The following is a 94,062-nucleotide window of genomic DNA, read 5'->3' as shown; positions in this document are numbered from 1 at the left end:
TTTCCCCGCCCCCGCCCCACCACCTCCCCCAAAACCCCCCCCCCCCCCGCACACCCCCCCGCCCGCCCCCAGCCCGCCCCCCCCCCCCGCCGCCCCCCGCGGGCGGCGGGGGTCGTCTTCCGGTTATCCATGACGGAACGGACCCTCCGGATTCGCCGGAATCGGGAGGGCCCGCGCGGCCTTTACTTCCTGTATTCGGCCAGTTGCTTCTGGACCCGGTCCATGAAGCCCTTGTCCCAACTGGTCCCGTCAAGACTCTTCCAGACCTTCCTGGCGACGTCGATGAAAGGCTTCTTGTCGACCTCGAGAACCGTCATGCCCTTTTCCCTGACGCCCTTGAAGGCCGCGGCCATGGATTTCGCCAGTTCGGCGTCGCTGTAGGCGGCGGCGGTCTTCATGCCCTCGCCGACCGCCTTCTTGAGGCTGTCCGGCCAGGATTGCCATTTCTTCTCGCCGACGTAGGCCATCCACGCGCCCAGCGCGTGGTCCGTCTTCGAGAAGTATTTCTGGACCGAGTACAGCCCGCGCGGATAGACGACCTCGATGCCGTTGTCCTGGCCTTCGACCAGCCCGGTCCTGGCGGCGGTGAAGAACTCCGAGAAAGGCATCGGGGTCGGGATCGCGCCGAGCGCCTTAAAGAAGGCGATGAACGGCGGCGAGCCGGGAACCCGCATCTTCAGGCCATTCATGTCGGCCGGGCCGCGCACTGGCGTCTTGGCCGTGGTGATCGCCCGCGGCGAGCGTGCGCCCATGTAGCCGACCCAACGAACCCCGCCGGCACCGAGTTGCGCGACCATTTCCGCAAACAGCGGGCTGTCGAAAAACTTCAGGAATTCCTGCTGGCTCCGGAACGCATAAGGCGCGGCGGTCACGCCGAAATTGCGGCCTTCCTTGAGTAAGGTCGGCTGGGCGTTCGTCCCCTGGTACAGGTCGAGCGTGCCCAGCTTGAGCATCTGCATCATCTCCTTGCCGCTGCCGAGTTGCTGGCTGGGAAAGAGCTTGATGGTGTATGCACCGCCGGTTTTTTCCTTGACGTGTTCGGCAAGCTTTTCGGCGGCCTTGTAAGCCAGAGACTTGTTGGACACCAACAGGCCCATTCTCAACGTTTTCGCGTCCGCCTTCATCGGCAGAAAGGTTGCAGCGGCAAAGGCAGCAGCCAGCGCGGCCAGCGGTAATCTCTTCATTTCGATCATCCCTCATTTTCGATTGGAAGGCGGGCGGCGGCGCGCCCTCAAGGCATACGGCCGATCCCGGGCGGACTCGCCGGGCGCCTGCACATAAGGCGAGTTGTCGTAGCCGTCCCGACAAAGCGTGTCAAACCGGCTCGCGCGGCTCTGGGGCCTACCGCGAAGGAATGGCATCCACGGCGCCCCATTCAGCAAGAATGTGAAAGGCTGAGGACCGAGACGCGCGTTTACCCCCCGCAATCGCCCTGTACAAGGGCCGGGCGTCCGCCATAAGGTCGGTTTCTCCGAAGGGGGCATCGATAGAGGAGGAATCCATGGCCAAAATCTCGGTGAACGGCCGTCTGCGGACGGTCGATGTCGACCATGCGGACACCCCGCTGCTCTGGGTGATCCGCGAAAATCTCGGGATGACCGGGACCAAGTTCGGCTGCGGAGAGGCCCTGTGCGGCGCCTGCACCGTGCATATCAACGGCGAGGCCGTGCGCTCGTGCCAGACGCCGATTTCCGACGTGAAGGAATCGGACCGGATCACCACGATCGAGGGGCTGGACCCGAACGGGCAGCATCCCGTGCAGAAGGCCTGGATCGCCGAGCAGGTGCCCCAGTGCGGCTACTGCCAGTCCGGACAGATCATGCAGGCCGCCGCGCTGCTGGCGGAGAACAAGAGCCCGTCGGACGACGACATCGTCGAGCACATGAACGGCAATCTCTGCCGCTGCATGACCTATGCGCGCATCGGCAAGGCGATCAAGCGCGCCGCCGCCGAGATGTAGGGAGGAAGCAATGACCGTAATGGATACAAGCATTGGCCGGCGGACCTTCCTGGTCGGCGCCGGCGCTTCCGGCCTGATCTTCGGCTTCGCCGCGCATGACGGCATCCGGCTCGCCGACGCGTCGACGATGAAGGCCTTCGCGCCCAACCTCTGGTTCTCGATGGACGCGACGGGCAAGACCGTCATCCGGATCGACAAGGCCGAGATGGGCCAGCATGTCGGCACGGCGCTCGCCCAGATCCTGGCCGACGGGTTGGAGGTCAGGTGGAGCGACGTCAGCATCAGCCATATCGGCTTCGATCCGAAGGTCGGGCTGCACGTCACCGGCGGTTCCTGGTCGGTGAACTGGACCTTCGACCGCATGTCGCGCGCCGGCGCGGCCGGGCGGATTACGCTGATCGAGGCCGCCGCGAAGAAGTGGGGCGTTCCGGCGAGCCAGCTGAGCGCGAAGGACAGCGTGATCTCCGGTCCGGGCGGCAAGACGATCACCTACGGCGAGCTGGTCAAGGCCGGCGTGCCGCCGAAGGCCTTCTCGAAGGACGAGATGAAGGCGATCAAGCTGAAGGCGGCCGGCCAGCGGCGCTATATCGGCAAGAGCCTGCCCTCCCTCGACGTTCCGGCCAAGACCAACGGCACCGCCGGCTTCGCCATCGACGTGAAGCTCGACGGCATGGTCTACGCCACGCCGGCCACGCCGCCGGTGCGCTACGGCGCCAAGGTGAAGTCGGTCGACGACAGCGCGGCGAAGAAGATCAAGGGCTACATGACCCATGTCGTCATCGAGGACCCGACCGGGTCGCAGACCGGCTGGGTGATGGCGGTCGCCAATTCCTACTGGACGGCGCGCAAGGCGGCGCTGGCGCTCAAGGTCGACTGGGACCTGGGTCCCAACGCGAAGGTGTCCTCGAAGACGATCAACGACGAGTCGCGGCGCCTGATCGACAACACCGCCAACGCCTCCACCTTCCTCAAGGAAGGCGATGCGGAGAAGGCGATCGCGTCGGCCAAGGTCAAACACGAGGCGATCTACACGACGACGATCAACATCCATGCCCCGCTGGAGCCGCTGAACGCGACCGTGGAGATCAGGGACGGCGTCTATCACATCTACACCGGCAACCAGTTCCAGACCCTGGCGATGGGGCTGGTCCCGGCGGCGCTCGGCATCAAGCCCGACAAGGTCGTGCTGCATCAGCAGTTCCTGGGCGGCGGCTTCGGCCGGCGGCTGGAGGCCGACTACCTGATCATGGCGGCGCTGACCGCCAAGGCGGTCCAGAAGCCGGTGAAGATGATCTACAGCCGCGAGGCCGACACCGAGTTCGACTTCACCCGGCCGATGACGACAATGCGCGTCACCGCCGGCTCGGACGGCAAGAAGATCACCGGCTGGAAGCATACGGCAGCCTCGTCCTTCGCGACCGCCCGGATGGCGCCGGGTTTCCTGGGCAAGGACGCCAGCGGCAAGAAATTCGATCCGTTCCAGATCAACGGCTCGGACCACTGGTACACCGTCCCGAACCAGCTTGTGCTGACCGAGATGAACAAGATCGCCCAGGCGGCGACGCCTTCGGGCCAGCTTCGCTCGGTGGCGCCGGCATGGACCTTCTGGGCGGTCGAGAGCATGATCGACGAGATGGCCCACAAGATGGGCGTCGATCCGCTCGCGCTCAGGCTTCAGATGCTCGACGGCAAGGGCAAGAATGCCGGCAAGGGAGCGACCGCCAACGGCGCCAAGCGGCTGGCCAGCGTGCTCCAGAAGGTCGCCGCCAAGGCGGGCTACGGCAAGGCGATGGCGAAGAACACCGGCATCGGCCTAGCCTGCGTGACCAGCCAGGAGCGCCCCTCGGCGGCCTGGACGGGGACCGCGGCCAACGTCACGGTCAACCCGGCGGACGGCTCGTTCACCGTCAACCGGCTGACCGTGGGCACGGATCTCGGCACGCTGATCAACCCGAACGCCGTCGAGGCCCAGGTCCAGGGGGCGACCCTGTGGGGCCTGTCGCTGGCGACGCTCGAGGAGGTCGAGATGAAGGACGGCCGGCTCCAGGCGTCGAACTTCGACACCTACACGCCGTGCCGGATGGAGAACGCGCCGGACCTGGACGTGATCCTGGTCGAGACCGGGCAGTATCCGGTCGGCTGCGGCGAACCGGCGGTCACCTCGGTCGCGCCGGCGATCGCCAACGCCATCTTCGCCGCCACGGGCGCCCGCGTCCGCTCGCTGCCGATCACGGCGGAGAAGGTGAAGGCGGCGCTGTAGGCGCTACCGCACCTGCGCGAAACGGAAGGGGCCGCCGGGTAACGCCGGCGGCCTCTGTTTTTTCGAAAGAGATCGTGCCGATCCCGCTTCTTTCGGACTTGCTGGCCGCGTTCCCCGACGACCGCATCGTGGTCGATCCGGATGCGCTTTCAATAATCGGCGGCGGCGACCTCAAAGCATGGTTCGGGGTGACGGACCTGGCCGCGGCCACGATCGGCGCGGCCGGGCTGGCGCTCGCGCAATATGCGGCCGCGGCCGGCCGCACCGCCGCCCGCGTTACGGTCGACCGGCGTCTTGCCTCGCTCTGGTTCGGATGGTCGCTGCACCCGGTGGGCTGGACGCTCCCGTCAGTGTGGGATTCCCTGGCCGGCGACTACCGGACCAGCGACGGCTGGATCCGGCTGCACACGAACGCGCCGCACCATCGCGCCGCCGCGCTGTCGGTCCTCGGCGACGCGGCGGACCGGACCGGCCTGGAACCGGCGGTCGCGCGGTGGGCGGGCGATACCCTCGAAGCCGAGATCGTGGAGGCCGGCGGGTGCGCCGCGGTCATGCACAGCCTCGAAGCCTGGAACAGCCATCCGCAGGGCGCGGCCGTGGCGGCGGAGCCGCTGGCCGGCTGGATCGAGCATCCGGCGGTCGAACCGCAAGCACGGCCGCAGGATCGGGCGCAGCCACTCGGCGGAATCCGCGTCCTCGATCTCACCCGTGTCCTGGCCGGGCCTGTCGCGGGGCGCTTCCTCGCCGCCTGGGGCGCGGACGTCCTGCGCATCGACCCGCCGGACTGGGACGAGCCGGCGGCCGTGCCGGAGGTCACGCTCGGCAAGCGCTGCGCCGGGTTGAACCTCAAGAATGCGGAGGACAGGAGAATATTCGACACGCTCCTGCGGGATGCCGATGTCCTCCTGCACGGATACCGGCCGGGCGCGCTCGCCGCGCTCGGCTACGACAGCGCGGCGCTTCGGAAATTGAACCCGCGGCTGACGGACATATGCCTCAATGCCTATGGCTGGACCGGTCCGTGGTCCGGCCGGCGGGGCTTCGACAGCCTGGTCCAGATGAGTTCCGGCATCGCCGACCACGCAATGAAGCGATCGGGAGCGGATCGGCCGGTTCCCCTGCCGGTCCAGGCGCTCGACCATGCAACCGGCTATCTGATGGCGGCCGCGGTACTTCACGCTCTGGATCGCAGGCGAAAGTCCGGCAAAGTCCTCTCGGCCAGGTTGTCGCTGGCCCGTACGGCCTGCCTCCTCGCCAAGACCAAGCGCGAGGAGCCGTATCCCGGCCTTGCGCCGAAAACTCCGGACGATCTCGATCCCGCCATCGAGGAAACGGCCTGGGGCCCGGCGCACCGGGTCCGCTTCCCGGTCCGGATCGACGGCATGGAGCCGCGCTGGCGCTATCCGGCTGCCAAGCTGCGCAGCGCCGCTGCACAATGGCTACCGGCCGGCAAAACCTCCTGTTGAACGGCGGCTCGCCCGCCTCCCGTTCGCGCGTCCGATTGACATTGCTGCTTCCCGCGTCCGCCCGTCGATACGCCGCTTCGCGGCTACTCAGGACGAAGGAGAGAGGTTTCCGGGACGGCGATGCGACCACACAATCCCCTCATCCCGAGTAGCCCCGGATTTAATCCGGGGCGTATCGAGGGACCGTTCCCCCCGCTCCGCCGCCGTCCTACATTGGCGGCATGGATGCGGAGCGGCGGATCATCGGGATTGCGGGCTGGAAGGGCAGCGGGAAGACAACGCTGGTCACCCGGCTGCTGCCCGTGCTGACCGGCCGCGGCTTCACCGTCTCGACCGTCAAGCACGCCCATGACGGCTTCGAGGTCGACCGGCCGGGCAAGGACAGCCACCGCCACCGGGCGGCCGGCGCGGTCGAATCCGTGGTCTCCTCCGCGACCCGCTGGGCCCTGGTCCACGAGCTGCGCGGCCGGCGCGAGCCGGCGCTCGACGAACTGGTCGCCCGCATGAGCCCGGTCGACCTGCTGATCGTCGAGGGCTTCAAGCGCCTGCCCCATGCCAAGATCGAGGTCCACCGCCCGGCGCTCGGCCACCCGCTGATCGCCGCCGGCGACCCGGCGGTCGTCGCCATCGCCAGCGACGGGCCGCTCGCGGACGCCGGCCGGCCGGTCCTGGACCTGCCCCTTCTGGACGTGAACGCGCCGGAGGCGGTCGCCGACTTCGTCTGCGCACATTGCGGACTGGACGCCGCCCCTTCGGCTGCACGGGGCGCCGCCTGACATGGCGCAACTGAGCGACGACTGTTTCGCCTTCGGCGGCGGCCTGACCCCGCTGGACGATGCGCTCGCCCTGCTGGAGGCGCGGATCTCCGTCGTCGCCGAGGCCGAGACCGTGGCGTTGCGCGCCGCGCTCGGCCGCATCCTCGCCGAGGATATCCGGGCCGGCCGCTCGGTGCCGCCGCACGACAATTCGGCGGTCGACGGCTACGCCGTCCGCTTCGCCGAGCTCGACCCGGAGGCCGAGACCCGCCTGCCCGTCATCGGCCGGATCGCCGCCGGCGACGCGCCCGTTCTCGCCGATCCCGGCGCCCTCGGCGCGGTGCGCATCTTCACCGGCGCGGTCATGCCCGCCGGATTCGACACGGTGATGATGCAGGAAGACTGCCGGGAGGACGGCGGCGGCGTCCGCATCGCGCCGGGCATCAAACAGGGCGCGAACCGGCGCTTTGCGGGCGAGGATGTCAGGGAAGGCGCGGTCATCCTCAAGGCCGGCCAGCGCCTGCGCCCGCAAGACCTCGGCCTCGCCGCCTCGGTCGGGCTGGCGGAGCTTCCGGTGCGCGCCCGGCTGCGCGCCGCCCTGTTCTCGACCGGCAACGAGCTGCGCGAACCGGGCGCGGCGGCGGGCGCGGGCGCGGTCTACGACGCCAACCGCTTCGCCCTCGCCGGCCTGCTCGAACAGCTCGGCTGCACCGTCTCCGATCTCGGCATCCTGCCCGACGACCGGGCGTCGATCACAGCAGCGCTGGCCGGAGCGGGCGCCGGCCACGACCTGGTGCTGACCTCCGGCGGCGTGAGCGTCGGCGAGGAGGACCATGTCCGCGCCGCGGTCGAGAGCCTCGGGCAGATCCACTTCTGGCGCCTCGCCATCAAGCCGGGCCGCCCGGTCGCGCTCGGCCAGATCGGCCGCACGCCCTTCGTCGGCCTGCCGGGCAACCCGGTCGCCGTGATGGTGACCTTCCTGCGCTTCGCCCGGCCGCTGATCGACCGGCTCGCCGGCGCCAACGTCCATGTGCCCAGGCTCTTCCCGGTGCGCGCCGGCTTCGACCACCGCAAGAAAGCCAACCGGCGCGAATGGGTGCGCGCCACCCTGGAGCCTTGCGCCGGCGGCTGGACCGCGCGCAAATTCGCCCGGCAGGGCGCCGGTATCCTCTCCTCCATGACGGCGGCGAGCGGCCTGGTGGAACTGCCGGAGGACGCGACCGATATCCGGGCCGGAACGATGGTGGATTTCCTGCCCTTCAGCGAACTCGGGGCCTGACGCGATGCCCGATGAGACGCCCGACCGGCCCGACCGGCCCGACCGGATAAACGTGCTCTATTTCGCCTGGCTGCGCCAGAAGATCGGCGCCGGCCGGGAGACGGTGACGCCGCCGGCGGAGGTCGCGACGGTCGGCGCCCTGATCGACTGGCTGCGGGAGCGCAGCCCCGGCCATGCCGACGCCTTCGCCAACGCCCGCTTCGTGCGCGCAGCGGTGAACTACGAGTTCGCCAGCCTGGAAACCGCGGTCAAGCCGGGCGACGAGATCGCCTTCTTCCCGCCCGTCACCGGCGGATAGCGCGGGCCGGCAGCCGGAGGCGCCCGTGGCAGACCAGGCCCACCGCCCGCCCGACAGCACGGGGCCCGACCGCACGGGGCCGGGGCGCAAACGGCCGGACCGGCCCAGATTGAACCCTAGACTGAACAGGGACGACTGGATCGGCGGCGCCATCGCGCTGCTGGCCGAGCGCGGCGTCAACGCGGTCAGGATCGAACCGCTGGCGCGCCGCCTCGGCGTCACCAAGGGCAGCTTCTACTGGCATTTCAGGGACCGCCCGGCGCTGCTGGCGGCGATCCTCGCGCGCTGGGAGGAACGGCAGACCGACCTGCTGGTCCGCATCGCCGGCCACGCCGGCGCGACGCCCGCCGAACGGTTGCGGCTGCTGCTCGAAATGACCGTGGGCGCCCATGCGGACCGGGAGTTCCGCAACGCCGAGATCGCGATCCGCAACTGGTCGCGCAACGATCCGGCCGCGACGGTGGCGGTGCGGTCGGTCGACGCCCGGCGCTCGGTCTATATCGAGAATTTCTTCATCGCGCTGGGCTTCAGCGAAGCGGCGGCCCGGACGCGCGCCGGCCTGTTTCAGGGCCTGCTGCTCGGCGAGGCGCTGCTGGTGCGCGACGAGAGCGACGAGGACCGGACCGCCCGGGTCGGTCGCAGCCTCAACCTGCTGGCCGGCCGCCACCGCAGCGAGGATTAGGGCGGTATCCGCGTAACGTCCCCTTCGACTTTGATCAGGGCAGGCTCTCGATACGGCGCTGGCGCGCCTACTCGGCCGCCTCCCCGTAGGCTTCGAGCGGCGGGCAGGCGCACACGATGTTGCGGTCGCCGTAGACATTGTCGATGCGCGCGACCGGCGGCCAGTATTTTCCGTCCTTGAGCGCCGGGACCGGGAAAACGGCAAGTTCGCGCGGATAGGGGTGCTGCCAGTCCGCCGCCGCCAGGTCGTCCGCGGTGTGGGGCGCGTTGGCGAGCGGATTGTCGTCCGCCGGCCAGTCGCCGGCCTCGACGCGCGCGATCTCCTGCCGGATCGCGATCATGGCGTCGCAGAAGCGGTCGATCTCGGCCAGGGATTCGCTTTCGGTCGGCTCGATCATCAGGGTGCCGGCGACCGGGAAGGACATGGTCGGCGCGTGGAAGCCGTAGTCGATCAGCCGCTTGGCGACATCGTCGACCGAGGCGAACTCCTTGAGCGGCCGGAGATCGACGATGCACTCGTGCGCCACCCGGCCGTTCGTCCCGGTGTAGAGCACCGGGAAATGGTCTCCGAGGCGCGCCGCGATATAGTTGGCGTTGAGGATCGCCACCGCGGTCGCGCGTTTCAGGCCGGCGGCGCCCATCATGGTGATATAGGCCCAGCTGATCGGCAGAATGCCGGTGCTCCCCCAGGGGGCGGCCGAGACCGGCCCGATCGCCTGCTCCCCGCCGCATTCCGGATGGACCGGGTGGCCGGGCAGGAAGGGCGCCAGATGGGCCTTGACGGCGATCGGCCCGATGCCCGGCCCGCCGCCGCCGTGGGGGATGCAGAAGGTCTTGTGCAGGTTCAGGTGCGCGACGTCGGGCCCGAATTCGCCGGGCCGGGCGATGCCAAGCAGGGCGTTCAGGTTGGCGCCGTCCATATAGACCTGGCCGCCGCAGGCATGGACGATGTCGCAGATCTCCACGATGCCGGTCTCGAACACGCCGTGGGTCGAGGGATAGGTCACCATCAGCGCGGCCAGCCGGTCCCGGTGCTGCCCGGCCTTGGCGCGCAGGTCGGCGATGTCGATGTTGCCGTCGGCGTCGCATCCGACGACGACGACGGAGAGGCCGGCCAGCACTGCGCTCGCCGGGTTGGTGCCGTGGGCCGAACTCGGGATCAGGCAGATGTCGCGCCCGCCGTCGTCCCGGCTTTCGTGCCAGGCGCGGATGACGAGCAGCCCGGCAAGTTCGCCCTGGGAGCCGGCGTTGGGCTGCAGCGAGACGGCGTCGAAGCCGGTCGCGGCGCACAGCATGTCCTCCAGTTCCCAGATCAGTTCGAGCGTTCCGGCGGCCTGCTCCAGCGGCGCGAAGGGATGCAATGCAGCGAATTCCGGCCACGAAACCGGCTCCATCTCGGCCGCCGCGTTCAGCTTCATGGTGCAGGAGCCGAGCGGAATCATGGCCCGGTCGAGCGCCAGGTCCTTATCGGCGAGACGGCGGAGATAGCGCATCATCCCGGTTTCCGACCGGTGGCGGTGGAATACCGGATGGGTCATGAAGGCGTCGCGGCGGCGCAGCGTTTCCGGCAGACGGTCGGGCACGCCGTCCAGCAGGGCGGCGATCCGGTCGCCGTCCGCCGCGCCGGTCAGCGCGTCGGACAGGACGCTCAGGTCCTGGGGACCGCAGGTCTCGTCGAAGGCGACGGCGAACCGGTCGTCGTCGATGAAGCGCAGGTTGAGGCCGGCATCCATCGCCGCGCCGGCGATCTCGCCCGCCCGCCCGGGCGCGCGCGCCGTTACGGTATCGAAGAAGGCGCCGGCCTCGACCTTGAGACCGGCCGCCGTCGCGATCTCGGCGAAGGCGCAGGCCAGCCGGTGGACGCGCCGGGCGATCCGTTCCAGCCCGTCCGGCCCGTGCCAGACGCCGTAGAAGCCGGCCATGTTGGCGAGCAGCACCTGGGCGGTGCAGATGTTGCTGGTCGCCTTTTCGCGCCGGATATGCTGTTCGCGAGTTTGCAGGGCGAGGCGCAGGGCCGGCCGGCCCCTGGCGTCGACGGACACGCCGACCAGCCGCCCCGGCATTTTCCGCGCGAACCGTTCCCGGGTCGCGAAGAATGCGGCGTGCGGCCCGCCGAAGCCCATCGGCACGCCGAAGCGCTGGGCGCTGCCGATCACGATATCGGCGCCCCAGGCGCCCGGCGGTTCGAGCAGGGCAAGGGCGAGCAGATCCGTCGCGACAGCGGCCAGCCCTCCGCCGCCGCGCACCGCCCTTACGGAATCGCGCCAGGTGTCGACGCGGCCGAAGGTGTCCGGATACTGGACCAGGATGCCGAAGGCGCCTATGGCGCGCTCGGGCGTGACCTCGCCGACCGCCAGTTCGATGCCCAGCGGGGCCGCGCGGGTCTGCAGCAGCGCGAGGGTCTGGGGATGGCACCGGTCCGAAACCAGGAAGCGGTCGCTCGTCGACTTGCCGGCCCTGCGCGCGAGCAGCATCGCCTCCGCCGCCGCCGTCGCCTCGTCGAGCAGCGAGGCGTTGGCGATCTCCATGCCGGTCAGGTCGGTCACCATGGTCTGGAAATTGAGCAGCGCCTCCAGCCGGCCCTGGGAGATTTCCGGCTGGTAGGGCGTGTAGGCGGTGTACCAGGCCGGGTTCTCCAGCACGTTGCGGCGGATGACCGGGGGCGTGATGGTGCCGTAGTAGCCCATGCCGATCAGCGAGCCGGCGACCGTGTTGCCCGCGGCCAGTTCGGCGATCCGCTGCAGGGCGTCGTCCTCCGTCGCCGGTTCGCCGAGCGGCAGCGGGGCGGTGTCCCGGATCACGTCCGGCACCGCCTCTTCGATCAGCGCGTCGAGCGAGTCTGCGCCGACGGCCTGCAGCATGGCCGCAATATTGTCCGGTCCCGGGCCGATATGGCGGCCGATGAAGGACTCGCGGTCCTGGAGCGCGGCGAAGCTGGCGGAGGTCATGGTCCCGGTTCCCTGTGTTGTGCTGCGCGAACGCAGTCTGGCGGCCGGGCCGCCTCTAGCCCTGGCTCTCCGCGAAGGCGGCGTAGGCGGCCGCGTCCATCAGGTCTTCCAGCTCGGCGGCGTCGGCCAGTTTCAGCCGGACAAACCAGCCCTCGCCCTCGGCGTCCTCGTTGACGGCGGCGGGGTTGTCCTCCAGCGCCTCGTTCACCGCGACGACCTCGCCGCCGACCGGGGCGTAGACCTCGCTCGCCGCCTTGACCGATTCGACGACGGCCATGTCGTCGCCCTTGATGACGGTCCGGCCGATTTCCGGCAGTTCGACGAACACCACATCGCCGAGTTGTTCCTGGGCATAGTCGGTGATGCCGACGGTGCCGGTATCGCCGTCGACCGCGAGCCATTCGTGGTCTTCCGAAAAATAGGTGGTGGGCATGGATTGCGTCCTCTGCTGATCAGGGCCCTGACCGGTCATTTCCGGTCGCGAACATTCCGGTCGGGGAAAATCGTGCCGGGCAAGATCGGGGCGGGCGAAGGGCGTCCGGTTCGAGTCGTACTCCGGCCGCGGCGCCGGTCGGGCCGGTCATGTCTGCCGTGTCCGTCATCGCCGGTACCCCGGCGCGATGAACGGCAGGCACGCCACCCGCGCCGGCAGCGCCCGGCCGCGCACCGTGAGGGCGAGCGGCGTGCCGGGCGCCGCGTGCCCGGCCGCGACGTAGCCCATGGCGACCGGGCCTCCGACCGTCGGCCCGAAGCCGCCGCTGGTCACCCGGCCGACCGGCGCACCGTCGGCGGTGCAGATTTCCGCGCCTTCCCGTGCCGGCGCCCGGCCCTCGAGCCGGAGGCCGATCCGGCGGCGCGCGGGCCCGTTTCGCAGCTGGTCCAGGATCGTGCCGTCGCCGGGGAAGCCGCCTTCCGCGCGGCGGCGCTTGCCGATCGACCAGGCGAGGCCGGCCTCGACCGGCGTGGTCGTCAGGTCGATATCGTGGCCGTAGAGGCACAGGCCGGCCTCGAGGCGCAGCGAATCGCGCGCGCCGAGGCCGGCAGGCGCAACGCCGTCACAGGCGAGCAGCGCTTCCGCCAGGGCGGCGGCATGGTGCGCCGGCAGCGAGATTTCGAACCCGTCCTCGCCGGTATAGCCGCTGCGCGAGATCCAGAGCGGCACGCCGCGCCAGTCGAAAGAGTCGCCCTGCAGGAAGGCGAGGCCGTCGGCGCCCGGAATCGCGGCTTCCAGCACCGCCGCGGCCTCCGGTCCCTGGAAGGCGAGCAAGGCCGCACTTTCGTCGACCTCGAGGGCGCAGTCCCAGCCGGCCAGCGCCGCGCCGAGATAGGCGAAATCGTCATCCTTGCAGGCGGCGTTGACGACGATCGCCAGCGCGTCCCCCGATGCGTCTCCCGATGCGTCCCCGGCCAGCCGGGTGACCATCAGGTCGTCGCGGATGCCGCCGTTGTCGTCGGTGAGCTGGGTATAGCGCATCCGGCCGGCGCCGAGCCCGGCGATATCGCCCGGCACCAGGCTTTCGAGCGCCTCGGCGGCCTGCGCCCCGACGATCCGCGCCTGGCCCATGTGCGAGACGTCGAACAGGGCGGCCCCGGAGCGCGCCTGCTCATGTTCGGCGATGATGCCGCCATACTGCACGGGCAGGGCATAGCCGGCGAAATCGACCATCCGCCCGCCCTGCGCGACGTGCAGGTCGTAGAGCGGCGTGCGGAGGGCCGCCGGCCCCGTCTTGTTTCCGGTCTTGTTTTCGGTTGCCATGGGAAAGCCCCGGCCGGGTTGCGCGAGCGGCTGAGGCTGCGTCCGGCCGACCGTAGATCGGCGGGACACGCCCCCTCTGTCGCACAACCTGAGAGCTTGAACCGGCACACCAGCCCGGATCGGGCGATGGCCGGTCTTTCCCCTTCGGTGAGGCGGCGCAAGGCTCGCGCACAGCCGCCTGCTCTCCAGAGTCGCCTCCGCCTGCGGTCCCTGGTGCCTGAGAGTTTCCGGGGCGGTTGCTCCTTCGGCGGCGGACCTGCGCTTGCGCGCGTGCCCGCTCTCTCCCACAGGCGTCTGAGGCTATGGCCGAAAGGTTAGCGGAAGCGGGCGGCGAGTCAAGCTAAAGGCCGGCGCCTGCCCACAGGTACGGCTTATCGGCAGACCGGCATCCGTCATTCGGCGAATCGCGATTGTACGCCGGGACGGACGCGCCACAGAATGTTGAGGTCTGTGGATAAACCAGCACGAGACGCCGGTCGATTTTCAAGCGTCAGAGCGATTCCGCGCGCGTCAGCCGCCGCCGGACTTCCTCGAGCAACGCCGCGGCGAGGCCAACCGCAGAGTCGCGGTCGAGCGGCGCGGCTCCGGTGTCGGCCGGGCCGTAGCGGAACTGGACGGCATAGGGCGTATAATCGATCAGCCCGTCGAAACGCGCCGCCTCCGGCTGGCGGGGCGTCAGAATTTCCATCAGTTCGACCAGATCGTGCGTTGGCGGATAGGACTCGCCCATCAAGGAAAGCCACGCCTTGAACAGCTTCTCGGCCGCCTGCTGGGCATGAAAGCCGAATATCTCGTCGGCGAAGACGGCGGCGTCGTCCATGCCGCGCAGCGCGAAGAAGTCCCTTTCTGCGGCCTCCAGCAGAATGCGGGCCTGCTTAGGGTCGCTCATAGAGCACCGTGCCTTCGCGCAGGGCGCGCGCGAGCACATGGTTGAGCGAATCGCGCCAGTAATCGACCTCGTCGCGGCTGTAAACCAGAATGTCCTTGGGAACCCGAAAGCCCGAGAGCGCCCGCCACAGCCGCACCGCCTCCGCGCGCCGGTCGCGGCCCGGCCCGAAGGGCTCGGCCTCGATCACGATCAGATCGACGTCCGAGTCCGGCCCGGCGTCGCCGCGCGCGCGGGAGCCGAACAGGATCACCCGTTCGGGGTCCGCCTCGTCCACGATAGCGGCCGTCATCCGCTGTAAAAGCGCCTCATCGACGTGCGCCATGACGCCGCCGCTCCGCCTTCCGCCTACAGCCCGTTATGGGTGCCGTCGCAGAAGGGGCCGTTGCCGGTCTGCTTGCACTGGCAGAGCCAGGCCTCCTCGGTCTCCTCCTGCTTGAAGACCAGGGGTTTCATGTCGGTCGCCTTGTGCGCGCCGTCGCAGAACGGCTGGTTCGCGCTCAGCCCGCAGGCGCACCAGGCATAGCTCTTGCCGGCCTCCAGGGTCACGCCCTTCGGTTCCTTCGCCGCGATCTGTCCCGCCATACCCAGTGCCCCCCTTTTTCCGGCAAAATTGCTGTCGGCGGCACCGTAGCCAAAGCGGCCACGCCGGGCAAGCCGCGAAATGTCTTTCCCATATATAGCTATATGGGTAGTATGGGACGATGAAGACGACGCTGGACATCCATGACGAATTGCTGGCGCGGGCCAAGCGCCACGCCAGGGAAACGGGACGCCCGCTGCGCGCCGTGGTCGAGGAGGGGCTTCGCCGTGTGCTCGCGCGCCCGGTCCCGCGCAGCCGTTACAAGCTGCCCGATCTGAGAGCGGGAGACCCGGCCGCGCCCGATCCGCTGGAGCGCTTTTCCTGGCCCGAACTGCGCGAAACGATCTATGACGATCCGGGGGGCGATCCGGACGCCCGGTGATCGCCGTCGACACCAATCTTCTGGTCTATGCGCACCGCCGCGAAGCGCGCCTGGGCGACGCCGCCCATGCCGTTATGACCGAACTTGCCGAAGGCGACCGGGCCTGGGCCATTCCGTGGCCGTGCTGCTACGAGTTCCTGAGCGTGGTGACGAACCGCCGGATCTGGAAGGACGAAGCGACCGCGCCGGATCGTGCGTGGCGCCAGTTCGAGGCCTGGGCGGCGTCGCCGTCGAACCGCATGATCGGCGAGACCGACGATTTCCCGGACATCCTGGAGCGATTCGTAAACCGGCCGCACGTCGTCGGCGGGGTCGTCCACGATGCCCGCATCGCCGCCATATGCGTTGCGCACGCCGTCGAGGCGTTGTTTACGCGGGACCGCGATTTTTCGCTCTTCCCGGAACTCCTGACGCATGACCCCTTCGGAGCCGGGCGGCAGTTCCGCAACCATTGAACCGGCGGCCCCTTGAGAGAAAGACGGGTTGGGCGTAAGCAGCGGGCATGGCGGTCTATACCCAGGTGGCGGACGATGAATTGGCGGCGTTCCTCGACGCCTACGACATCGGCGCGCTCGTATCCTACAAGGGCATCGCCGAAGGGGTGGAGAATTCCAACTATTTTCTCCAGACCGAGCGCGGCAGCTTCATCCTGACGCTGTACGAAAAGCGGGTCGACCCCGCCGACCTGCCGTTTTTCCTCGGCCTGATGGACCATCTGGCGGCGCAGGACATCGTCTGCCCGACGCCGATCCACGCCCGCGACGGCGCGGCCCTGCGCACGCTCGCCGGCCGGCCGGCCGCGATCATCTCCTTCCTGCAGGGAGTCTCGCCGCGCCGGGTCGATATCCGGCATTGCGCGCCGCTCGGCCGGGTGCTGGCGGAGATGCACCTGGCGGCAGCCGGCTTCGGCATGGCGCGGCCGAACGCGCTGAACCTGGCCGGCTGGCGCCCGCTGTTCGACCGCTGCGGCCCGCGCGCCCACGAGGTGCAGAACGGCCTGGCCGGCGAGATCGAGCAGGAGCTGGAATTCCTCGAAGAGAACTGGCCCTCCGGCCTGCCGACCGGCGTGATCCATGCCGACCTGTTCCCGGACAATGTCTTTTTCCTCGGCGACCGGGTCTCGGGCGTGATCGACTTCTATTTCGCCTGCAACGATCTCCTCGCCTACGACCTGGCGATCTGCATCAATGCCTGGTGCTTCGAGAAGGACGGCAGCTTCAATGTCACCAAGGCGCGCCACATCCTGAACGCCTACCGCGCGGTGCGGCCCTTCTCGGCGGCGGAACTGGCGGCGATCCCGGTGCTGCTGCGCGGCGGCGCGCTGCGCTTCCTGCTGACCCGGTTGCACGACTGGCTGTTCCACCCGGAAGGCGCGCTGGTGACGCCGCACAACCCGCTGGAATACCACCGCAAGCTGCGCTTCCATCAGGGCGTGAGGCGGCCCGGCGAGCTGGGACTGGACTGACGCGGCACAGCGGGAAAGGGCCTCCAGGATGACGGAAACGACGGCCGGAACAGTAACCGGCGGGCGGGCCGATACGCGGCTCGACCTCTATACCGACGGAGCGTGCAGCGGCAATCCGGGACCGGGCGGCTGGGGCGTGCTGATCCGGCGCGGCGGCGCCGAAGACGAGACCCTGTGCGGCGGCGCGGCGGAGACGACCAACAACCGCATGGAACTGCAGGCCGCCATCGAGGCGCTGAAGGCGGTGCCGGAAGGCGGCTCGGCAACCCTCCATACCGACAGCGTCTATGTCAGGGACGGCATCACGCGCTGGATCGCGAAGTGGAAGGCCGGCGGCTGGCTGACGGCGGCGCGCAAGCCGGTCAAGAACCGCGACCTGTGGCAGGCGCTGGACGCGCTGCACGGCGCCCGGCGTATCGACTGGCGCTGGGTCAAGGGCCATGCCGGCGACCCGGGCAACGAGCGCGCCGACGAACTGGCGCGGCAGGGCATGGCGCCCTTCCTGCCGGAAGACCTGCGGCCAGGCGCGGCGCGGAACCCGATCCAAAATCCCCCGGCGGGGATGCAGCGCATCGTCCCCATGCTGAACTATGCCGATGCTCCGGCGGCCATCGACTTCCTTGTCCGCGCCTTCGGTTTCCGCGAGCGCGCGGTGTACGCCATGAAGGACGGGCGGATCGGCCATGCCGAACTGGCGCTCGGCGGCAATGTCGTCATGCTGGCCAGCGTGTTCCCGGAGATCGATCAAACCACGCCGAACAAGGCCGGCGGCTGGTACAGCCAGGTCTTCTGCTATGTCGACGATGTCGACGCGCACCACGCGCAGGCCAGGGCCGCCGGCGCCCGCATCACCGCCGCGCCGGAGGACCGGTTCTACGGCGAACGCCACTACCGCGCCGAAGACCCGGAAGGCCATCGCTGGATCTTCGGCCAGCGCATCCGCGAGGTGCCGGAAGCGGAGATCCGGGCGATGATGGACGAGATGTAGCGGCCGGTGGAACGGGTGGCGCGGTCCTGAATTTCGGGAGACATCGACAATGCCGGAACTGCAGAGCGCCTTCGGGCTGGTCGTTCTGTTCGCGCTGGCCTGGGCGGTCGGGGAGAAGCGGCGGCGCAGCGCCTGGCGGGTCGCGCTGGCCGGGATCGGCCTCCAGATTGCGCTCGCGCTCATCCTGCTCAAGGTGCCGCTGATCGCCGATCTCGTGGCCTCGCTCGGCCATGTCGTGACCGCGATGGAAAAAGCGACGCGCGAGGGCACCAGCATGGTGTTCGGCTATATCGGCGGCGGGGCGCTGCCCTTCACCGAATCCCGCCCCGGCGCGGCGTTCGTCTTCGCTTTCCAGGCGCTGCCCATCATCATCGTGACCAGCACGCTGACCGCGCTGCTCACCCATTGGCGCATCCTGCCCTGGATCGTGAAGGGGATCGGCTTCGTGCTGGAGCGCGGCTTCCGCATCGGCGGCGCGGTCGGCCTGGGCAGCGCGGCCAACATCTTCATCGGCATGGTCGAGGCGCCGCTCTTCGTCCGGCCCTATCTCAAGGATTTCAGCCGCAGCGAACTGTTCGTCCTGATGACCGTCGGCATGGCGACCATCGCCGGCACCGTTTTCGTGCTCTACGCCAGCATTCTGGCGCCGGTCCTGCCGAACGCCGCCGGCCAGATCCTGGTCGCTTCGGTGATCAGCGCGCCCGCAGCGATCGCCGTGGCCCTGCTGATGGTGCCGCCGGACGGGCCGCCGCAGGACAGCGGGAGCCTGCCGCCGCGCGAGACGTCGAGCGCCATGGAGGCGCTGGTCGTCGGCGCGCGCCAGGGCCTCAACATGCTGTTCCTGATCGTCGCCATGCTGATCGCCCTGGTCGCCTTGGTTCATCTGGCGAACGGCGTACTCGCCCTGCTGCCGGATGTCGCCGGCGAGGCCGTCACCCTGCAGAAGATCCTCGCCCTCGTCATGACGCCGCTCTGCTGGCTGATGGGGATTCCCTGGGCGGAATGCTGGGACGCCGCCCAGCTCATGGCGACCAAGGTCGTGCTCAACGAGCTGGTCTCCTATCTCGACCTCGCCCGGCTGCCCGAAGGCACGCTGGGCGAGCGCAGCCGGCTGATCCTGGTTTACGCCATGTGCGGCTTCGCCAACTTCGGCGGGCTGGGGATCATGGTCGGCGGGCTGACCGTGCTGATGCCGGAGCGGCGCAACGAGATTCTGGCGCTGTCCTGGAAGAGCCTCGCCGCCGGCGTGCTGGCGACCAGCGCCACCGGCTGCGTGATCGGCATTCTCGGTTAGCGCCGTTTGCGCCCGGCCGGGACCTTGCGCAAGTCTTCCGACGATCTGTCTCTCCGCGGCCACGGCGCCGCCCTGATTCTGGTCTGCGCGGGCGTCTGGCTCCACGCCGCCGACAGCCTGCTCGTCGCCACCATGCTGCCGGCGCTGGTCGCGGAGATCGGCGGCGAGGCGCTGATCGGCTGGACCGTCTCGCTGTACGAGATCGGCACCATTCTGACCGGCGCCGCGAGCGGCCTGCTGGCGGCCCGGTACGGCGTGCGCCTGCCGATGGCCGTGGCCGCCGCCGCGTTTGCCGCCGGATGCGCGATCAGCGCCCTGGCGCCGTCCATGTGGGTGGTTCTGGCGGGGCGTCTGCTGCAAGGCCTCGGCGGCGGCGGCCTGATGGCGCTTGCCTTCGTCGCGACGAGCGTCCTGTTCCCCAGGCCGCTGGTTCCCCGGGCCATCGCGGCGGTTTCGGCGCTCTGGGGCGTGTCGGCCTTTCTCGGCCCGCTGATCGGCGGCCTGTTCGTCGAATATGCCGACTGGCGCGGCGGGTTCTGGTTCTTTGCAACGCAGGCGGTTGCGCTGTCGCTCTGGATCGGCTTCGGCGCCGGCTTCGGTTCAGGGCTCGGCCGGCGGCCGGCGCCGGACCCGGCGCGAAACGCCGTATTCTCGCCGCGCCTGCTGCTGCTGGCCGCCGGTGTGGTGTTGATCGCCTATGGCGGGGTCGAAGTCGGCCCGCTGCGCACCGCGTCGTGCGTGCTGGCCGGCATTGCCGCCCTTGCCGCCTTTCTGGTCCTGGACGCCCGCGGCGGCGAAAGCCGGCTGCTCCCGCGCCGCGCCTTCGATCCGGCCGCGCCGGTCGGATCGGGCCTGGTCATGATCTTCTGCCTGGCCATCGCGACGATCGGCGTGACGGCCTACGGGCCGCTCTTCATCGTCCTGCTGCACGGCGCTTCGGCGCTGGTCGCGGGCTATATCGTGGCCTGCGCGTCCATCGGATGGACGATCGCCGCGCTCCTCGTCGCGGTCTCGGCGGAGCGGCACGACCGGACGCTGATCGGCGCGGGCATGCTGGTCGTGGCGGCAAGCATACCCGGCTTCCTCTACAGCGTGCCCAACGGCCCGGTCTGGCTGATTGCGGCGTTCTCCGCCCTGCAGGGGGGCGGGTTCGGCATGGCCTGGGCCTTCGTGCTGCGCCGGATGACGGCGCTGGCGCCGGCCGACGATACCGAGCGGGTGGCCGGCGCCCTGCCGACCGTCCAACGTCTGGGCTATGCGGTCGGCGCCGCCTATGTCGGGATCGTCGCCAACGCCGCGGGGTTCGCCGACGGGGCGGACAGGGCCGGAATCGCCGAAGCGGCAAGGGCGGTCTTCGCCGCCGCCATTCCGTTTGCCGTAATCGGCCTGGCCGCGACCGCCCGGTTCGTCTTTCCCGGAGCCGCAGGGCGCCGTTCCGGCAGGAATATCCGTACCGACGAGTGATGTCCTTCGGGCCGCCCCGGTTGCCTGCCCCTCGTGGCAATCGGTCGGCCGCGGGCAGCGCATGCCGGTTGCTCGCACAACGATGGCAAATCGGGTAAAATACTCCGGGTTCCGGTGGCTGTCGCAAACACGGCCGGTTCCGCGGCGGGGGCAGGCAGATCGGCCGGCCGCATCGATTGGAGGCGAAGCAGTGGAATGGCGCGACTATATCGGCAGCGATCCGTCGATCCTGGTTGGCAAACCGGTGGTCCGCGGCACGCGGTTATCGGTCGAGTTCCTTCTCGGCCTGTTTGCGGAGGGGTGGACCGAAGAAGCGGTTCTGGAGAGCTATCCCCAGGTTTCGCAGGAAGCCTTGCGCGCCGTGTTCGCCTTTGCCCAGGAGTGCACGCGGGACGAACAGGTTTTTGCCGTTAGCGACCGGGCGGCGGGTTGAGGTTTCCCGCCAACGAGAACATACCGCTTCCGAGCGTCCGGGCTCTTCGGCGGGCCGGACACGATGTCGTTTCGATTTCGGAGCGATCTCCCGGAATTCCGGACGATGAGGTCGTTCGGATTGCGCGGGCCGAAAACCGGCTCATCGTCACCTTCGATCGCGACTACGGAGAATTGGTGTTTCGCCGCGGGCTACCGGTCCCCGCAGGCATCTTGTATCTGCGTTTCTTTCCGAGCATGCCGGAAGACGTAGCGGCATATGTATTGCGGCTGATCGAAACGGGAATCGCTCTCGAGGGACGCTTCACGACAGCAGATCGTGGCGGGGTCCGGCAGGTCATTCTTCGCCGCGTTGGGTAAATCGATTCGGATCGAGCGCCGGCGCGCCGCCGAGAGCAGCGCCGCCCTCGAATGGGCGGCTGGCACCGGTTGCCAGCTACGCGCCAATAATGCGAAGCTGCCCCGGCAACGCATTTTCGGGAGGAACACAATGATCCGCTTGCACACCTTCTGCGCCGCCGCGCTCGCCGCCGGCCTGACCGCCGGACTCGGGGCCGGCCCGGCGAGTGCCGAAAAGATGACCTACCTGTTCCCGGCGCCGCCGATCCTGCCCTCTTTCGGGCCGCTCCAGCTTGCCAAGCAGCGCGGCTATTTCAAGGCGGCCGGGCTGGAAGTCGCCTTCGCCACGGCCAAGGGCGGCGTCGACGTCGCCAAGCAGGTCGGCGTCGGCAACGCCGAGATGGGCGGCGGCCTGGCGGACAGCCCGATCATCGTGCGCGCCCAGGGCATCCCGGTGCGCTCGGTCGTCGCCTTCGGCGGCCGCGGCTTCATGCAGCTCGTCGTGCGCGAGGACTCCGGCATCACGACGCCCGCGGGCCTGAAGGGCAAAAATGTCTCCGTCATGTCGTATCAGGACACGACCTATTACGCCCTGCGCGGCATGCTGGCGGCGGCCGGCCTCAAGGTACAGGACATCAACGCCATGGCGGTCGGCCCCCGCGCGGTGCCGGGCATGGTGATCCAGGGCAAGGCGGTCGGCTGCGCCTGCGTGCCGGACTGGATCCCGCCGATTCAGGGCGCCAAGATCAAGATCCGGATCATCAAGTCCGAAGATTATTTCCCGCACATGGCCCAGGCCTCGCTGGCGTCGGACAAGCTGATCGCGGCGAATCCGGCGCTGATCAGGAAGTTCGTCGGCGCCGTGCTCAAGGGCATGAAGGACGTCATGGACAATCCGGCCGGCGCGGCGAAGGATTTCGCCAAGGCGGCGCCCATGTGGAAGGGCAAGGAAGGCTATGTCACGGCGGTCTTCAAATACTTCGCCGACCTCGTCTATCCCGGCCAGAAGGTACTCGGCGAAATCAACGAGCAGCGGCTGGCCAAGCTGCAGGACTTCTACGTCGCGCAGGGCATCGTGCGGAAGAGGGTGCCGCTGAAGGACCTCTTCACCAACCACTTCATCGGCAAATAGCGCCGGCCCGCCGGGCCGGGCCGGTCTCCGGCCCGCGCCCGGTTCCGGGCGGGACCGTACCCGTCCCCCCGCCGGGCCTGCCGCTCACAGGTCGATGCGCATGCCGTCGTGGGCGAGGCGGAGTTCGCCGCTGTAGTTCCTGCGGATGTCGGCGACGACATCCTCCATGAAGGCCGGGCCGATCAGTTCGCGCGGCATGTGGACCGACATCATGTCGCGCAGCACCGGGTAGGTGGTATCGAAGCTGCCGAAGTGGGTCGCGACCAGGCTCTTGCAGCGCGACGCGGTGGCGATCTTGCCGAGCTCGACCGGGCTGGTATGGGCCCAGGTGCCGACATTGGCCTTGCGGCGGAACTCCAGCGCCTTCTCCGGGAAGGTGCATTCGTGGATCAGCAGGTCGCAGCCCTGCGCCAGCTCGACCAGCCGCTCGCACGGCGCGGTGTCGCCCGAGAAGACCACCGACTTGCCGTCGACCGAATCCAGCCGCAGGCCGAAGCAGGGCGAGATTTCCCGCGGGATGTGCTCGACATAGCAGGCCGAGACCCGGACCAGATCGTCCTCGAACACCACGCCGGGCTCGCATTCCCGCACGTCGGGCTTGAGCACATGCATGTTGCCCTGCCGGTTCTTGTAGGCGGCCCGCGCCTCGATGTCCTTGGCGAAGGCGCCGTCGGCGAACTGGTGCTCGACGAAACCGCGCGTGCCGGGCGGGCCGACCACGACGGGCGCGTTCTCCCGGTTGGTGATCCAGCTGGTCAGCACGAAGAAGGCGAAGTCGGCGACATGGTCGTAGTGCAGGTGGGACAGGAACACCGTATCGACATGGCCGGGATTGACGTTGCTGCGGATCAACTGGTGCGTCGCGCCGTGGCCGCAGTCGAACATGTAGTGCCGGCCGCGGACGGTGATCAGGATGGCCGAGTGGTTGCGGTCCGGGTCGGGCGCGGCGGCGGCCGTGCCGAGCATGACGATGCGCATGGTCTCTCCTGGAAGACGGTTGATTAAGTGAAATTACAACCATATTTCACATAACGATGTATCAAGCCGCCCGGCCGGATGTCACCCGCAATTTTGCGCCGGCGGGGCAGCATGCAGGGAGTGGCCCGAGCTTTGCCCGACGACCCGACGCCCGTGCGGTTCTCGGTTACGGACTTTCCGACCTACTACATCTACACCATCCAGTCCGGAAACCTTGCGGCGCTCAACCATGCCCTGCGCCCGTTCGGCATCCCGGTCATGTTCTGGCGGGTCCTGGCCGTGCTCCAGGAGAGCGACGGCCACAATATCAGCTACCTTTCGGGCAAGCTGGCGATCGACCGCTCCAACCTCAGCCGGATCGTCGACCAGATGGCGCGGGACGGCCTGGTCGAGCGCAGGACGCCGGCGCACGACCGGCGCAACGTGCTGGTCTGCATCACCGCGGCCGGCCGCCGCAAGGTCGCGGAGGCCTTTCCCGCCGTGCTGCGCATCGTCGAATCGACGTTGGACGGCTTTTCCGCCCAGGAACGGCGGACCCTGCTCGCCCTGCTCAAGCGCATGCGCAACAACGTGCTCCAGCAGGGCGGGCGCTAGGCCGGCTGCTGCTGAACGCGGCCGTCGTCGTAGAGGCGCCGCGCCGCCGTCTCGATCCGGTCTTCCAGCGTTGCCATGAAGGTTTCCCGGTCGTGGCCGGGCGCGATCGGTTCGAGGAACTCGATCGTGATGGTCCCCGGCCGCTTGAGAAATCCGTTCCGCGGCCAGAACAGCCCGGCGTTGTGGGCAACCGGGACGACCGGCAGGTCGAGATACTTGTACAGCGCGTAAACGCCCGGATGATAGCGCCCGGTGCGGCCCGGCGGTATCCGGGTGCCTTCCGGCATGATCAGCAGGTGCCGTCCGCTGTCGACCAGCCCCCGGGCCCTGCGCAGCATCCGCTTCAGGGCCGCGCCGCGCGCCGAACGCCGGATCGGCACCATGCCGGCCCGGCCCAGGAACCAGCCGTAGACCGGGATCCGCCGCAACTCTTCCTTAAGCACGGCGGCAAATGGCGGCGCTATCGCGAGGAAGGCGATGGTTTCCCACGCCGATTGGTGTTTCAGGGCAAAAATATAGCGGGCGTGCCGGTCGGGCAGCACGTTTCCGACGACCCTGTGCCGGATGCCCGCCGCGACGCGCAGCAGCCACAGGACGGCACGGGCCCAGACGATCGCAAGGCAGTACACGGCCCGCCGGGGCGCGGCCAGAAGAAGCAGGCCGGCCAGGCCCGCCGCCAGGGTGACGAGCCACAAGCCGATCGCAAAGGCCGCCGAGCGGGCCAGGATCATGAGCCCGGCCCGGCCGGCCCGGCCGGCGCCAGGGTCACGCGGATCAGGGCGGCGGCGAACTTGTAGAATTCGGCGTTGACGATGGCGACGCCGCGGACGCTGCGCCACCATTGCCCGCGCGACACTGCCGGCGGGAAAACGGGATGCGCGACGATGCGGGAGCCCGGCAGGGCGCTGCGCAGTTCGAGCAGGCTGCGCCGCATATGGTAGTTGGCCGTCACCAGGCGCAGCGACTTCAGCTTTTGCGCACGCGCCCACAGGGCGGTCTCGTCCGCGTTGCCTTGGGTATGCTCGGCCCGGAAGCCGAGCACGATCCGGTCGTGCACCTCTTCCGGCGCGCCGCCGGCGCCGCGCAGTACCGACTGTTTGTCGACTCTCGGATCGACGCCGGATACGAACAGAACCGGCGCCGCACCGGCTGCGAGCAGCCGGATGCCTTCGGCAAGCCGCCCCGAGCCCCCGGTCAGGACGACGATGGCATCCGTCTTCGTCCGGCCGTCGGCCGGCGTTTGCGGCATGGTGAAGCCGAACCAGCCCAGCCCGGCGAGCCAGAGCAGCGCCGCCAGCGCGCAAATTGCGGCGAACCAGCGGAGCGCGCGCCACGGCTTGCGCCGTTTGTGCGGAAACGCCCGGCTCCGGTCCACGGGCGTCATGGCGTGCCGGTTCATCGCGTCACGTCATGCGCCGGAGTGTTCGCAACACGGTAATCCGGGCGGTCAGCAGCGCAACCAGCGCCGCCACGACCGGCACGCAGGCGAAAATGGCCCATTGGCCCGGCGTGAAGATGGCGCCGGCCGCCGGCTCCAGTTCGATCTTGCCGGCCAGATCGGCGATCCCGAAGACCGTTCCGATGGCAAAGACGATGCCGATGATCGCGCCCTGCAGGCTGAGCCACAGCGCCTGGCGTTCGAACTGGCGCGCGATATAGCGGTCATGGGCTCCGATCAGGTGCAGCAGGCCGATGACCCGCCGGTGGATGCGCAGCCCGGTGCGCGTCGCGAAGACGACGGTGATGACCGTCGCCAGCCCGATAAGGGCGACGACGAGCAGCGCGACCAGCCAGATCGACCGGGCGAGGCCGATCAGCGGTCCGGCCCAGCGGGCGTGGTTCTCCGTAACCGCGCCGGGCGCCGCCGCGGCGACCTTCGCCGACAGGGCCGCGGTATCGATGGCGGCGCCCGGCGCCGCATGCACCTCGATCAGGATCGGCAGCGGCAGGTCGCCGGCGCCCGCGTCCTCGCCCAGCCAGGGACGCAGGAGGCGGAGCATGTCCTGCCGCGGCAGGCGCCGGGCCTGTTCGACTCCGGGCGCTTTCCGCACCAGGGCGAGCACGGCGCCGGCCTGCTGCTGCGCATGCGGCGAGTCCGGCCCCGCCGGTATCTGGATGGTCAGCGCGCCGCTCAGGCCCGACGACCAGGTCGATACCAGCCCGTTCAGGGCGATCGCGCCCGCGATGGCGACGCCGGACAGGTAGATCATGATCGCCACGATCCAGGGCAAGAGCCTGCCGGCGGGATCCTGATCGAAGGGGATATCGGTCTGGCGGCGGATCAGCACGGCGGCCTCTGGCCCCGGATTATCCTCAGGGCGCCATCCTCCAGATCCAGCCTGGGATACCGGAACCGGTCGACCAGCCCGAAATTATGGGTCGCGATGATGACCGTCGTGCCCATCCTGTTCAATTCCTCGAACAGCTGGATCAGGCGGACGCCGATATTGTCGTCCACATTCCCGGTCGGTTCGTCGGCGAGCAGCAGGTCGGGCTGGTTGATCACCGCACGCGCGATGGCGACGCGCTGCTGCTCGCCGCCGGACAGCGTCGGCGGTTTCGCGCCCAGCCGTTCGCCGAGGCCGACCCACCGCAGCAGTTCGGAGACATGCTTTTTGACATCCGGGCCGCGCGCACCGGCGACGCGCAGGGGCAGGGCGACATTGTCGATCGCCGTCATGTGGTCGAGCAGCTGGAAATCCTGGTAGACGACCCCGATGCGCCGGCGCATGGCGGGGACCTTGTCGCGCGGCAGGGTCGCGACGTCGCGGCCGAACAGATGCACCAGGCCGCGGGTCGGCCGGAGGGACAGGTAGATCAGGCGCATCAGGGTGGATTTGCCGGCCCCGCTTTCGCCGGTCAGGAAATGGAAGCTGCCGGGTTCCAGGCTGAAGGCGATATCGCGGAGCACTTCGTCCCCGGCGCCGTAGCGCATACCCACCTGATCGAACCGCACGACCGGTTTCTCGCCATCGAAGAGATCGGTTCTCAACGAAATGCCCTTCAGTCTCCGGGCCCGTTTGCCCGCCGGCCCGGCTGCGGAACCGCCCCTGCGGACGGCTTGGCGCTTGACCCGCCGGTCCTGCTACGGCAAAGCCCGCCTTCCATACCGTCACCCGAAACCCATGTTACCGGCGCTGCCACGACGCCTATCAGCGGCGGCGCGATCCAGTCAACCGGGCTGGTCAACCAAGCCGGTCAAACGGGCCGGTCAAACGGGATGAACAGGAGCGGCGAACCGAAACCCCGGCGATGATACTCAGCTGCCCGAATTGTTCGACGCGGTTCCTCGTCGATCCGGCCGCCCTGGGATCGGCCGGCCGCACGGTGCGGTGCGGCGCCTGCGGCCACGAATGGCGGCAGGAACCTGGCAAGCCGGCGGTGCGCACCTTTGCGGCGCCGGGCCCCGACGCCGGAGACACCGAAGACACGGGAGACGCGGGAGACGCCGGAGACGCCGGGAAGGAAAGACAGGATGCCGCCGGCGGCCCGGAGGACCGGGGACAGCCTCCGCCCGCGCGGCGCGTTCCCGCGGCGCGGCCGCGCACACGGCGGCCGGGCCGGTTGTTCTCGCTCGTGTTGCTCGCGGTCATCGCCGTGGTCCTGCTCGGCAGCTACCAGTTTCGCAGTATCATCGTTTCCCGGTGGCCGGAATCGGCGCGCCACTACGAATCGCTCGGCATCCCGGTAACGCCATACAGAAATTTCCGGCAGGCGCTCCCGAAAGACTAGCCCGGCTTGCCGGCCCGGCGGCTCAGAACCGCTTCAGCAATCGCTCGATATAGTCGCGTTCCAGCTTCGGCCGCCCGCTTTCGCCGGACCGCTTGCGCAGTTCGCGCAGGATTTCGCTGGCCCGCTTGCGCTCGGCCTCGGTGGGCACCTTGACATCGTTCTGGTCGTACGACCCCATCCCGTCCATGCGGCGGCCCAGCGGGTCGCGGTCAGGGCCGTACCGCCGGTTCCGGTCCCCCCTGTAGCGCTGGCCCCGGCCCGGTCCGAAGCCGAATTGCCGGCCGAGGCGGCGCATCGCCTGGCTCATGCCGCGCGAAAGTTCGCGCAACGCCCGGCCCTGCGGGCCGACCGCCCGGCCCGGCCGGCCGCGCCCCAGATCGCGCTCCGCCCGGCGCATCTCGCCTTCCGCCTTGCCGAAATTCTCGGGAACCTTGCCGGTCATCTCGCCCAGCCGGCGCATCAGGTCGCCCAGTTGCCGGCGCAGTTCGCCCTGGCGGCGGGCCGCGTCGCGGTCGGCCTCGCGCTCGCGCTCGCCGCCGTTCCGGCCCTCCTGTCCGCGGCGGAAGCTCTCGTCCATCAACTGCTGCTGCCGGCGAATCAGGTTGTTGAGGTCGCGCAGCATCAGCCGCGCCGGATTGTTGGGATCGGCGTGCTGCCGGCCCCGCTGCCCGGTGCGCAGGTTCTGCATCATCTCGCGCAGCTGCGAGAGCATGCGGCGCAGGGCGTCCTTGTCGCCGTCGCGCAGCATGTCTCGCATGGATTCGAGCATCCGCTTGACGTCCTGCTCGGTGAGACGGCGATCCGGGTTGACGGGAAACTGCTGGCTGAACTGCCCCGGATTGCGTTCCGCTTCGCGGCGCAGGGCGTCCATATATTCCTTCATCGAGCGGCGCAGCTCGTCGAGCAGCCGCTTCAGTTCCTCGTCCCTGATGTCCCGCCGCGACAGCAGTTCCATCAGCTTTTCGTGAATCCGCGCCAGTTCCCGCTCGGACGCCACGGTCTCGCCCTTGTCGATGCGCAGCGCGGTCTCCCACAGGATCGCCTGGACCGACCGGATCGCGGCGGCGCGGCTCTGCGCGATCGCCGTGTCGTCGCGGCCGTCGTGCCGCGAACCGAGGATCAGCCGGCTCTGAGCGGCGCGCAGCGCCAGATAGACCACGGGATCGTTGTTGAACTCGCTGCGCTGGTCGGCGATATGGCCCAGGACCGCCACGACCTGGTCGAGCTTTTCCGGCTCGAGGGTCAGGATCTTGCGCTGGGCGATGATGGCCCGGGCGACGGGATGGCGGAAAATCCGCTCCGGCAGCGTCATGTCCCTGAATTTGCTGCGCCCGCGCTGGCCGAGATCGTCTTCGGTCTCGAACAGCATGGACACGTCGAGGCCGGCCCAGCGATGGGGCGTCAGGTCCTTGTACAGCCGTCCGGCGACCTTCTTGCCGCCGGCGACCGGCGCCTCGATCGCCATGACGTCCGTTTCGCCGGCCCGGGCGATGTAGACGCGGACCTTGCTGACGCCATGATCGTCCCCGGCCTTGTAATCCAGACGGATGTTCTGGCGCCGGGTGACTTCGGGATCCTCGGCCCATGCCACGGTCGGCGGCAGATCGGGAGTCACCGAGATCTTCCATTGCACCGCGTTGCGCGCGCGCTGGCGGACGACCAGGTCGCCGCTCTCCTCCAGCAGCATCTCGCCCTGCCAGCCGGCCCGGTCGAGCGGCTGCAGGGCGAGGCGCTGGCGGCCCAGCGTCATGGCCGGGCGGCCCTTTCCGCCGCGGAACTGCAGCAGCAGTTTCGAATGCATCGGGACGACGATGGGCTTGCCGTCATGCGCCTGGGTGATCATGCGCGGCTGCCGGCCCGTATAGCCGGGCGGCGTGACCCAGGCTTCGACCGTCACCGGTGCGGCGACGCCGCCCTCGAAATCGGGCAGGAACGCCCGGGCGAACCGGTCGGCCGGATCGTTCCAGCCGGCAGTCAGGCCGAGGGCCAGCAGAATGGCGGCGAGGCCGCGCAGGGCGAACGGGTCGCGCCGGGCGATCCGCGGCCGCGGCGGCCCGACGCGCAGATGCTCGAGCGCCGCGCGCGCCCGCTCGCGATGGCGCCGCCAGAGCGCCTCGGAGAACGCATCGCCGGACCCGACGGCAAGACGGTCCCGGGTCGTCGTGAGCGGCCGGTGCGCCAGGCCGCTGGTGCGTTCCAGCCGCCGCCGGGCGGCCCATGCGCCGGGCAGGCGCAGGCGGCGAAATCCGTGGGCCAGGGCCAGACAGAAACCAAGGCCGAAAGCGGCGAGGACGGCGACGTGAAGCCAGCCGGGCAGCAAGGGCAGGACATCGAGCAGGACAACGGCGGCGAACAGGAAGGCGGCGGCGGCGGCCGTCCAGAAGCGCGGCCACAGCCGCTCCCAGGCGAGCGCCAGCCAGGACAGCGCGGTCCGGAACCCGTAGCCGGGTTCGCGTTCCGCGTTCCCGGCCGGTCTTTTCCAGCCCTTGTCCGAAGCGCCCATACCCTCTCCTTCCGGCTCCTTCAGGCTCCTTCCGGCGGCTCCAGCCAATCCGGCACCGCCTCCTGCCGGATCAGGTCGTCGACCGTCTGCCGCGCCCGCACGACCGCGTACCGCTCGCCGCTCACCAGAACCTCCGGCGCCGGCGGACGGCTGTTGTAGGCCGACGACATCACCGAACCATACGCCCCTGCCGACCCGAATGCCACCAGATCTCCGGGCGCCAGCGGCGGCAGGCTGCGGGCGACGGCGAAGGTGTCGCCGCTTTCGCAGATCGGCCCGACGACATCCGTTTCCACACAATCTGGGCTATTTTGAGGCTGCGTCACCGGCACGATCGCATGATAGGCGCCATACATGGCCGGGCGGGCCAGATCGTTCATCGCGGCATCGACCACCGCGACCGGCCGGAGGCCGCCATCCTTCAGGTAGAGGACCCGCGCCACCAGGACGCCGGCATTGCCGACCATCGACCGGCCCGGCTCGAACATCAGTTCGCATCCCAGGCCGCCGACCGTTTCGCGCACCACCGCGGCATAGTCCTCGAAGCGCGGCGGCGCCTCGTCCCGGTAGGTGATGCCGACGCCGCCGCCGAGATCGAGGCTTATCACGCCATGCCCGGCGGCGCGTAGCGCGCGGACCTGTCCGGCCAGGCGGCCGAACGCCGCCCGGTAGGGCGCGAGGCTCAGCAGTTGCGAGCCGATATGCATGGCGAGGCCGGACGGCGTCAGGTTCGGCAACTCCGCGGCCCGGGCGTAGGCCGGCAGCGTCCGGTCGATCGCGATGCCGAACTTGTCCTGCTTGCGGCCGGTCGAGATCTTGTCGTGGGTCCGGGCATCGACATCGGGATTGATGCGCAGGGAGACCCGCGCCGTGACGCCGACCCCGGCGGCGACGGCGGAGATCAGATCGAGTTCCGCTTCCGATTCGACGTTGAGCTGGAGGATGCCGGAGCGCAGCGCCAGGGCGATTTCCTCTTGGGTCTTGCCGACGCCGGAAAACACGATCCGGCCGGCCGGAACGCCCGCGGCAAGCGCCCGGCGCAGTTCGCCGCCCGACACGACGTCGGCGCCGGCGCCCAGCCCGGCGAAGGCCGCGATGACCGCCTGGTTGGAGTTGGCCTTCAGGGCGTAGCAGATCGTGGCCGGCAGCCCGGCGAGCGCCGCCTCCAGCGCCCGGTAGCTGCGGGTGAGGCCGGCCAGCGAATAGCAGTAGAAAGGCGTGCCGACGTCCGCCGCGATACCGGACAGCGGCAGGGCTTCGGCGCAGAGGGTCCCGCCGGCATAGCTGAAATCGGGCGACGGGACTCGATCGGTCATTGGGTGATATCCGCAGTTGGCGCCCGGCGGAGCCTCAGTGGACAGCGCCGGGCGGGGATGGCGTCGGCGGTCAGCGGGCGCTGCCGGACGGCGGCTCTATTCCGGGCCGGGTTTCCGGAAAATCGTTGCCCGGCCGGCGGGTGCGCCCGCGGGGTATCCCGCCGGATAGCGGTCGACCCCGGTGGCGGCCCGCGGATCGTCCTTCTTGCCGCACGCCGCCAGGGCGAATCCGAGAACGCCGGCGGCCAGCAGTAGCGTCAAGACCCGGACCATGCGGCTGTCTCCCGTCACGGGTTGCCGCGCCCGGCCAGAGCGGCGCGCGCGGCAACTGCTGCCGCCCGGACATTGTCCGGCGCGGTGCCGCCGGACGACGTCCGGCTGGCGACGGAATATTGCACCGTCAGCACGTCGAAGACAGCCCCCGTCACCCGCGGCTCGACGCCCTGCATCTCGTCGAGGGTCAGGCCGTCGAGACCGACGCCGCGCGCCTCGGCCAGCTTCACCAGGGCGCCGGTCGTCCGGTGCGCGTCGCGGAACGGCAGGCCGAGCTCCCGCACCAGCCAGTCCGCCAGATCGGTCGCGGTTGCGAAGCCGGCGCCGGCCGCCGCCAGCAGCCTGTCCCCGTTCACCGTCATTTCCCGGATCATGCCGGCCGTCGCCCGGACGCAGACCGCGAGGCTGTCGGCGGCGTCGAACACCGGCTCCTTGTCTTCCTGCATGTCCTTGGAATAGGCGAGCGGCAGGCTCTTCATGACGACCGCCAGGCCGGTCAGCGCGCCGACGATCCGGCCGGCCTTGGCGCGCACGAGCTCCGCGGCGTCCGGATTGCGCTTCTGCGGCATGATCGAACTGCCGGTGGAGAAACTGTCGGACAGGCCGATGAAGCCGAACTGCGCGCTCGACCAGATGACGATCTCCTCGGCCAGGCGCGACAGATGGGTGGCGCAGATCGCGCAGGCGGCGAGGAATTCGAGCGCGAAATCGCGCGCCGAGACCGCGTCGAGCGAATTGGCCATCGGCCGGTCGAAGCCCAGCGCGGCGGCGGTCTGCGCCCGGTCGATCGGGAAGGCGGTGCCCGCGAGCGCCGCGGCGCCGAGCGGCGATTCGTTGACCCGCCCCCGCGCATCGGCAAGCCGCGCCCGGTCGCGCCCGAACATGGCGGCATAGGCCAGCATGTGGTGCCCGAAGGTCACCGGCTGGGCCGATTGCAGATGGGTGAAGCCGGGCATGACCGTATCGGCATGGGCCTCGGCCCTGTCGATCAGGGCCGATTGCAGGCCGTTCAGGTCGGCGTCCAGGCCGTCGATGGCGTCGCGCACCCAGAGGCGCAGGTCCGTCGCCACCTGGTCGTTGCGCGAGCGCGCGGTGTGCAGCCGGCCGGCCGCCGGGCCGATCAGCTCGGCGAGCCGCGCCTCGATATTCATGTGGATGTCTTCCAGCGCCGCGCTGAATTCGAAGCGGCCGCTCTCGATCTCTTGAAGGATCGTGTCGAGCCCCTGCCCGATTGCCGCCGCATCTTCCTTCGATATGATGCCGCAATCGGCGAGCATCGCCGCATGGGCCTTCGACCCGGCGATATCGCAGGCATACAGGCGCCGGTCGAAGCTGATCGAGGCGTTGATCGCCTCCATCAGGGCGTCGGGTCCGGCGGCGAAGCGGCCGCCCCACAGGGTATTGGTCTTCGGTTCGGACATGGGCGGGAGTTAGGCGCGATGCGGAAACGGACAACGGAACAGCTCTCCGGGAAGCGGATCTTCGGGCTGGTGGCCGCCATCCTGCTGGCGCTCGCCGCCGCCGCTCCGCCGCCGGCCGCCGACGCAGCGCCGGGGCCGAAACGCGCCGCCAAGGCGTCTGCCGAACCGCCGCCCTTCAGCGGAACGGCCCGCGCCTTCGTCTTCCTGAAGGAGCCGCGCGCCGTGCAGTTCGGCCCGTTCGCCGACGCGGAGGGCCGGCCGGTCACCATGGCGCGCTACAGGGGCAAGGTTCTGCTGGTCAACTTCTGGGCGACCTGGTGCGCCCCCTGCATCCACGAGATGCCGACTCTGGACCGGCTGCAGGCGGCGCTGGGCGGGCCGGAATTCGCCGTGCTCACCGTCTCGCTCGACCGCAAGGGCATGGCGGCGGTCGGGCCGTTCTGGCAGGAGCAGGGCTACAGGCACCTGCCGATCCTGCTCGACTCGCGCTGGAAGACCGCCCGCCGCCTCGGCGTCAGCGGCCTGCCGGCGACCTTCCTGCTCGACCGCAGGCACCGGATCGTCGGCTACCTGCTCGGCCCCGCGGCGTGGGATTCGCCGCAGGCGAAGGCCTTCCTGCGCTTCTATATTGCCCGGCCCGGCAGCTGAGCCCGCCCGCCCCTTCCCGTACCGTCATTTCGACCGAACGGAGTGAGTGGAGAAATCTTTCCGGCAGTGCGCCCCGGACTTTGCGCCGCGCCGGAAAGATATCTCCGCTTCGCCCCGGATCAGGTCCGGGGCTACGGTCGATATGACGGATTGTGTTATTTGCACGGTTCCGCCGATTTTCGACCCGAACGCAAGCAGGTGCAAACCAGCCCCCATGAACAAGACGAACCCCGGCAACTTCTTCGAGGATTTCCGCGTCGGCCAGCGCATCCGGCACGCCACGCCGCGCACGCTGACGGCGGGCGACGCGGCGCTCTACACGGCGCTCACCGGCAGCCGCTTCGCCGTGCAGTCGTCGGATGCCTTCGCGCAAGCCGTCGGCTACGAATGCGCGCCGCTCGACGACTTGCTGGTGTTCCACACGGTGTTCGGCAAGACGGTGCCGGACATTTCGCTCAACGCCGTCGCCAACCTGGGCTATGCCGATTGCGTGTTCGGCGCGCCGGTCTGGCCCGGCGACAGCCTGTCGGCCCGCTCCGAGGTCATCGGCCTGCGCGAGAACGCCAACGGCAAGACCGGCATCGTCTATGTCCGCACCGTCGGCGAGAACCAGTGCGGCGCGAGGGTGCTCGGCTATGTCCGCTGGGTCATGGTGCGCAAGCGGGATGCGTCTGCGCCGGCGCCCGAAGCGGCCGTGCCGGACCTGCCCGGGGCGGTTGCGGCGGGCAGGCTGGCGGCTCCCGCCGCCTTCGATCCGGACGGCTGGGACGACGCCCTTTCCGGCGAAGCCTGGCGCTGGGGCGATTATGCGCCGGGCGAGAAGATCGACCATGTCGACGGCATGACGATCGAGGAAGCCGAGCACGCGACCGCGACCCGGCTCTACCAGAACACCGCGAAGGTGCATTTCAACCAGCATACGGAGGGCGAGGGCCGGTTCGGCCGGCGGCTGGTCTATGGCGGCCACGTCATGAGCGTGGCGCGCGCGCTCAGCTTCAACGGCCTCGCCAACGGCTTCCGGATCGCCGCGATCAACGGCGGGCGGCATGTCGGCCCGGTGTTCGCCGGCGACACGATCTATGCCTGGTCGGAGATCGTCGAGCGGCTGGAGCTGCCGGGCAACGCGGCGCTCGGCGCGCTGCGGCTGCGCACGGTGGCGGCGAAGGACACGCCCTGCGCCGGCTTCCCGGACAGGGACGGCGACGGCCGCTACCCGGAAAGCGTCGTGCTCGATCTCGACTACACCGTGCTGATCCCGCGATAGCTGCCCTCGAAGGATGATCGGCCGCTGCAGGGCGCTGAGGAGCCGGCGCCGCCGCGAAGCCTTGGCCATATCGGCGAGCTTGCAGAGATGTATGCATATTGATAAATTGCATGCAACGAAGTCATGACTGGAATTTGCATATGCCCATTCTGACCGTGCGCAACCTGCCCGACGAGGTGCATCGCGCCCTGCGCGTGCGGGCCGCTCTGCGCGGCCGCAGCACCGAGGCCGAAGTGCGCGCCATCCTGGCGGAAACGGTCCTGCCCGAAGGGCGGGCTACGTTGGGAACGCTGCTGACCGCCGTCGGCCGGCGCGCCGGGTTGACGGACGAGGAGTTCGCAGGCTTCGCGCAACGCGATACCGCGCCGGCCCGGCCGATCGATCTGGAATGATCCTGGTCGACACCAACGTGGTGTCGGAGCCGCTGCGCGGGGCTCCGGAGCCGCGCGTCGCCGCATGGCTCGACGCACAGTCGCTGGAAACGCTGTACCTGTCCGCCATCACCGTCGCCGAACTGCGCTTCGGAGTGCGATCGCTGCCGGCCGGCCGCCGCCGGGACCGGCTGGACGAGGATCTGGAGGGGCAGGTCCTGCCGATGTTCGCCGGGCGGGTATTGGCCTTCGATCTCGCCGCCTCGCAGGCCTATGCGGCGCTGATGGAGAAGGCGGGGTCCGGGGGGCGGACGATCCCGGTGTCCGACGGTTACATTGCGGCGACCGCCGCGGCCAACGGCATGATGGTGGCGACGCGGGACACCGCCCTGTTCGAGGCGGCGGGATTGAAGACCGTCGATCCGTGGATGGCGTAGGACGCGGCCGGTGCGCCGTATCGCGGTGCGCCACGTTGCCATTGTTCCATCGGGGGACGGCCGCGCGCCGGCCGCAGCAACGCAATATCGCCGCAAGCCGTGGCCATGCGCCTTGCCTCTCTTGCGCGGTGGCGCAATAAACACCCGTCACAGTTTCCGCCCCAGACGGATGGCACATGGCTTCCGACCCCCCGGCCCGGCGCGACCGGCCGCTCTCGCCCCATCTCCAGGTCTACAAGCCGCAATGGACATCGGTGCTGTCCATCCTTCACCGGATCACCGGGGTGGCGCTGGCGGCGGGCACGCTGCTGCTGGTCTGGTGGCTCGCCGCCGCGGCTTCGAGCGCCGCGTATTTCGCCTGGGTCCAGGGCGTCATGGCGAGCTGGCCCGGCATCGTCCTGCTGATCGGCTGGGCCTTCGCGCTCTACTACCACCTGTGCAACGGCATCCGGCACCTGTTCTGGGACGCCGGAATCGGCCTCGAACTCGGTCCGGCGCGGGCGAGCGGAATGATCGTCGTGGCCGCCGCCGCCGCGCTCACCGTTCTGTCCGCCGTCGTCGCACTGACGCCCGCGGGAGCGCCGGCATGAGCTTCCGGACCCCGCTCGGCCGGGTCCGCGGCCTCGGCAGCGCGAAGGAAGGGACGCATCACTGGTGGGCCCAGCGGGTCACCGCCATCGCGCTGGTGCCGCTGACGGTCTGGATCGTGGTCAGCATCCTGATGCTGGCCGGCGCCGACCGCGGCGCGATCGCGGACTGGCTCGGCAACCCGGTCACCGCCGGGCTGCTGGTCCTGACGATCCTGGCCGCCTTCCACCACGGCCAGCTCGGCCTCCAGGTCGTGATCGAGGACTATGTCCATAACGAGGGCTGGAAGATCGGCCTGATCGTCTTCGTGAAGCTCGCCGCCCTGCTGTTCGGCGGCATCGGGATCGTTTCCGTGCTCATGCTGGCGTTCGGGGGATAGGCGAGGCATGGGCAGGGCCTACGAGATCGTCGAACACCAATACGATGTCGTGGTCGTCGGCGCCGGCGGCGCCGGGCTGCGCGCCACCTTCGGCATGGCCGAGAAGGGCCTGCGCACCGCCTGCATCACCAAGGTCTTCCCGACCCGCTCCCACACCGTGGCGGCCCAGGGCGGCATCTCCGCCGCGCTCGGTAACATGGGCGAGGACGACTGGCGCTGGCACATGTACGACACCGTCAAGGGCGCCGACTGGCTCGGCGACCAGGACGCCATCGAATATATGTGCAAGGAGGCGATCCCGGCGATCATCGAGCTGGAGCATCACGGCGTGCCGTTCAGCCGGACGCCGGACGGCAAAATCTACCAGCGCGCCTTCGGCGGCATGACGACCAACTATGGCGAGGGCATCGCGCAGCGCACCTGCGCCGCCGCCGACCGGACCGGCCACGCCATCCTGCACACGCTCTACCAGCAGAGCCTGCGCCACAACGCGGAATTCTTCGTCGAATATTTCGCCGTCGACCTGCTGGTCGAGGACGGCGAGGTGCTCGGCGTCATCGCCTGGAACCTGGACGACGGTACGATCCACCGCTTCCGCGCCCACCAGACCGTGCTGGCGACCGGCGGCTACGGCCGCATCTATTTCTCCTGCACCGGCGCCCACACCCAGACCGGCGACGGCAACGCCATGGCCCTGCGCGCCGGCGTGCCCTGCCAGGACATGGAGTTCGTGCAGTTCCACCCGACCGGCATCTATGGTGCCGGCTGCCTGATCACCGAGGGGGTGCGCGGCGAGGGGGGCTATCTGACCAATTCGGAGGGCGAGCGCTTCATGGAGCGCTACGCGCCCTCGGCCAAGGACCTCGCATCGCGCGATGTCGTCAGCCGCTCGATGACCCTGGAGATCCGTGAGGGGCGCGGCGTCGGGCCGGACGCCGACCATATCTTCCTGCATATCGAGCATCTGGACCCGGACGCTATCGCCCAGCGGCTGCCCGGCATTTCGGAGACCGCGCGCATCTTCGCCGGCGTCGACGTCACCAGGGATCCGATGCCGGTGCTGCCGACCTGCCACTACAATATGGGCGGCGTGCCGACGAATTACCGGGGCGAGGCGGTCACGAAGCGCAACGGCGATGCCGACGCCACGGTGCCCGGCCTGATGGCGATCGGCGAGGCGGCCTGCGTCTCGGTGCACGGCGCCAACCGGCTGGGCTCGAACTCGCTGCTCGATCTGGTCGTGTTCGGCCGCGCTGCCGCCGACCATTGCGCGGAAACCATCGCTCCCGGCGCGCGCCACCGGCCGCTCGGCAACGGCGCCGACGACCTGGCGCTCGACCGGCTCGACCGGATGCGCCATGCCGCCGGCGGCACCCCGACGGCCGCCGCCCGGCTGGAGATGCAGAGGGTCATGCAGTCCAACTGCGCCGTTTTCCGCGACGGCGACATTCTCGGCGAAGGCGTCGCCCGCATGAAGGATATCTGGGCCCGGCGCGACGATCTCAGGGTCAATGACCGCTCGATGATCTGGAACACCGACCTGGTCGAGACCCTGGAGTTCGACAACCTGATCTACCAGGCGCTGGTCACCATCGTCTCGGCCGCCAACCGCGAGGAGAGCCGCGGCGCCCACGCCCGCGAGGATTTCCCGGAGCGCGACGACGAGAACTGGATGAAGCACACCATCTCGTGGTGCGACGAGGCCGGCGGCGTGACCATCGACTACCGCCCGGTCCACATGAACACGCTCACCAACGACGTGGCGCCAATCCCGCCGAAGGAACGGGTGTATTAGCGCCTGAAAGCCGAAGGCGCGGAACCGCCCGCAGGAAAGAAACGGAACCTATGGCCCAATTCAGACTGCCGCCGAATTCCCGGATTGCGAAGGGCAAGGCCTGGCCGTCGCCCGAAGGGGCGAAGCGGCCGAGGCGGTTCAAGATCTACCGCTACGACCCCGACGGCGCGGACAACCCGCGGCTCGACACCTACACCGTCGACCTGGACGATTGCGGGCCGATGGTTCTCGACGCGATCATCAAGATCAAGAACGAGGTCGATTCGACGCTCGCCTTCCGCCGCTCCTGCCGCGAGGGGGTGTGCGGCTCCTGCGCCTTCAACATCGGCGGCACCAACACGCTGGCCTGCACCAGCTTCATCGCCGACTACCGGGGCGACATCCCGATCTATCCGCTGCCGCACCTGCCGGTGGTCAAGGACCTGGTGCCGGACCTGACCCAGGCCTACGCCCAGCTCGCCTCGGTCGAGCCCTGGCTCAAGACCAGGACGCCGGCGCCGGAGCGCGAGCGCCTGCAATCGCCGGAAGACCGCGAGAAGCTGGACGGGCTGTGGGAATGCGTGCTCTGCTTCTCCTGCAGCACGAGCTGCCCGTCCTACTGGTGGAACGGCGAGCGCTATCTCGGGCCGGCCGTGCTGCTCCAGGCCTATCGCTGGATCGCCGACAGCCGGGACGAATATACCGGCGAGCGGCTCGACGACCTGGAAGACCCGTTCCGCCTCTACCGCTGCCACACCATCATGAACTGCACCAGCACCTGCCCGAAGCACCTCAACCCGGCCAAAGCAATCGCCGAGACCAAGAAGCTGATGGTGTCGCGGCAGTAAACCGATCCGAACCCGGCCGGGCGGGACCGTCTCCCGTCCCGGCGATCCCGACATTCAGGAGGAAACACCCATGATCACCGCCGTCGTCAATTTCCCGCTGGCCGAAGGCACGACCCTGGACAAGGCCCGGGAGCTGTTCTCCGCCACCGCGCCGCGCTACCAGTCGATCGAGGGGCTGGTGCGCAAATACTATCTGTTCAACCCGGAGACCGGCGTCGGCGGCGGCTGCTACCTGTTCGAGGACCGGGCTTCGGCCGAAGCGACCTTCAGCCCCGAATGGCGCGCCTTCATCGCCGACCGCTACGGCGCCGACCCGGACGTGCGCTTCTTCGAGACGCCGGTGGTGGTCGACAACAGCATCGGCGACATCGCCATCGCCGCGGAGTAGGGCGGCGCGGGCGTCCTTCGGGACGGCCATTTCGAGACGCGGCGCTTCGCACCGCTCCTCAATGGCCTCCTCAGGATGAAGAATTTTTTTGGCTCCACAACTTCAGCTTCATCCTGAGGAGAGGTTGAGGAGCGATCCGCAGGATCGCGTCTCGAAACCTCGTCTCGAAGGACGGGCGATCCCGCATCAACCGCCATGACCTTCGCCCCGCCCAAGGGAACCGTCGCGACGCCGGACCGGGCGCTCGACAAGGCGGCGCTCTACGCCAATGCGCGCCGGGCGGCGGCGGGGTTCCGGGCGCTCGGCCTCGGGCCCGGCAGCGCCGTCGCCATGGTGCTGCGCAACGACATTCCGTTCCTGGAGACGGCGCTCGCGGCCAACTGGGCCGGCGCCTATATCGTGCCGGTCAACTGGCATCTGCGCGGCGGGGAAGTGGGCGCAATCCTGGCCGATTGCGGCGCGGACGTCCTGGTCGTCCACACCGATCTGCTGGCCGAAATCCGGCCCTTCGTGCCGGACAAGGTCCGAATTCTCGCGGTGGAACCGGCGCCGTCCATGATCGCGGCCTACCGGATCGCCGACGACGCCGCGCGCGCGCCGGACGGTCTCGATCGCTGGGAGGACTGGATCGGCGGCTTCGAGCCGGCCGCCGGGCCGCCGGCGGGCCGCTTCTCCATGATCTACACCTCCGGCACCACAGCGCAGCCCAAGGGCGTGACCCGCGAGTCCACCGGCGCGGAAGCGATCGAACGCGGCAGTGCGATGATGGCGGACGCGTTCGGCCTGTGGAGCGACATGAACGCCGTCATGACCGGACCGATGTATCACAGCGCGACCTTCGCCTACTCGTCCGGCTGCCTGGCCCTCGACGGCGACCTCTTCCTGATGCCGCGGTTCGACGCCGCGGACCTGCTGCGCGTGACCGAGCAGCGCAAGGCGGAGGCGATGCACATGGTGCCGACGATGTTCAGCCGCCTGCTGCGCCTGCCCGAGGACGTGCGCCGGCGATACGACGTCTCTTCCCTCAAATATGTCATTCACGGCGCGGCGCCCTGCCCGCCCGGCGTCAAGCGGGCGATGATCGAGTGGTGGGGGCCAGTGATCCACGAATATTACGGCTCGACCGAAGCGGCCATCGTCTCGGTCGCCTCGAGCGCGGAATGGCTGGCCCGGCCGGGCACGGTCGGCAAGCCGCGCAAGACGACGCCGGTGCAGGTCCGCGGCGCGGACGGCGCGGTTTTGCCGCCGGGGCAGGAAGGCGAACTCTACATGCAGCTCAACCCGGCGTACGGCTTCACCTACCGCAACCGGCCGGAGCTCGATGAAGGCACGAAGGGCGGCGCCTGGTTCACAAACGGCGATATCGGCTGGCAGGACGAGGACGGCTATCTCTATCTGTGCGACCGCCGCAAGGACATGATCATCTCCGGCGGCGTCAACATCTATCCGTCCGAGATCGAAGCCGTCATCGGCGATCATCCGGCGGTGCGCGACTGCGCCGTCTTCGGCATCCCGGACGACGAGTTCGGCGAGGCAGTCGCCGCTGCGGTCGAAGCCGGCGATGCGGTGAGCGAAGACGACATCCGCGCCCACGTCGCCGCGCGGCTCGCCGGATACAAGGTGCCGCGAGTCGTCGCATTCCACGACGCGCTGCCGCGGGAAGATTCGGGCAAGATATTCAAGCGCCGGCTGCGCGACCCCTACTGGGCCGGCGCGAACCGCAGGATCTGACCGGAGACGGAGACCCCGCAATCATGGCCATTCCGGAATCCCTCAAGGGGCGGCTGTCGCTGCCGCTGATCGGCGCGCCGTTGTTCATCGTCTCCAACCCGGACCTGGTGATCGAACAGTGCAAGGCCGGCATCGTCGGCTCCTTCCCGGCGCTCAATGCGCGCCCCAAGGAGGTGCTCGACGAATGGCTCGACCGGATAACGACCGAACTGGGCGAGTATGCCGCCAAGCATCCGGGCCGGCCGGTCGCGCCCTTCGCGGTCAACCAGATCGTTCACAAGTCGAACGACCGGCTGGAGCACGATGTCGAACTGTGCGTGAAATACGAGGCGCCGATCATGATCACCAGCCTGCAGGCGCCGACCCACGTCGCGCCGGCAGCGCACAGCTATGGCGGGCTGGTGTTCCACGACATCACCAACATCCGCCACGCGAAGAAGGCGCTCGCCTAAGGCGCCGACGGGCTGATCCTGGTCTGCGCCGGGGCGGGCGGCCATGCCGGGGCGCTCAGCCCCTTCGCGCTGGTCGCCGAGGTGCGCGAATTCTTCGACGGGCCGGTCATCCTGTCCGGCAGCATGGCGACCGGCGGCCAGATCCTCGCCGCCCAGGCCATGGGCGCCGACCTCGCCTATCTCGGCACCCGCTTCATCGCGTCGGCCGAAGCCAACGCCCAGGAGCGCCAGAAGGAGATGATCGTCGACAGCACGGCGGAGGACATCGTCTACACCAACGTCTTCTCCGGCGTGAAAGGCAACTATCTCGCCAAGAGCGTGGCAGCCGCCGGCCTCGACCCGGCCAACCTGCCCGAGGCCGACAAGTCGAAGATGGATTTCGGCTCCGGCGGCGGGTCCAGCCGCAAGGTCTGGCGCGATATATGGAGCGCCGGCCAGAGCACCGGCATGGTCAAGGATATCCGCCCGACCGCCGAGATCGTCGCCCGGCTGCGCGAAGAATACGACGCCGCGAAGGCCCGCCTCGCCGCCTGGAGCGCGCCCTACGACGCCGGCGAGGCCCCCGCCGACGCGGCGTGAGTATGGTTGGCACGACAACAATTTCGTCGCACGAATAAAATTGCCGCAATTAATGTCTTGTTGAGACCTAATTTTATCGTAATTTGTTGATCGAATTGTTGGCAAATTTTCCAGCGGAGAGGTCTGTTGAGTAGCCGCGACGTTAGATTCTACCGATATCCCAATAACGGTACGATATCCAGACACACTACTTTGTCTTTGGATTTGCTCGACCTAGCGCACGCTAATATTAGAGAAGTCGGTTCAACCGTTGGCCCAGCAAGCGTATATTTGTCGACGTTTAATGCACACCTTACAAATGATTCTATGTTGATCTGGCGAGGGAGCGGTCCGGGTGCGGATCGCGAGCTTCGACGCTCTTACTCAAACATTCATGGAAGAATTTTCGCAAGATCTTATCTCGAGAAGTGTGAAGGCGTAACGGGACTACTACCAATCGAGGGAAAGTATTTTAATTTTTCGCCAAGCGCAACCGTCCGTATGCGAGATAATGAGAACGGCGATATGCCGGATTGGATCGGGTGGAATTCGACCGACTACGTCGTCGCCGAGGCGAAGGGAACACGGGATGGTAACAACTGGGAAAAGTCGTTCTGGGATGGCTACGCTATACCTCCAAGCCTGAGAAAGGCACAAGAACAAGTAGCCCGCGTGCAAATTGATCTTTATCACTACGGCGCCCAAGACGTTGAGTTCAAAGGTTGGGCAGTGGCATCGCGCTGGGCAACAGAAGAAAACGGGCTCGATCCATGGCTCGCGGCTATCGATCCGAGACACGGGCTTGAACCGCCAAATCCCGAATGGTTCATGGCCTCTGCCGCTGAAATGCAGCGCGAAATTTTAGAACGAATGATATTTTCGTTTGGTTTCTCTGATAGGGCTCCGAAATTTTCTACTAAAGAGCCTCGAATTCTTCTTAGCGAAGAGTTCGATCCTCGGCGAGATTACTGGAAACAGTTGGTCCTATCGGATGGTCGAACGGTATGTGGCTTGAGCGTTGCGTATATTCGCGGTGCATTTCTGCCAATAAACCGCTATGAAGACATCACATTCTATATAAATTCATTTTCAGAAGAAAGATTATTGTGGGCCGCAACAATCCTGGATCTATCTCTAAATGCGGCTGAAGACAGAAAGTTTCCGGAGTATGAAACGGAGCGAGAGGACAGTTTTTTGAGTAGGAATGGCCTTGCGATTTTTGATCTAAGAGCGGTGCGAGAGGTGCACGAAGTATGACGGCAAACATGTAACTTTCTTGTACCCTGCTCAATTATGTCGTAAGTTTTTGTAGAACGAGCATATCATCGAAAAGAATATGGTCGAAAGCTATCTTTCTACATAGATGGTGTAATTTTCGGCATTGGCGCACCTCATCACCGCGCGTTTTCCAGCATCATGGCAGCGCCCTTTTCGGCGATCATGATGGTCGGGTTGTTGGTGTTACCGGAGGTCACGGTCGGCATGATTGAGGCGTCGATCACGCGCAGGTTTTCGACCCCATGAACCTTGAGCTGGTCGCTGACCACCGCCTGCGGATCGTTGCCCATCTTGCAGGTGCCGACAGGGTGGAAGATCGTCGTGCCGATGTCGCCAGCGCCCGGGACCAGCTCCTGCTCGGTCAGTTCTGACCGGTTACATGGGTAACAGGTTTCAGTCTTTGTTCATGTTGCATCGAGAGGGGAAGGAAAAATGCGCGTTGCGCTCAGCCCGTCCGTTCCGGCCTTGCGGCGAAGCCTGCCGCCTCTTCCAGCACCCCGGCGACGCGGAACAGGGTTTCTTCCTCGAAGGCGTCGGCGATCAGGTGCAGGCCGAGCGGCAGGCCGTCGCCGTCCAGCCCGGCCGGCACGGAGATCGCCGGCAGGCCGGCCATGCTCGCCGGCACCGTGAACACGTCGTTGAGATACATGGCGATCGGGTCGTCCATCTTCTCGCCGAGCGGGAAGGCGGCGGTCGGCGTGGTCGGCGTCAGGATGGCGTCGACCGTTTCGAAGGCTTCGCGGAAATCGCGCGCGATCAGGCTGCGCACGCGCTGCGCCTTGATGTAGTAGGCGTCGTAATAGCCGGCGGAGAGGACGTAGGTGCCGATCAGGATGCGCCGGCGGACCTCCGCACCGAAGCCGGCGCCGCGGGTCGCCTCGTACATCTCCGTCAGGTCCGCCCCGCCGCCGATTGAGTCGCCGGCGGATTCGCCGGCCTCCCGCAGGCCGAAGCGCACGCCGTCGTAGCGCGCGAGATTGGACGAGGCCTCCGCCGGCGCGACGATATAATAGGCCGGCAGGGCGTATTTCGTGTGCGGCAGGCTGAGGTCGACGATCTCGGCGCCGGCCGCCTTCAGCCAGTCCTTGCCCCGTTCCCAGAGCGCGACGATGGCCTCCGGCGTGCCGTCCATCCTGTATTCCGCCGGAATGCCGATGCGCAGGCCGCTGATATCGCCGGTCAGCGCGGCCTCGTAGTCCGGCACGTCGCGCGGCACGGACGTCGAATCCTTCGGGTCGTGCCCGGCCATGGCGCGCAGCAGGATCGCCGCATCGCGCACCGTCCGGGTGATCGGCCCGGCCTGGTCGAGGGACGAGGCGAAGGCGACGATGCCCCAGCGCGAGCAGCGGCCGTAGGTCGGCTTCATGCCGACGATGCCGCAGAAGGCGGCCGGCTGGCGGATCGAGCCGCCGGTGTCGGTCCCGGTCGCGGCCGGCGCGGCACGCGCGGCCACGGCCGCCGCGGACCCGCCGGACGAGCCGCCCGGCGCCAGCGCCCGGTTCGACCGCGCCGCGTGCCAGGGATTCTCGACCCGGCCGTAGTGCGAGGTGATGTTGGACGAGCCCATGGCGAACTCGTCCATGTTGGTCTTGCCCAGCATGACCGCGCCTTCGGCCCACATTTTCGCGGTCACCGTCGATTCGTAGGGCGGCGCGAAGCCGCCGAGGATGCGCGAACCGGCGGTCGTCTGCACGCCCCGGGTGCAGAACAGGTCCTTCACCGCGATGGGCAGGCCCTCGAGCAGCCCGGCCTCGCCCTGCGCCCGGCGGGTATCGGACGCGCGCGCCATATCCAGCGCCCGCTCCGGCGTTTCGGTGACGAAGGCGTTGAGCGGCCGGGTCTGCTCCAGGGCGTCCAGATGCGCTAGGGTCAGCTCCTCCGCGGAGAAGTCGCCGGCCGCCAGTCCGGCCCGGCCTTCGGCCAGGGTAAGGTCCGTCAGGCCGGCCATCACTCGACGACCTTCGGCACCGCGAAGAAACCGGGCGCGCCGTCCGGCGCGTTGGACAGCACCGCATCCGGCGCGCCGCCGTCGGTCACGTCGTCGTCGCGCATCGGCAGCCGGACGGCGACCGCGCTGGTCATCGGCGGCACGGTCTCCGTGTCCACCTCGCCGAGCTGTTCGACCCAGGTTAGGATGTTGGACAGTTCCGCGGCCAGCGGCTCCAGTTCCGCCTCCGGGACGCGCACCCTTGCCAGATGCGCAATCCGGCGCACCGTATCGGTATCCAGAGCCATCGCGGCGCTCCGCTTGCCGTGCAGACCGGCCGAGCCCCGAAGCAGCCCGGCGTTGTGCCGGAATCGGGACCGGTTCCGGGCTTTCGATACACCGCTTCGCTGCCGGGCGGGGAGAAAAACGCAGGGCCGGTTTGTCCGGGTCCGGTCACCGACAGCCTGTCGATGTCGGTGCTTCGCGGCCCTGTCATCGAATATGGAAAAAATATAAAAACCGGGCAAGCTGTTACGCAATTTTTATTCAAAAGCCGATATGGTGCGTTTGGCAACGGAAACACGATGCGATGGCGCCGTATCCGGCCGGTTTGTGTCGCCGCACCGGCGGCCGAACTCCGGGAAGCGTAACCCGGCAGCGCGGGAAAGCGCCGCCTCAATCGGGCGTCATTGATCCCTTTGTCGTGTTTACGATCGTCTGCGCCGTCGTCTGCGCGGTGTTTTCGATTGCCGTTGCGTTTGCCGAGCAGGAGCGCCGAAGCCTCAACCGGCCCCTGCGCAGCCGGATGGACGATCGACCGGACCTGTCTCGGTGAATTGCGGCCGGATGCCGGTTTACTCCGCCGGCATCCGGTCGCGCCATCCCCAAGGTTGCGGATCAGGCGGCCGGCGCCCCTCCTGTGCGGCGGATCGCCGAAACTCATGGGCAGGCGGACCGCGATCGGGCATTGTCCGACGCCCGCAGGCCGGTATCTCCCAGGCTCTCCTTCAACGCCGCCTTCCCTGCCCCGGCGCCGCGGTTCCGCACGCCTGCCGGTCTTTGCGGAACCTCCAATTTTCAGAAAAAATGAAGTAAATATAACAATATTGATTATGATAATATCTATTTCATAATTTCGGGGCGCGAATGCCGACAGTGCGGCCGGCTCCGGCATCCGGCCCGGGCACGGCAGGGAGAAGCGGACGTTGAACGACACCATGGAACCCGAACGGGAGATCGAGGCGCTGCGCGAACGGATCTCCGCGCTCAGCTCGGCGGTCCTGCGCATCAACGCGAGCCTCGACGTCGCGACCGTGCTGCAGGAAGCGGTCGACAGCGCCCGCGCGCTCACCGGCGCGCGCTACGGCCTCATCGCCACCACCGACGAGGAGGGAGAGGTCCAGGATTTCGTCTCGTCCGGCTTCACGGACGCGGAGCACCGCGAATTCGTCGAATGGTCCGACGGCCCCAGGCTCTTCGCGCATCTGCGCGACCTTCCCGGACCGATACGGCTGGCGGATCTCCCCGCCTTCGTCCGCTCGCTGGGTTTCTCGCCCGACCTGATGCGGTCCAAGACCTTCCAGGGCACGCCCATGCGCCACCGCGGCAAGCAGGTCGGCAATTTCTTTCTCGCCGAGAAAGAGGCGGCGCCGGAGTTCACCGAAGAGGACGAAGAGGTGCTGGTGCTGTTCGCCGCGCAGGCGGCGACGGCGATCGCAAACGCGCGCGCCCATCGCGACGAGCGCCAGGCGCGGGCCGACCTCGAGGCGCTGGTCGAGACCTCGCCGGTCGGCGTCGTGGTGTTCGATGCCCGGAGCGGCCGGCCGGTATTGGTCAACCGCGAGGCGCGGCGCATCGTCGAGGGCGTGCGCACGGCGGGCCGCCCGGTCGAGGAACTGCTGGAAGTGATGTCATTCCGCCGCGCCGACGGCCGTGAGTTGTCCTTGAGCGAGCTCTCCATCGCGGACCTGCTGAGCATCGACGAGACGGTGCGCGCCGAAGAGATCGTGTTCATGGTCCCGGACGGGCGCAGCGTCAGGACGCTCCTCAATTCAACCCCGATTCACTCCGACGGCGGCGAAGTCGCCTCGGTGGTCGTGACCATTCAGGACCTGGCGCCGATCGAGGAGCTGGAGCGGCTTCGCGCGGAGTTTCTCGGCCTGGTGAGCCACGAGCTGCGCGCGCCGCTCACCGCCATCAAGGGTTCGGCCGCCACCCTGCTGGAATCTTCGGCGGAGCTCGATTCGGCCGAGCAGCACGAGTTCCACCGCATCATCCACGACCAGGCCGACCACATGCGCGCCCTGATCGGCGACCTGCTCGACGCCGGGCGCATCGAGGCGGGCACGCTCTCGGTCGCCCCGGAGCGTTCGGAGCTGGCCACGCTGGTGGACCGGGCGCGCACCACCTTCCTGTCCGGCGGCGGCCGGCATACCGTGCTCATCGACCTGCCGCGGAACCTGCCCCCGGTCATGGCCGACCGGCGGCGCATCGTGCAGGTCCTGAACAACCTTCTCTCCAACGCCGCGCAGCATTCCCCGGAGTCCGCCCCGATCCGGGTCTCGGCCGCGCGCGACGGCGTCCACGTCGCGGTCGCGGTCTCCGACGGAGGCCGGGGCATCGCGCCCGAGCGGCTGCCGCAGCTGTTCCGCAAGTATGCCGGCGCGGCGGCCGGCGGCGAGCGCGCAATCGCGGACACGGGTCTCGGGCTCGTCATCTGCCGGGGGCTCGTCGAGGCGCACGGGGGCCGCATCCGCGCCGAGAGCGGCGGAGCCGGCCAGGGCGCCCGGTTCACCTTTACCCTCCCGGTCGCCAGGAGCGCCGGTCCGGGCGAGGCCGCAGACCCTGCCGCCGACCCGCAGGCCCGGAGTCCGGACACCCGCGAGGCCTCCCGCATCCTGGTGGTGGACGACGACCCGCTGACGCTGCGCTTCGTGCGCGACGCCCTCACCGCAGCCGGCTACGTCACCCTAGTGACGGGCGACCATGCGGATCTTTCCCAGGTTATCCGGACCGAGAAGCCCCGCCTGGTCATGCTCGACCTCATGCTGCCCGGGACCGACGGAATCGAATTGATGGAAAGCGTCCCCGAACTCGGCGACCTTCCGGTCATCTTCATCTCCGGCTACGGCCGCGACGAAACCGTCGCCAGGGCCCTCGATGCGGGGGCGGTAGACTACATCGTCAAGCCCTTCTCGCCGACCGAACTCACGGCCAGGGTCGGGGCCGCACTTCGCCGGATCGCCCGGCCGGAGCCCTTCTCGCTCGGCACGCTCGCCATCCGGTACGAGGCGCGCCGGGTCACGGTGGCCGGGCGCCCGGTGACACTGACCGCGACGGAATACGAACTGCTGCGCATCCTCTCGCTCAACGCGGGACGGGTCGTGACCTACGATACCCTGCTGCGCAGGGTCTGGTCCGGGCGCGAATCGGGCGATCTCGATCTGGTGCGCAATTTCATCAAGAAACTCCGCGCGAAGCTTGGCGAGAAAGCGTCGAAACCGACCTGGATCTTCAACGAACGCGGCATCGGATATCGCATGCCTAGGCCGGGCGGCGAATGAAGATCATGCCGGGCTGACGGAACGAGCCCGGTCCCCGGAGCCCGCGCGGCAATCCGAACGGCAGGGGGCCCTGGCGCGCCGCCGCCCGCGCCGCCGCGCAAAGGGGCTTGACCGGCGGCGCCCGGCGGCGTCACGAAAGCGGCATGGTCACGAAACCGGACAGCCGCATCCCTGCTGACGCCAGCCCGATGTCGCTGGCGCTCGACGAGGCGCGGGCGGCGGCGCAACGTGGCGAGGTGCCGGTGGGCGCGGTGATCCTGCTGCGCGAGGAGCGCCGGATCGTCGCCCGGGCCGGCAACGAGACCGAGGCGCGGCGCGACCCGACCGCCCATGCTGAGATGCTGGCGATCCGGCGCGCCGCCGCCGCGCTCGGCCGGAGCCGCCTCACCGGCTGCGACCTCTATGTCACGCTGGAGCCCTGCGCCATGTGCGCCGGCGCGATCGCCCACGCGCGCATCGACCGGCTCTATTTCGGCGCGGCCGACCCGAAGGGCGGCGCGGTGCTGCATGGCGGCCGGCTGTTCGAGCAGCCGACCTGCCACCACAGGCCGGACGTCTACGACGGGCTGGGCGAACGCGAGGCCGCCGCGCTGCTCAGGCAATTCTTCGCCGAGCGGCGGTGAACGGGCGCGGCGGCGGCGGCTTTCATTCCGTCCGGCGCACCAGGGCGGAGAGCACCGTACGCCGCGGCACGCCGCCGACCAGCGCGCCTTGCCCGTCCAGCACCGCGACCGGCACCTCGCTTTTCATGGCGAGCGGCAGCATGTCCTCGATCACGGCGGCGCCGTCCACGGTCAGGACCGGCGCAAGCCTGGCATCGTCGGCGATCGGCCCGGTCAGATCCTTGCCGTCCCGGGCCATGTCCGCGGTGATCGCGCCGACCGGCCTGCCCGCGCCGTCGCAGACGTAGACGGTGTTGCGCTCGCTGGCCTCCAGCCGGGCAAGGGCGTCGGCGAAGCCGGCCTTGCCCAGCTCCACGGCCGGATACTCGTCGGCGATGCTGCCGACCGTGACGACCCGGCCGCGATTCACGTCCTTGACGAACCGGCTGACATAATCGTCGGCCGGCGCCATCAGGATTTCCTCCGGCGGGCCGACCTGGCGCAATTCGCCGTCGCGCAGGATGGCGATATGGTCGCCGATGCGCAGCGCCTCGTCGAGATCGTGGGTGATAAATACGATGGTGCGGTTGAGGCTGTTCTGGATCTGCATCAGCTGATCCTGCATGTCGTTGCGGATCAGCGGATCGAGCGCGCTGAACGCCTCGTCCATGAGCAGCACCTCGGCATCGGTCGCGAGCGCCCGGGCGAGGCCGACCCGCTGCTGCATGCCACCGGAGAGCTGGCTGGGATACTGGTTCTCGAAGCCCTGCAGGCCGACCATTTCGACCTGGGCCTGGGCCCGGTCGCGAATGCCGGAGTCGCCGCCGCGCGCCAATCCCAACTGTCCGGCGAGCCGCCCGACCGCGCCGCCGCCCGGATTTCCGGCCCGCTTTCCCTCGTCGCGGATCTTCAGCCCGCTCATGACATTCTCGAGCACCGTCTTGTGGGGGAGCAGGGCGAAACGCTGGAACACCATGCTCATCTTGAACCGCCGCAGGTGGCGCAGCGCCTCGGGGCCGAGCTGCAGCACATCCTCGCCGTCGACCAGGATGCGCCCGTCGGTCGGCTCGATCAGCCGGTTGATGTGGCGGATCAAGGTCGACTTGCCCGAGCCGGACAGGCCCATGACGACGAAGATTTCGCCTTCCCCGATATCGAGGCTGACATCGCGGATGCCGATGGTATGGCCAGTTTCCTCGAGCAGTTCCTGCTTGCCGGCGCCGCCCTTGACCCGGTCGAGCACGCTTGCGGGATCCGGCCCGAAAATCTTGTAGACGCTCTCGATCCCGATCTTGGTTTCCCGATCCGTCATCGGTTCAGTGCCCCAGATGCAGGTGCTGTTGCATGCGCTTGCCGTAGGCCTGGGCGATGCGGTCGAAGATGACGGCGAGGAACACGATGGCGAGTCCGGCAAGCAGACCGCGGCTGATCTCCAGGCGCTGAATGCCCTGAAGCACCTGGTAGCCGAGGCCGCCGGCACCGATCATCGAGGCGATCACGACCATGGAGAGCGCCATCATCGTCGTCTGGTTGATCCCGGCCATGATCGTCGGCAGGGCCAGCGGCACCTGAACGCCGAACAGCAGTTGCCGCCGGGTCGCGCCGAAGGCGGTGAAGGCTTCGACGACCTCGCGGTCGACATGGCGGATGCCGAGATTGGTCAGCCGGATGACCGGCGGCACGGCGAACACGATGGTCGCCAGCAGGGCGGGGATCTTGCCCGGCCCGAACAGCATCACGAAGGGGATCAGATAGACGAAAATCGGCATCGTCTGCATGATGTCGAGCACCGGCAGGGTGATGCGCTCGACCCGGTCGGAACGCGACATCAGGATGCCCATCGGGATGCCGACGATCACGGCCAGCAGGGTCGCCGTCAGCATCAGCGCGATGGTCTTCATGCCCGGCTCCCACAGGCCGAAAAAGCCCATCAGGAATGTCATGACGCCGAGCCCCAGGGCGACCCACTTGCTGCGGGTCGCCGCGAGGCCGAGCCCGGCGATCGCCAGAACGACGACATACCAGGGCATCCAGAGCAGGAAATCCTCGATCGCGCGCAGCAGATGGACGATCGGCAGGAATATCTCCTCCAGGGTCTCGCTCCAGTGCTCGACCACCCAGTTGAAGGAATCGTCGATGCCGATGCGGACTTTCCGCATGTTCAGCAGTTCGGGAAATTCCTGCGCCATGTCCTGTACCGCCTCCCCGCGGATTCTGCGGCCGCCCAAGCCGCGACGCCGGGGGCAAGCGCAGCGCGCCGGCGGCGGCCGGCGAAGCCGACCTTACAACCGGCGTGTCGAACCGGTAAGCCCCGGCCCCGAAAACGAACCGGCGGACGCCCGGATGGACGCCCGCCGGTCGATCGACGCGATAGCGCCTCGATTTACTTGAGGCTCGCCTTCACCTTGGCCGCAACATCGGCCGGCACCCACTTGGCCCAAACCGCCTGCTGCGTCTTCAGGAAATGGTCGGTTACCGCTTCCGGGTTTGCCTTGCGGTCGTCGCCCCAGGCGAGCACGCTGTTGATCACCGCATTCGGCACCTGCATCTTGCCCAGGAAGGCCGCGACGTTCGGCGCCTTCTCCTTGAGGCTGGTCACCACCGCAACGGCGACTTCGCCGGCCTTCCAGCCCGAAACCTGCGGGTTGGCGCAGTTCCGGTCGGTCAGGCACAGGAACCTCTTGGCGTCGTAGGCCGGCATGTTCAGGCGCACCAGCTTGTAGCGCCCGATCACGGCTGTCGGGCCCCAATAGTAGGCCAGGATCGGCTTCTTGCGCGTGACGCTGCGCGCGATCGACGCCTTCAGGTTGGCGCCCGAGCCGGGCGAGAACAGCTGGTAGTTGGCCTTCGCCAGCCCCAGCGCCTTGAACAGGTTGCCGTTGATGATCTCGCACGCCCAGCCCGGCGGGCAGGCATAGAGCCGGCTCTTGCCGTCGCTCTGGGCCTCGACGAAAAGCTTGGCGTATTTCGGATCCTTGAGATCGCCGATGGACTTGAGGCCCGGGTTGGCCTTGGCGACATAGTCCGGAATCCACCAGCCTTCCTTGCCGCCTTCGCTGAACACGTCGCCCGCCTTGTAGACGTTGCCCTTCTTCTTGATCTTCTCCCAGATCGACGAGGCGGTGCTGATCCACAGTTCCGGCGCGATATGGGGTTTGTTCTTGGTCAGCATGCTGGTCGCCGTCGGCACCGTATCGCCGGGCACCAGCTTGGCGTTGCAGCCGTAGCCCGCGGTCAGGATGCGGTGGGCCGTCTGCGCCAGTACGATTCCCGACATCCAGGTCATGCTGGCGATCGTGATCTCGTCCTTGGTGCCGCAGCCGGTCGCCGCCTGGGCGGTTCCCGGCGCCGCGGCAATGGCCGCGACGGCCGCTGCCGCGAGGGTCAGTCTTGGAATTCGCATTTTCATTTTCTCCCTGGGTTTGTCTCGATTCGGCAGATCGCCGATGGCACCGCGGCGATAATGGCGGGGCCATCCGGATACGCGACCTGCTTCGCCCGAACCATCGAATTAAAGAGAGTCGGGCGGCATAACGGTCACGCATCCGCCGGCCGGTTTCACCGCCGTCGGCGACGCCTCGGGTTCGCCCGGGGGGAAACGCCCCTGCGCGCCGCATTCCCGCCGGAACCTCTCAACCGCGAACGCCGCAACCGGCGACAGATTTCCGGTTCGTTCTCTGTGACTTCCGGCCCGGCGTCACGGTCCCGTCGCGCAGAATGGAAGGGTGCGTTGCTTCAAGCAATTCGATATAATTGATTTTAATTTGAAATTTTCTGAAGCTGCACCCGGAAACATCCGCGGGCAGGAGCGGCGGCGCGCTTGTGACCGGGATTCAATCGAATCGAAATTCATGCCATTTTCTTCAAATTTTCTGAAGCGCGACGGCCATGATCAAACTGGAGACCCTGCGGACCTTCGTCACCGTGGCCGAAGCCGGCAACATCAGGGATGCGGCCGAACGGCTGTGCCGGACCGCTTCGGCGGTTTCGATGACGCTCAAGCAACTGGAGCACGAAGTCGGGGGCGCGCTGTTCGAGACCGACCGAAAGAGCAGCCTGACGCCTCTCGGCGCGTTCATGCTCGAGACGGGACGCCTCCAGATCCAGAATTACGACCGGATGATCGACGGCATCCACGCCTATGCCAGGAACCGGATCGGCCGCCTCACTCTGGCGTCCGTCCCCTCGGTCGCCGCCAATCTCGTCCCCTCGCTGCTGCCCCGCTTCGTGCTCGACCGGCCCGGCGTTGAAATAGAACTTCTGGACACCGACAGCCGGAACGTCCTCAGGTCCGTCGAATCCGGACAGGCGGACCTCGGTATTGCGGGCCGGCCGCTTTCCCGAACGACGGCGGCCTTCGAACCGCTGTTCCGGGATCGCTTCAAGGTCATCTGCAACGCCGGCTGCAACCTGGCGGCCGCCGGAAAACTCGTGAACTGGGCCGACATCGAGAGCCAGGGCCTGATTCTGAACGGCGCATCCGACACGATCGACGCGCCGGGTTACAAGGCCCTGTCGGAAAAGGCGTCGATGTATGTCCGGAACGTGACGTCGCTGCTCGCGCTCGCGAAATCGGGATTCGGGGTCACCCTGCTGCCGGCGCTGGCGGCGGTCGATCTGCCCGAGGACGTCGTCGCCCTCGATCTGGCCGAAGAGAATATGTGGCGCGTGGTGGGCCTGCTGAGCCGGAGCGATACCGTGCCGAGCCCGGTGGCGCTCGCCTTCCGCGCCTTCATCCTCGACGAGGTGCCGAAGCTGGTCCGCACCCTCGGACTGGAGATCGTGAACCCGTAACCGCCGTCGGGCCGGCAGGGCAGATAATCAGCGTCGCGCAACGCGCCGGCGCCGGCCGGATCGACCTGTCCGCCCAACGGGACCAAATCCACGAAAATCGCTCGAAGACGGGTACGCCCTAAATCGCCTCCAGTCCCTTGCGGCCGAGCAGGCGGCGCAGCTTGTCGAGGGCGGAGATTTCGAGCTGGCGGACCCGTTCGCGCGAGATGCCGAGATCGGCGGCGATGGCGCCGCGGGTCCTGCGCGTGTCGGCCATGAAGCGCCCGGCGATGATGGCGCGCTCCCGGCCGCTCAGCGACTTGAGCGCCTTGGCGACCAGGCCGCGGCGGAACCGGTCCGCGCTCGCGCCGGCCGCCGCGTCTTCCGGGCTTTCCCGCTCGTCGGCCAGGCGGTCGCCCCACTCGGCCGGATCGTCGGCGCGGACGCGCTGGTTGAGCGACCGGTCCTTCTCCGCCGCGCGCCGGGCCAGCGCCATCGCCTCCTTAAGCGGCACGCCGAATTTCCGCGCGACCGGGCGCAGCCTTTCTTCGGTCATGGGGTTCCCGGTCACGGAGTCGGGGCCGCCCCGGATTTCCGCCATCTTGCGGCGCAGGTGGAAGAACATGGCCTTCTGCGCCGCCGTCGTGCCGATGCGCACCAGGGACCAGGAGCGCACGACATGATCCTGGATCGCCGCGCGCACCCACCAGCGCGCATAGGTCGAGAGCCGGGCGCCGGCCGACGGATCGAATTTCCTGATGGCGTGCAGCAGGCCGATCGAGCCTTCCTGCACCAGATCGTTCATCGGCACGCCGTAGCGCCGGTATTTCCGCGCGATGCTGACGATGAAGGCCAGATGCGCGCGCAGCAGCCGGTCCGACGCCTCGCGGTCGCCGGCCTGGCTGCGCCGGGCGAGGTCGCGCTCCTCCTCGACCGACACGGAGAGCAGCGGTCCGCGCTTGCGAAACAGGTATCCGGGTCCGGGCCGGTGCATGGCGTCAAACCGGATTGTCCGCCTTCGAACGATCGGGCGGCGCGCGTTTGCGATGCGCCGGGCGGCGCGTTGGGCGCCGCCCGACCCGGCGAAAATCGCACACTCGGCCGAGAATTGGAACCGGTGCGACCGGATTTCGTGCTACAATAGGAGAACATCCTCCGGCAGTTTCCCCTCAACAGCTTCAGGGAGCGACCGATGGCCCAGGAGAAGATTGCCGACAGCGACATCTACGCCGCCGCCATGCGGGCGGGCGCCGGCATCGGCTGGCGCCGGACCAGGCTTGCCGACATCGCCGAAGAGGCCGGCCTGTCGCTGGCCGACCTGCACGCCCGCTACACCTCGAAGGAAGCGCTGCTCGACGGCTTCGTCCGCCATATCGACCGGATCGTGCTGACAGGGGCGCAACAGTCCGACGACGAAGACTCGTCGTACCGCGACCGGCTGTTCGATATCCTCATGCAGCGCTTCGATGCGCTCAATCCCTACAAGGACGGCCTCCGCGCCGTGGTGCGCGACGCCGGCAGCGGCGGCGTTGCCGAAATCCTGTGCGGCGGCTGCCGGCTGCTGCGCTCCATGCGCTGGATGCTGGAGGCGGCGGGCATCGGCACGGCGGGCTGGCTCGGCGGCCTGCGGGTCAAGGGCCTTGCGGTCGTCTTTGCCGCAACTCTCAACGTCTGGCTGCGCGACGACAGCGAGGACATGGCGAAGACCATGGCGGCGCTCGACCGCAACCTGAAGCGGGCCGAGCAGTTCGCCACCATGCGTTCGCCCTTCGGCCGGCGGCGGGGCGCGGACGATGCCCTTGATCCCGACGCCGAACCGGCGCCGGCGGCCTGAGGCGGCTCCAAATCGAATCCCCTTCCGCCAAGGATTACCCTACGAAATTCCGCGCCCATGCGAGGCGCTATACCTCCCCCTCTTCAGAGGGGGAGGCTCGGAAAAGAATCGGGGTGGGGGTGGCGCGTCGCCAGACGCGCGCCGCCGCAAGGCGGCTCATTTCGGACAGACACGGCACCCCCATCGACCTCGCTGCGCTCGGCCACTTCCCCCTCTGAAGAAGGGGAATGATATCCTTTGCAGCGAGGGGCCAATTCGCAAGGGACTCCGCCCGCCGGGCTGCTATAACGCGCCCGATGAGCGCGGTTGCAGACACCATTTCCTGGGCGGACTTCGAGAAGGTCGATATCCGGGTCGGCACGGTATTGACCGCCGAGCCGTTCGAGAAGGCCCGCAAGCCGGCCTATATCCTGACGGTCGATTTCGGCGCGGCCATCGGCACGCGCAAATCCTCGGCGCAGATCACCGCGCACTATGCCCCGGAGGCTCTGGTCGGCCGCAAGGTCGCGGCGGTGCTCAATTTCCCGCCCAAGCAGATCGCCAACATCATGTCGGAGATCCTAGTGCTCGGCTTCCCGGACGCGGACGGCGAGGTCGTGCTGATCGGCGTCGACCGCGATGTACCCGACGGCGGCCGGCTGTACTGAGCGGGACCGGGAGGGCGCCGGGCTACCGGGCGATTTCGGCGAGGTCCGGGACGGCGGCGTCGTCCAGAGCCGGCACCTCGTAGGCGTTGAGGGTGATCGAGACCAGGGCGTAGTAGCCGAGCAGGCCGGCCAGTTCGGCGACGCCCTGCGGCCCGAGCAGCGCCTTCAGCGCGGCGAAGGTTCCGTCGGAGAAGCGGCGCGTCTCGTACATTTCCCGGCAGGCCCGCCAGATCAGGTCGTCGTCCGGATCGGCGAAATCCGGCGCCTCGCCCCGGCCGATCGCCTCGACCGCCGGGCGCGGCAGGCCGGCCTCCAGCGCCAGCTTCGCATGCACGCTCCATTCGAAGCCGGCGTCCCACCGGCGGGCGGTGAACAGGATCGCCAGTTCCTTGAGCCGCTGTGGGATAACGGTGCGGAAGCGCAGGAAGGCGCCGAGCCGCTGCGCCGGATCGGCCATCCCCGGGCTGAGCAACCAGGGCACGAACGGCCCGCGCAACGAGCCGCGCGGCCCGCCGGCGATGGCGTCGGCCACCGCCTGCTGGTCCGTGCTCAGATTGGCGAGATCGATCTCGTCGTAACGGGACATCGCTCTAGCCCTCCGGCGGTGCGGCGCAAACCCGGTCGTAGGCGAAGCGCTCGCCGATCAGGCCGTTGTATTCATAGATATCCAGCGTCGCCTCGAAGGCATCGGGCGTGATCTCGATATGGGGCGCCCAGCAGCCGAGTTGCTGGTAGGTCGCGATGCAGCGTTCGAGCACGGGCAGGTCGATGTCCGGGAAAAAGGAGTCCTCGGCGCGCGCGACCTCGGCGGCCGGCGTCTCGTTGAGCCAGCGCCGGGCCCGGCGGTAGGCGCGGGTGAAGGCCCTCGCCATATCGGTTTCCAGCCAGTCCGGCCGGGCGCACAGGCTGGAGAAGCCGCAGCGGCCGACCTGGAGCCCGACCTGCGCCACGACATGGCCGATCCCGTCGGCCTCGAGCTGCTGGGGGAACGGCCCCTGCTGCTGGACGTACGCGCCCTGCCCCTCGCGGAAGGCGCGGTCGATATCGGCGGCGCCGCCGGGATGGATGGCGGCAATCTTCTCGAAATCAATGCCGGCCTTGTGGCAGGCATATCTGAACATGGCGAGCGGCTGGCCGCCGCCGAACAGCACGACCTCCGCGCGCTCCAGCCTGCGCCAGTCGAAATCCGCATCCGGTTCCCGCCCGGTCAGGAAGAAGCCGTCCATCTCGTTGATCTGGGCGAAGTGGACGACGCCGGGCGCCTCGCCCTTCGACAGCGGCCCGAAGGCCTGGCTGAGCGCCGACTGGACGACATGGGCCGAGCCGTCCTTAAGGGCCGCGATGGCGGAAACGCCCGGCGGCGACACCGACCAGTCGGCCTCCAGCCCTTCCTCGGTCAGAAATCCGCCGGCCATGGTCGCGATCAGCGGCGAATAGAAGGCCGAGAACAGGGAGAACTGGATATGGATGCGGGTCATGGGCGGCAGTCCTTGCGCAGGATCGGGCGCGACCGTGCTAGCCCGCAAAGACCGTGCCGTCCATCAACTTGTTGGCGGTGCGCAGGATGGCCGCCGCGGCCACGCTGCCGTCGTCGGCCAGCGCCGCGATCACCGAGGTCTGCCCGGACGGATGCTCGATTTCCAGCGTCTTCGGGTTGCCCGGCGGCAGGGCGGCGAGCGCCGCGGCGGGCGATTCCGGCAGCAGGCAGGCCGTGGCGACGCTGACTGCGCCGAGCACGCCGATGGTCGCGTGGCAGCGGTGCGGGATGAAGGTCCGGGTGTTTATCGCCCCGCCCTGTTGCGGCGCGCTCACCATGGTCATTTTGGGCACCGTCTTCGCCACGACGTTGCCCAGGTTCATCAGTGGGCCGCAGGCGAGGCGCAGGCGTTCGAGCCTGATCTTCAGGTCGGCATCGGCATCCAGCACCTCGCGGCTTTCCGTGCCGGCGATCCCGGCGTCCGCCGCCCGCAGCACCACGCAGGGCATGCCGTTGTCAATCAGCGTGACCTCGATCCCGTCGATCCGGTCGACCGGCCGGCCGGTCGGCAGCAGCGCGCCGCAGGTCGCGCCGGCGGTGTCCCGGAACTGCAGCGGCACCGGCGCGGCGGCGCCCGGCACGCCGTCGATCCGGGCGTCGCCGGTATAGCGGACCGCCCCACCCGGCGTCTGCACGGTCGCGGTCGCGGTCTGGCCGGTATTCACCAGATGGATCGTCACCGGCGTTTCGCCGTCGCGCGCCGGCGCGAGGCCGCGCTCGATGGCGAAGGGACCGACCCCGGCCAGGATGTTGCCGCAGGTCTGGGCATCGGAGACCAGCGGCGCGTCGACGCTCACCTGAAGGAAGAGGTAATCGACATCGACGCCGGCGCGCACCGACGGCGAGACCACCGCAACCTTCGAGGTCAGCGGGTCGGCCCCGCCCATGCCGTCGATCTGGCGCGGATCGGGCGAGCCCATGACCCGGCGCAGAAATGCGTCGCGCGCCGCCGGGTCGGCCGGCAGGTCTTCGGCGAGGAAATAGCCGCCCTTCGACGTGCCGCCGCGCATCCACAGGCAACGCACGCCGCTTGGAATCTCGTCAGACATATTTCAGCCCGGCGGCTTCGAGGTCGCCGCGCATGCCGTACATGTCCAGCCCGAGTTCGCCGGCGGCGAGTCTCCGGCGCTTCTCGTCTTCGTTGGCGATCCGGGCCTGGGCCTTCGCCAGCACCTCAGCGGCCTCTTCGCGCCGGACGATGCAGACGCCGTCGTCGTCGCCGACCACGACATCGCCGGACCGGACCGGCGCGCCGGCGCAGACCACCGGCACGTTGACCGAGCCGGGCGTCTTCTTCACCGTGCCTTGGGCGCACACCGCCCGCGACCAGACCGGGAAACACATGGCGGTGAGGTCCTTCACGTCGCGCACGCCCGTGTCGGCCACCAGCCCGGCCGCGCCGCGGGCCCGGGCGGAGGTCGCCAGCAGGTCGCCGAAATAGCCGGCGTCGGACGGCGCGGTGACGGCGAGGACCAGCATGTCGCCTGGCTGGAGTTGCTCGATGGCGACATGGACCATCCAGTTGTCGCCCGGCGGCGCGAGGATGGTAACGGCCGAGCCCGCCGCCGCCGCGCCGGCATAGATCGGCCGGATGGCGGAGGCGAGCAGCCCGGTGCGCCCCTGGGCCTCGTGGACCGTCGCGACGCCGCATTCCCCCAGCGCCGCGATGACCGCCGGATCGGCCCGCTCGATATCGCGGACGACGACGCCCATCACAGTTCGTCCACGCAGCGCGGGAACACGGCCTGGAAGCCCTCAGCGTATTTGCAGTCGCGCCCGCCGGCCATGCCGCCGGAATTGCGCCGGAAATGGTTGCCCCGGTTCTCGGCGACGTTGGTGTAGTAGGCCCAGAGATGGTGCTGGCCCTCCATGCACTCGATGGCGGCGCGCTTCTTCTCCCAGACCGGCGTGATGTCGAGGAACACGTTCGGCACCCAGCCCATCTGCTCGGTCTGGTGCGGCTCGAACAGATACATCTGCGGCGCGCCGAGCACTTTCTCGCCGGGATTGTGGCCCCAGGCCTGGGCGATCATCCGCGCCTCCATGGTGAAGGCCATGGTCGCCATGTGGTCGGTGTTGTACGGGTCGTATTTCGAGTGGGTGAGGATGAAGGACGGCTGCACCGCGCGCAGCACGTCCACCAGCCGGTATTTGGCGGCCTCGTCCAGAGTGAGCGGATAGTCGCCGAGGTCGAAACAAACCAGGTCATGGGCGCCCAACGCCTCTGCGGCCTTCTCCGCTTCGCTGCGCCGCACGGCCTTCACCCCGTCGAGCGTCGCGCCGTCCTGCTTCCACAGCCGGGCGCTCTCGCCGCGCTCGCCGAAGGAGAGGCAGACGACCGTGACCTCGACGCCCTTTTCCTGGTGCAGGGCGATCGCGCCGCCGCAGCGCCAGACGAAATCCGCCGCATGGGCGCTGACGACAAGCGCTGTCCTCCGGTCGCTCATGGCGTTTTCCCGGTCAATTCGGCACCGCCCGCCCGGTCCGCGGAGTCTCCGCCTATGGCGCGGTGCGCGATCTGCGGATCCTTTGCGATCATGGCAAGCAGGACACGGGCGTTCCCTTCCGGCCGCTGCCGGCCCAGTTCCCAATCGCGCAGCGTGGCCTCGTCGACACCGACGCTCCTGGCGAAATCGGCTTGCGACAGGCCGGTGCCGGCCCGGATCGCCCTGACGTCGAGTTCCGGCGTTTCGGTCCTTTCGACTTCGGGAGGGCCTTCGCCCCGTGCCCTGGCCTCGGCCTGCTTCAGGTCTTCTTCGAATCTTTCCAGCACGTCGTTCATCGCCTGCTCCAGCACGTCAGGGTGGGCGCGCCCGCGGCGGGCCGGCCACGCCGGCATCACGCAGCGCAGCCGGAATGACCGCGTTGACGCGACACCCAAAGTGTAGCGCCGGTGAGCGGCCCGGCAAGAGCCCCGCCCGGATAGCGGGTTGCGGAACGGGCGGTTCGGCCCTTAGAAATGGCCGGCGACGCGGCGGCGCGGGCGACAGTGCCGATCCGGCCGCCGGAAACCGAAGGGAGAATCGCATGTTCAGGTTCACGACAGGAACGATCCTCGCCGGCAGCCTTGCGCTGGCGGCCGCCGCCGAGGCCCGCGAGATCAAGGTCGGCTTCATCGCGCCGAAATCCGGCGGCGCGGCGCAGCTGGGCGAGCAGCTCGAAAAGGGCGCGCGCCTCTACATCAAGCTGCACGAGAAAGAGCTTGGCGGCGACACGATCAAGCTGATCGTGCGCGATTCCAAGCGCCCCGGCGGGCCGATCGCCAAGGCCGCCGCGCAGGAGCTGATCGCACGCGAGAAGGTCGAGATCCTGGGCGGCGTCATCTTCTCGCCCAACGCCATGTCGATCGCGCCGCTGGCGACCGCCGCCAAGGTGCCCTTCGTCGTGATGAATGCCGGCACCTCCTGGATCACCACCCTGTCGCCGAACATCGCCCGGGTCTCCTTCACCATGTGGCAGGCCGGCTACATCATGGGCGAGCACGCCGCGACGGCGCTCGGCTGCAAGACGGCGATCTCCGGCTACACCAACTATCCGCCGGGCAAGGACAGCGTGGCCGCCTTCAAGCGCGGCTTCGAGGGCGCCGGCGGCAAGGTGATCGATTCGATCCCGATGGGCGGCCCGCGCGAGGCGCCGGACCTCACGCCCTTCTTCCAGCGGGTCAAGGACAAGAAGCCGGGCTGCTTCTACGTCTTCGTGCCGGGCGGCAACCATGCCGCGGGCGCGTCCAAGACCTATCTCGCCCTGCGCATGAAGGAGGCCGGCATCAAGTTCATCGGCCCCGGCGACCTCACCCACGATCTGCAATTGCAGAGCATCGGCCCGGCCATCGCCGGCACGACCATCGCCATCCACTATCACGCCGATCTCGAGAACGCGGCCAACGCGGCCTATCGCAAGGCGTTCAAGGCCGAATACGGCAAGGATGCGGTGAACGATTTCGTCAGCGTCGGCGGCTATGACGGCATGGCCGCGGTGTTCCACGTCATCAAGTCGGCCAAGGGCGGCAAGATCACGGCGGACGGCGCGATCAAAGCGCTGAGAGGCTGGACCCACGACAGCCCGCGCGGAAAAATCTCGATCGACCCGGTGACGCGCGACATCGTCCAGAACATCTATGTCGCCGAGGTCGTCAACGATAACGGCACCCTGCGCCACAAGACGCTGAAGACTATCGAGGCGGTCAAGGACAAGTGCAAGGAACTGAAGATCGGCCGGTGCGGAAAGTAGCGAAATCCGCTAACCTGTCCGTTCAACAATATCGAAACGGAGGAGTGCCATGTTCAGGGTCACCACCGGACTCGCTCTCGCCGGCGCCGTCGCCTTTGCGGCGGCGGCCGAGGCGCGGGAGATCAAGGTCGGCTTCATCGCGCCGAAATCCGGCGGCGCGGCGCAGCTCGGCGACCAGATGGAAAAGGGCGCGCGGCTCTATCTGAAGCTGCACGCCAAGGAGCTGGGCGGCGACACGATCAAGCTGATCGTGCGCGATTCGAAACGCCCGGGCGGGCCGATTGCCAAGGCGGCGGCGCAGGAGCTGATCGCGCGCGAGAAGGTCGAAATCCTCGGCGGCGTCATCTTCTCGCCGAACGCCATGTCGATCGCGCCGCTGGTCACCGCCGCCAAGGTACCGTTCGTCATCATGAACGCGGGCACGGCATTTATCACCAACATGTCGCCCAATATCGCGCGCGTGTCCTTCACCATGTGGCAGGCCGGCTACATCATGGGCGAGCACGCGGCGAAGGAAATGGGCTGCAAGACGGCGATTTCCGGCTACACCAACTATCCGCCGGGCAAGGACAGCGTCGCCGCCTTCGCGCGCGGCTTCGAAGGGGCCGGCGGCAAGGTCATCGATTCGATCCCAATGGGCGGCCCGCGCGAGGCGCCGGACTTCACGCCCTTCTTCCAGCGCGTCAAGGACAAGAAGCCGGGCTGCTTCTACGTCTTCGTGCCGGCCGGCAACCATGCCGCGGGCGTCGCCAAGACCTATCTATCGCTCGGCATGCGCAAGGCCGGCGTCAAGCTGATCGGCCCCGGCGACATCACCCAGGACACGCAGCTCCAGGGCATGGGCAAGGCGGCGGTCGGCGTGATCACGGCGCACCACTACCATGCCGATCTGGCGACGCCGGAGAACCAGGCGTTCGTCAAGGCGTGGAAGGCGGCCTACGGCGCCAAGTCGACGCCGGACTTCGTCGGCGTCGGCGGCTATGACGGCATGGCCGCGGTGTTCCACATCATCAAGTCGGCCAAGGGCGGCAAGATCACCGCCGACAGTGCCATCGGGGCGCTGAAAGGGTGGAAATTCAACAGCCCGCGCGGCCCGATCACGATCGATCCGGCGACTCGCGAGATCGTCCAGAACGTCTATGTCGCCCAGGTCTACGAGGAAAACGGCGTGCTGAAACAGAAGAAGCTGAAGACCTTCGAGGCCGTGAAAGACAAGTGCAAGGAGCTGAAGATCGGCCGCTGCGGCAAGTAGCGGTTCGGGATCGATCCGTCAGTCCGCGCGGCGCCGGAACCGTCATTTCGACCGAGCGAAGCGAGTGGAGAAATCTTTCCGCGCCGAGATTCGGACCCTGTTCCGTACCGGAAAGATATCTCCGCTCCGCGCCCCTGCGGGACGCTCCGGTCGATATGACATTAGGGAGCGGCCGAACGGGCCGCGCCTGCCAGTCTGATGGATCGCTCTTTCCCTCGCCGACCCGACCCGCATCGTCTCTAATGGCAGCAGCCCTCGATATTGCCACGACGATCCTCGTGTTCGGCCTGGCCTACGCGATGCTGCTGTTCATCATCTCGGTCGGCCTGTCGATCACGATGGGGCTGATGGGCTTCGTCAACCTGGCCCACGGCGCCTTCGCCATGGTCGGCGGCTACATCACGGTGAAGCTGGTGACGCCGATGGGCGTGCCCTACCTGCTCGCCCTGGTGATCGCCTTCTTCCTCGTCGCGGCGCTCGGCGCGGTCATGGACCGGCTGCTCTACCGCCATGTCTACGGCCGGCCGGAGCTCGACCAGGTGCTGTTCACCATCGGCATCGTCTTCGCCTCGGTCGCCGGCGTCTCCTTCGTCTGGGGGCCGGACCCGCAGAATATCCTGCTGCCGGAAATGCTGCTCGGCGACATCGACCTCGGCTTCAAGAGCATCCCGGTCTACCGCGCCTTCATGATCGTCGCCGGCGGCGCCATCGTGGCGGCGCTGTTCTTCGGCCTGGAGCGCACGAAGATCGGCGCCCAGGTGCGCGCCGCGGTGGACAACCGGCGCATGGCGGAATCCTGCGGCATCCCGACCGGCCGGCTATTCACCATCATCTTCGCGCTGGGCAGCGGCATGGCGGCGCTCGGCGGCGGACTGGGCATCCAGATCCTCGGCGGGCTGAAGCCGGTGTTCGCCTTCGAATATCTGGTGATCTTCCTGATCGTCGTGGCGGTCGGCGGGCTGGGCAATATCCGCGGCACCTTCGTTGCCGCCCTGATCCTCGGCATCATCGATTTCGCCGGCAAGTATTTCCTGCCGGAAGGCGGCGGCTTCTTCATCTACGGCGTCACCTTTATCGTGCTGCTGTGGCGGCCGCACGGCCTGTTCGGGAAGGCGTGAGATGACCGCCCCGACCTCAGCCACAGCCGTACGAACCAACGGGGCCGCCACGGCCGCCCTGCTGCGCGCCCACCGTTTCCGGGCCATCGAACTGCTGCCGTGGGCGATCGCGATCGCCGTCTATTTCCTGTTCCCCGGCTACCGGCTGCTGGCGACGCAGATCCTGGTGCTGATCCTGTTCGCGATCTCGCTCGACCTGATCGTCGGCTACGCCGGGATCGTCTCGCTCGGCCACGCCGCCTTCTTCGGCACCGGCGCCTACACCGCTGCGCTCCTCGCCGACGCCGGCTGGCAGGAGCCGATCTCCGCGCTGGCGCTCGGTGCGGTCACCGCCGGGCTGCTCGGCTGGGTCTCGGGCTGGATCATCCTGCGCACGCGGGAACTGACCCTGCTGATGCTGACCCTCGCGCTCGGGATCATCCTCTACGAGCTGGCCAAGGACCTTGACGACATCACCGGCGGCTTCGACGGCATCAATTTCGAGAACAGCGCCATCCTCGGCCTGTTTCCGTTCGACGTGCTCTACTACACGACGAACTACTGGTACGCCTTCGCCTTCCTGGTGCTCGGCTTCTTCGTCGCCCGCACCGTCGTCCACGCGCCGTTCGGCCGCTCGCTGGTCGGCATCCGCGAGAATGTCCGGCGCATGCACGCCATCGGCACGCCGGTGCAGCAGCGCATGCGCCATGTCTACGTCATCGCGGCGATGATCGCCGGGGTGGCGGGCGCGATCTGGGTCCAGGTCCAGGGCAACATCACGATCGGCGTCTACGAGTTCGAGATGTCGGGCAATATCCTGATCATGCTGATCCTGGGCGGGACGGGGCGGCTCTACGGCGCCTTCATCGGCGTAACCGTGTTCACCATTCTGGAAAACCTGACCGAGACGGTGCTCGGCACCGATCCGCCCTACTGGGAGCTGGTGGTCGGCATCGTGCTGGTCCTCACCGTTCTGTTCGCGCCGCGCGGCCTGCTCGGCGTGTTCGACCCGCTGATCCGCCGCTTCCGGGAGCGCAGCGCATGACTGATGGTCCCGGGACCGCCGTTCTCGAGACAAAGGGACTGTGCAAGAATTTCGGCGCCCTGGTGGTGGCGAAGGATATCGATTTCGCGCTCGAGCCCGGCGCGCGCCACGCCGTGATCGGGCCGAACGGCGCGGGCAAGACGACCTTCGTAAACCTGCTGACCGGGGCGCTGCCGCCGAGCAGCGGTGCGGTCCTGCTCGACGGCCGCGACATCGCCGGGCTGGCCGAGCACGAGCGGGTCAAGCGCGGCCTGGTGCGCACCTTCCAGATCAACACCCTGTTCAACGGCCTGACGGTGCTGGAGAACATCTACCTCACCGTCGCCGAGCGCATGGGCGTGGCGACCGGCCTGTTCCGCCCGGTCGGCAGCCGGCCCGAGGTCGTCGCCGAGGCCGAGCGGCTGGTCGAGATGGTCCAGCTGCGGGACGACGCCGGCCGCACCATCGACGAATTGCCCTACGGCCGCCAGCGGCTGGTCGAGATCGCCATCGCGCTCGCCCTCGAGCCGCGAGTGCTGCTGCTCGACGAGCCCTCGGCCGGCGTGCCGGGGGCCGAGTCCCATATCATCCTCGACGCCATCGCGGCGCTCCCGGCCGAGATCGCCATCATGATCATCGAGCACGACATGGACGTCGTGTTCCGCTTCGCCGAGCGGATCACGGTGCTGGTCTCCGGCGCCGTGCTCGCCTCCGGCCCGCCGGACGAGATCGCGGCGGACGAGCGCGTCCGCGCCGTCTATCTGGGCCACGGTCATGGCTGAACCGCTGCTCGCCCTCGACGCGGTGACCGCCGGCTACGGCGCGACCCGGGTGCTGGAGGACCTGTCGCTCGCGCTGGGCGACCGGGAGAGCGTCGCCGTGATCGGGCGCAACGGCGTCGGCAAGACGACCCTGCTGGCGACGGTGATGGGCCACACGACGCTACACGGCGGCGCGATCCGCTTCGCCGGGCAGGACATCTCGCGCCTGCCGGTCCACCGCCGGGCGGTCGCCGGCATCGGCTACGTCCCCCAGGAGCGGGAGATCTTCCCGTCGCTCACCGTGCGGGAGAACCTGGAGATCGGGGCGCGGCCCGGTGTTGGAAGGGGCGCTGGACGGGGCGGCGGGAGCGGCAGCGGCGACGGCGCGGACGACTGGACGGATGCGCGCATCTTCGCCCTGTTCCCGCAACTGGAAGCCCGGCTGGGCAACGACGGCAACCAGCTGTCCGGCGGCGAGCAGCAGATGCTGGCAATCGCCCGCGCCCTGATGGCGAACCCGCGGATCCTGCTCATGGACGAGCCGACCGAAGGGCTGGCGCCGGTCATCGTCGAGGAGTTGGTGCGCATCCTGGCGGCGCTGCGCGACGAGGCCGGCGTCGCCATGGTGCTGGTCGAGCAGAACAGCGCCATCGCCCTCAACTTCGCCGAGCGCACCGTCGTGCTCGACCGCGGCCGCGTCGTCTACGACGGCCCGTCGAAAGCCCTGCAGGACGATCCGGAAAAGCTGGAACGCCTGGTCGCGGTGTCGGGGTGAGGCTTCGCGCATAACCGCGAGCGGGAGTCGGCAGAGACGGCAGGGCATCCCCCAAGGATTTCTCTGTTAAAGGGCCGTCGCGGACCCCTCCCCCTAACCCCCTCCCCCACGGGGAGGGGGATTCAGTCGGCACCTTCCCGCCTCCTTCGCCGTCATATCGACCGGAGCAGTCCGCAGGACTGCGGAGTGGAGATATCTTTCCCGCGCGGTGCAGGAGACGAAGCGCTGTGCCGGAAAGATTTCTCCGCTCGCTTCGCTCGGTCGAAATGACGGGCGGGGCGTATCGAAGGGCGGCCTCACCCGATCGTGCCGTCGGCGGCCCAGGTGTCGAAGATTTCCAGCGCCGTATCGGTGAAGGCCTTGTCGTTGATGTGGCAGTCCAGCTCGGTCATGCGGACGGGCGGACGGACGGACTTGCGCAGTTCGTCGGCGAAGGCGGCCATGCCCGCCGGGTCGTGGGCCTCGTAGCCCGCCCGGTCCCACTCCACGATGCCTTCGTTCGGCAGGATGAAATGCACCGGCCCCGTGGCCTGCGCCAGCCGCCTGCCGACCTCGCGGGCGATCTCCCGGCGCTCTTCCGCGGTGAGCAGGCCCGACTTGATGAGCCGGTTGTGGGTGTGGAAGGAGCGGTCGGCGAAGCGCGCCGGCGTTTCCTGCCAGGTCGGGATGTGGACCAGGCTGAGATAGCCCGGCGCGACGATCTGCGGAACCCCGGCCCGGCCGGCGCCCAGCAGCCGGTCCTCCCCGGCCTCGACAATGGAGCCCATCATCCGGTTGCCGACCTCGACGAGCAGGAAATCCATGACGCAGCAGAAGCCGCCCTGGGCCGCGATGCTCTCGAACGCCATGCCGCCCATACCGGTGGCGTGGAAGATCGCGATCTCGTAGCCGCGGTCCTCCAGCGCCGGCTTCAGCGTCTTCATGTAGTGCATGGAGGCCGAGCCCAGCGATGTCATGCCGACGACGGGGCGCCCGCCCGCCGGCGCCTCGGCGGCGCGCGCGGCGCCGAGCACGGCCCCGGCCGCCTGGCTGAGCGTCGCCTTGCAGACCGAGTTGAGCCCGTAGAGGCCGCCCGCCCAGAGGATCATCTGGATATCCGCCGACAGCCGGCCCGGCGGGATCAGCGGCGAGAAGGAGACCGTGGAGACGACGTATTTCGGCACGCCGAGCGGCAGCGCCTTGCAGATGTCGAGGGCCGCGTCCGTCCCCATGGTGCCGCCGAGGATGACGACGCCGTGGACCCGGCCCTGCCGGTGCAGGTCGGCGGCGAGCGCCGCGGCACCCCGTGCCATGATCTGCATGGCGGCATTCTCGTGGCCGCTATCGAGCGCTTCGCGGATCGAGCTGCCGCCGGCTTCGGCGACGGCGTGTTTCGACCAGTCTACGGGAACCGCCGGCTCGCCCTTCACGCCGATATCCATGGTGAGCACGCCGCCGCCGAGCGCCCGGATCCGCGCCGCGATATAGGCGAGCTCCGGATTCTTGGTGTCGTAGGTCCCGACGACGAGAATGGTCTTGTCGGTCATCGCGATGCCCGTCCGCGCCCGCCGCCAGCATAGCACCGATTGCGCTTCGGCGTGAGGCGGGGGCGGGTTTCTTTCCGGCCGCGCCATCGGGCGCTACAATGCCCGACCCGGATTCCTCCCCCTCTTCAGAGGGGGAGGCCCGGACAAGAATCGGGGTGGGGGTGAAGTGGCGTCAGGTGTGCAGCGCCGTAACGCGCTTGCCGGGACGTGTCGACGGCACCCCCATCGACCTCGCTGCGCTCGGCCACTTCCCCCTCTGAAGAGGGGGAAGGATCGGGAGGGCGCCGGCACACGAAACCAGGAGGCACCCATGCCGCGCGGTGTGATCGATTACGAGGCGCTGGCCGGGCCGTGGGCGCAGGGGCTGCGCAGCAAGGCGCCGGACGGGGCGCTGCCCTTCGACATCCGCAAGATCGGCCACGTCGTGCTCTACGTCGCCGACCTGGAGCGTTCGGTCGATTTCTACACGCGCGTGCTCGGCTTCCGGGTCTCGGACGTCTACCCGGACACGATGATGGACGGCGGCATGGTCTTCATGCGCTGCAACGCGGACCATCACGGCGTCGCCCTGGTCGGCGGCGGCGCGAAGCCGGGGGAGCGCGCCGGCCTGCACCACATGGCCTTCGAGGTCGCGACCATAGACGAGGTGCTGAAGGCGCGCGCCTGGCTGGAGGCGAACGATGTCGCGATCCTGTTCGAGGGCCGGCGCCGGGCCGGCGCGCAGGTCGCCGTCGAGTTCCGCGACCCGGACGGCCACTGGCTGGAGATCTACTGGGGGCTGGACGAGGTGGTGGACGGGGGGCCCGACGGCCCTGCCCCCGGCGGAAAACCCGCGATCCGCCCGCCGGAGGAATGGCGCGAGGTCTTCAGCCTTGAAGACGCCATCGACGACGCGCCGCCGGGGCAGGATACGGCGCTGGCCGATCCGTCGCTGCGGCGGGGGTGAGGGGGACGGCCGCCGATGCCCCGCTTTCCGGTGTTCGTCATCAATCTCGACCGCCGCCCGGACCGGCTCGCGACGATCTCGGGCGATCTGGATCGGCTCGGCCTGCCGTTCGAGCGCGTGGCCGCCGTCGACGCCCGGACCCTGCCGCCGGAGGACCGGGCGGACCGCAACCCGCTGTTCCGGGCCGGTTCGAAGGCCTGCATGCTGAGCCACGGCGAGGCCCTGCGCCGGTTCCTGGCGACCGGCTGCGGCGCGGCGATGATCCTCGAAGACGATGCCGAACTGGCGTCCGACCTGCCCACGGTCTGCCGCTCGGCCGACTGGTGGCCCGCGGGGACCGGGCTGGTCAAGCTGGAGCGGCCGAACAGCAACAGGAGCCTCCAGGGCCCGCGCTGCGGCCGGACGCCGGGCGGGCGGGAACTGCGCCGCATCGTGCGCTGGAACGCCGGGTCCGCCGGCTATCTCATCGACCGGGCGGCGGCGGGCCTCTTCCTGTCCGCCTTCGAAGGCGCGAGCGTGTCGACCGACCGCATGCTGTTCGATCCCCGCATGTCCGAAGCCGCGCGGCGCGTGCGGCCGGTGCAGGTCAATCCGGCGCTGGTCCAGCAGCGCGATACGGAGTCGGACATCCAGCCGACGAAACTGTCGATTTCGCGCCGGCACAAGCAATGGCACCAGCTGCGCCGCCGCAGCCTGCCCTACCAGATGCTGCTCCTCTGGTGGCAGCTGACCGGCCGGGCGCGCCGGGAATATGTCCGCTACAGCGAGAGGCCGGAAGGCGGGGCGGCGGAGAGCGATTGAAGACGGCGCGAAAACTGCGTGGAGCGATTCCAGTCGAGAAATATATCGCGTCAGTATTTTCGACTAACGATGGTCATCTGGCGCTGGTGCGAGACGTCCAAATCGGGATACTGCGATTCGATCACTCTGTGGACAGAGCTGTTATCTTCAATGAAATACAAGAACCTGTCGCTGAGGTGAGGCATTACGCTTTTCAGCGTGCATAGTATCGCTTCGTCCAAATGGCACCCATCGTCAATGCAAACGTCAATTTTATCGCCGTGGAGAATTTCAGAAAGTATTGTCTCGCCCGGCACAAATTGATCGTATGTATGAGTTTCCGGATTATTTGAGGAAAACGCACCACGGTCCAAAAGGTTTTGCCTGTTTTCCTCGAAGTGGCTCGTGTCGATATCGAATCCCAGTATCCGGGAGTTCGGGAACAGATCGCACCAGATTGCAAGGCCGTTCCCCCGGAGAATGCCGACTTCGGCGATCACCAGCCTTTCGTCGCGATCCAATGGCATCAGGTATTTCGAATAGTCTTTGGCGTAGCCGTGAAAGAGCATTCTGTCGCCGCCGCGCATCCCTGCTGTACCGACGATCTTTTCCGTACGCGGGTCTTGCGGGCTGACCTTCCTGCGGGTCACGCCTTTTTGAATTCCGCCATAGACAATTTCTCTGTGAATCAGCCAGTCAACGCTTGCCACCGGAAATTGATGATTGCGGTCCAGATTATTGTAGCGCTTGTATTGAATCCAGATTGCGGATTTTTTCAGCTTTTTTTGCGCCTTGCGGAGAGGCCATTCCATAATTTTCAGAGGAGATATGAACGACAAAGTAATTTCCTCATCGCGACCCATAGATTCGATCCGTAATATAGCGTCTTCGGGCAAATCGGACAAATATCGCGGGTGTGGTATTTTGGCGTATAGTCCGAATCGGGTGACGCTATGTAATTGTGAGGCTCGAAATTGTCCATCCGCGCTTCGCATTCCTGCGAGAGTAACCTGGCGTGGCCTCGCAATTTTGCTTCAAAGTGGCCTTTAGCTGAACCGTATCGAACGAATGGCGTGCCGAAGCGTCAGGGGAAATCGGGTGCCGAAACGGCATATTGGCATCGTCCTGCCGAATCTGGGCGGCGGCGGCACGGAGCGGGCGATGCTGTCCCTCGCCGGCGCCCTGATCGGACGGGGCTGGCGGATCGACCTCGTGCTCCTGCGTTTCGCGGGCAGCTACAGGGCCGCCATCCCGCCGGGCCTTCGACTGTATTACCGGCGCCTCGGCAAGAGCCCCCGGTCATTGCTCGACCATTGCCGCGACAGCGGCATCGAAGCGGCGAGGCTCGCCTTCGACACGCCGGCGACGATGCGGGCCCTGCCGTCCCTGTGCCGGACCTTCCCCCTGACCGGCTTCAGCGGATCCAAGGCGCGCGGGGGTCTCGACGTCGCGCGCTATCTGCGCGAAGCAGCGCCCGATCTGCTGTTTTCCGCCCTGCCGCGGGCCAACGTCGCGGCCGTCTTCGGGGCGGAGCTGGCGGACCGGCCCGTGCCGGTCGCGGTTTCCGTCCGCAACAATGTCGGGTTGAGCTACAGCAGGAAGGAGCAGGCCGTCGCCCGGCGGCTCATGCCGAAAGCGGACGCGGTGGTTGCGGTCTCGAAAGGGGTCGCCGCCGATACGGTCGCAACCCTCGGCCTCGATCCGGGCCGCATGCACGCCATCTACAACGCGAAACCGCTGGAAGAAATCCGCCGCCTGGCCGAAACGGAACCCGACCATTCCTGGTTCGGCGGCGACGGGCCTCCGATAATCGTGACCGCGCTCCGCAACGCGCCGCAAAAGGACTGGGCGACGCTGACCGCCGCGTTCGGCCAGGTCCGCCGCACGGTTCACGCGCGGCTTGCCATCCTCGGCGGCCTGTCGGAAGAATACCGGGCGCGGATAGTGGAACTGGCGGGAAAATTCGGCGTGGCGGAGGATATCGCCTTTCTCGGTTTCGACGAGAACCCGTACCGCTACATGCGGCGGGCGGCGCTGTTTGCGCTGTCGTCGCGCTGGGAGGGGCTGCCCAACGTCCTGATCGAGGCAATGGCCTGCGGCACGCCTGTGGTGAGCACCGACGCGCCCTATGGGCCGGCCGAGATCCTCGACAACGGCCGCTGGGGCCGGCTCACCCCGGTCGGCGACGCCGCGGCGATGGCGCAGGCGATTCTCGATTCGCTGGCCGGCGATACCGTGCCGGTCGAAGCGCTCCGCCGCCGCGCCGGGGATTTTTCTGCGGAGCGGGCGGTTGCGGCTTATGAGGCGCTGTTCGAGAATCTGATCGAGCAGAAATTCAGAAAAAGCACTTCAAGTCCGAGCATCTGACTGCCATGAGCACACAGAAATTTCTGCGTAAAGTCCTACCGAAGAATCTCTGGGGCGATAGACTCTATTGTCGATATAGGTTTTACAAGAAACTTGGACGTCTACCGCAAAACCGGGCAACTCTCTTCAACGATCATCTTTTTGCGCTAAAGACGAGCGGATTCTGTTACGATCCGCTGATTCAGTTCGTGACCGACAAGGAGCACGCAAAGCACTACTTTTCGTCTGTTGTTGGTTCCGAATTTGTAATCGACACATACGACATATTGCGGAACAAGAACGAGCTTGAGGATTATGTCCTTCGCAAGCTTCCTTGTGTGTTGAAGCCTACGCATTCGAGCGGGCAAGCCATAGTTTGTATCAATCCCCGCGATCCTTTGGACCGAGGGGTGCTTGCCAAATGGTTCGAAATGAACAGATATGACGTGGCCCGTGAGCAAAATTATCGTTATCTGGCTCCTAAGGTTATTGTTGAAGAACTCTTTTCGGAAGACGGCCATACAGTTCCTGACGACTACAAGATTTTCTGTTTTGGTGGTGTTCCCAAGATGATTCAAGTCGATACCGACAGGTTTACGATCCAGTCCCAAAGCTTTTACGATATCGAATGGAACAGAATTCCGGTTGTAGCGTTATATCCAGGAAAAGATAAAGACGAACCAAAACCGATTCTGCTTGACCGGATGCTGGAACTGGCCCGGGAATTATCTGCGCCGTTCCCATTCGTAAGGGTGGATATGTATGCCACTACGACAGAAATACGAATTGGCGAACTGACTTTCATTCCTTGGAGCGGTTTGCTGCCGTTGCAGCCGGCAGAAGCCGAGATAACTTGGGGGGCGTTTTTCGATGATAAGAATGGAAATTAGCAGGTGTCGCCGGCGCACCGCGAAATTTTCTTCAGAGCCTTCGGTCTCAAACCGTGAAGAGCCGTTCTGGAGCTTGTTTGGACAAAGCGCCCAGTACTTGACCATCCAAACGAGCGAGTGACCACCGTGTACGGAAAATCGTCGGTGCAGCGGTTCCTGCCGGAAAATCAGTGGTCGGTCGGATTTGAAGAGGCAGGTTATGGGTTGCGCATGTATTTCGGCGATCTGAAAGATTTGTTCCAACATTACGAATTACACTAATCGCAGGAACTCCTCTTATGGCCAGGAAAAAATCGCCCGTTAGCCAGCAGTTTCAGTTCGCTACACAAGAGATACGAAAGCATTGTATCGATAGGCAAACTTGGCACCAGTTTGTTCGTTTGGCTGAAATTGAGATTATACTCTCTATTCTAGGGGATCGAAAATTTAAATGCGCTCTGGAAATTGGTGCGGGCGATGGTTTGCAAAGCGAGAAACTAGCACTCCGGTGCGGCCAGATGATTTGTAGCGATATCGATCGAAGACGATGGGATAAACGACAGGAACGTAGCATTCCGTCCAATATTTCTCATGTATTGCTCAATGCAACCGATCTATCTTCATTCCCCGATGATTCTTTCGATCTGGTCTATTCGAGTAACGTTCTGGAGCATGTCAAGGAAATTGATCTTTGCCTTGGCGAAATACATCGCGTCATGAAGCCTACGGGTGTCGGTGTCCATAGCATGCCGTCGAGGCACTGGAAGTTTTTTAACTCGCTGTTTCGGCTTTCGAGATTGCGCCTGCCTAAGGTTCACGGTGTAGAAAGAACGAATTTTGGAGAATTCGTCGAGTTCGGATTGACACGCTGGTTGGAAAGATTGGAGCGCTCGGGCTTTGAAATCGAGGAAATACTCGGTATGCCGTTTTACCATGGAGACCAGGGACGATGCAGTTCGGTAATTGTTGCGGGTAACAGACTGCGCCTTCCGTCCAGCTTTACATTCATTTTGCGGCCCAAAAAAGAAGCCCTATAGACCCCCTCCCTTCCCGCGCGAACCGATCGTCACGATGTGGCGGCGATCGATCGTTCGTACGGTGAACCCGGCGTCGCGCAACAGCGCCTCGCAAGCGTCCGTCGTCGTCATGCCTTTGCTGTATGGTTTGGGGCCGGTGCTGACGGCGATGCGCGCAGTCCGCCGGAGCAGATCCCGCCCCCCTGCGAGCGCCTCAGCTTCCGCGCCTACGGCTTCGACTTTCAGAAAGGCGAGCGTGTCGATCCCGTGGTCCGCGGCAATCCGGTCCAGGGTCGTGGCGCTGCGGTGCAACGCGCCGTTTGATCCTTCGGCATCATCGTCGATGAAGACCGAGCTGGTCCCATTCAAGGCGCCGCCACCGAATGTCAATTCTTCTTCTGCGTTCCAGACCAGCGAATCGATTATGGTTGCAGTCTCCCGGCCCACCAGATTCCGCCTGAGGCAGGCGAGGGCGTCCGGGTCGGGTTCGACGGCGTAGACGGCCCGTCCCTGGTTCAGCGCCAGAAGCGCAAACTCCCCGGTATGCGCGCCGACATCGAGAACGGGGCCGGGCGGCGGGTCGAGGGCGGTGAACTGATAGAACGAGTCCATGTAGTCCAGGCAGCCTGCCAGCCCTTTCTTGTAGAACCGCCAGCGTTTGGGCGAAACGCAAAACACCGAACCGTCGCGCGCTTCAATCCGGCAATATCCGTCGACTTCGGTCAGACGCAACGGAATGCGCCCCTGATATCCGAGCGCGGCATAGAGCCGATGCCGGAAAAACTTGCGCCGCTCCGCCGCCGGGAGCCCTCTGGCACTCTTGTCATCAGTCATATATGTCGGCACACCCGATGCACGTTCTCTGGAGTCTCCATCTTGGCACATATCACGTTTCCGATTTCGAGTCTCGCCGACGGCGGAACGGCGCGGACGGCGCTCAGGACCGCAGGCGGATCGGCCGCCAGGGGCGGGACGGGAACATGACCGGGCCCGCCGTTTCCGTCCTTACGGCTACCTACAATCGGGCGCATGTTCTGCACCGCCCTTATGAGAGCCTGAAGCGGCAGGCGGTTCGCGATTTCGAATGGGTTGTCGTGGACGACGGCTCCTCGGACGAAACCCCTGAGCTTCTTCACCGCTGGCAATCCGAAGCGGACTTCCCGATTACGTGGTACCGGTACGACCGGAACAGAGGGGTAAATGCTGCGGTTAATTCCGGATTGAAAGTCGTCTCGGGCGAATATGTATGTAATCTCGATAGCGACGATGCGCTTCTCGACGATGCGATGGAAACGATCGCATATTTCCGGGAGCGTACCGGGATCGATTCCATCCCGTCCGCGTATCAGATGGCGTTCCGTTGCGTCGATCAATCTGGAGCTCTTGTCGGCCAACTGAATGAAGACGCGCGGAAAAGTTTCCAGAATGAAACGGTGCGCTCATCCTTCAGGAATGCGGCTTACCGGCTGGGACTGAGCTTCGATTTTATCACAGTATCGAAAGCCCCGGTCGCCCGGTCGCGGGAACTCATCGAGCTTACAAATTCCGAACACTGTCCGGAAAGCGTGACTATTTTTCGTTTATCCGACAGGTACGAAACGATCTTTGTCAACCGTCCGGTCCTACGGTATTTCAGGAACGACGGCGAAGATCATCTTTCGGACAGGGCGCGGTCCTCGGTCATGATCGCCAAGCAGCCTCGCGGCAACTACATCCGCGCACTTTCGATCCTGAACGGCGATGTCGGATATTTTCTTGACAGGCCGAAGTCTTTTTTCGGGGCTGGGCGCAAGCTCATGCGGCTGGGCCTGCACCTCGGCCGGTCGCCGTGGCGTCAATTTCGCGATCTTGCCAACTGGAGAGCGCGCCTGCTCTGGATGGCCGGTATGCCGGGCGGCTGTTTTGGCTATCTCCGCGACCGCCTGCGCGGGCGCACGGCGCCGAAAGCCGATCCCGATATATCCGCCTGGGGGCCTGCTGCGCCGCCCGTGAATCCGAAGCTTCACTTGCCGCCGGAACGATTCCGTTCGTGATGCCCTGAACAGGTCTTGTTCCGGCCCCCGCTCCTCCATCCCGCCCCGCCCGCTGGCGCCCCCAAGGGGAATCGAACCCCTGTTTCCGGCGTGAGAGGCCGGCGTCCTAGGCCGCTAGACGATGGGGGCGCGGCGGCGGCGGGGGAGCGATAGCGCAGCGCGCGCCCCGCGGCAAGGGGCGCGGCACGGGGCGCGGCACGGGGCGCGTCAGGGGGCCGGCCCGGCATTCGGGCGGACGCGGGCCCGGGGGCCGGCCGGGCCGAAGCGCGTCACCCTGGGGCGGCATGGCGAAATCACGGCCGATGTGGCCCGCCGCCAGGCGGAGATCGTCATCGACCGCATCAAGCGGGGTGAGCCGCCCTTCCCGGCCGCGCCCGAAGCGGAACCGACGCTCGCCGCCTTGGCCGAGCGGTTCCTGCGCGCACATGTCGAGGTCAACTGGAGCGCCAATACCGGGGACAGCTTCCAACTGATTGTTCGCAACCAGCGAGACCGACATTCGATCGGAGTTCCAATCTGAGTCTCCATAATCTTTTGATTCAAAAAAATATTTTGTTCAAGTAAGCCCCGTCGCATGACCCGTCGCCAGCATGCGACGCCGCCCCAGCCTGGTCAAACCACGCTGCGCGGTGCGTGCGGGATGCTGCGCCAGAATTCCGGGTCGTGGCCGAAGAATATCCGGGCGCCGTTGCGCCGCAGCTTGCGCAGCAGGAGCAGTGAATCGAGCATCCTGGCGCGGTCGTAGACCAGCGACGGCAGATGCATGTTCTCCAGGGTCCGGCAGAAATAGCAGGCGTCGGCGGCAAGGACGACCTCGCCACCCGGCAGCCTGAGCTTCAGGGACTGGTGGCCCGGCGTATGGCCGAAGGTCGGGATGGTCACGACCGTGCCGTCGCCGAACAGGTCGAACTCGCCATCGATCCGCTTCACCAGATGGCCGTGGTCGTAGTTGATCGGGTTATAGAAGTTGGCGTCGATCAGTTCCGGGATGCGGCCCGCCTCCCATTCGGTCTGCTGAATGACGACGCGTGCATTGGGGACGAATCCGTTGCCGCCGGTATGGTCGAAATGCAGATGGGAATTGACGATGTAGCGGATGCGGCCGGGGTCGACGTCCAGCCTTTCGAGACGCGAAACAATATCGTCGCCCGGCCTTGAGCGCACGTCGAAGGCGGTCGCGAGCGGGCCGACCAAGGTATGCGGGTCGTCGATGCTGTGAGGATGCAGGCCGGTGTCGAACAGGACGAGGCCCCTGGGATGGTCGATCAGGTAGGCCGGGATCGGGAAGGTGATCCGGCCCTCGCCGCCGGCGAGCATCTCGCTGAGATCGCAACTCAGCCAGCCGCAGGTCATGGCGTAGAGCGCCATGCCGTCGCCGCGCGTGCGGCGCTGCGTATCCCGGCGGGCGCGCCGCGTCAGGCCGTCCCACCAGGCCTGGTTGGCGTTCGGCGCTCTCGACTGCAACCCTGACATGCCCGGCGGTTCAGGTATCTGCGGCGCGGGCCGGCCGTCCCGAGGCCGTCAACCCGTGCGTTCCTTGATGATGCGCAGGGCTTCGCGCAGGTAGACGCGGAAGACCTCGTGGTTCTCGCTCATCGGGAAGTGGCCGATATCCTCCATCTCGATATAGACGCCGCCGCGGATCTGGCGGGCGGTGTTCTCGGTCGCCTCCGGCGGCGTCAGATAGTCGTAGATGCCGGTCATCATCACCACGGGGCAGCGCCGCGCGTCGATATTCTGCAGCTCCTCGCGCAGATCGTGGTCGACCGAGTAGAAGTAGAGATCGCCTTTGAACGCCTCGGAGCCCTGGGAGTAGTAGTGCCAGGTCAGCCAGCGGTCCATGTCCGGCGATTGCGGCGCCATCAGGTCCCAGACACCGCTGGCGCAGACCTGGGCCGCATTCGCATGGGGATGGCGCCACCAGTCGAGGAAGAAGCCCGGCGCATAGTCGGCGGCCTCGACCGGAATGACGGCCTTGAAACGGTCCGGGCGGCGCAGCGCCAGCTGCAGCGCGACGTTGCCGCCGAACGACGAGCCCATGAAGATCGGGTCCTTCAGCTCCAGCGCGTCGCACAGCTTGACGATGAAGTTGACATAGTGCTCGGCGGTCAACCGGTACTCCTCTTTCCACCATTCCCGGTTGTGCGGCGGGTCGGACTTGCCGTGGCGCGGCAGGTCGTAGGCGATGATGTTGTATTCGCGGGTGAACTCCTCGTCCTCCAGCAGGCCGCGCCACTGATGGTTGTGGGCTCCGGCGGTGTGCTGGCAAATCAGCGGCTGGCCGCTGCCGTTGTGGATGTAGAACACCTTGTATTCGTTGCCGTCGACTTCGATCGTCACATAGCGGCCTGTCACTGGAGAATGGCGAGCCATCGTCTGCTCCCTGTAAATTCGAATTGCTCGATCCCGGTTGACCCGGCCGCTCAGACGGGCACGCCGCACTTGCGCAGCAGCTCGAACTGAACCGTGAAATTCCTCAGGTTCTGCATCAGGACCAGGAGGTTGCCCTCGAGCTTCAGGTCTTCGCAGAAACTGGCCGCCCAGATGCCGTGGAACATCGGCTTCGGCACCGGTTTGGCGAATTCGCGCCAGGTCTGGGCGCTGGCGCGCAAGGCGAAATCGTACGGATCCAGCGGCGCCGGATCGGTGTTGATGTTCTTCACCTTGCCGTCGTGCATCTCGACGATGACCTTGCATTCCGTCATGTCGTACAGGAACGAGCAGGTATAGTACCTGCCCATGCACTGAATGGTTTCGTCGTTGTCCGTCAGGTTCTTGAACTTCGACGCCCAGGTTTTCACGTCAACGGCCATCTCTGCGTCCTCGTCGGGTCTTCGAAGGGGGGTATGCCGGCGCCGGAATTTCCGCCGCCGCCGCTGTCAGTTCTTGTTCGCATCGGCGTTGCCTTCCGCCTCGCGCTCCTCGCGCAGCAGGTTGCCGATATGGGTGATCTCGTTCGGCGACATGCCGATCTCCTTGAGCAGGGTATCGACGAACGGCGCCTGGGCGCGGTAGCGCAGGGCGGCGCCGACGATATTGTCCGCCAGGGTGCCGCCGGTGCGTGGGCCGGAGGGATTCTGGCCCTCGCCATCCGGATCGCTTGAGGAATTGTCCCCTCCGCCTCCGCCGATCGCGGTCGGCGCGAGGCCGCTCAGGCCGGGCAAGCCATCGACCTGGAGGATCTTGATGTCGCCGATATTCTCCATCGGCCGGACCGATTCGCGGATGATCCCTTCCAGGTGCTCGACCAGCTTCATGCGCAGGGTGCTCTGGCGGTTCTGGTCGCTGCGCATGTTCTCCGCCTCGTTGAGGGCGCGCTTGCCCGCAGCGTCGATCTCATAGCGCAGCTGGGCCGCCAGGCTCGAGAACCGGTCCGCTTCCATACGGTCTTGCGCGGCCGTCTTCTCGGCCGCGGCGATCGTGGTCAGCAGGATGGCCTCGCGCTCGGCCTGCAGGGCCGCCAGGATGGTTTCGACCTTCTTCTTGCGCTCGGCGATCTCGGTTTCCTTGGCCGAGGTAACCTGCTCGGCGGCAGCGGTCTCCCGGGCGCGCGCCTCCTCGACTGCGGCCAGGATTTCCAGCTCCTGCTTCTGCCTTTCGGCGACGGCGATGGCGCGGTCTTTCTCCTCGATGGCGAGAATCCGGCGGCGCTGGATCTCCAGGCGCTCGGTCTCCTGGGCGTGGGCGATGCGCTCGGCATCGAGGGTCCGCTCCCGGCCGATCCGGGTTTTCTCCACTTCCTCGTGCGCCCTGATTTCGGCTTCCTCGGCCTCCCGGCGGCGCTCGGCCTCCTCCTGGGCGGTCTCGGATTCGCGCAGCGCGCGGCGCATCGCGATATCGCGCTGCTGTTCGAGGCGCAGATATTCGGTCTCGCGCTCGATCCGGATGTTTTCTTGCTCGGCCTGAAGATTCTTCTCCCAGATTTGGATCGCGGTGTCCTTTTCCACGTCGTTGCGGTGCTTGCGGCGAGCCTCGATCTCCTCGGTCAGGCGGGTTTCGCGCAAGGACGCCTCGGCCTCGATCGCCTTCTGCTGCGCAATCCGCGACTTTTCCACCTCCTCGCGGGCGCGGATTTCCGCTTCCTCGGCCTCGCGTTCGAATTCTGCCCGTTCCTTGGCGACGTCGGCGCGCTGCCTGGCCTTGCGAACCGAAACGTCCTGCTCCTGCTCGAGGCGGGCGTAGTGGCTGTTCTTGTCGATCTCGAGCGTCAGCTTTTCGGCATCGAGATTCTTGTTGCGGATCTGGATCGCGGTGTCCTGTTCGATGTCGTTCCGCTTCTTGCGCCGCGCCTCAATCTGCTCGGTCAGCCGGGTCAGGCCTTCGGCGTCGAAGGCGTTCTGCGGGTTGAACAGGCCGATATCGGCCTGGTCGAAGCTGGTGAGCGAGACGGCTTCAAGCTCGAGGCCGTTCTGGGTCAGCGCGTCCTCGACCAGCCCCTTGACGTCGCGCACATACCTGCCGCGCTGCTCCTGCATCTCGTCCATCGTCATCTGGGCGGCGACGATGCTCAGCGCGTCGACGAAACGGCCCTGGACCAGTTCCTTCAGCCGCTCGGTATCCATCGTGCGGTCGCCCAGCGACTGGGCGGCCAGCGCCACCGATTCCCTTTCCGGCCGGACCCGCAGGTAGAATTCCGCAATCACCTCCACGCGCATCCGGTCCTGCGTGATAAGGGCGCCCTCGCCGCCGCGCCGGACCTCCAGGCGCAGGGTGCGCATTCCGACCGGCGTGATGGTGTGAACGATCGGAAGAACCAGCGCGCCGCCGGTCAGCACCACCTTCTCGCCGCCGAGGCCGGTCCGCACGAAGGACATGTCCTTCGACGACCGCTGGTACAGCCAGTAGAGAAGATAGACGATGACCGCGATGGCGATCCCCGCCAGAAGGATCGCCGTGATGATGTCTACTCCGCTCACGGCTCAAGTCTCCCTGTTCCCGCCGGACGTATAGCGCGTCCGGATTTGGTGGAGGCGCCCGATTTCATCGCGTCAGCCCGTATCCTTCACCGCGGCCCGGTAAACCACCAGGCCGAAGGCGATCTTGTTCAGAAAATCGGCGAGGTTGTAGATCACGTTGATGCTCTTCGGATCCACGCCGCCGCCGAGGAATTCCATGAAATAGCCGAGCGGGTAGATCGCCCAGCCGATCGTCGCGATCAGGCGCAGCGCATTGAACGAGCCCTGCACGACCGCATTGCCGCTGGCCGAATTGACCTTGCTGGCCTCGCCCAGATAGATCTCGCCCAGGATGTAGAGACCGCCGGCGGCCGCGATCAGGAAACCGAGCGTCGGGCTCATGTATCCGGCTGCGCCCAGGTAGGCGGCGCCGATCATCACCACCGAGGCGACCAGCAGACGCCAGAACACGCCGGCCGAGACCGCCGCGACGGCGGCCAGCACCAGGTAGAAGATCACCGTTTGCATCGGCACGGTCAGCTGCCAGTCGATGAACCGGTAGACGGTCGAGACCTTGCCCGTCGCGGTCCAGACGTCGCGCAGGTAGAAATACTGGATGGCCGAAACCAGCGTCACCGCGCCGGCGATGGTGACCGGCGCCTTCCACCGGTCCGCAACCCGGCGGCGCTCGAACAGCAGGAAGACGGTCGCCGCCGCCATGGCGATGGAAATCAGCCAGAAGGTTGCGCCGACGATATCGGTCGGGTCCACGAACTTAGTCATTCGCCTGCCCTTCGCCCCTGACTGATCGATAACCCTGGCTCATTTTCGCCTCAGATCTGGTTCCGGATATGCGGCGATCTGGCATAGAGCGCCACCAGCGGGATGATCAGCAGGCCGAACACGAACTGCTGCCCTTCATAGTTGAGGCCGATCCCGACGAGGAACGACGTCAGAACCTGCAGGACGAGTACGCCAATCACCGTGAACCCGTAGCCGCCCCAGCCGCCGAGCAGCGACGTGCCGCCGATCACCACGGCCGCCAGCGTCGTGAAGAGGTAGGGATTGCCTACACCGATGAAGCCGCTGCCGCTCCAGCCGAGAAGCAGCGAGCCGGTCATGGCGGCAATAAAGCCGCTGATCGTGTAAACGCCGACCCAGTATTTTCTTTCGGAGATGGACAGGCGTTTGGCCGCCGTCCGGCTGCCGCCGAGGGCATAGAGGTTGCGGCCGTAAACGGTATTCCGCATCGCGATGATCAGCAGCACCGCAACGACGATCCAGATCAGGATCACCGGCGGAATTTTCAGGCCGAAGGTTTCGCCGTTCATCGCTGCGATATTGGTCAGCCATCCCGGCACGGCGCCGTGCACGTTGCCGGCATAGCGGGTGCCGATGCTGGTGACGATCTGGGTCCCCCCGGCGACGGCGAAGCCGACGCCGAGGGACACGATTAGCGCCTGTCCCTGCAACCGGAAGCTCAGGAAGCCGGTGACCGCGCCGATGCAGGCGCCGAGCCCCAGGATGATCAGCACGGCCAGCCAGTTGGGCAGGCCCTCGATGCCGAAAAGGTAGGCGAGTGCGATGTTGGCCGATCCGATAATGAAGGGGATCGACAGGTCGAGGCCGCCGAGCAGCACGACCAGCGTCTGGCCCAGGCAGGCCAGGCCGAGAAACGCCGCGAACACCAGCATCGACTTGAAATTGATGACCGAGAAAAAGCCGTCGACGACCAGCGAACCGACGACGAACAGGCCGATCAGCACGGTCACGCCGATATACGCGCTCTTGTTGGTCGTCACATAGCGGTTCAGCGCCACCGCCAGCGCGAGCAGAACCACCAGGATGATCGAGGCGAAAACGTTGCGGGCAGTGAAGAACCCGTCGACCGTCGCCGTCAGGATCAGGAACAGGATGATCAGCAGCACGACGCCGATCAGGATCGCCCGGATGCGGTACAGCAGGTTCCTGAAGAATCCGCCGCCTTCGTTCGCTTCCTCTTCTTCCTGCGGATCCGACTGCTGTGCCGCCGCTTCCGGCTGCCGGGCGCTTTCAAGGCCGATCTCGTCCTGCCCGTAGACCCAGCGGATGGAGAAATGGTGCCAGCCCCACAGCACAAGCACGACTGTCGCGGCGGTGAAGAAGATGACGTGCTGCAGCGGCATTTCCTCGACCACGCCGAGGATCGTGCCGGCTCCGGCGATCAGGACCGCGAAAACGAATCCCAGCCACTTGTAGAAGACGTGTGCCGACCGGGTCATCGACCGGCTCCCGTCGATTGCCGGGAAAGGCCGCGTCCGCCAAGCTCGCGCCTGACCACCGACAGCAGCCGGCCACCGCGATAACCGCGCAGGAATTTCCAGGCCCGCCGGGCGATGATGACCGCTGCGACGATCGCCACCCCGAGCTTCCACAACGGCGCCTCGGCGGCGTAGAACATCGCACCGAGGAACAGGATCGACGTCAACACGATGAAGGTGCTGTTGTAGGAAAAGACACGCACACCCACGCTCTCGGCGACGTATGCCAGTATTTTTTTGCGCACCAGCGGCAGGGTTCCGATGTAGAGGGCCGCGGCTGCGAGGATGACCCAGAACAGCGCGCCCAGCAGCGGTTCGGACGGCCGAAGCTGGCCGACAGCACCGGCCGGCGCCGGTGTTGCAGCCGGCGTCGAAACCGATGGGCCGGCGGCCGGGCCGGCGGCAAAATACATCGCACCGAGTGCGGCGATCGAAAGAATGACGAGCGGGAGGATCGTCGCGTTGCCAATTCTCTGCTGCACGCGGGGCAGGCTGACAATGAACAGGAGCGCACCGACTAGCACCGCGCAAAGCGCCGGCGTGAACAGGGCGCCGCGCGACGCCGACACGCCCTGGTTCGCATAGACGACGACGATCACCGCCGCCGCGCCCAGGCCGATCAGGAAGAGCAGGGGCACGTTGCCGATCCTGCTGCGCACGCCGGTCTGGCCAATCAGTATGAGCAGCGAAGCGAGCAGAACCGTTCCGGCAACGACCAGCGCCAGGGCGATCGTAGGGGAGGTGAACGCGCCGCCCGGCGCCTTTACTCCGGCGGCCGAGCCGTAAGGCCCCGCCCATTCGAGGAGGAAGTATTTCAGCCCGGCCGCCCCGGAGGACGCGGCATCGGCCGCTGCCACGGGCGGGTGCGGCCCGCCATAGAGCGACAGCCCCAGGACAAGCAGTGCAAGCACGCCGATGAAGGCGATCAGCGACGCGCTGATGCCACGGACCAGCAGATAGATCAGGAAGACGACGATGGCGACGATGATCCCGGCATAGACGACCGGCGTGCCGCGCGGCGCCGCCGGCGCCGCCTTGGCCTTGCCGCCGCCAAGCACCGTCAGCCCGGAACCGCCCGAGCCCGAACCGAGCGACTGGATCCCCGAGCCGCTCGAACTGCCGGAGCCAGAGCCCAGGGATTGGATGCCCGAGCCTCCCGAACTCCCGGAACCCGAACCCAGAGACTGAATGCCCGAGCTGCCCGAACTTCCGGACCCGGAACCGAGCGACTGGATCCCCGAGCCGCCGGATTGGGCCTGGCCGGAGACCTGCGCCGGCGCGGGCGGCGGCTTCAACTCCTCCTTGGAATACAGGATCACCCCGAAGGCGAGCACACCGAGCAGCACGAAGAAGGCGTAGGGCGAGACCCGCGCGACCTGGCGCGGCAGCTTCGGCAGCGCCAGGGTAAGGAGCAGCGACACCACGAGGACGACGCCGTAGGCCGCCTCGGTCACGAAGCTCTGGACCCGGCCGAAGCTGAAGGTCGAGAGCACGTAGGTGATCAGGTAGATGTTCAGGGCGCCGAACAGGGATCCGATGATGCTGCCCCGGCCGCCGGCAAGGCTCGTTCCGCCCAGCACCAGGGCGGTCACCGCCATCAGCGTGTAGGTCGTTCCCTGGTTCGGGTCTCCGGAAGCGATCAGGGAGGTGAAGGTCAGCGCCGCCATCGCCGCGTAGACCCCCGCGATGACATGGGCGCCCAGGCGGACGAAGTTTATGCGTACGCCGCTGGCATAGGCCGTGCGCTCGTCCGACCCCATGAGCCGGAGATGGCCGAAAAAGGCGGTGCGGGTCAGGGCGAACCAGGCGAGGGTGGCGACGACGACGATGGCCAGCACCGGCGACAGGATTTCCGTACCGAGGCCCCAGTGCTGCATCCATTCGGGCACCACGCCGCCGGGCCTGCGCAGGATGACCAGATTGAGGCCGACCAGAGCCAGGAAGCCGCTGAGCGCGACGATGATCGGCTGAACCCGCACGTAAACGATGATCAGCCCCATCACCAACTGATAGAGCACACCGACGGCGATGGCGTAGGCGAAGAATTCCACCGGCGTCGTGATGATCTTGGCGGCGTAGAGCTGGACCATGCTGACGTTGATGAACCCGATGAGCGGCCCGATGGACAGGTCGACGCTCACCCGGCCCGCCATCGCGATAATGGTGAGTGCGTAGGTCGCGAGAATCAGCGGCGAAGCGACGATGATCGCGCTGCCGATCCCGGCGTTGGTGATCAGGGTCGGCGCGCGTAGCGTGGCGACGACGAGCAGGCCGAACAGAAGCAGGATCGGCACCAGCAGATAGGTGTGCGACGGCGACGATGCATGCCTCAGTTCGGCCACGTTCATGCCGGTGCCCTCAACGGCCTGCGTGGCGTACAGTGGAAATTGTTCCCGCTTCCGGGATCATCAGTCGAATTCCATGATCTTGATATTGCGTTCTCCGCCGGTTCCGCTCTTACGGGCGGTCTCGGCTTCCGCGCCGAAATCCCTGATCTTTATCGGCTTCGCGGCGGCCCGCGACGCTGCGGGCGGCGAGGGCTGCTCGGCCGGCCGGTCGTCGTCGAATTCGACGATCTTGATGGGGCCGAGATCCTGCGCTGTCGCAACGGGCTTGCGCTCATCGTCCAGGTCGTTGTCGAACTCGACGATCTTCACGCCCTTGTTCTCGTCGGAACGGTCAAGCGGCGACCCGTCGCCTTCCTGGTCGAACTCGACGATCTTGATTCCGTCACGCCCCATGGCGGATTCCTTTCCTCAACTGCCCGTCGCCCGCCTGCTAGTCGTCGAAATAAACTACCTTGACCCGGTCGCCCGAAGCCGCAGCGGGGATGTGTTCTTCGGCCGACCCGGCTTCCGCCTCCGTCTCGACGATCTTGATGCGGCCGATCTGCATCCTGGGATAGCGTTGCTTCCTGCTGGCCTCGAATTCGTAAATTTCGGCGGCCGAGTGGCTCTCGCCGTCGTCGTGGCGATGACGATGCGCGCCGCCGCCTTCGGTCTGACCGAACATCGCCTCGAGAATCCTGTCCGGGTCGATCTCGTCCTCGATGAAGCTGTCGAAGATGCTGCCGTGCCGGAACACCACGACGCGGCCGCACAGTCCGATGAATTCCTCCAGTTCGCTGGACAGGAAGATGATCGCATTATCGCGCGAGGCGTAGTCGCGCAGATGATCGTAGAGTTCCCGCTTGGTCCTGACGTCAACGCCGCGTGCCGGGTCGTTCAGGACGAGTATGTTCGGCTGCATGGCGAACGAGCGGCCGATCAGCACCTTCTGCTGGTTGCCGCCGCTGAGCGAGGTGACCAGGTTGGAGCGGTGCCCAATCTTGATCGACAGACGGTCGACGAACCAGGAAAACACGCTCGCCAGATCGTTCCAGTCGATTATTCCCACCTTCTGCGTCGACTTGCGATACAGGGGAAACAGCAGATTTTCGAAGATGCTGAGGTTCGGGAAGATGCCCTCGTGCTTGCGGTCTCCCGAAACGTAATAGATCCTGCACGCCTCGGCGTCCTCCAGGTCTGCGATCTCGACGAATTCCCCGGCTTCGCTGCGCGCTTCGGGAAGCCCCTCCAGCGCGAGTTCGACGCCGGCCAGGGCGCGGACGAACTCGTTCTGGCCCTGGCCGTCCAGTCCGGCCACACCCAGGATTTCGCCGCGCTTGAGGTCGAAGGCGAAGCGGTCGCCGTCTTCCCAGATGCGCAGCCCCTCGCCGCGCATGACGATCTCGTCGCTGAGCGCCCGGTGCGCTTCGCGGTCGTGGTGCGCCTCGGCGAAATCGCGCTCGCCGGTCATCAGTTCCAGCAGGTTTTTCTCGGTGATCTCGCCCTTTTCCAGAACGCCGACGTCGCGGCCGTCGCGCATCACCGTGGCCCGGTCGCTGATCCGGATCAGCTCGGCGATCCGGTGAGTTACGATAATGACCGCGCACCCCCGGTCGCGCAGTTCGCGCATCTTGGCGAACAGCCGTTCGGTGGAATCCAGATCGAGTGCGGCGGACGATTCGTCGAGAATGAGGATCCTGGGCTCAGTCAGCAGAGCGCGCCCGATGGTGATCCACTGCTTGATGCTGAGCGGCAGGCCGCCGACACGGATATCGGGGTCGATTTCGACGCCGGTCAGTTCCTCCATCAGGGTGGCGGCGATCTCGAGTTTCTCGCGGGACGGGCGCGATTTTACCCAGAGCCTGTCGGCGCCGACGAACAGGTTGTCCGCGACCGAGCACTCGTCGGCGACCAGAACTTCCTGAAAAACGGTGGCAATCTCGGCGCGGCGGGCTTCGATCGGCGATCGCGGCGTGTGGCCCAGCATGGATATCTGGCCGCTGTCGGGGATCTGGACCCCCGACATCACCTTCGCCAGGGTGCTCTTTCCGCAACCGTTGCCGCCGACGATCGCGTGGATTTCGCCCAGTCGGGCGCTGAAGCTACATCCGTCCAGCGCCTTGGTGACGCCGAACGCCTTGTGCACGTCCACGACCGACACGGCATCGCGCGACGACCCCCCGTTCGCCGATATGGCGCTGGGGGCATCACCCGTCGGGCTGTCCATCGGCGACGCTACGCTGTCCAATACCCTGCCCTACCGCTCGGCCGGAGCCGCCGCTACGGCTCCGGCCCGCGATAGTACGGCGTCTAATGCTGCGACGCCTTATATTTCTCCGGATCGGCAGGACGCAGGAAGAAGTTGTCGAGGAACTTCTTTCCGCCCCATGTCTCGATGCCGACATGCGCCCAGAGCTTGTTGTTCTCGTCGCAATCCGTCCCCATCATCTTCTTGACGTCGTCCTTGCCGAACGGGATCACGTCGACGAGCACCGATTGCAGCTTCGGACCCTGGCCCTGGAGGGTCCGCATCATGATGTTCCAGATCAGCTCGAAATCGTCGCCCGGAGGCCAGACGTGATAGGCGGAACTGATATAGTCGATGTTCTTGCGCCAGTAGCAGATGGCGCCGAGCTCGCCGCCGATAGTGACCGGAATCATCTTGCGGCCCGATTGCTGCAACGCGCGGAGCACGCCCATTTCGGCCGCCGACTGCACGACGATGCCGTCCAGTTTCCCCGGATGGGTGGCAAGCCATTTCTGCACCTCGGCCTGGGCGACCTGGTCGGTCCACATGCCGGCGATGCTGCCGACAACCTTGATGCCTGGATTTGCAGCAAGGCCGGCCTTGATGCCTCGATCCTGGGAATCCGAACCCGATGTCCCCGGAATGCCCTCAACGACCAGAACGTTACCCTTGCCGCCGAGCTCCTTGGCCATCCAAGTGCCCATCCGATGGCCCGCCAGCTGGTAGTTGGAAGATGAGTTGATCGAGTAGGGCGAGGTCAGGTAGCCGACGAAGGAAAAGGTCGGAACGCCCTTGTCGAACGCGTATTTCACCGTCGCGTTCAGAGCGGTCGGGTTCGAACAGCACACGATCAGCGCGTCGACGCCGCGGTCGACGAGCTGGCGCATCTGCTGGATCTGCAGCGCGTCGTTCAGGTTCGACTGGGTGACGAGGACCTCCTTGAGCAGGCCCAGCTTCTGCCATTTGGCGATTAGTTTCTGAACCAGCCGGTCCATGACGCCGGCGCGCCAGGTGTTGCCGGCATAGGAACTGGCATAGCCGATCGTCCACGGCGGCTTTCTCGGCGACTTCCAGTTGCGGTATGCGCTCGGCCCGATCGGCTGCATCGGGTCCAGCATATCCTTCGCGTACAGCTTGTCCTGGATGTCCTTGGGCAGTTCGTCGACGCCCTCGGCGATCGCCTGGCCCGGCAGGAGCAGAAGCGCTCCCAACACGACACCCAATTTGGCCAAATGTCTCATCGTATCCTCCGCAATGTTCGGATTGGTTGCCCGTTCCGGCCGAAACGGTGCCCGCGATCGCTGTCGCCCCGCGCAGTCGGGGTGATGAGACCTAACGCAAGCCGAAGCGACGCCAGACCGCGGCAACACTAAACGGAAAAAAAATCAAGTGCAATCGTTTGCAGCAATCGTTTGCATTTTTTGGGGGAATGGCGGAAATTTGTCTGCCTGTCGTAACCTCGCCGACGGGATCGATCGCCGATCCGCTGGCGTGGCAGCGCAATTCGAAGACGCCTGAGATCCGATGGACAAGAAGACCGCCGGCAAACCGGAAGCCCACGGCAAGCGCATCAACGCCAAGCGCCTGGCAGAGGATCTCGACGTTTCAATTTCAACGATCTCGCGCGCCTTCAACAAGGAAGCCGTGATCGCGCCCGAAACGCGCAGCAAGATCCTGAATTACGCCGACCAGCTCGGCTACCGGCCGAACCCGTTCGCGCAGAGCCTGATCACCCAGAAGAGCCGGATCGTCGGCATCATCGTCTCCCATCTCGAGAACCCCTTCTATCCCGAGGCGCTGCGCGGTCTGAGCGAAGCGCTGCGCAAAGCCGGATGGCATCTGATGCTCTTCACCGTCCCGTCGGGCGAAACCCCGGACGATATCCTGCCGCTCGCGATCAGCTATCAGCCCGAATTCGTCATCGTTATGGCCGTGACCATTTCCTCCCAGTCCCAGGAAGTGGCCGAGCGGGCCGGAACGAAGCTGATCTATTTCAACCGCCGCGACCCGGATTCCTCGACCTTTTACGTCGTCTGCGACAACGCCCACGGCGGCGGCATGATTGCCGACCATTTCATCGATACTGGATGCCGCCGCCTGGCCTACATAGCGGGTTTCCAGAACGCCTCGACCACGCTGGACCGGTGGCGCGGATTCCGCGACCGGTGCATCGCGCGCGGCTTCCCCGACGTCTGGCGCGAGGAGGGCTATTCCTTCTCCTACGAAGCCGGTTATCGCGCCGCGATCCGCCTGATGAATCGGAGTCCCCGGCCCGACGCGGTGTTCTGCGCCAGTGATATTATCGCGCTCGGCTGTATCGAGGCGGTGCGGATCGAGTTCGGCCTGCGGGTTCCCGAGGATGTCTCGGTCGCGGGCCTCGACAATATCGAAATGGCGGCCTGGCCGTCGCACTCCCTGACGACCTACTCCCAGCCGCTCGCCAAGATGATCGGCGCAACGGTGAAGCTGATCGAGGAGATTTCGATCGGAGCGGAGAGCGAGACCGTCGCCTGGCAGATCAAGGGCGATATCATCGTTCGCAAGTCGACTCGGCCGCCGACGGGTGGCAAAAGGTCAGGGGCCTTGCCGGACATGCCGGCATGATCGGCACCGCGGGCGCGAGGGCAGACCGTTGTCGGATAAGATCGTCTGGCTCTTCATTTTCCTGACCCTGTATTGGGGCTACTGCATTTTCTGGGGCGCGCGCTGCGGTTTCCGGTCGCCCAGCGCCAGCGATTATTTCGTCGCCGGCCGGCGCCTGCCGGTCTGGCTGTTCGTCATGGCGGTCACGACAGCGGCCTTCGGCGGGTGGAGTTTCACCGGGCATCCGGGCCTCGTGCTTCGTGACGGCTTTTCCTATGCCTTCGCGGCCATCGGCGCGATCGCGATACCGCTGTCCGGAGTCGTTCTGCTGAAACGGCAATGGGCACTGAGCAAGCGCTTCGGCTACATGACGCCCGGCGAAATGCTGGCGGACTACTACGGCAGCGAGGCGATCCGGCTCATCGTCCTGGCGATTGCGCTGCTGTTTGCCATCCCCTTCACCGGCGTACTGCTGGGCGGCTCCGGCTTCCTAATCAGCGTCGTAACGGACGGATACGTGTCGCGTGACATGGCCATGTGGGGCCTCACCCTGGTCCTGGTCATCTACGTAACGGCCGGCGGCATCGTGGGCATCGCCAACGTCGCCGTGCTCCAGGGCATCCTGATGGCGATGGGCATGATCGTGCTCGGACTCATCGCCCTCGACCATGTCGGCGGCTTCGAAGTGCTCAACCGCAAGCTTGCCGACCTCGCCGCGACACGGATCGGCGACTGGGGCACGACGCGCGGCCTCGGCGGCGGCGACTATAACGGCCTGTTCGCCCTGTCGGGCGTCGCCCAGTGGACCGCCGGCCTGGGCAAGGAGGCGCCGGCGGGCGGCCTCTGGACCGGGCTGATGTGCCTCAGCTTCCTTTTCGCGCTGCTCGGCGTAATGGCCGCGCCGACCTTCTCGATCTGGGCCTTTTCCAGCGAATCGCCGCGGCCCTTCGCGGCGCAGCAGGTCTGGGCATCGGCCGCTGCGGTCGGTGCGATCCTGCTTATATTCTCGGCGATCCAGGGCGCTGGCGCGCTATTCTTGGGCGCGAACAAAGCCGTGACCGAAGCCGGCCTGGCGGTCGCACAGGTCCTGCCCGACCTGTCGGGCGGCAGGCAGGCGGCGCTCGTCCCCTACTATATAAATTCTGTGGCCGAGGCGCTGCCTTGGCTCGCCGCGCTACTCGCCGTCTGCGGCCTGGTCGCCATGCAGGCGACCGGCGCGGTGCATCTGGCGGCGTCCGGGACGATGCTCAGTCGCGACATGTTCCGCCGGTTCCTGAAGCCCGGCGCCACGCATGGCGGCCAAAAACTCTTCGCGCGCATCGCCATCCTGGTGGTCGCCGGCCTGGCCCTTGCGCTCGCCACCTATGACCGGGTTACGCTGATCGAGTTGGGCGCGCTCGCCCTGCCGATCGCCTTTCAGCTCTGGCCGACGCTGCTGGGCGCCATATGGTTTCCGTGGATCACCCGCCAGGGCGCGCTCTACGGCCTGGGCGCCGGCGTCCTCGCCGTCATCCTGACGGAGAGCATCGGCCAGACCCTGACCGGCGACACCCTGCCGTGGGGCCGCTGGCCCTGGACCATTCACTCCGCCGGCTGGGGCATTTTTTTCAACCTGCTGGTCTGCGTCGCCGCCTCGGCCATGTCCCAGGAGCACGGGGCCAGGGAGCACCGGCAGAAATTTCACGATTTCCTGCAGGACCATGCCGCACCGCGGTCCGAACGGCGCGGCGTCAGGACCTTCGCCTGGATCCTGGTCGTGGTCTGGCTGTTTTTCGGCGCCGGGCCGGGCGGCGTTGTCGGCAATTTTCTGTTCGGCGCGCCCGGTGCCGGCTACGATGCGTGGGATTTCGCCATGCCCTCGCTCTGGGCCTGGCGCATCCTCTGGTGGGGGGGCGGCGTCTTTCTGGTCTGGTTCCTGGCCTACGGGCTGGAAATGTCCACGGCGCCGAAGAAACCCATCGTCTCCTTGTCCGAAGACATTCACGGCGCAACGGCCGGCCGCTCGACAGCGCCCTCGCGATTCAAGACTGCTCGACACGTCGAGTACCCGTCGAGATGAGTTCAACGGCACGAAAAGCCGAAACGTTAGGTCTCGGTGGTTGCGGGGGCTCGCTACAGCCGAGACCGACACGCGCTTGTCGTCGATATCTGAGCCCGACACCCCGGGGGGGTAGTGTAGCGCGTTTCCGGCAGTTTGTGGCGGCGTTTGACTTCACCCTGGTTCCCGGATAGGTTTCGATTTGGCTTCGGGGAAACGCGCACGCTGCGGG

The 94,062-nt window shown here is 67.1% G+C and carries 92 protein-coding genes, 1 tRNA gene, 2 pseudogenes and 2 riboswitches; of the genes and pseudogenes, 52 read left to right on the top strand and 43 right to left on the bottom strand.

The window, feature by feature from the left end; translation table 11 throughout:
• Positions 1 to 182: 182 nt before the first annotated feature.
• Positions 183 to 1,184, bottom strand: coding sequence for a TRAP transporter substrate-binding protein (locus tag OXM58_00890; GenBank protein MDE0146902.1), 1,002 nt, complete (start codon positions 1,182 to 1,184; stop codon positions 183 to 185).
• Between the two features lie 317 nt (positions 1,185 to 1,501).
• Here OXM58_00890 and OXM58_00885 point away from each other — a divergent pair, with 317 nt between their 5' ends.
• From OXM58_00885 to OXM58_00855, 7 genes are all read left to right on the top strand, one after another.
• The gene (locus OXM58_00885) at positions 1,502 to 1,960 is read left to right on the top strand and encodes a (2Fe-2S)-binding protein (GenBank protein MDE0146901.1); all 459 of its coding nucleotides are present in this window, start codon (positions 1,502 to 1,504) and stop codon (positions 1,958 to 1,960) included.
• A gap of 10 nt (positions 1,961 to 1,970) precedes the next feature.
• Positions 1,971 to 4,220 (top strand): molybdopterin-dependent oxidoreductase, encoded by a 2,250-nt coding sequence (locus tag OXM58_00880; protein ID MDE0146900.1) that lies wholly within the window; start codon positions 1,971 to 1,973, stop codon positions 4,218 to 4,220.
• A gap of 74 nt (positions 4,221 to 4,294) precedes the next feature.
• Positions 4,295 to 5,686, top strand: coding sequence for a CoA transferase (locus OXM58_00875; protein ID MDE0146899.1), 1,392 nt, complete (start codon positions 4,295 to 4,297; stop codon positions 5,684 to 5,686).
• A 221-nt stretch (positions 5,687 to 5,907) separates the two neighbouring features.
• Positions 5,908 to 6,462 (top strand): molybdopterin-guanine dinucleotide biosynthesis protein B, encoded by a 555-nt coding sequence (gene mobB / locus OXM58_00870; protein MDE0146898.1) that lies wholly within the window; start codon positions 5,908 to 5,910, stop codon positions 6,460 to 6,462.
• Between the two features lies 1 nt (position 6,463).
• A complete protein-coding gene (locus OXM58_00865; GenBank protein ID MDE0146897.1) occupies positions 6,464 to 7,720 on the top strand; it encodes a molybdopterin molybdotransferase MoeA in 1,257 nt (418 codons plus the stop codon).
• A gap of 46 nt (positions 7,721 to 7,766) precedes the next feature.
• The gene (gene moaD, locus OXM58_00860; GenBank protein MDE0146896.1) at positions 7,767 to 8,018 is read left to right on the top strand and encodes a molybdopterin converting factor subunit 1; all 252 of its coding nucleotides are present in this window, start codon (positions 7,767 to 7,769) and stop codon (positions 8,016 to 8,018) included.
• A gap of 109 nt (positions 8,019 to 8,127) precedes the next feature.
• A complete protein-coding gene (locus tag OXM58_00855; GenBank protein MDE0146895.1) occupies positions 8,128 to 8,700 on the top strand; it encodes a TetR/AcrR family transcriptional regulator in 573 nt (190 codons plus the stop codon).
• 67 nt (positions 8,701 to 8,767) lie between these two features.
• Here the strand turns inward: OXM58_00855 and gcvP are convergent, their stop codons facing one another.
• The 6 genes from gcvP to OXM58_00825 form a co-directional block, all read right to left on the bottom strand.
• Positions 8,768 to 11,647, bottom strand: a complete 2,880-nt coding sequence (gcvP, locus tag OXM58_00850) for an aminomethyl-transferring glycine dehydrogenase (protein MDE0146894.1) — start codon at positions 11,645 to 11,647, stop codon at positions 8,768 to 8,770.
• A gap of 55 nt (positions 11,648 to 11,702) precedes the next feature.
• A complete protein-coding gene (gene gcvH, locus OXM58_00845) occupies positions 11,703 to 12,080 on the bottom strand; it encodes a glycine cleavage system protein GcvH (GenBank protein MDE0146893.1) in 378 nt (125 codons plus the stop codon).
• Between the two features lie 165 nt (positions 12,081 to 12,245).
• Complete coding sequence (gene gcvT / locus OXM58_00840; GenBank protein MDE0146892.1) at positions 12,246 to 13,403, bottom strand: glycine cleavage system aminomethyltransferase GcvT; 1,158 nt, start codon at positions 13,401 to 13,403, stop codon at positions 12,246 to 12,248.
• A 74-nt stretch (positions 13,404 to 13,477) separates the two neighbouring features.
• Positions 13,478 to 13,594, bottom strand: a riboswitch (glycine riboswitch).
• Between the two features lie 3 nt (positions 13,595 to 13,597).
• Positions 13,598 to 13,700: riboswitch (glycine riboswitch) on the bottom strand.
• Positions 13,701 to 13,893: 193 nt separating this feature from the next.
• Positions 13,894 to 14,292: a HEPN domain-containing protein gene (locus OXM58_00835; protein MDE0146891.1), complete on the bottom strand. Its 399-nt coding sequence runs from the start codon at positions 14,290 to 14,292 to the stop codon at positions 13,894 to 13,896.
• The gene (locus OXM58_00830; protein ID MDE0146890.1) at positions 14,279 to 14,614 is read right to left on the bottom strand and encodes a nucleotidyltransferase domain-containing protein; all 336 of its coding nucleotides are present in this window, start codon (positions 14,612 to 14,614) and stop codon (positions 14,279 to 14,281) included. The genes OXM58_00835 and OXM58_00830 overlap by 14 nt, the downstream gene beginning before the upstream one ends.
• Before the next feature lie 23 nt (positions 14,615 to 14,637).
• Positions 14,638 to 14,874, bottom strand: a complete 237-nt coding sequence (locus OXM58_00825; protein ID MDE0146889.1) for a CDGSH iron-sulfur domain-containing protein — start codon at positions 14,872 to 14,874, stop codon at positions 14,638 to 14,640.
• Between the two features lie 119 nt (positions 14,875 to 14,993).
• Here OXM58_00825 and OXM58_00820 point away from each other — a divergent pair, with 119 nt between their 5' ends.
• From OXM58_00820 to OXM58_00780, 9 genes and pseudogenes are all read left to right on the top strand, one after another.
• Positions 14,994 to 15,254: a type II toxin-antitoxin system VapB family antitoxin gene (locus tag OXM58_00820; protein MDE0146888.1), complete on the top strand. Its 261-nt coding sequence runs from the start codon at positions 14,994 to 14,996 to the stop codon at positions 15,252 to 15,254.
• Positions 15,251 to 15,709 carry a PIN domain-containing protein gene (locus OXM58_00815; GenBank protein MDE0146887.1) on the top strand — a complete coding sequence of 153 codons (459 nt, stop codon included), beginning with the start codon at positions 15,251 to 15,253 and terminating at the stop codon, positions 15,707 to 15,709. Before OXM58_00820 ends, OXM58_00815 begins: the two co-directional genes overlap by 4 nt.
• 47 nt (positions 15,710 to 15,756) lie before the next feature.
• Entirely contained in the window at positions 15,757 to 16,719 is a 963-nt protein-coding gene (locus OXM58_00810) for a homoserine kinase (protein ID MDE0146886.1), read from the top strand.
• Between the two features lie 28 nt (positions 16,720 to 16,747).
• Positions 16,748 to 17,215 (top strand): annotated as a pseudogene (rnhA, locus tag OXM58_00805) (ribonuclease HI).
• A gap of 84 nt (positions 17,216 to 17,299) precedes the next feature.
• Entirely contained in the window at positions 17,300 to 17,707 is a 408-nt protein-coding gene (locus OXM58_00800) for a VOC family protein (GenBank protein MDE0146885.1), read from the top strand.
• Positions 17,708 to 17,756: 49 nt separating this feature from the next.
• On the top strand, positions 17,757 to 19,001 hold the full coding sequence (locus OXM58_00795) for a nucleoside:proton symporter (GenBank protein MDE0146884.1): 1,245 nt from the start codon (positions 17,757 to 17,759) through the stop codon (positions 18,999 to 19,001).
• A gap of 24 nt (positions 19,002 to 19,025) precedes the next feature.
• Positions 19,026 to 20,465 carry an MFS transporter gene (locus OXM58_00790; GenBank protein ID MDE0146883.1) on the top strand — a complete coding sequence of 480 codons (1,440 nt, stop codon included), beginning with the start codon at positions 19,026 to 19,028 and terminating at the stop codon, positions 20,463 to 20,465.
• A 190-nt stretch (positions 20,466 to 20,655) separates the two neighbouring features.
• Positions 20,656 to 20,898: a DUF433 domain-containing protein gene (locus tag OXM58_00785; GenBank protein MDE0146882.1), complete on the top strand. Its 243-nt coding sequence runs from the start codon at positions 20,656 to 20,658 to the stop codon at positions 20,896 to 20,898.
• Between the two features lie 489 nt (positions 20,899 to 21,387).
• Complete coding sequence (locus OXM58_00780) at positions 21,388 to 22,368, top strand: ABC transporter substrate-binding protein (protein ID MDE0146881.1); 981 nt, start codon at positions 21,388 to 21,390, stop codon at positions 22,366 to 22,368.
• 84 nt (positions 22,369 to 22,452) lie between these two features.
• Here OXM58_00780 and OXM58_00775 read toward each other — a convergent pair whose 3' ends face one another.
• Complete coding sequence (locus tag OXM58_00775; GenBank protein ID MDE0146880.1) at positions 22,453 to 23,346, bottom strand: MBL fold metallo-hydrolase; 894 nt, start codon at positions 23,344 to 23,346, stop codon at positions 22,453 to 22,455.
• Between the two features lie 132 nt (positions 23,347 to 23,478).
• Between OXM58_00775 and OXM58_00770 the strand changes: the two genes are divergently transcribed.
• The gene (locus OXM58_00770) at positions 23,479 to 23,940 is read left to right on the top strand and encodes a MarR family winged helix-turn-helix transcriptional regulator (protein MDE0146879.1); all 462 of its coding nucleotides are present in this window, start codon (positions 23,479 to 23,481) and stop codon (positions 23,938 to 23,940) included.
• On the opposite strand, the gene OXM58_00765 is transcribed toward OXM58_00770, so the two are convergent.
• Genes OXM58_00765 through ftsE form a run of 4 tightly spaced genes read right to left on the bottom strand, consistent with a single transcriptional unit; the run spans position 23,937 to position 26,932 of the window.
• The gene (locus OXM58_00765; GenBank protein ID MDE0146878.1) at positions 23,937 to 24,671 is read right to left on the bottom strand and encodes a lysophospholipid acyltransferase family protein; all 735 of its coding nucleotides are present in this window, start codon (positions 24,669 to 24,671) and stop codon (positions 23,937 to 23,939) included. The two genes, OXM58_00770 and OXM58_00765, sit on opposite strands and share 4 nt — an antisense overlap.
• Positions 24,668 to 25,339, bottom strand: coding sequence for a YdcF family protein (locus tag OXM58_00760; GenBank protein ID MDE0146877.1), 672 nt, complete (start codon positions 25,337 to 25,339; stop codon positions 24,668 to 24,670). Before OXM58_00760 ends, OXM58_00765 begins: the two co-directional genes overlap by 4 nt.
• A 4-nt stretch (positions 25,340 to 25,343) precedes the next feature.
• Entirely contained in the window at positions 25,344 to 26,228 is an 885-nt protein-coding gene (locus OXM58_00755) for a hypothetical protein (GenBank protein MDE0146876.1), read from the bottom strand.
• Entirely contained in the window at positions 26,222 to 26,932 is a 711-nt protein-coding gene (gene ftsE, locus OXM58_00750) for a cell division ATP-binding protein FtsE (protein ID MDE0146875.1), read from the bottom strand. Before ftsE ends, OXM58_00755 begins: the two co-directional genes overlap by 7 nt.
• 260 nt (positions 26,933 to 27,192) lie before the next feature.
• On the opposite strand from ftsE, the gene OXM58_00745 reads away from it, so the two are divergent.
• Positions 27,193 to 27,672 (top strand): zinc-ribbon domain-containing protein, encoded by a 480-nt coding sequence (locus tag OXM58_00745; GenBank protein MDE0146874.1) that lies wholly within the window; start codon positions 27,193 to 27,195, stop codon positions 27,670 to 27,672.
• A gap of 22 nt (positions 27,673 to 27,694) precedes the next feature.
• Here OXM58_00745 and OXM58_00740 read toward each other — a convergent pair whose 3' ends face one another.
• The 4 genes from OXM58_00740 to argH form a co-directional block, all read right to left on the bottom strand.
• A complete protein-coding gene (locus OXM58_00740) occupies positions 27,695 to 30,175 on the bottom strand; it encodes a DUF4175 family protein (protein MDE0146873.1) in 2,481 nt (826 codons plus the stop codon).
• Positions 30,176 to 30,195: 20 nt separating this feature from the next.
• Positions 30,196 to 31,491, bottom strand: coding sequence for a diaminopimelate decarboxylase (lysA, locus tag OXM58_00735; protein ID MDE0146872.1), 1,296 nt, complete (start codon positions 31,489 to 31,491; stop codon positions 30,196 to 30,198).
• Between the two features lie 96 nt (positions 31,492 to 31,587).
• The gene (locus OXM58_00730) at positions 31,588 to 31,764 is read right to left on the bottom strand and encodes a hypothetical protein (GenBank protein MDE0146871.1); all 177 of its coding nucleotides are present in this window, start codon (positions 31,762 to 31,764) and stop codon (positions 31,588 to 31,590) included.
• Between the two features lie 14 nt (positions 31,765 to 31,778).
• Entirely contained in the window at positions 31,779 to 33,185 is a 1,407-nt protein-coding gene (gene argH, locus OXM58_00725; GenBank protein ID MDE0146870.1) for an argininosuccinate lyase, read from the bottom strand.
• Positions 33,186 to 33,203: 18 nt separating this feature from the next.
• Here argH and OXM58_00720 point away from each other — a divergent pair, with 18 nt between their 5' ends.
• The 13 genes from OXM58_00720 to OXM58_00660 all read left to right on the top strand — a co-directional run bounded on the left by OXM58_00720 (position 33,204) and on the right by OXM58_00660 (position 43,880).
• Positions 33,204 to 33,833 carry a TlpA disulfide reductase family protein gene (locus OXM58_00720; GenBank protein ID MDE0146869.1) on the top strand — a complete coding sequence of 210 codons (630 nt, stop codon included), beginning with the start codon at positions 33,204 to 33,206 and terminating at the stop codon, positions 33,831 to 33,833.
• A 214-nt stretch (positions 33,834 to 34,047) separates the two neighbouring features.
• Positions 34,048 to 35,097, top strand: a complete 1,050-nt coding sequence (locus OXM58_00715; protein ID MDE0146868.1) for a MaoC family dehydratase — start codon at positions 34,048 to 34,050, stop codon at positions 35,095 to 35,097.
• Between the two features lie 140 nt (positions 35,098 to 35,237).
• Positions 35,238 to 35,489 carry a plasmid stability protein stbC gene (locus OXM58_00710; protein ID MDE0146867.1) on the top strand — a complete coding sequence of 84 codons (252 nt, stop codon included), beginning with the start codon at positions 35,238 to 35,240 and terminating at the stop codon, positions 35,487 to 35,489.
• The gene (locus OXM58_00705) at positions 35,486 to 35,905 is read left to right on the top strand and encodes a type II toxin-antitoxin system VapC family toxin (protein MDE0146866.1); all 420 of its coding nucleotides are present in this window, start codon (positions 35,486 to 35,488) and stop codon (positions 35,903 to 35,905) included. The genes OXM58_00710 and OXM58_00705 overlap by 4 nt, the downstream gene beginning before the upstream one ends.
• A gap of 176 nt (positions 35,906 to 36,081) precedes the next feature.
• Complete coding sequence (gene sdhC, locus OXM58_00700) at positions 36,082 to 36,495, top strand: succinate dehydrogenase, cytochrome b556 subunit (GenBank protein MDE0146865.1); 414 nt, start codon at positions 36,082 to 36,084, stop codon at positions 36,493 to 36,495.
• Positions 36,492 to 36,872, top strand: coding sequence for a succinate dehydrogenase, hydrophobic membrane anchor protein (sdhD, locus tag OXM58_00695; protein MDE0146864.1), 381 nt, complete (start codon positions 36,492 to 36,494; stop codon positions 36,870 to 36,872). The genes sdhC and sdhD overlap by 4 nt, the downstream gene beginning before the upstream one ends.
• A gap of 7 nt (positions 36,873 to 36,879) precedes the next feature.
• Positions 36,880 to 38,667 carry a succinate dehydrogenase flavoprotein subunit gene (gene sdhA, locus OXM58_00690; protein MDE0146863.1) on the top strand — a complete coding sequence of 596 codons (1,788 nt, stop codon included), beginning with the start codon at positions 36,880 to 36,882 and terminating at the stop codon, positions 38,665 to 38,667.
• A gap of 50 nt (positions 38,668 to 38,717) precedes the next feature.
• Entirely contained in the window at positions 38,718 to 39,494 is a 777-nt protein-coding gene (locus tag OXM58_00685) for a succinate dehydrogenase iron-sulfur subunit (protein ID MDE0146862.1), read from the top strand.
• A 70-nt stretch (positions 39,495 to 39,564) separates the two neighbouring features.
• Complete coding sequence (locus OXM58_00680) at positions 39,565 to 39,882, top strand: YdhR family protein (GenBank protein ID MDE0146861.1); 318 nt, start codon at positions 39,565 to 39,567, stop codon at positions 39,880 to 39,882.
• Positions 39,883 to 40,077: 195 nt separating this feature from the next.
• Positions 40,078 to 41,613 carry an AMP-binding protein gene (locus tag OXM58_00675; protein MDE0146860.1) on the top strand — a complete coding sequence of 512 codons (1,536 nt, stop codon included), beginning with the start codon at positions 40,078 to 40,080 and terminating at the stop codon, positions 41,611 to 41,613.
• A 23-nt stretch (positions 41,614 to 41,636) separates the two neighbouring features.
• Positions 41,637 to 42,065, top strand: a complete 429-nt coding sequence (locus tag OXM58_00670; protein ID MDE0146859.1) for a nitronate monooxygenase — start codon at positions 41,637 to 41,639, stop codon at positions 42,063 to 42,065.
• 15 nt (positions 42,066 to 42,080) lie between these two features.
• Positions 42,081 to 42,644 carry a nitronate monooxygenase gene (locus tag OXM58_00665; GenBank protein ID MDE0146858.1) on the top strand — a complete coding sequence of 188 codons (564 nt, stop codon included), beginning with the start codon at positions 42,081 to 42,083 and terminating at the stop codon, positions 42,642 to 42,644.
• 504 nt (positions 42,645 to 43,148) lie between these two features.
• Complete coding sequence (locus OXM58_00660; protein MDE0146857.1) at positions 43,149 to 43,880, top strand: hypothetical protein; 732 nt, start codon at positions 43,149 to 43,151, stop codon at positions 43,878 to 43,880.
• A gap of 137 nt (positions 43,881 to 44,017) precedes the next feature.
• Here OXM58_00660 and OXM58_00655 read toward each other — a convergent pair.
• The 3 genes and pseudogenes from OXM58_00655 to gatC all read right to left on the bottom strand — a co-directional run bounded on the left by OXM58_00655 (position 44,018) and on the right by gatC (position 46,136).
• Positions 44,018 to 44,263 (bottom strand): annotated as a pseudogene (locus OXM58_00655) (GMC oxidoreductase).
• A gap of 83 nt (positions 44,264 to 44,346) precedes the next feature.
• Positions 44,347 to 45,849, bottom strand: a complete 1,503-nt coding sequence (gatA, locus tag OXM58_00650) for an Asp-tRNA(Asn)/Glu-tRNA(Gln) amidotransferase subunit GatA (protein ID MDE0146856.1) — start codon at positions 45,847 to 45,849, stop codon at positions 44,347 to 44,349.
• Positions 45,849 to 46,136, bottom strand: a complete 288-nt coding sequence (gene gatC, locus OXM58_00645; GenBank protein MDE0146855.1) for an Asp-tRNA(Asn)/Glu-tRNA(Gln) amidotransferase subunit GatC — start codon at positions 46,134 to 46,136, stop codon at positions 45,849 to 45,851. The genes gatA and gatC overlap by 1 nt, the downstream gene beginning before the upstream one ends.
• A 281-nt stretch (positions 46,137 to 46,417) precedes the next feature.
• Here gatC and OXM58_00640 point away from each other — a divergent pair, with 281 nt between their 5' ends.
• The 3 genes from OXM58_00640 to OXM58_00630 all read left to right on the top strand — a co-directional run bounded on the left by OXM58_00640 (position 46,418) and on the right by OXM58_00630 (position 50,014).
• The gene (locus OXM58_00640; GenBank protein MDE0146854.1) at positions 46,418 to 46,663 is read left to right on the top strand and encodes a hypothetical protein; all 246 of its coding nucleotides are present in this window, start codon (positions 46,418 to 46,420) and stop codon (positions 46,661 to 46,663) included.
• 370 nt (positions 46,664 to 47,033) lie between these two features.
• Positions 47,034 to 49,391, top strand: coding sequence for a response regulator (locus OXM58_00635; protein MDE0146853.1), 2,358 nt, complete (start codon positions 47,034 to 47,036; stop codon positions 49,389 to 49,391).
• 143 nt (positions 49,392 to 49,534) lie between these two features.
• A complete protein-coding gene (locus tag OXM58_00630) occupies positions 49,535 to 50,014 on the top strand; it encodes a nucleoside deaminase (protein ID MDE0146852.1) in 480 nt (159 codons plus the stop codon).
• Between the two features lie 22 nt (positions 50,015 to 50,036).
• Here OXM58_00630 and OXM58_00625 read toward each other — a convergent pair whose 3' ends face one another.
• The 3 genes from OXM58_00625 to OXM58_00615 all read right to left on the bottom strand — a co-directional run bounded on the left by OXM58_00625 (position 50,037) and on the right by OXM58_00615 (position 53,396).
• A complete protein-coding gene (locus OXM58_00625) occupies positions 50,037 to 51,305 on the bottom strand; it encodes a glycine betaine/L-proline ABC transporter ATP-binding protein (protein MDE0146851.1) in 1,269 nt (422 codons plus the stop codon).
• A gap of 4 nt (positions 51,306 to 51,309) precedes the next feature.
• Positions 51,310 to 52,182 (bottom strand): proline/glycine betaine ABC transporter permease, encoded by an 873-nt coding sequence (locus OXM58_00620; GenBank protein ID MDE0146850.1) that lies wholly within the window; start codon positions 52,180 to 52,182, stop codon positions 51,310 to 51,312.
• Between the two features lie 194 nt (positions 52,183 to 52,376).
• Positions 52,377 to 53,396 (bottom strand): ABC transporter substrate-binding protein, encoded by a 1,020-nt coding sequence (locus tag OXM58_00615; protein ID MDE0146849.1) that lies wholly within the window; start codon positions 53,394 to 53,396, stop codon positions 52,377 to 52,379.
• Between the two features lie 485 nt (positions 53,397 to 53,881).
• Here OXM58_00615 and OXM58_00610 point away from each other — a divergent pair, with 485 nt between their 5' ends.
• Positions 53,882 to 54,787: a LysR substrate-binding domain-containing protein gene (locus OXM58_00610; protein ID MDE0146848.1), complete on the top strand. Its 906-nt coding sequence runs from the start codon at positions 53,882 to 53,884 to the stop codon at positions 54,785 to 54,787.
• Between the two features lie 118 nt (positions 54,788 to 54,905).
• Here OXM58_00610 and OXM58_00605 read toward each other — a convergent pair whose 3' ends face one another.
• A complete protein-coding gene (locus OXM58_00605; protein MDE0146847.1) occupies positions 54,906 to 55,760 on the bottom strand; it encodes a sigma-70 family RNA polymerase sigma factor in 855 nt (284 codons plus the stop codon).
• Between the two features lie 198 nt (positions 55,761 to 55,958).
• On the opposite strand from OXM58_00605, the gene OXM58_00600 reads away from it, so the two are divergent.
• Positions 55,959 to 56,600, top strand: a complete 642-nt coding sequence (locus OXM58_00600; protein ID MDE0146846.1) for a helix-turn-helix domain containing protein — start codon at positions 55,959 to 55,961, stop codon at positions 56,598 to 56,600.
• A 296-nt stretch (positions 56,601 to 56,896) separates the two neighbouring features.
• Positions 56,897 to 57,247 carry a tRNA-binding protein gene (locus tag OXM58_00595; protein ID MDE0146845.1) on the top strand — a complete coding sequence of 117 codons (351 nt, stop codon included), beginning with the start codon at positions 56,897 to 56,899 and terminating at the stop codon, positions 57,245 to 57,247.
• Positions 57,248 to 57,269: 22 nt separating this feature from the next.
• On the opposite strand, the gene OXM58_00590 is transcribed toward OXM58_00595, so the two are convergent.
• From OXM58_00590 to OXM58_00565, 6 genes are read right to left on the bottom strand one after another with little or no spacing between them, the layout of a single operon-like run.
• Positions 57,270 to 57,833 (bottom strand): carboxymuconolactone decarboxylase family protein, encoded by a 564-nt coding sequence (locus tag OXM58_00590; GenBank protein MDE0146844.1) that lies wholly within the window; start codon positions 57,831 to 57,833, stop codon positions 57,270 to 57,272.
• 4 nt (positions 57,834 to 57,837) lie between these two features.
• Entirely contained in the window at positions 57,838 to 58,725 is an 888-nt protein-coding gene (locus tag OXM58_00585) for a hypothetical protein (GenBank protein ID MDE0146843.1), read from the bottom strand.
• 37 nt (positions 58,726 to 58,762) lie between these two features.
• Positions 58,763 to 59,833, bottom strand: a complete 1,071-nt coding sequence (locus tag OXM58_00580; GenBank protein ID MDE0146842.1) for a 4-oxalomesaconate tautomerase — start codon at positions 59,831 to 59,833, stop codon at positions 58,763 to 58,765.
• Positions 59,826 to 60,497, bottom strand: a complete 672-nt coding sequence (locus tag OXM58_00575; GenBank protein MDE0146841.1) for a 4-carboxy-4-hydroxy-2-oxoadipate aldolase/oxaloacetate decarboxylase — start codon at positions 60,495 to 60,497, stop codon at positions 59,826 to 59,828. The genes OXM58_00580 and OXM58_00575 overlap by 8 nt, the downstream gene beginning before the upstream one ends.
• Entirely contained in the window at positions 60,497 to 61,231 is a 735-nt protein-coding gene (locus OXM58_00570; GenBank protein ID MDE0146840.1) for a PIG-L family deacetylase, read from the bottom strand. Before OXM58_00570 ends, OXM58_00575 begins: the two co-directional genes overlap by 1 nt.
• A complete protein-coding gene (locus OXM58_00565; protein MDE0146839.1) occupies positions 61,228 to 61,623 on the bottom strand; it encodes a helix-turn-helix domain-containing protein in 396 nt (131 codons plus the stop codon). Before OXM58_00565 ends, OXM58_00570 begins: the two co-directional genes overlap by 4 nt.
• A 188-nt stretch (positions 61,624 to 61,811) precedes the next feature.
• On the opposite strand from OXM58_00565, the gene OXM58_00560 reads away from it, so the two are divergent.
• The 6 genes from OXM58_00560 (at position 61,812) to OXM58_00535 (ending at position 67,923) form a co-directional block, all read left to right on the top strand.
• Positions 61,812 to 63,014, top strand: a complete 1,203-nt coding sequence (locus OXM58_00560) for an ABC transporter substrate-binding protein (protein ID MDE0146838.1) — start codon at positions 61,812 to 61,814, stop codon at positions 63,012 to 63,014.
• A 49-nt stretch (positions 63,015 to 63,063) separates the two neighbouring features.
• Complete coding sequence (locus tag OXM58_00555) at positions 63,064 to 64,266, top strand: ABC transporter substrate-binding protein (GenBank protein ID MDE0146837.1); 1,203 nt, start codon at positions 63,064 to 63,066, stop codon at positions 64,264 to 64,266.
• A gap of 242 nt (positions 64,267 to 64,508) precedes the next feature.
• Entirely contained in the window at positions 64,509 to 65,384 is an 876-nt protein-coding gene (locus tag OXM58_00550) for a branched-chain amino acid ABC transporter permease (GenBank protein MDE0146836.1), read from the top strand.
• Position 65,385: 1 nt separating this feature from the next.
• Positions 65,386 to 66,408, top strand: a complete 1,023-nt coding sequence (locus tag OXM58_00545; protein ID MDE0146835.1) for a branched-chain amino acid ABC transporter permease — start codon at positions 65,386 to 65,388, stop codon at positions 66,406 to 66,408.
• Complete coding sequence (locus OXM58_00540) at positions 66,405 to 67,169, top strand: ABC transporter ATP-binding protein (GenBank protein ID MDE0146834.1); 765 nt, start codon at positions 66,405 to 66,407, stop codon at positions 67,167 to 67,169. Before OXM58_00545 ends, OXM58_00540 begins: the two co-directional genes overlap by 4 nt.
• The gene (locus OXM58_00535) at positions 67,162 to 67,923 is read left to right on the top strand and encodes an ABC transporter ATP-binding protein (protein ID MDE0146833.1); all 762 of its coding nucleotides are present in this window, start codon (positions 67,162 to 67,164) and stop codon (positions 67,921 to 67,923) included. The genes OXM58_00540 and OXM58_00535 overlap by 8 nt, the downstream gene beginning before the upstream one ends.
• A gap of 296 nt (positions 67,924 to 68,219) precedes the next feature.
• Here OXM58_00535 and OXM58_00530 read toward each other — a convergent pair whose 3' ends face one another.
• Positions 68,220 to 69,449, bottom strand: a complete 1,230-nt coding sequence (locus OXM58_00530) for a Tm-1-like ATP-binding domain-containing protein (protein ID MDE0146832.1) — start codon at positions 69,447 to 69,449, stop codon at positions 68,220 to 68,222.
• 310 nt (positions 69,450 to 69,759) lie between these two features.
• On the opposite strand from OXM58_00530, the gene OXM58_00525 reads away from it, so the two are divergent.
• Positions 69,760 to 70,395, top strand: a complete 636-nt coding sequence (locus OXM58_00525; GenBank protein ID MDE0146831.1) for a VOC family protein — start codon at positions 69,760 to 69,762, stop codon at positions 70,393 to 70,395.
• Between the two features lie 15 nt (positions 70,396 to 70,410).
• Positions 70,411 to 71,196 carry a glycosyltransferase family 25 protein gene (locus tag OXM58_00520; protein MDE0146830.1) on the top strand — a complete coding sequence of 262 codons (786 nt, stop codon included), beginning with the start codon at positions 70,411 to 70,413 and terminating at the stop codon, positions 71,194 to 71,196.
• A gap of 50 nt (positions 71,197 to 71,246) precedes the next feature.
• On the opposite strand, the gene OXM58_00515 is transcribed toward OXM58_00520, so the two are convergent.
• The gene (locus tag OXM58_00515; protein MDE0146829.1) at positions 71,247 to 72,038 is read right to left on the bottom strand and encodes a hypothetical protein; all 792 of its coding nucleotides are present in this window, start codon (positions 72,036 to 72,038) and stop codon (positions 71,247 to 71,249) included.
• Positions 72,039 to 72,273: 235 nt separating this feature from the next.
• Between OXM58_00515 and OXM58_00510 the strand changes: the two genes are divergently transcribed.
• The 3 genes from OXM58_00510 (at position 72,274) to OXM58_00500 (ending at position 75,427) form a co-directional block, all read left to right on the top strand.
• Entirely contained in the window at positions 72,274 to 73,542 is a 1,269-nt protein-coding gene (locus OXM58_00510; protein ID MDE0146828.1) for a glycosyltransferase, read from the top strand.
• Positions 73,543 to 73,730: 188 nt separating this feature from the next.
• A complete protein-coding gene (locus OXM58_00505; GenBank protein ID MDE0146827.1) occupies positions 73,731 to 74,411 on the top strand; it encodes an ATP-grasp fold amidoligase family protein in 681 nt (226 codons plus the stop codon).
• A 278-nt stretch (positions 74,412 to 74,689) separates the two neighbouring features.
• Positions 74,690 to 75,427, top strand: a complete 738-nt coding sequence (locus OXM58_00500) for a methyltransferase domain-containing protein (GenBank protein MDE0146826.1) — start codon at positions 74,690 to 74,692, stop codon at positions 75,425 to 75,427.
• Here OXM58_00500 and OXM58_00495 read toward each other — a convergent pair.
• A complete protein-coding gene (locus OXM58_00495) occupies positions 75,422 to 76,240 on the bottom strand; it encodes an FkbM family methyltransferase (protein MDE0146825.1) in 819 nt (272 codons plus the stop codon). The genes OXM58_00500 and OXM58_00495 overlap by 6 nt on opposite strands.
• 146 nt (positions 76,241 to 76,386) lie before the next feature.
• On the opposite strand from OXM58_00495, the gene OXM58_00490 reads away from it, so the two are divergent.
• On the top strand, positions 76,387 to 77,439 hold the full coding sequence (locus OXM58_00490; GenBank protein ID MDE0146824.1) for a glycosyltransferase family A protein: 1,053 nt from the start codon (positions 76,387 to 76,389) through the stop codon (positions 77,437 to 77,439).
• A 53-nt stretch (positions 77,440 to 77,492) separates the two neighbouring features.
• On the opposite strand, the gene OXM58_00485 is transcribed toward OXM58_00490, so the two are convergent.
• Positions 77,493 to 77,568 (bottom strand) — tRNA-Glu (locus OXM58_00485).
• A gap of 175 nt (positions 77,569 to 77,743) precedes the next feature.
• On the opposite strand from OXM58_00485, the gene OXM58_00480 reads away from it, so the two are divergent.
• On the top strand, positions 77,744 to 77,959 hold the full coding sequence (locus tag OXM58_00480) for a hypothetical protein (GenBank protein ID MDE0146823.1): 216 nt from the start codon (positions 77,744 to 77,746) through the stop codon (positions 77,957 to 77,959).
• Positions 77,960 to 78,051: 92 nt separating this feature from the next.
• Here OXM58_00480 and OXM58_00475 read toward each other — a convergent pair whose 3' ends face one another.
• The 10 genes from OXM58_00475 to OXM58_00430 all read right to left on the bottom strand — a co-directional run bounded on the left by OXM58_00475 (position 78,052) and on the right by OXM58_00430 (position 90,450).
• Complete coding sequence (locus tag OXM58_00475) at positions 78,052 to 78,912, bottom strand: N-acyl homoserine lactonase family protein (protein ID MDE0146822.1); 861 nt, start codon at positions 78,910 to 78,912, stop codon at positions 78,052 to 78,054.
• Between the two features lie 48 nt (positions 78,913 to 78,960).
• Positions 78,961 to 79,812, bottom strand: a complete 852-nt coding sequence (locus tag OXM58_00470) for an alpha/beta hydrolase (protein MDE0146821.1) — start codon at positions 79,810 to 79,812, stop codon at positions 78,961 to 78,963.
• Between the two features lie 50 nt (positions 79,813 to 79,862).
• The gene (locus tag OXM58_00465; protein MDE0146820.1) at positions 79,863 to 80,252 is read right to left on the bottom strand and encodes a hypothetical protein; all 390 of its coding nucleotides are present in this window, start codon (positions 80,250 to 80,252) and stop codon (positions 79,863 to 79,865) included.
• A gap of 66 nt (positions 80,253 to 80,318) precedes the next feature.
• The gene (locus OXM58_00460) at positions 80,319 to 82,355 is read right to left on the bottom strand and encodes an SPFH domain-containing protein (protein ID MDE0146819.1); all 2,037 of its coding nucleotides are present in this window, start codon (positions 82,353 to 82,355) and stop codon (positions 80,319 to 80,321) included.
• Between the two features lie 72 nt (positions 82,356 to 82,427).
• The gene (locus OXM58_00455) at positions 82,428 to 83,117 is read right to left on the bottom strand and encodes a bacteriorhodopsin (GenBank protein ID MDE0146818.1); all 690 of its coding nucleotides are present in this window, start codon (positions 83,115 to 83,117) and stop codon (positions 82,428 to 82,430) included.
• Between the two features lie 50 nt (positions 83,118 to 83,167).
• Positions 83,168 to 84,595, bottom strand: a complete 1,428-nt coding sequence (locus tag OXM58_00450) for an ABC transporter permease (protein ID MDE0146817.1) — start codon at positions 84,593 to 84,595, stop codon at positions 83,168 to 83,170.
• Positions 84,592 to 86,982, bottom strand: coding sequence for an ABC transporter permease (locus OXM58_00445; protein MDE0146816.1), 2,391 nt, complete (start codon positions 86,980 to 86,982; stop codon positions 84,592 to 84,594). Before OXM58_00445 ends, OXM58_00450 begins: the two co-directional genes overlap by 4 nt.
• Positions 86,983 to 87,042: 60 nt before the next feature.
• Complete coding sequence (locus OXM58_00440) at positions 87,043 to 87,375, bottom strand: hypothetical protein (GenBank protein ID MDE0146815.1); 333 nt, start codon at positions 87,373 to 87,375, stop codon at positions 87,043 to 87,045.
• 37 nt (positions 87,376 to 87,412) lie between these two features.
• Positions 87,413 to 89,188: a sugar ABC transporter ATP-binding protein gene (locus OXM58_00435; protein ID MDE0146814.1), complete on the bottom strand. Its 1,776-nt coding sequence runs from the start codon at positions 89,186 to 89,188 to the stop codon at positions 87,413 to 87,415.
• An 83-nt stretch (positions 89,189 to 89,271) separates the two neighbouring features.
• Positions 89,272 to 90,450, bottom strand: coding sequence for an ABC transporter substrate-binding protein (locus tag OXM58_00430; protein ID MDE0146813.1), 1,179 nt, complete (start codon positions 90,448 to 90,450; stop codon positions 89,272 to 89,274).
• Positions 90,451 to 90,733: 283 nt separating this feature from the next.
• Here OXM58_00430 and OXM58_00425 point away from each other — a divergent pair, with 283 nt between their 5' ends.
• Both OXM58_00425 and OXM58_00420 read left to right on the top strand, forming a co-directional pair.
• Entirely contained in the window at positions 90,734 to 91,813 is a 1,080-nt protein-coding gene (locus OXM58_00425; protein MDE0146812.1) for a LacI family DNA-binding transcriptional regulator, read from the top strand.
• A gap of 28 nt (positions 91,814 to 91,841) precedes the next feature.
• Positions 91,842 to 93,851 carry a hypothetical protein gene (locus OXM58_00420; GenBank protein ID MDE0146811.1) on the top strand — a complete coding sequence of 670 codons (2,010 nt, stop codon included), beginning with the start codon at positions 91,842 to 91,844 and terminating at the stop codon, positions 93,849 to 93,851.
• Positions 93,852 to 94,062 lie beyond the last annotated feature (211 nt).

The organism is Rhodospirillaceae bacterium (assembly GCA_028819475.1).
Classification (GTDB): Bacteria; Pseudomonadota; Alphaproteobacteria; order Bin65; family Bin65; genus Bin65.
Note: the sequence above shows the minus strand (reverse complement) of the source record. Positions and strands in the feature narration are given on the sequence as shown.

Excerpts from the sequence above, each read along its gene's own strand:
- OXM58_00890 (MDE0146902.1), bottom strand. The coding sequence starts at position 1,184 with ATGAAGAGATTACCGCTGGCCGCGCTGGCTGCTGCCTTTGCCGCTGCA.
- OXM58_00885 (MDE0146901.1), top strand. The coding sequence starts at position 1,502 with ATGGCCAAAATCTCGGTGAACGGCCGTCTGCGGACGGTCGATGTCGAC.
- OXM58_00880 (MDE0146900.1), top strand. The coding sequence starts at position 1,971 with ATGACCGTAATGGATACAAGCATTGGCCGGCGGACCTTCCTGGTCGGC.
- mobB (MDE0146898.1), top strand. The coding sequence starts at position 5,908 with ATGGATGCGGAGCGGCGGATCATCGGGATTGCGGGCTGGAAGGGCAGC.
- OXM58_00865 (MDE0146897.1), top strand. The coding sequence starts at position 6,464 with ATGGCGCAACTGAGCGACGACTGTTTCGCCTTCGGCGGCGGCCTGACC.
- gcvP (MDE0146894.1), bottom strand. The coding sequence starts at position 11,647 with ATGACCTCCGCCAGCTTCGCCGCGCTCCAGGACCGCGAGTCCTTCATC.
- gcvH (MDE0146893.1), bottom strand. The coding sequence starts at position 12,080 with ATGCCCACCACCTATTTTTCGGAAGACCACGAATGGCTCGCGGTCGAC.
- gcvT (MDE0146892.1), bottom strand. The coding sequence starts at position 13,403 with ATGGCAACCGAAAACAAGACCGGAAACAAGACGGGGCCGGCGGCCCTC.
- OXM58_00835 (MDE0146891.1), bottom strand. The coding sequence starts at position 14,292 with ATGAGCGACCCTAAGCAGGCCCGCATTCTGCTGGAGGCCGCAGAAAGG.
- OXM58_00830 (MDE0146890.1), bottom strand. The coding sequence starts at position 14,614 with ATGGCGCACGTCGATGAGGCGCTTTTACAGCGGATGACGGCCGCTATC.
- OXM58_00825 (MDE0146889.1), bottom strand. The coding sequence starts at position 14,874 with ATGGCGGGACAGATCGCGGCGAAGGAACCGAAGGGCGTGACCCTGGAG.
- OXM58_00820 (MDE0146888.1), top strand. The coding sequence starts at position 14,994 with ATGAAGACGACGCTGGACATCCATGACGAATTGCTGGCGCGGGCCAAG.
- OXM58_00810 (MDE0146886.1), top strand. The coding sequence starts at position 15,757 with ATGGCGGTCTATACCCAGGTGGCGGACGATGAATTGGCGGCGTTCCTC.
- OXM58_00800 (MDE0146885.1), top strand. The coding sequence starts at position 17,300 with ATGCTGAACTATGCCGATGCTCCGGCGGCCATCGACTTCCTTGTCCGC.
- OXM58_00795 (MDE0146884.1), top strand. The coding sequence starts at position 17,757 with ATGCCGGAACTGCAGAGCGCCTTCGGGCTGGTCGTTCTGTTCGCGCTG.
- OXM58_00780 (MDE0146881.1), top strand. The coding sequence starts at position 21,388 with ATGATCCGCTTGCACACCTTCTGCGCCGCCGCGCTCGCCGCCGGCCTG.
- OXM58_00775 (MDE0146880.1), bottom strand. The coding sequence starts at position 23,346 with ATGCGCATCGTCATGCTCGGCACGGCCGCCGCCGCGCCCGACCCGGAC.
- OXM58_00765 (MDE0146878.1), bottom strand. The coding sequence starts at position 24,671 with ATGATCCTGGCCCGCTCGGCGGCCTTTGCGATCGGCTTGTGGCTCGTC.
- OXM58_00760 (MDE0146877.1), bottom strand. The coding sequence starts at position 25,339 with ATGAACCGGCACGCCATGACGCCCGTGGACCGGAGCCGGGCGTTTCCG.
- OXM58_00745 (MDE0146874.1), top strand. The coding sequence starts at position 27,193 with ATGATACTCAGCTGCCCGAATTGTTCGACGCGGTTCCTCGTCGATCCG.
- OXM58_00740 (MDE0146873.1), bottom strand. The coding sequence starts at position 30,175 with ATGGGCGCTTCGGACAAGGGCTGGAAAAGACCGGCCGGGAACGCGGAA.
- lysA (MDE0146872.1), bottom strand. The coding sequence starts at position 31,491 with ATGACCGATCGAGTCCCGTCGCCCGATTTCAGCTATGCCGGCGGGACC.
- OXM58_00730 (MDE0146871.1), bottom strand. The coding sequence starts at position 31,764 with ATGGTCCGGGTCTTGACGCTACTGCTGGCCGCCGGCGTTCTCGGATTC.
- argH (MDE0146870.1), bottom strand. The coding sequence starts at position 33,185 with ATGTCCGAACCGAAGACCAATACCCTGTGGGGCGGCCGCTTCGCCGCC.
- OXM58_00720 (MDE0146869.1), top strand. The coding sequence starts at position 33,204 with ATGCGGAAACGGACAACGGAACAGCTCTCCGGGAAGCGGATCTTCGGG.
- OXM58_00715 (MDE0146868.1), top strand. The coding sequence starts at position 34,048 with ATGAACAAGACGAACCCCGGCAACTTCTTCGAGGATTTCCGCGTCGGC.
- OXM58_00710 (MDE0146867.1), top strand. The coding sequence starts at position 35,238 with ATGCCCATTCTGACCGTGCGCAACCTGCCCGACGAGGTGCATCGCGCC.
- OXM58_00705 (MDE0146866.1), top strand. The coding sequence starts at position 35,486 with ATGATCCTGGTCGACACCAACGTGGTGTCGGAGCCGCTGCGCGGGGCT.
- sdhC (MDE0146865.1), top strand. The coding sequence starts at position 36,082 with ATGGCTTCCGACCCCCCGGCCCGGCGCGACCGGCCGCTCTCGCCCCAT.
- sdhD (MDE0146864.1), top strand. The coding sequence starts at position 36,492 with ATGAGCTTCCGGACCCCGCTCGGCCGGGTCCGCGGCCTCGGCAGCGCG.
- sdhA (MDE0146863.1), top strand. The coding sequence starts at position 36,880 with ATGGGCAGGGCCTACGAGATCGTCGAACACCAATACGATGTCGTGGTC.
- OXM58_00685 (MDE0146862.1), top strand. The coding sequence starts at position 38,718 with ATGGCCCAATTCAGACTGCCGCCGAATTCCCGGATTGCGAAGGGCAAG.
- OXM58_00680 (MDE0146861.1), top strand. The coding sequence starts at position 39,565 with ATGATCACCGCCGTCGTCAATTTCCCGCTGGCCGAAGGCACGACCCTG.
- OXM58_00675 (MDE0146860.1), top strand. The coding sequence starts at position 40,078 with ATGACCTTCGCCCCGCCCAAGGGAACCGTCGCGACGCCGGACCGGGCG.
- OXM58_00670 (MDE0146859.1), top strand. The coding sequence starts at position 41,637 with ATGGCCATTCCGGAATCCCTCAAGGGGCGGCTGTCGCTGCCGCTGATC.
- OXM58_00660 (MDE0146857.1), top strand. The coding sequence starts at position 43,149 with ATGCCGGATTGGATCGGGTGGAATTCGACCGACTACGTCGTCGCCGAG.
- gatA (MDE0146856.1), bottom strand. The coding sequence starts at position 45,849 with ATGGCCGGCCTGACGGACCTTACCCTGGCCGAAGGCCGGGCCGGACTG.
- gatC (MDE0146855.1), bottom strand. The coding sequence starts at position 46,136 with ATGGCTCTGGATACCGATACGGTGCGCCGGATTGCGCATCTGGCAAGG.
- OXM58_00640 (MDE0146854.1), top strand. The coding sequence starts at position 46,418 with ATGGCGCCGTATCCGGCCGGTTTGTGTCGCCGCACCGGCGGCCGAACT.
- OXM58_00630 (MDE0146852.1), top strand. The coding sequence starts at position 49,535 with ATGGTCACGAAACCGGACAGCCGCATCCCTGCTGACGCCAGCCCGATG.
- OXM58_00625 (MDE0146851.1), bottom strand. The coding sequence starts at position 51,305 with ATGACGGATCGGGAAACCAAGATCGGGATCGAGAGCGTCTACAAGATT.
- OXM58_00620 (MDE0146850.1), bottom strand. The coding sequence starts at position 52,182 with ATGGCGCAGGAATTTCCCGAACTGCTGAACATGCGGAAAGTCCGCATC.
- OXM58_00615 (MDE0146849.1), bottom strand. The coding sequence starts at position 53,396 with ATGCGAATTCCAAGACTGACCCTCGCGGCAGCGGCCGTCGCGGCCATT.
- OXM58_00610 (MDE0146848.1), top strand. The coding sequence starts at position 53,882 with ATGATCAAACTGGAGACCCTGCGGACCTTCGTCACCGTGGCCGAAGCC.
- OXM58_00605 (MDE0146847.1), bottom strand. The coding sequence starts at position 55,760 with ATGCACCGGCCCGGACCCGGATACCTGTTTCGCAAGCGCGGACCGCTG.
- OXM58_00600 (MDE0146846.1), top strand. The coding sequence starts at position 55,959 with ATGGCCCAGGAGAAGATTGCCGACAGCGACATCTACGCCGCCGCCATG.
- OXM58_00595 (MDE0146845.1), top strand. The coding sequence starts at position 56,897 with ATGAGCGCGGTTGCAGACACCATTTCCTGGGCGGACTTCGAGAAGGTC.
- OXM58_00590 (MDE0146844.1), bottom strand. The coding sequence starts at position 57,833 with ATGTCCCGTTACGACGAGATCGATCTCGCCAATCTGAGCACGGACCAG.
- OXM58_00585 (MDE0146843.1), bottom strand. The coding sequence starts at position 58,725 with ATGACCCGCATCCATATCCAGTTCTCCCTGTTCTCGGCCTTCTATTCG.
- OXM58_00580 (MDE0146842.1), bottom strand. The coding sequence starts at position 59,833 with ATGTCTGACGAGATTCCAAGCGGCGTGCGTTGCCTGTGGATGCGCGGC.
- OXM58_00575 (MDE0146841.1), bottom strand. The coding sequence starts at position 60,497 with ATGGGCGTCGTCGTCCGCGATATCGAGCGGGCCGATCCGGCGGTCATC.
- OXM58_00570 (MDE0146840.1), bottom strand. The coding sequence starts at position 61,231 with ATGAGCGACCGGAGGACAGCGCTTGTCGTCAGCGCCCATGCGGCGGAT.
- OXM58_00565 (MDE0146839.1), bottom strand. The coding sequence starts at position 61,623 with ATGCCGGCGTGGCCGGCCCGCCGCGGGCGCGCCCACCCTGACGTGCTG.
- OXM58_00560 (MDE0146838.1), top strand. The coding sequence starts at position 61,812 with ATGTTCAGGTTCACGACAGGAACGATCCTCGCCGGCAGCCTTGCGCTG.
- OXM58_00555 (MDE0146837.1), top strand. The coding sequence starts at position 63,064 with ATGTTCAGGGTCACCACCGGACTCGCTCTCGCCGGCGCCGTCGCCTTT.
- OXM58_00550 (MDE0146836.1), top strand. The coding sequence starts at position 64,509 with ATGGCAGCAGCCCTCGATATTGCCACGACGATCCTCGTGTTCGGCCTG.
- OXM58_00545 (MDE0146835.1), top strand. The coding sequence starts at position 65,386 with ATGACCGCCCCGACCTCAGCCACAGCCGTACGAACCAACGGGGCCGCC.
- OXM58_00540 (MDE0146834.1), top strand. The coding sequence starts at position 66,405 with ATGACTGATGGTCCCGGGACCGCCGTTCTCGAGACAAAGGGACTGTGC.
- OXM58_00535 (MDE0146833.1), top strand. The coding sequence starts at position 67,162 with ATGGCTGAACCGCTGCTCGCCCTCGACGCGGTGACCGCCGGCTACGGC.
- OXM58_00530 (MDE0146832.1), bottom strand. The coding sequence starts at position 69,449 with ATGACCGACAAGACCATTCTCGTCGTCGGGACCTACGACACCAAGAAT.
- OXM58_00525 (MDE0146831.1), top strand. The coding sequence starts at position 69,760 with ATGCCGCGCGGTGTGATCGATTACGAGGCGCTGGCCGGGCCGTGGGCG.
- OXM58_00520 (MDE0146830.1), top strand. The coding sequence starts at position 70,411 with ATGCCCCGCTTTCCGGTGTTCGTCATCAATCTCGACCGCCGCCCGGAC.
- OXM58_00515 (MDE0146829.1), bottom strand. The coding sequence starts at position 72,038 with ATGGGTCGCGATGAGGAAATTACTTTGTCGTTCATATCTCCTCTGAAA.
- OXM58_00500 (MDE0146826.1), top strand. The coding sequence starts at position 74,690 with ATGGCCAGGAAAAAATCGCCCGTTAGCCAGCAGTTTCAGTTCGCTACA.
- OXM58_00495 (MDE0146825.1), bottom strand. The coding sequence starts at position 76,240 with ATGACTGATGACAAGAGTGCCAGAGGGCTCCCGGCGGCGGAGCGGCGC.
- OXM58_00490 (MDE0146824.1), top strand. The coding sequence starts at position 76,387 with ATGACCGGGCCCGCCGTTTCCGTCCTTACGGCTACCTACAATCGGGCG.
- OXM58_00475 (MDE0146822.1), bottom strand. The coding sequence starts at position 78,912 with ATGTCAGGGTTGCAGTCGAGAGCGCCGAACGCCAACCAGGCCTGGTGG.
- OXM58_00470 (MDE0146821.1), bottom strand. The coding sequence starts at position 79,812 with ATGGCTCGCCATTCTCCAGTGACAGGCCGCTATGTGACGATCGAAGTC.
- OXM58_00465 (MDE0146820.1), bottom strand. The coding sequence starts at position 80,252 with ATGGCCGTTGACGTGAAAACCTGGGCGTCGAAGTTCAAGAACCTGACG.
- OXM58_00455 (MDE0146818.1), bottom strand. The coding sequence starts at position 83,117 with ATGACTAAGTTCGTGGACCCGACCGATATCGTCGGCGCAACCTTCTGG.
- OXM58_00450 (MDE0146817.1), bottom strand. The coding sequence starts at position 84,595 with ATGACCCGGTCGGCACACGTCTTCTACAAGTGGCTGGGATTCGTTTTC.
- OXM58_00445 (MDE0146816.1), bottom strand. The coding sequence starts at position 86,982 with ATGAACGTGGCCGAACTGAGGCATGCATCGTCGCCGTCGCACACCTAT.
- OXM58_00440 (MDE0146815.1), bottom strand. The coding sequence starts at position 87,375 with ATGGGGCGTGACGGAATCAAGATCGTCGAGTTCGACCAGGAAGGCGAC.
- OXM58_00435 (MDE0146814.1), bottom strand. The coding sequence starts at position 89,188 with ATGGACAGCCCGACGGGTGATGCCCCCAGCGCCATATCGGCGAACGGG.
- OXM58_00430 (MDE0146813.1), bottom strand. The coding sequence starts at position 90,450 with ATGAGACATTTGGCCAAATTGGGTGTCGTGTTGGGAGCGCTTCTGCTC.
- OXM58_00425 (MDE0146812.1), top strand. The coding sequence starts at position 90,734 with ATGGACAAGAAGACCGCCGGCAAACCGGAAGCCCACGGCAAGCGCATC.